The organism is Paenibacillus mendelii (assembly GCF_024498075.1).
GTDB classification, from domain to species: domain Bacteria; phylum Bacillota; class Bacilli; order Paenibacillales; family Paenibacillaceae; genus Paenibacillus_Z; species Paenibacillus_Z mendelii.
The window spans coordinates 230,685-346,027 of record NZ_JANHOF010000006.1 but is presented as its reverse complement, the minus strand read 5'-3'; the positions used below and the strand labels follow the sequence as shown (position 1 = coordinate 346,027).

The 115,343-nt window shown below is 52.1% G+C and carries 102 protein-coding genes and 1 pseudogene; 29 read left to right on the top strand and 74 right to left on the bottom strand.

Annotated features, from left to right (window positions below; all coding sequences use genetic code 11):
• Nucleotides 1-20: 20 nt before the first annotated feature.
• From NNL21_RS21070 to NNL21_RS21005, 14 genes are all read right to left on the bottom strand, one after another.
• Nucleotides 21-890 carry a carbohydrate ABC transporter permease gene (locus NNL21_RS21070; RefSeq protein ID WP_204819941.1) on the bottom strand — a complete coding sequence of 290 codons (870 nt, stop codon included), beginning with the start codon at nucleotides 888-890 and terminating at the stop codon, nucleotides 21-23.
• A 2-nt stretch (nucleotides 891-892) separates the two neighbouring features.
• A complete protein-coding gene (locus NNL21_RS21065) occupies nucleotides 893-3,136 on the bottom strand; it encodes a DUF5696 domain-containing protein (RefSeq protein ID WP_204819940.1) in 2,244 nt (747 codons plus the stop codon).
• Nucleotides 3,137-3,146: 10 nt separating this feature from the next.
• Complete coding sequence (locus tag NNL21_RS21060; protein ID WP_204819939.1) at nucleotides 3,147-3,794, bottom strand: Yip1 family protein; 648 nt, start codon at nucleotides 3,792-3,794, stop codon at nucleotides 3,147-3,149.
• Nucleotides 3,791-5,212 (bottom strand): NHL repeat-containing protein, encoded by a 1,422-nt coding sequence (locus NNL21_RS36575; RefSeq protein ID WP_204819938.1) that lies wholly within the window; start codon nucleotides 5,210-5,212, stop codon nucleotides 3,791-3,793. The genes NNL21_RS21060 and NNL21_RS36575 overlap by 4 nt, the downstream gene beginning before the upstream one ends.
• A 12-nt stretch (nucleotides 5,213-5,224) precedes the next feature.
• Entirely contained in the window at nucleotides 5,225-6,079 is an 855-nt protein-coding gene (locus tag NNL21_RS21050) for a carbohydrate ABC transporter permease (RefSeq protein ID WP_256555375.1), read from the bottom strand.
• 21 nt (nucleotides 6,080-6,100) lie between these two features.
• Entirely contained in the window at nucleotides 6,101-7,051 is a 951-nt protein-coding gene (locus NNL21_RS21045) for a carbohydrate ABC transporter permease (RefSeq protein ID WP_204819936.1), read from the bottom strand.
• Nucleotides 7,052-7,073: 22 nt separating this feature from the next.
• On the bottom strand, nucleotides 7,074-10,043 hold the full coding sequence (locus tag NNL21_RS21040; RefSeq protein ID WP_204819935.1) for an extracellular solute-binding protein: 2,970 nt from the start codon (nucleotides 10,041-10,043) through the stop codon (nucleotides 7,074-7,076).
• 119 nt (nucleotides 10,044-10,162) lie between these two features.
• Entirely contained in the window at nucleotides 10,163-11,596 is a 1,434-nt protein-coding gene (locus NNL21_RS21035; protein ID WP_204819934.1) for an ABC transporter substrate-binding protein, read from the bottom strand.
• Between the two features lie 248 nt (nucleotides 11,597-11,844).
• Nucleotides 11,845-13,221 (bottom strand): ABC transporter substrate-binding protein, encoded by a 1,377-nt coding sequence (locus NNL21_RS21030; RefSeq protein ID WP_204819933.1) that lies wholly within the window; start codon nucleotides 13,219-13,221, stop codon nucleotides 11,845-11,847.
• A gap of 70 nt (nucleotides 13,222-13,291) precedes the next feature.
• The gene (locus tag NNL21_RS21025; RefSeq protein WP_204819932.1) at nucleotides 13,292-15,097 is read right to left on the bottom strand and encodes a cache domain-containing sensor histidine kinase; all 1,806 of its coding nucleotides are present in this window, start codon (nucleotides 15,095-15,097) and stop codon (nucleotides 13,292-13,294) included.
• A 14-nt stretch (nucleotides 15,098-15,111) separates the two neighbouring features.
• Complete coding sequence (locus NNL21_RS21020) at nucleotides 15,112-16,836, bottom strand: response regulator transcription factor (protein ID WP_204819931.1); 1,725 nt, start codon at nucleotides 16,834-16,836, stop codon at nucleotides 15,112-15,114.
• Nucleotides 16,837-17,174: 338 nt separating this feature from the next.
• The gene (locus tag NNL21_RS21015) at nucleotides 17,175-17,417 is read right to left on the bottom strand and encodes a hypothetical protein (protein ID WP_204819930.1); all 243 of its coding nucleotides are present in this window, start codon (nucleotides 17,415-17,417) and stop codon (nucleotides 17,175-17,177) included.
• A complete protein-coding gene (locus NNL21_RS21010; protein ID WP_204819929.1) occupies nucleotides 17,384-17,761 on the bottom strand; it encodes a hypothetical protein in 378 nt (125 codons plus the stop codon). Before NNL21_RS21010 ends, NNL21_RS21015 begins: the two co-directional genes overlap by 34 nt.
• 64 nt (nucleotides 17,762-17,825) lie before the next feature.
• Nucleotides 17,826-18,566, bottom strand: coding sequence for a WecB/TagA/CpsF family glycosyltransferase (locus NNL21_RS21005; RefSeq protein ID WP_204819928.1), 741 nt, complete (start codon nucleotides 18,564-18,566; stop codon nucleotides 17,826-17,828).
• A gap of 190 nt (nucleotides 18,567-18,756) precedes the next feature.
• On the opposite strand from NNL21_RS21005, the gene NNL21_RS21000 reads away from it, so the two are divergent.
• From NNL21_RS21000 to NNL21_RS20990, 3 genes are read left to right on the top strand one after another with little or no spacing between them, the layout of a single operon-like run.
• Nucleotides 18,757-19,173 (top strand): MerR family transcriptional regulator, encoded by a 417-nt coding sequence (locus NNL21_RS21000; RefSeq protein WP_204819927.1) that lies wholly within the window; start codon nucleotides 18,757-18,759, stop codon nucleotides 19,171-19,173.
• Nucleotides 19,170-19,691: a hypothetical protein gene (locus NNL21_RS20995; protein WP_204819926.1), complete on the top strand. Its 522-nt coding sequence runs from the start codon at nucleotides 19,170-19,172 to the stop codon at nucleotides 19,689-19,691. Before NNL21_RS21000 ends, NNL21_RS20995 begins: the two co-directional genes overlap by 4 nt.
• Nucleotides 19,692-19,723: 32 nt before the next feature.
• Nucleotides 19,724-19,909, top strand: coding sequence for a hypothetical protein (locus NNL21_RS20990; RefSeq protein WP_204819925.1), 186 nt, complete (start codon nucleotides 19,724-19,726; stop codon nucleotides 19,907-19,909).
• 39 nt (nucleotides 19,910-19,948) lie between these two features.
• On the opposite strand, the gene NNL21_RS20985 is transcribed toward NNL21_RS20990, so the two are convergent.
• Nucleotides 19,949-20,452, bottom strand: coding sequence for a GNAT family N-acetyltransferase (locus NNL21_RS20985; protein WP_204819924.1), 504 nt, complete (start codon nucleotides 20,450-20,452; stop codon nucleotides 19,949-19,951).
• Between the two features lie 27 nt (nucleotides 20,453-20,479).
• On the bottom strand, nucleotides 20,480-20,965 hold the full coding sequence (locus NNL21_RS20980) for a DinB family protein (RefSeq protein WP_204819923.1): 486 nt from the start codon (nucleotides 20,963-20,965) through the stop codon (nucleotides 20,480-20,482).
• Between the two features lie 224 nt (nucleotides 20,966-21,189).
• On the opposite strand from NNL21_RS20980, the gene NNL21_RS20975 reads away from it, so the two are divergent.
• Nucleotides 21,190-21,396: a hypothetical protein gene (locus NNL21_RS20975; RefSeq protein ID WP_204819922.1), complete on the top strand. Its 207-nt coding sequence runs from the start codon at nucleotides 21,190-21,192 to the stop codon at nucleotides 21,394-21,396.
• Between the two features lie 124 nt (nucleotides 21,397-21,520).
• Here NNL21_RS20975 and NNL21_RS20970 read toward each other — a convergent pair whose 3' ends face one another.
• Nucleotides 21,521-22,072, bottom strand: a complete 552-nt coding sequence (locus NNL21_RS20970; protein ID WP_204819921.1) for a GNAT family N-acetyltransferase — start codon at nucleotides 22,070-22,072, stop codon at nucleotides 21,521-21,523.
• Between the two features lie 423 nt (nucleotides 22,073-22,495).
• Here NNL21_RS20970 and NNL21_RS20965 point away from each other — a divergent pair, with 423 nt between their 5' ends.
• A complete protein-coding gene (locus NNL21_RS20965) occupies nucleotides 22,496-24,031 on the top strand; it encodes an ABC-F family ATP-binding cassette domain-containing protein (RefSeq protein ID WP_204819920.1) in 1,536 nt (511 codons plus the stop codon).
• A 121-nt stretch (nucleotides 24,032-24,152) separates the two neighbouring features.
• Nucleotides 24,153-24,926, top strand: coding sequence for a spermidine synthase (locus tag NNL21_RS20960; RefSeq protein ID WP_204819919.1), 774 nt, complete (start codon nucleotides 24,153-24,155; stop codon nucleotides 24,924-24,926).
• Between the two features lies 1 nt (nucleotide 24,927).
• On the opposite strand, the gene NNL21_RS20955 is transcribed toward NNL21_RS20960, so the two are convergent.
• Complete coding sequence (locus NNL21_RS20955) at nucleotides 24,928-25,728, bottom strand: helix-turn-helix domain-containing protein (RefSeq protein WP_204819918.1); 801 nt, start codon at nucleotides 25,726-25,728, stop codon at nucleotides 24,928-24,930.
• A 417-nt stretch (nucleotides 25,729-26,145) separates the two neighbouring features.
• Here NNL21_RS20955 and NNL21_RS20950 point away from each other — a divergent pair.
• Nucleotides 26,146-28,207: pseudogene (locus NNL21_RS20950) on the top strand (serine hydrolase domain-containing protein).
• Between the two features lie 41 nt (nucleotides 28,208-28,248).
• On the opposite strand, the gene NNL21_RS20945 reads toward NNL21_RS20950, so the two are convergent.
• From NNL21_RS20945 to NNL21_RS20915, 7 genes are all read right to left on the bottom strand, one after another.
• Nucleotides 28,249-28,371, bottom strand: coding sequence for a hypothetical protein (locus NNL21_RS20945; protein ID WP_256555368.1), 123 nt, complete (start codon nucleotides 28,369-28,371; stop codon nucleotides 28,249-28,251).
• 52 nt (nucleotides 28,372-28,423) lie between these two features.
• Entirely contained in the window at nucleotides 28,424-30,337 is a 1,914-nt protein-coding gene (locus NNL21_RS20940) for a beta-N-acetylhexosaminidase (RefSeq protein WP_204819917.1), read from the bottom strand.
• Between the two features lie 41 nt (nucleotides 30,338-30,378).
• Nucleotides 30,379-31,962 (bottom strand): response regulator, encoded by a 1,584-nt coding sequence (locus NNL21_RS20935; RefSeq protein WP_204819916.1) that lies wholly within the window; start codon nucleotides 31,960-31,962, stop codon nucleotides 30,379-30,381.
• Entirely contained in the window at nucleotides 31,937-33,763 is a 1,827-nt protein-coding gene (locus NNL21_RS20930; protein ID WP_204819915.1) for a sensor histidine kinase, read from the bottom strand. Before NNL21_RS20930 ends, NNL21_RS20935 begins: the two co-directional genes overlap by 26 nt.
• A 68-nt stretch (nucleotides 33,764-33,831) precedes the next feature.
• Nucleotides 33,832-35,481 (bottom strand): extracellular solute-binding protein, encoded by a 1,650-nt coding sequence (locus NNL21_RS20925; protein ID WP_204819914.1) that lies wholly within the window; start codon nucleotides 35,479-35,481, stop codon nucleotides 33,832-33,834.
• Nucleotides 35,482-35,536: 55 nt separating this feature from the next.
• Nucleotides 35,537-36,424 carry a carbohydrate ABC transporter permease gene (locus NNL21_RS20920; RefSeq protein WP_204819913.1) on the bottom strand — a complete coding sequence of 296 codons (888 nt, stop codon included), beginning with the start codon at nucleotides 36,422-36,424 and terminating at the stop codon, nucleotides 35,537-35,539.
• A gap of 27 nt (nucleotides 36,425-36,451) precedes the next feature.
• Complete coding sequence (locus NNL21_RS20915) at nucleotides 36,452-37,417, bottom strand: ABC transporter permease (RefSeq protein ID WP_256555367.1); 966 nt, start codon at nucleotides 37,415-37,417, stop codon at nucleotides 36,452-36,454.
• A gap of 450 nt (nucleotides 37,418-37,867) precedes the next feature.
• Here NNL21_RS20915 and NNL21_RS20910 point away from each other — a divergent pair, with 450 nt between their 5' ends.
• The 3 genes from NNL21_RS20910 to NNL21_RS20900 all read left to right on the top strand — a co-directional run bounded on the left by NNL21_RS20910 (nucleotide 37,868) and on the right by NNL21_RS20900 (nucleotide 41,213).
• Nucleotides 37,868-39,100, top strand: a complete 1,233-nt coding sequence (locus tag NNL21_RS20910; protein ID WP_204819912.1) for a peptidase — start codon at nucleotides 37,868-37,870, stop codon at nucleotides 39,098-39,100.
• Nucleotides 39,101-39,268: 168 nt separating this feature from the next.
• Nucleotides 39,269-40,075: a hypothetical protein gene (locus tag NNL21_RS20905; RefSeq protein WP_204819911.1), complete on the top strand. Its 807-nt coding sequence runs from the start codon at nucleotides 39,269-39,271 to the stop codon at nucleotides 40,073-40,075.
• Nucleotides 40,076-40,232: 157 nt separating this feature from the next.
• Nucleotides 40,233-41,213 (top strand): ion channel, encoded by a 981-nt coding sequence (locus NNL21_RS20900; RefSeq protein ID WP_204819910.1) that lies wholly within the window; start codon nucleotides 40,233-40,235, stop codon nucleotides 41,211-41,213.
• Between the two features lie 16 nt (nucleotides 41,214-41,229).
• Here NNL21_RS20900 and NNL21_RS20895 read toward each other — a convergent pair whose 3' ends face one another.
• On the bottom strand, nucleotides 41,230-41,535 hold the full coding sequence (locus tag NNL21_RS20895; protein ID WP_204819909.1) for a hypothetical protein: 306 nt from the start codon (nucleotides 41,533-41,535) through the stop codon (nucleotides 41,230-41,232).
• A gap of 61 nt (nucleotides 41,536-41,596) precedes the next feature.
• Between NNL21_RS20895 and NNL21_RS20890 the strand changes: the two genes are divergently transcribed.
• Nucleotides 41,597-42,709 (top strand): Gfo/Idh/MocA family protein, encoded by a 1,113-nt coding sequence (locus tag NNL21_RS20890; RefSeq protein WP_204819908.1) that lies wholly within the window; start codon nucleotides 41,597-41,599, stop codon nucleotides 42,707-42,709.
• Between the two features lie 56 nt (nucleotides 42,710-42,765).
• Here the strand turns inward: NNL21_RS20890 and NNL21_RS20885 are convergent, their stop codons facing one another.
• Together NNL21_RS20885 and NNL21_RS20880 are read right to left on the bottom strand one after the other, a co-directional pair.
• Nucleotides 42,766-43,620 (bottom strand): effector binding domain-containing protein, encoded by an 855-nt coding sequence (locus NNL21_RS20885; RefSeq protein WP_204819907.1) that lies wholly within the window; start codon nucleotides 43,618-43,620, stop codon nucleotides 42,766-42,768.
• A 92-nt stretch (nucleotides 43,621-43,712) separates the two neighbouring features.
• Nucleotides 43,713-44,447: an alpha/beta fold hydrolase gene (locus NNL21_RS20880; protein ID WP_204819906.1), complete on the bottom strand. Its 735-nt coding sequence runs from the start codon at nucleotides 44,445-44,447 to the stop codon at nucleotides 43,713-43,715.
• Nucleotides 44,448-44,573: 126 nt separating this feature from the next.
• Between NNL21_RS20880 and NNL21_RS20875 the strand changes: the two genes are divergently transcribed.
• A complete protein-coding gene (locus NNL21_RS20875) occupies nucleotides 44,574-45,515 on the top strand; it encodes a helix-turn-helix transcriptional regulator (protein ID WP_204819905.1) in 942 nt (313 codons plus the stop codon).
• 78 nt (nucleotides 45,516-45,593) lie between these two features.
• On the opposite strand, the gene NNL21_RS20870 is transcribed toward NNL21_RS20875, so the two are convergent.
• Complete coding sequence (locus tag NNL21_RS20870) at nucleotides 45,594-46,490, bottom strand: copper amine oxidase N-terminal domain-containing protein (RefSeq protein ID WP_204819904.1); 897 nt, start codon at nucleotides 46,488-46,490, stop codon at nucleotides 45,594-45,596.
• A 185-nt stretch (nucleotides 46,491-46,675) separates the two neighbouring features.
• On the opposite strand from NNL21_RS20870, the gene NNL21_RS20865 reads away from it, so the two are divergent.
• From NNL21_RS20865 to NNL21_RS20850, 4 genes are all read left to right on the top strand, one after another.
• Complete coding sequence (locus NNL21_RS20865) at nucleotides 46,676-47,374, top strand: hypothetical protein (protein WP_204819903.1); 699 nt, start codon at nucleotides 46,676-46,678, stop codon at nucleotides 47,372-47,374.
• A 9-nt stretch (nucleotides 47,375-47,383) separates the two neighbouring features.
• A complete protein-coding gene (locus NNL21_RS20860) occupies nucleotides 47,384-47,926 on the top strand; it encodes an RNA polymerase sigma factor (RefSeq protein WP_204819902.1) in 543 nt (180 codons plus the stop codon).
• Entirely contained in the window at nucleotides 47,919-48,164 is a 246-nt protein-coding gene (locus NNL21_RS20855) for a hypothetical protein (protein WP_204819901.1), read from the top strand. Before NNL21_RS20860 ends, NNL21_RS20855 begins: the two co-directional genes overlap by 8 nt.
• An 82-nt stretch (nucleotides 48,165-48,246) precedes the next feature.
• Nucleotides 48,247-48,609, top strand: a complete 363-nt coding sequence (locus NNL21_RS20850) for a hypothetical protein (RefSeq protein ID WP_204819899.1) — start codon at nucleotides 48,247-48,249, stop codon at nucleotides 48,607-48,609.
• Between the two features lie 106 nt (nucleotides 48,610-48,715).
• Here NNL21_RS20850 and NNL21_RS20845 read toward each other — a convergent pair whose 3' ends face one another.
• The 7 genes from NNL21_RS20845 to NNL21_RS20815 all read right to left on the bottom strand — a co-directional run bounded on the left by NNL21_RS20845 (nucleotide 48,716) and on the right by NNL21_RS20815 (nucleotide 57,306).
• Nucleotides 48,716-49,630 carry a phosphotransferase family protein gene (locus NNL21_RS20845; protein WP_204819897.1) on the bottom strand — a complete coding sequence of 305 codons (915 nt, stop codon included), beginning with the start codon at nucleotides 49,628-49,630 and terminating at the stop codon, nucleotides 48,716-48,718.
• A gap of 195 nt (nucleotides 49,631-49,825) precedes the next feature.
• Nucleotides 49,826-51,316 carry a stalk domain-containing protein gene (locus NNL21_RS20840; protein ID WP_204819895.1) on the bottom strand — a complete coding sequence of 497 codons (1,491 nt, stop codon included), beginning with the start codon at nucleotides 51,314-51,316 and terminating at the stop codon, nucleotides 49,826-49,828.
• A gap of 145 nt (nucleotides 51,317-51,461) precedes the next feature.
• A complete protein-coding gene (coaW, locus tag NNL21_RS20835; protein WP_204819893.1) occupies nucleotides 51,462-52,268 on the bottom strand; it encodes a type II pantothenate kinase in 807 nt (268 codons plus the stop codon).
• A 150-nt stretch (nucleotides 52,269-52,418) separates the two neighbouring features.
• A complete protein-coding gene (locus tag NNL21_RS20830; RefSeq protein WP_256555365.1) occupies nucleotides 52,419-53,798 on the bottom strand; it encodes a SulP family inorganic anion transporter in 1,380 nt (459 codons plus the stop codon).
• Nucleotides 53,799-53,955: 157 nt separating this feature from the next.
• Entirely contained in the window at nucleotides 53,956-55,458 is a 1,503-nt protein-coding gene (locus tag NNL21_RS20825) for a sensor histidine kinase (protein ID WP_204819890.1), read from the bottom strand.
• Complete coding sequence (locus NNL21_RS20820; protein ID WP_204819888.1) at nucleotides 55,455-56,141, bottom strand: response regulator transcription factor; 687 nt, start codon at nucleotides 56,139-56,141, stop codon at nucleotides 55,455-55,457. The genes NNL21_RS20825 and NNL21_RS20820 overlap by 4 nt, the downstream gene beginning before the upstream one ends.
• Nucleotides 56,142-56,367: 226 nt before the next feature.
• Complete coding sequence (locus NNL21_RS20815) at nucleotides 56,368-57,306, bottom strand: aldo/keto reductase family protein (protein ID WP_204819887.1); 939 nt, start codon at nucleotides 57,304-57,306, stop codon at nucleotides 56,368-56,370.
• A gap of 304 nt (nucleotides 57,307-57,610) precedes the next feature.
• Between NNL21_RS20815 and NNL21_RS20810 the strand changes: the two genes are divergently transcribed.
• Nucleotides 57,611-57,943, top strand: coding sequence for a winged helix-turn-helix transcriptional regulator (locus tag NNL21_RS20810; protein ID WP_204819886.1), 333 nt, complete (start codon nucleotides 57,611-57,613; stop codon nucleotides 57,941-57,943).
• Between the two features lie 51 nt (nucleotides 57,944-57,994).
• On the opposite strand, the gene NNL21_RS20805 is transcribed toward NNL21_RS20810, so the two are convergent.
• The 6 genes from NNL21_RS20805 to NNL21_RS20780 all read right to left on the bottom strand — a co-directional run bounded on the left by NNL21_RS20805 (nucleotide 57,995) and on the right by NNL21_RS20780 (nucleotide 63,850).
• Nucleotides 57,995-58,834, bottom strand: coding sequence for a phosphotransferase family protein (locus tag NNL21_RS20805; RefSeq protein ID WP_204819884.1), 840 nt, complete (start codon nucleotides 58,832-58,834; stop codon nucleotides 57,995-57,997).
• Between the two features lie 52 nt (nucleotides 58,835-58,886).
• Nucleotides 58,887-59,513 (bottom strand): RNA polymerase sigma factor, encoded by a 627-nt coding sequence (locus tag NNL21_RS20800; protein ID WP_204819883.1) that lies wholly within the window; start codon nucleotides 59,511-59,513, stop codon nucleotides 58,887-58,889.
• Between the two features lie 238 nt (nucleotides 59,514-59,751).
• Entirely contained in the window at nucleotides 59,752-60,738 is a 987-nt protein-coding gene (locus NNL21_RS20795; protein WP_204819881.1) for a Gfo/Idh/MocA family protein, read from the bottom strand.
• Nucleotides 60,739-60,743: 5 nt separating this feature from the next.
• Nucleotides 60,744-62,120 carry an N-acyl-D-glucosamine 2-epimerase gene (locus tag NNL21_RS20790; RefSeq protein WP_204819880.1) on the bottom strand — a complete coding sequence of 459 codons (1,377 nt, stop codon included), beginning with the start codon at nucleotides 62,118-62,120 and terminating at the stop codon, nucleotides 60,744-60,746.
• 287 nt (nucleotides 62,121-62,407) lie between these two features.
• On the bottom strand, nucleotides 62,408-63,064 hold the full coding sequence (locus NNL21_RS20785; protein ID WP_204819878.1) for a hypothetical protein: 657 nt from the start codon (nucleotides 63,062-63,064) through the stop codon (nucleotides 62,408-62,410).
• Nucleotides 63,065-63,235: 171 nt separating this feature from the next.
• Nucleotides 63,236-63,850, bottom strand: a complete 615-nt coding sequence (locus NNL21_RS20780; protein WP_204819876.1) for a phosphatase PAP2 family protein — start codon at nucleotides 63,848-63,850, stop codon at nucleotides 63,236-63,238.
• Nucleotides 63,851-64,073: 223 nt separating this feature from the next.
• Between NNL21_RS20780 and NNL21_RS20775 the strand changes: the two genes are divergently transcribed.
• Nucleotides 64,074-64,994: a GH25 family lysozyme gene (locus NNL21_RS20775; protein WP_204819874.1), complete on the top strand. Its 921-nt coding sequence runs from the start codon at nucleotides 64,074-64,076 to the stop codon at nucleotides 64,992-64,994.
• Nucleotides 64,995-65,070: 76 nt separating this feature from the next.
• Here the strand turns inward: NNL21_RS20775 and NNL21_RS20770 are convergent, their stop codons facing one another.
• Nucleotides 65,071-65,337, bottom strand: a complete 267-nt coding sequence (locus NNL21_RS20770; RefSeq protein ID WP_204819872.1) for a hypothetical protein — start codon at nucleotides 65,335-65,337, stop codon at nucleotides 65,071-65,073.
• Nucleotides 65,338-65,604: 267 nt separating this feature from the next.
• Between NNL21_RS20770 and NNL21_RS20765 the strand changes: the two genes are divergently transcribed.
• Nucleotides 65,605-66,474, top strand: coding sequence for an SDR family oxidoreductase (locus NNL21_RS20765; protein WP_204819871.1), 870 nt, complete (start codon nucleotides 65,605-65,607; stop codon nucleotides 66,472-66,474).
• Nucleotides 66,475-66,656: 182 nt separating this feature from the next.
• On the opposite strand, the gene NNL21_RS20760 is transcribed toward NNL21_RS20765, so the two are convergent.
• The 5 genes from NNL21_RS20760 to NNL21_RS20740 form a co-directional block, all read right to left on the bottom strand.
• Nucleotides 66,657-66,941 (bottom strand): YqkE family protein, encoded by a 285-nt coding sequence (locus NNL21_RS20760; RefSeq protein ID WP_204819870.1) that lies wholly within the window; start codon nucleotides 66,939-66,941, stop codon nucleotides 66,657-66,659.
• 61 nt (nucleotides 66,942-67,002) lie between these two features.
• Nucleotides 67,003-68,475, bottom strand: coding sequence for a glycerol kinase GlpK (glpK, locus tag NNL21_RS20755; RefSeq protein ID WP_204819869.1), 1,473 nt, complete (start codon nucleotides 68,473-68,475; stop codon nucleotides 67,003-67,005).
• Nucleotides 68,476-68,873: 398 nt separating this feature from the next.
• A complete protein-coding gene (locus NNL21_RS20750) occupies nucleotides 68,874-70,073 on the bottom strand; it encodes a pectin acetylesterase-family hydrolase (protein ID WP_204819868.1) in 1,200 nt (399 codons plus the stop codon).
• A 90-nt stretch (nucleotides 70,074-70,163) separates the two neighbouring features.
• Nucleotides 70,164-70,466, bottom strand: a complete 303-nt coding sequence (locus tag NNL21_RS20745; protein WP_204819867.1) for a hypothetical protein — start codon at nucleotides 70,464-70,466, stop codon at nucleotides 70,164-70,166.
• On the bottom strand, nucleotides 70,463-72,412 hold the full coding sequence (locus NNL21_RS20740; RefSeq protein ID WP_204819866.1) for an FAD-dependent oxidoreductase: 1,950 nt from the start codon (nucleotides 72,410-72,412) through the stop codon (nucleotides 70,463-70,465). The genes NNL21_RS20745 and NNL21_RS20740 overlap by 4 nt, the downstream gene beginning before the upstream one ends.
• A 225-nt stretch (nucleotides 72,413-72,637) precedes the next feature.
• On the opposite strand from NNL21_RS20740, the gene NNL21_RS20735 reads away from it, so the two are divergent.
• On the top strand, nucleotides 72,638-73,069 hold the full coding sequence (locus NNL21_RS20735) for an organic hydroperoxide resistance protein (protein WP_204819865.1): 432 nt from the start codon (nucleotides 72,638-72,640) through the stop codon (nucleotides 73,067-73,069).
• Nucleotides 73,070-73,154: 85 nt separating this feature from the next.
• Here the strand turns inward: NNL21_RS20735 and NNL21_RS20730 are convergent, their stop codons facing one another.
• The 4 genes from NNL21_RS20730 to NNL21_RS20715 are packed head-to-tail and all read right to left on the bottom strand — an operon-like array spanning nucleotide 73,155 to nucleotide 76,486.
• Nucleotides 73,155-73,487 (bottom strand): cupin domain-containing protein, encoded by a 333-nt coding sequence (locus NNL21_RS20730; RefSeq protein ID WP_204819864.1) that lies wholly within the window; start codon nucleotides 73,485-73,487, stop codon nucleotides 73,155-73,157.
• Nucleotides 73,488-74,525 carry a zinc-dependent alcohol dehydrogenase gene (locus NNL21_RS20725; RefSeq protein ID WP_204819863.1) on the bottom strand — a complete coding sequence of 346 codons (1,038 nt, stop codon included), beginning with the start codon at nucleotides 74,523-74,525 and terminating at the stop codon, nucleotides 73,488-73,490.
• 17 nt (nucleotides 74,526-74,542) lie between these two features.
• A complete protein-coding gene (locus NNL21_RS20720) occupies nucleotides 74,543-75,334 on the bottom strand; it encodes an SDR family NAD(P)-dependent oxidoreductase (RefSeq protein ID WP_204819862.1) in 792 nt (263 codons plus the stop codon).
• Between the two features lie 33 nt (nucleotides 75,335-75,367).
• Nucleotides 75,368-76,486: a mandelate racemase/muconate lactonizing enzyme family protein gene (locus NNL21_RS20715; protein ID WP_204819861.1), complete on the bottom strand. Its 1,119-nt coding sequence runs from the start codon at nucleotides 76,484-76,486 to the stop codon at nucleotides 75,368-75,370.
• A gap of 290 nt (nucleotides 76,487-76,776) precedes the next feature.
• Here NNL21_RS20715 and NNL21_RS20710 point away from each other — a divergent pair, with 290 nt between their 5' ends.
• The gene (locus NNL21_RS20710; protein WP_204819860.1) at nucleotides 76,777-77,439 is read left to right on the top strand and encodes a GntR family transcriptional regulator; all 663 of its coding nucleotides are present in this window, start codon (nucleotides 76,777-76,779) and stop codon (nucleotides 77,437-77,439) included.
• 169 nt (nucleotides 77,440-77,608) lie between these two features.
• Here the strand turns inward: NNL21_RS20710 and NNL21_RS20705 are convergent, their stop codons facing one another.
• The 4 genes from NNL21_RS20705 to NNL21_RS20690 all read right to left on the bottom strand — a co-directional run bounded on the left by NNL21_RS20705 (nucleotide 77,609) and on the right by NNL21_RS20690 (nucleotide 84,003).
• Complete coding sequence (locus NNL21_RS20705) at nucleotides 77,609-79,480, bottom strand: glycoside hydrolase family protein (protein ID WP_256555364.1); 1,872 nt, start codon at nucleotides 79,478-79,480, stop codon at nucleotides 77,609-77,611.
• Nucleotides 79,477-80,991, bottom strand: coding sequence for a xylulokinase (gene xylB / locus NNL21_RS20700; protein ID WP_204819859.1), 1,515 nt, complete (start codon nucleotides 80,989-80,991; stop codon nucleotides 79,477-79,479). Before xylB ends, NNL21_RS20705 begins: the two co-directional genes overlap by 4 nt.
• Before the next feature lie 254 nt (nucleotides 80,992-81,245).
• Nucleotides 81,246-82,595 carry a (Fe-S)-binding protein gene (locus NNL21_RS20695; protein WP_204819858.1) on the bottom strand — a complete coding sequence of 450 codons (1,350 nt, stop codon included), beginning with the start codon at nucleotides 82,593-82,595 and terminating at the stop codon, nucleotides 81,246-81,248.
• The gene (locus tag NNL21_RS20690) at nucleotides 82,588-84,003 is read right to left on the bottom strand and encodes an FAD-binding oxidoreductase (protein ID WP_204819857.1); all 1,416 of its coding nucleotides are present in this window, start codon (nucleotides 84,001-84,003) and stop codon (nucleotides 82,588-82,590) included. Before NNL21_RS20690 ends, NNL21_RS20695 begins: the two co-directional genes overlap by 8 nt.
• A 173-nt stretch (nucleotides 84,004-84,176) precedes the next feature.
• Between NNL21_RS20690 and NNL21_RS20685 the strand changes: the two genes are divergently transcribed.
• Nucleotides 84,177-84,890, top strand: coding sequence for a FadR/GntR family transcriptional regulator (locus tag NNL21_RS20685; protein ID WP_204819856.1), 714 nt, complete (start codon nucleotides 84,177-84,179; stop codon nucleotides 84,888-84,890).
• A 111-nt stretch (nucleotides 84,891-85,001) separates the two neighbouring features.
• Here the strand turns inward: NNL21_RS20685 and NNL21_RS20680 are convergent, their stop codons facing one another.
• The 10 genes from NNL21_RS20680 to NNL21_RS20635 form a co-directional block, all read right to left on the bottom strand.
• A complete protein-coding gene (locus NNL21_RS20680; RefSeq protein WP_204819855.1) occupies nucleotides 85,002-86,555 on the bottom strand; it encodes an AraC family transcriptional regulator in 1,554 nt (517 codons plus the stop codon).
• Between the two features lie 374 nt (nucleotides 86,556-86,929).
• A complete protein-coding gene (locus tag NNL21_RS20675) occupies nucleotides 86,930-89,242 on the bottom strand; it encodes a helix-turn-helix domain-containing protein (RefSeq protein ID WP_204819854.1) in 2,313 nt (770 codons plus the stop codon).
• Between the two features lie 105 nt (nucleotides 89,243-89,347).
• Nucleotides 89,348-90,973 carry an extracellular solute-binding protein gene (locus tag NNL21_RS20670; RefSeq protein WP_204819853.1) on the bottom strand — a complete coding sequence of 542 codons (1,626 nt, stop codon included), beginning with the start codon at nucleotides 90,971-90,973 and terminating at the stop codon, nucleotides 89,348-89,350.
• A gap of 36 nt (nucleotides 90,974-91,009) precedes the next feature.
• On the bottom strand, nucleotides 91,010-91,894 hold the full coding sequence (locus NNL21_RS20665; RefSeq protein WP_204819852.1) for a carbohydrate ABC transporter permease: 885 nt from the start codon (nucleotides 91,892-91,894) through the stop codon (nucleotides 91,010-91,012).
• A complete protein-coding gene (locus tag NNL21_RS20660; protein ID WP_256555373.1) occupies nucleotides 91,888-92,772 on the bottom strand; it encodes an ABC transporter permease in 885 nt (294 codons plus the stop codon). Before NNL21_RS20660 ends, NNL21_RS20665 begins: the two co-directional genes overlap by 7 nt.
• Before the next feature lie 427 nt (nucleotides 92,773-93,199).
• Entirely contained in the window at nucleotides 93,200-94,216 is a 1,017-nt protein-coding gene (locus tag NNL21_RS20655; RefSeq protein WP_204819850.1) for a siderophore ABC transporter substrate-binding protein, read from the bottom strand.
• A 76-nt stretch (nucleotides 94,217-94,292) separates the two neighbouring features.
• Nucleotides 94,293-95,051: an iron ABC transporter ATP-binding protein gene (locus tag NNL21_RS20650; protein ID WP_204819849.1), complete on the bottom strand. Its 759-nt coding sequence runs from the start codon at nucleotides 95,049-95,051 to the stop codon at nucleotides 94,293-94,295.
• Nucleotides 95,048-95,995: an iron chelate uptake ABC transporter family permease subunit gene (locus tag NNL21_RS20645; RefSeq protein ID WP_204819848.1), complete on the bottom strand. Its 948-nt coding sequence runs from the start codon at nucleotides 95,993-95,995 to the stop codon at nucleotides 95,048-95,050. Before NNL21_RS20645 ends, NNL21_RS20650 begins: the two co-directional genes overlap by 4 nt.
• The gene (locus tag NNL21_RS20640) at nucleotides 95,985-96,938 is read right to left on the bottom strand and encodes an ABC transporter permease (protein ID WP_204819847.1); all 954 of its coding nucleotides are present in this window, start codon (nucleotides 96,936-96,938) and stop codon (nucleotides 95,985-95,987) included. The genes NNL21_RS20645 and NNL21_RS20640 overlap by 11 nt, the downstream gene beginning before the upstream one ends.
• Before the next feature lie 484 nt (nucleotides 96,939-97,422).
• On the bottom strand, nucleotides 97,423-99,666 hold the full coding sequence (locus NNL21_RS20635) for an FAD-dependent oxidoreductase (protein WP_204819846.1): 2,244 nt from the start codon (nucleotides 99,664-99,666) through the stop codon (nucleotides 97,423-97,425).
• A gap of 134 nt (nucleotides 99,667-99,800) precedes the next feature.
• On the opposite strand from NNL21_RS20635, the gene NNL21_RS20630 reads away from it, so the two are divergent.
• The 6 genes from NNL21_RS20630 (at nucleotide 99,801) to NNL21_RS20605 (ending at nucleotide 105,574) form a co-directional block, all read left to right on the top strand.
• Nucleotides 99,801-100,604 carry a helix-turn-helix domain-containing protein gene (locus tag NNL21_RS20630; protein ID WP_204819845.1) on the top strand — a complete coding sequence of 268 codons (804 nt, stop codon included), beginning with the start codon at nucleotides 99,801-99,803 and terminating at the stop codon, nucleotides 100,602-100,604.
• Between the two features lie 130 nt (nucleotides 100,605-100,734).
• Nucleotides 100,735-100,881: a hypothetical protein gene (locus NNL21_RS20625; protein WP_204819844.1), complete on the top strand. Its 147-nt coding sequence runs from the start codon at nucleotides 100,735-100,737 to the stop codon at nucleotides 100,879-100,881.
• Between the two features lie 60 nt (nucleotides 100,882-100,941).
• A complete protein-coding gene (locus tag NNL21_RS20620; RefSeq protein ID WP_204819843.1) occupies nucleotides 100,942-101,112 on the top strand; it encodes a hypothetical protein in 171 nt (56 codons plus the stop codon).
• A gap of 142 nt (nucleotides 101,113-101,254) precedes the next feature.
• Nucleotides 101,255-101,935, top strand: coding sequence for a response regulator (locus NNL21_RS20615; RefSeq protein WP_204819842.1), 681 nt, complete (start codon nucleotides 101,255-101,257; stop codon nucleotides 101,933-101,935).
• Nucleotides 101,932-103,317: a sensor histidine kinase gene (locus NNL21_RS20610; RefSeq protein ID WP_204819841.1), complete on the top strand. Its 1,386-nt coding sequence runs from the start codon at nucleotides 101,932-101,934 to the stop codon at nucleotides 103,315-103,317. The genes NNL21_RS20615 and NNL21_RS20610 overlap by 4 nt, the downstream gene beginning before the upstream one ends.
• A gap of 73 nt (nucleotides 103,318-103,390) precedes the next feature.
• The gene (locus tag NNL21_RS20605) at nucleotides 103,391-105,574 is read left to right on the top strand and encodes an MMPL family transporter (RefSeq protein ID WP_256555363.1); all 2,184 of its coding nucleotides are present in this window, start codon (nucleotides 103,391-103,393) and stop codon (nucleotides 105,572-105,574) included.
• A gap of 91 nt (nucleotides 105,575-105,665) precedes the next feature.
• Here the strand turns inward: NNL21_RS20605 and NNL21_RS20600 are convergent, their stop codons facing one another.
• The 5 genes from NNL21_RS20600 to NNL21_RS36820 all read right to left on the bottom strand — a co-directional run bounded on the left by NNL21_RS20600 (nucleotide 105,666) and on the right by NNL21_RS36820 (nucleotide 110,277).
• A complete protein-coding gene (locus NNL21_RS20600) occupies nucleotides 105,666-106,892 on the bottom strand; it encodes a Ger(x)C family spore germination protein (protein WP_204819840.1) in 1,227 nt (408 codons plus the stop codon).
• 45 nt (nucleotides 106,893-106,937) lie between these two features.
• A complete protein-coding gene (locus NNL21_RS36825) occupies nucleotides 106,938-107,150 on the bottom strand; it encodes a CLC_0170 family protein (protein WP_373567584.1) in 213 nt (70 codons plus the stop codon).
• 38 nt (nucleotides 107,151-107,188) lie between these two features.
• A complete protein-coding gene (locus NNL21_RS20595) occupies nucleotides 107,189-108,310 on the bottom strand; it encodes a GerAB/ArcD/ProY family transporter (protein WP_204819839.1) in 1,122 nt (373 codons plus the stop codon).
• On the bottom strand, nucleotides 108,258-109,955 hold the full coding sequence (locus NNL21_RS20590) for a spore germination protein (RefSeq protein ID WP_204819838.1): 1,698 nt from the start codon (nucleotides 109,953-109,955) through the stop codon (nucleotides 108,258-108,260). Before NNL21_RS20590 ends, NNL21_RS20595 begins: the two co-directional genes overlap by 53 nt.
• A gap of 166 nt (nucleotides 109,956-110,121) precedes the next feature.
• Nucleotides 110,122-110,277 (bottom strand): DUF6843 domain-containing protein, encoded by a 156-nt coding sequence (locus NNL21_RS36820; protein ID WP_373567586.1) that lies wholly within the window; start codon nucleotides 110,275-110,277, stop codon nucleotides 110,122-110,124.
• 100 nt (nucleotides 110,278-110,377) lie between these two features.
• On the opposite strand from NNL21_RS36820, the gene NNL21_RS20585 reads away from it, so the two are divergent.
• Entirely contained in the window at nucleotides 110,378-111,331 is a 954-nt protein-coding gene (locus tag NNL21_RS20585; RefSeq protein WP_204819837.1) for a metallophosphoesterase family protein, read from the top strand.
• 154 nt (nucleotides 111,332-111,485) lie between these two features.
• On the opposite strand, the gene NNL21_RS20580 is transcribed toward NNL21_RS20585, so the two are convergent.
• The 3 genes from NNL21_RS20580 to NNL21_RS20570 all read right to left on the bottom strand — a co-directional run bounded on the left by NNL21_RS20580 (nucleotide 111,486) and on the right by NNL21_RS20570 (nucleotide 114,974).
• Complete coding sequence (locus tag NNL21_RS20580; RefSeq protein ID WP_204819836.1) at nucleotides 111,486-112,286, bottom strand: sugar phosphate isomerase/epimerase family protein; 801 nt, start codon at nucleotides 112,284-112,286, stop codon at nucleotides 111,486-111,488.
• A gap of 28 nt (nucleotides 112,287-112,314) precedes the next feature.
• Complete coding sequence (locus NNL21_RS20575) at nucleotides 112,315-113,052, bottom strand: phytanoyl-CoA dioxygenase family protein (RefSeq protein ID WP_204819835.1); 738 nt, start codon at nucleotides 113,050-113,052, stop codon at nucleotides 112,315-112,317.
• A gap of 161 nt (nucleotides 113,053-113,213) precedes the next feature.
• The gene (locus NNL21_RS20570) at nucleotides 113,214-114,974 is read right to left on the bottom strand and encodes a glycoside hydrolase family 36 protein (RefSeq protein ID WP_204819834.1); all 1,761 of its coding nucleotides are present in this window, start codon (nucleotides 114,972-114,974) and stop codon (nucleotides 113,214-113,216) included.
• Nucleotides 114,975-115,343 lie beyond the last annotated feature (369 nt).

Genomic DNA, 115,343 nt, shown 5'->3' with positions numbered 1-115,343 from the left:
TACCTCCTTGCTTCTCATTCTCATTTTTCACCTGTGTATACTACCAAGCGTTTGGTCGAAACAAATACGAGAATGAGCAGCAGGAAGATAAACAAGAAGTAGATCCACCCCATACCGGACGCGTAGCCCATCTCGATCTTCGTAAAGGCCGTATCTTTGATATAGATCATCATCCTGTTATTGATATCCGTGAAGGAATCCACACACGTATAAACCAGATTTAGCAGGATGATCGGCGAGATAAGCGGCAGCGTAATTTTCCAGAACATCTCCCATTCCGTTGCTCCGTCACATCTTGCGGATTCATAGAGCGACAGGGAGATGCCCTGTAAGCCGGCTAGAAAGAGCAGGATTTGTACCCCCGTCTTCCAGAAGACCACGGTAAGCCTGCTTAACATATCAAAGACGATCTGTGAGAATGTCGGGCCCATATACAGAAATACTTCTTGCGGAACGCCAATTCCGTTGACCAGCGTGTCTTTGCCGACACCTGCATACAGCAGCTGCTGCATCGCAAGGCCTGAACCGATTAATACGGGCAGGAAGAACGCTGCGCGGAAGAATGCGCGCCCGCGGATCTTGTGATTCAATAAGATCGCGATAAACAAGGAGAAAACCAGGATAAGCGGGGTATTGATGACCGCATCCTGTACTACCGAAATAAACAAAGGAATGAACTGGGTATCCAGTACGAACGCTTTATTGAAATTCCCCCAGCCAACGGGCTCCAGGTCGAAATTACCGACGCCAACAACCTCATGGAAGGCTAACCAAAGGGAGTAGATCAAGGGAAAGAGCATAAACAATACGAAACCGATCGCCCATGGAGCGATGTAAACATAGCCTGCCAGCATTTTTTTTCTTTCCAGACTCAAACTTTTCCCTCTCATGCTCATCCCCCCTTCGGCACCACGATGAAGTTTTTATCCGGAACAAGATGATTATCGATCCTTACCTCACGCGGTGTATAGTTGACAATGACGCGAGTACCATCCTCGTACACAACCTCATAGACATCATCCTGCAGCTTGCGGTGCTCCTTCATCGTCTGCGACCATACCGGCTTCAGCTTGTCGTTCATCTCTTTATAGTATGTGACCGCCTGATCCACCCAGTTGCTGTAAGCCGAGCTGAACAAATCGCTGTAGTAGGTATCCTTCAGATCCTCAGAGTAGTTCATCGTTAATTGGTAGTAAGGCATATAGCCGTATTCCACCATCTTGAGATACTGCAGCTGCGGATCATAGAATAAATTTTGCGGATCGCCCGAGTAAGGAATAACGCCGTGCAACGCCATCTGATAGAAAGGAATCGTCTCGTCGGTAAAGAAAAAACCACTGTCCTCCATCGGTATGCCGAATAGACGGGAGGAATTTTTCAGACTGTATCCGTTGCCTCCAATAGAGGCCGCACCGCCGAATTGTTCGACCGATTTCTCCATCATCTCTGTCCATTGCTTGGCCGTTCCCCCGCGCGTCAGCGGGAAGTCTTCATTATAATCGTAGTAGAGCTGATAGCCGATGCCATCGAAGTTAATGCCGGTAATATCCAGCTTGTTCAGCGGATTTAGCACCTTCTTCTGGAATTGCGCATTTTGCTTGCCTGCATTTAAGTAGAAGAGCTCACTATAACGGTCGGTGACGACAAAATGATTGGCGCCGACAACGACGTCATTACGCGACGAGAACCCGTCGTTGCCCTTCCATGCCTCGACATAGTTGTCCTGCAGGAACAGCTGATAGTTCTTCTCCTTCGCATACTCGCTTAGCTTCGCAAGCCCGCCAGTGCCGCCCAGCTTACGGGAAGGCTTATACCCGGACGGATAGCTCAAGTAACCTTCACCCGTCCAGCCAAGCAGATTAGCCGAGATCGATTGCACCCCGCGCTTGCTGAGGTCCTCCATGATTTCCTGCGCTTGCGGATATGTCGTCGTTTGAATGTAATGATCGATCAAGATCTGATCTTTCTTAATGCCCATGAGCAAATCAAGTCCAAAAGGGACCGCTTCACCCTTCTTAACCTTCGGAACCACCCCTTGCTCACCCACCAAGTACTCCCTGTAGGCGGAAGCCATGTGGCTGTAATCGGCTTCATTGCCGCTGAAGAAGACGTAGCGGATGGTATGGTCTTCCCGGATCAGATCCTTCTCGGGCTTCTTCGTTAAATTGCCGTCTTTCTTGACCGCTTCATACTCGCGCCTGTAGACAAGCTCGGATGATACGCGGTTCAAATTAATCAGATAGCCGCTGGGCGAATAGAGAATATTCGCGTCATATTCACCGTGTGTGATGACCCCCATAAAAGCATTATCGCTCACCTTCAGGCCGAATATCGGCAGCATCGCATTCTGTTCCCGTCCGAAATAGTTGAATGTAATCGTATCCGCACCGTATACGCTGGCACGATAGGGATTCAAATAATTCGGGTGGTTCGTCTTAAAGTAGGACAGCGCGCCCGGGCCGTCGGGATAGACCGCATACCCCTTATCATGATCGGATGCCGCCCCGAAGAATGGAAGCGGAGAGATCGCCATCAGCCAGTTATCCTTCCCTTCCTGGATCGATTGACCGGGTACGGTAACCTCTAAGGCATTCCCCTTCAATTGAAAGCTCATGTCGAAGCTGATTTTCAGCCGGGGCAGCTCATAACGGACCGATATCCCGTTCTCCAGCGAAGTCGTCGTCATCTTCGGCTGCTCGAGAACGAAGTTCGTTTCCTGCGTTTCCAGAGCAGGCAAATTGGGATCTGTGTAGGTCAGATGAAAGATCGACTGACTGCTGGCTGTCCAAAGTTCATTCCCGTTCGTTTCAACATCCTGGAGCGGGACTGCCGATTCCCACCGGTATCCGTTGCTCTTATCGATGACCACGATGGCGGAATCGGAAGATCGGAACAGCAGCTCAAGACGATCGGTCTCGGCAATCTTCTCATAGCTGCTTGGCTCCTGCGGCTGCCCTCCCTCCTCTGCAGCCGGTTCCTCCCCACCCTCCACGACTTGGTTCTTATTCGGCCTCATTTCTTCCTTTGCCCGTTCAATGGCCCTTTGCAAGGAGGGTAAGACCAGAAGCACGAGCGCAACAATGATTACACTGACGGTTAAATAGTAGATCCATCGCTTGGCGAGTCTCGTTTTCATGGTACCCCCCTCAATTATCCAGTAAGTATCTAATTTCTATGGCCACTTCACTTACAAATTGAAGAACATGGTTCGACAGGGCGAAGACAAGCCCGACCGTCCCCCAGAAGATAATAAACGCAAAGATAGACAAGAGAAGGACGCCGACCGCTTTCTTAAAAGAATAATCATTCAGCACCTTCAGTTGAATGAAGATGAGCAAGGCGACCCATAACCATATAATCGTATTGATGCTGTTGTACAGACCCAGCTCGCCTCTCGACATGACCAATGAGACCGCAGCCAGAGGGATTGAAAATACGATGTATGGAATCAGGGCGTAAGACATCGCGGTCAGTACTTGGCTGAAATAAGCCTCGCCGTCCATAATCGCCGTTATTAAGTAGCATGCAATAACACCTGATATCAACGGCACGACAAAGCGGATGATTTCCAAATTCAAATTGGCATCCTTCGGCTGAAGGGACGTAATATGAAAGCTTGTCATATAGATCGTGATGATTCTGACGCTTATGGTCAGAAGGATCAATACGAATGCAGAGAGCAGATATCTGTTTTTTTGCAGCTCCTCAAAACCGTCCACAGGATGGAACAGTATTGCTATTCCAAGCCGCAGAGACCGCAGTCCTGTCTGTTTCATTTCCGCTGCTCTGTTCAATAGCCATACCTCCTTATGACGGTATTGGTGATACGAATCATGAATTTGATGATGAAGTAAATGGCGACTATAATGAGAACGGCTGCAAGGATAAGCCAGCCCAGATATTCACGCATAATATCATGCCGGTACTCGGCAAAAGCGAGCGAATATCCTTCTTGGTCATTGCCCAGCTTGAATTCCCTCATCGCTTCCTTCCACTTCTCTTCCTTCATCAGTGCTTTCGCCACGCCGCGGTGGGCGAGCGGGTAGTTCTCATCGATCTTCAGCACTTCCTTCCAAGGTACCATCGCTTCCTGGTAACGCCCGTTGAAGTGCAGCTGGCTCGCCTGGTGGACCAATTCCGCAAACCGTGTCGGCTGGAAAATTTGAATGTTATTCCGGTCCCGGTCCAGCACGTAGATCTTGCCATCCTTATCGATGACGATACTCGTCGGGTATTCGAAGCGCCCCTTCACATCGCCTTGACCGCCAAATACGGCTAGCAAATTGCCTTCCTGATCGTATTGATAGATCTTCCGCGACATCGCATCGAGCGCATTCACAACCCCAAACTGATCAATGGCCATATCGACGAAATAAGGAACCTCCAATGTTCCGCTGTCGATCGAGGATTCTCCGAAGAATGCCTTCTTGTAGATGTTTTCGCCCATGGCGTTGAACTTCTTGATCTGATCGGCGTCGATCAGAACCGTAGGCGTATAGATAAACCCTTTGCTGTCCAACGTGATATTCGAATTTTGCTGAGGAACCGCATTGTTCAGCTGTTCCCGCTGCTCCGGCGTTGCCAATAATCGGATGATAAGCTTCGTCCAATCGAATGGAACGCGATTGGCGCCGATGTAACCGCGGAACTGATTCATCGCGTCGATCATCATGAAGCCGCTGTAGTCATTCTTGTTGAGCGCATACAGATAGCCGCGCCGATCCATAATGACCTTGTCCGGGGAAAAGTCCAAATCTTCGCTCAGCAAGGAAGATTTCGGCTTGACGAATTCTTCGATGAATGCTCCCTCCGGAGATAGATGGATGATTCTGCCGCTGCCCGTATCCGCTACGAACATATGACCCAGGCTATCGACATAGATCCCGCTCGGTCTACTCAGCTCAACGCCTTGTTCTTTGCCGAAGATGCCTAATACTTTCCCTTCGCCGTCCAATTTCACAATCCGATTATTATCCGTGTCGGCAATGTATAAGAGCCCCTTCTCGTCAATAAACAAGTCGCTCGGTTTATTAAGTCCGGGCTCGCCTACATCCAGGATGACCTTTTCTACCGTATAGGTAAGTGGAATCGGCATCCGATAGCCGTACATCGGATCGAGCGTATAGGACATTTGCGGGAGAGCATGGACAGGCAAGCTGCAGATTAGAAACAGCAGACTGCCGATGATACCCGCTGTTATTCGTTTATACACCTTGTCCGCCCCCTATTTGATCCCGGAATGAACCATCGTATTCATAACCAGCTTCTGGAACATCAGGAAGATTAATATCGGAGGAAGCGTCATTAAGAACGTACCGGCAGCCAGCGCCCCCGTCCGCGCAACAACGCCCGGTCCCCCGGCCAGCGTCTGGATCGCCAGCGGCAGCGTCTTCATCGACTCGCTCGTCGTGAACACGAGCGCCGAGAAATAATCATTCCAGTTCCCGATGAACGAGAAGATGATTAAGGTTGCCCAAGCCGGCTTACTTACTGCCATAACGACCCTCCAGAAGATCTTCCAGTCCGATGCGCCGTCGATATGAGCAGCCTCAATCAAGGCATCGGGAATTTGATCGAAGAATTGCTTCATGAGGAAGATGTTGAAGGCCACGGCGATCTTCGGCAGAATTAACGCCCAATAGGTGTTGACCAAGCCTAAGCTCGATACAATCATATAGGTCGGAATTTGCGTCACCTGCGGCGAGAACATCAGTGCAGACAGGATAACAGCGAAGATGAAGCCGGCACCAGGGGGCTTGAACTTGGATAGTACATAGGCCCCCAAGCAGCATACGACCAAGCTGGAAAACACGACAGCAACAGAGACGAACAAGCTATTGAATATGTACCGCGAGAACGGGACGATGGAGCTGTCCGTCGCGGTTAGCAGATCAAAGAAACTGCGTAAGGTCGGCTTCTGTACGAAGAATCTCGGCGGGTACAGGAAGAGCTCGTCGAGCGGTTTAAAAGCCGTCGAAACCATATATACGATAGGCAGGGCCGTAAATCCGACCAAAGCGATCATAAACGCGTATAACAATCCCCTGTTGAAGCGGGCAACAAATTTCGTAAAGCTCATCGTCACGTCCTTTGGCCCCCTTTATTGATCTTTGGACGATAATAATCGCATAACGATGCGGCCTAAGCCGAGCGTCACTAAAAACAGGAAGACGGCAATGGCCGATGCGTATCCCAGCTCGAACCGGATAAAGGCATAATCGAACAGATGCGCAATAATGGTGTGCCCCGCATAGTTCGGGCTTGGCATGCCGGAGATGGCTACGGCAATGTCGAACACCCCGAAGGCGCCCACGATGGCATTAACCGCGCCGAACAGCAGCTGCGGCTTCATCAGAGGCAGCGTAATATGCCACAGCTCCTGAAACCGGCTGGAGATCCCGTCAATGGCGCCCGCTTCATACAGCTCGGGCGATACATTCTGAAGCCCTGCAAGGAATACCAGGAAACCCGTTCCCATGCTCATCCACAAGGAGACGACGATGATGACCGGCATGATTGTATCCGGATCCGTATTCCAGAGAATCGGCTCGCTGATCATGCCCCAATTCAGCATCACATTATTCAATAACCCGTAGCGGTCTCCGGAGAATATGTAGAGCCAGACGATCGATAAAGCGATTCCGCTCGTAATGGACGGAACGTAGAAGGCCAGCGAGAAGATCATCTTGGCCTTCAAGGTATTGATCACCCACGCGAGCATAAAGGATAAGCAATAGCTTAGCGGCCCGGCGATGACAGCAAAGATAAACGTATTCTTGAGTGATGTGAGAAAGATGTCGTCTTCCAGAAATAAGACGCTGTAATTGGATAAGCCTACCCACCTCGCCGGTTGAAGCATGTTGTAATAGGTAAAGCTGAGATAGACCGACTGCAGGACGGGAATGACCGTGAAGACGATGAAGAGAATGAGGAAAGGGCTAAGAAACAAATAACCGAGTACAGCCCTCTTCCTCGTATTAGTCATTTTGAAACGACTTACCTTCTCTGGTGCCAGCTGAAGCGGCCTATTAACCTCCACGCTGCTTTGCATACTGCTCCTCCTTCCGCCGCCCCTAATTTTTCGGAATGAACCCGAATTCCTTCTGTTTGGCGTCAAGCTCCTTGTTAATATCCTTAATGCCCTTCTCCAGCGATTCTCTAATATTCATGCCGCCCAGAACGACGCGGTTCCAGGCATTATCGATGTTCCGACCCGTGAAGTATCCACCGAGCACATACGGCTGCTCTTTGTAATACTTCCATTGGTCCTTCAATGCCTTGAGGTCGTCCTCCGGCCATGGCAGCTGCGATAATGCGTCCATATTCGCCGTATTCCAGCGGGCTTCAACGCCGAGCAGCGCCTCCAGCTCTTGGCCGAACTGCAGCTGGATCTCCGTACTCGTCCACCATTTCAAGAATTCCCAAGCTTCCTTCTGACGTTTCGATTGCTTGAATATGGCAACGGATTGCACCGCTCCTCCGGTCGTACGGTCAATCGTGTTATCGGGCTTCTTATGACCGGGAGACGGAGAGACGCCCCAACGTCCGATAAGTTCAGGCGCTGCCGTTGAGAGCTGCACATAGGTGACATAATCAACGATCCCGATCGGCATTTCCCCCGTACGAAACCGGTTGAAGAAGTTTGCCATTACCGGAAATTTATAATTGGTATACAGCTCCGTCCATTCCGTGAAGGCTTGGAAGGCTTCCGGCGAATCCAGCGCCGACTTCGTTCCGTTCTCCTTGTAGTACTCGCCGCCATTCTGGTAAAGAAATGGCATAAACCCAAGCTGCGTGATCGGGTAGGACATTTGCATCCCGTTCTGCTGCAGAATCGGCAGCATCGCGTAAACTTCGTCCCACGTCTGCGGGATGCTGACGCCCAGCTCCTTCAAGATATCCTTCCGATAGACCAATAAATTGAAATCCTGCGTTTCCGGCAGCGCATAGTTCCCGCCATTATACTTAAAAGGAATTAGCGAGCCCGCAAGGAAACGTTTGCTCACTTCTTCGTAATCGGGAAACTGCGTTAAATCGACAGATGCATCCCGAATCGCAAACTCAACGGGCAGATGCGCATCGACGCCAGTTGCCACATCCGGCGCTCTGCCGGAGCTTGCCGCCAGCAGAAGCGTATTGACGGAGCCCGAGTTTAATTGGCCGGCCGGAAGTGTATTGATGTTAATGCGTATGCCGGTTTTAGGCGTAAAATCTTCTTCCGCCATTTCCTTCATAATTTCCGCCCACTCTTTGCCCCGGGATACCCAAACCTCGATAACCGGTTCCGTTTCCCGGCCCGTCTCTTTGTCATAGACGCTGCCTACGCCCGTATAATCCTTCGTGAAGGAAGCCATGAAATTTTTGAACGTGCTGACGGATTTTTGGAATACATTCGACTTCACCTTCGGATATTTCGTATCCGGAGAGCTGACCAGGATGTAATCCAGGACAAGCGGCACATTCTGCAAGCCCATCAGCAGTGTGCTCAAGCTCGTTTGACTGTTGCTGAGCTCCGATAATTGTCTTGGTATAATGTCGGGATTGCGGATCATTTTCTCGAATGTATGATTCATCATCCGCAGACTGTTCACGGTGCTCGGTTCAACATCCGAGAGGGCATTGAGCGCATCCATCTGGACGAGCAAACCGTCCGCAATGATCTTCAAGTCGTCAATAAGTGTTGGAACCTTCTTGCCCAGCTCGTATTCGAAGTTGGGGTCCGGAGTCGGTCCCGTGACCATAATAATGCGTCTGTACAAATCGGAGAGCCTCTGGGTATCAGCCGTCAACGCTTCAATAATCGATTGATACGGTCCGACCTGGGCGATCATCGTAATCACATGCTCGCCTTCCGTTAAATATAGAAGCATCGGGTCGGCTTCACCCGTTTGTTCATTGTCTTTATGCAGCGTTTCAATTCGCCAGTTGCGCGAGTAGGAAAAGGGGTACTGTTCCAACTCTTTGAACGGAACCTTCCCATCTATAAGAATTTGACGATAAGACGGAAGTCCATCGCCCCACCATTGTCCAAATTTCAGGCCGATCTTGTACAACCCGTCCTTCGGAACCGAGAACGTCCATGATGCCTTCTGACCGCCTTTCCTCCAGCGCCAGTCGCCAAATGCGTTCAGCCGGATTCGTCCATCGCCTGCCGGCTCCATCAATGGATCGCCGTTCGATTCTCTGCGGATCGTCGGATCGGATTTCATCGGATTATTCTCCGCTTGCACTTTCACATTGACCTGCTGGGAAGGCTTATAGCCCTGCTCGGTATAGGTTTGTTCCATTTCCGCATAGCTTGGCAATTGCTCCGGTGCCGTTAACCGGATCTCGTCGATCGCTATCGGTTCAACCAAGTAATTCATTCGAATGACATGTTTACCCGCCGTCAAATAAAATTGGAAGGGTTCCGGATATAGACCGTTCCCGTCCGCGACCGAAAGGTCCAACCATTGCGGCTTCTCGATTTGCTTGGGTCTTACATCATCTCCCTGATTGTTTTGGGCCGGATCACCTCTATCGACCCAGTTGCGGAAGAAATAGATACGCTGCGCCTCGCGAAACGGACTTTCTCCGTCAATAAGCAGCTCCCGTTGAATCGGCAGCCTTTTTCCCGACAACGGATAATAGCGTAAGGCAAGATTGTAAAGACCGTCCTGTGGAACATCTACCGACCATTCCATCCATGGGGTCGTGCTGTCCCATACAAGTGCGGAAAGACCATCTACCGTTTCCGTGACCGGCTCCGTGCCTCCGAATGCCGAGTGCTGATCGGCCTTCATCACGATTTCCGGTTGATCGGCCGGCTGATAGCCCTCTTTCTTATATCCGGCTAACGTTGTTGCATAAGTCGGTTCCAAAATACTGTTAATCGACAGTTGGTCATTCGCCAGCGTAACGCCTTGATTCTGATTGCGGTCCCGCAAACGTTCGTTGGCATACGAATGAAAGCTTTCACCGAAGGTCATCGATAGAATAAGAAAAGTGATCGATATAAGTATGACTTTCTTCCACTTTATTGCATCATTCCAACGCCATTTCAAGCACCGTCACCTCTTTGTCGTTCAATTCATCAGGATGTCCCTTATGCTGCGCTTATGTGTTCATAGGAAGGGGGCAGGCTGTTCCTGCCCCTCTCCTTATTCAAGCCGTTTCGCCTTGATCATTTGGATTCTAGTTTTTTGAGCTCGTTATCCACATTCTTTTTCACTTCATCCAGCAGCTTCTTCGGCTCGCCCTTTCCATTCAAGGCCAAGTCCTGTACGCGGAAGGTTTCATCCCACAGCTTTTGACCTACAGGGGTAACGGGGCGATAATGCGCCACAGGCATCAAATCGACAAATACCTTGAGCTTCGGATTATCTGAAATCTTCATTTCGTCATTAACCGCCGGCATAGCCGAAATATCGTTGCCTGCATCCGCCCGCTTGGCCCAGAGCAGCGTGCCTTTATAACCGCCGATAAACTTCATGAGCTCCCATGCTTCCTTCGGATGCTTGGCTCCCTTCGGCATGACCCAGGAGTGGCCGCCCGCCCAAGTCGTTTGAGGATATCCGTCCGCGGAAGGCATCGGTGCTACTCCCCACTCGAATGTCGGCTTTACTTTTGCATTGCTGGTCAAATCATTCAAGATCCAGTTGCCGTCCACAACGAATCCAACCTTGCCCGTCCAGAACGGATTGATGCCGGTTTTGCCCATGACGTCGTTGAATTTATTAATTTTAGCCATGTCGTACTTTTTGGCGTAGCCTACCATCCACTCGAGCGCTTTCACGATTTGCGGATCGTTTGGCGTTAATTCCTCGCCCTTCATCCACTCCCCGCCGAAATTCCAGCTTTGCGTGTACAAGTAGGTTTGATTCATCCAAGGAATGAAGCCGACCTGTTCATAGCCGCTGCCATTGGCTGTTTTCTTGAATATCTTCTCCGCCATCGAATCCAATTCTGTAATCGTTAGCGGCGGCTTCTCCGGATCAAGACCCGCTTCCCTCATTAACGTTTTGTTATAGTAAATCGCCCGGTTGTCCGTACTCATCGGCAATGCATAGAGTTGATCCTTGTAATTCGCTTCCGCCCAGGGGCCGGGATAATAATCGTCAGCGCTTACTTCGTCATCGATATCGACGAATTGCTGCAAGCTCTCCAGTGAGCCTTTAGCCGCCCATTGTCCGACCATGAAGCGGTCGAGAATGGCTACATCCGGAGGCGTACCGCCGGCAATCAGCGTCGTCAGCTTGTCTGTGCCCCCTTGGTCGACGGTATATTTCACTTTAATATTCGGGTGCTCTTTCTCAAATTCGCTAATGACGAGCTTCGTGAAATCCGTCTGGAACTTGCCGCTCCAGCCCCAGAGCTCAAGCGTTACTTTCTCCCCGCTGCCCTTGTCCGTATCGCTGTTCTTTGCCCCAGTGTCCGTGTTCTCTTTATTCGTGTTGCCTTCGCTTGTTATGTTATTCGCACCCGGCTTGTTCGTTCCGTTCTCTCCATTCGAGCCCCCGCAGCCTGTTAATACCAAACATAACGATAGTGCGGCTACGAAATACTTGATCATTCCTTTTTTCAAATATAGAGTGCCTGTCCTGCTCCTTTTCTCCACTTTCAAGCCTCCCTTTAACTAGTTTTTAATGGGGATTCGCAACACTTTCTTAGTGTAAACGCTTTTATAGGAGGCGGTAATGTGACTAACTTTGTATTTAGTGTAGTATTTTTGCTTCATAGCGTAGGAGCGGCGGACACCATCCTCGGGCGGCGCGATTGCCTATAGACACAGCAAAAAGAGTGCCTATCATGAGATGACAGACACTTCTACGATTCTATTGAACACCTTGCAAAGGCAGCCTTCGTCTAGCGTTCTCCAGCCATGACCTGGGCCAGCTCGACGTCGATGCTCTTCTTCATGGCATCCAGGAGCTGCTTCGGGTCGCCTTGCATATTGATGGCTAGCTTCTGCACACGATACATCTCGTCCCACATGTACCCGCCCACTGGCGTAACGGGACGAATATGAGCCTGCTCAAGCAAGCCCGTGAAGACCTTCAAATTGTCCTTCTTATCAAAGCCAAGCTGTGCATTCACTTCCGGAATACAGGTCAGGTCATTCTTATTGGCTGAACGGCCTCCCCATAGGAGCGAACCCTCTTTGCCCGCAATAAATTTAATAAACCTCCACGCCTGATCTTTGTTCTTCGCTCCTTTGGGTATAACGAAAGACCAGCCTCCCGACCATGTAACCGACTGGTCGCCGCTTTCTGTAGGCATCGGCGCGACCCCCCACTCGAAATTCACGGATTCCATATTATTCAGCAGCCAATTGCCCTCGTAGACAAACCCGACTTTGCCGGCCTTGAACGCATTTCCCTCGGTTTGCCTCATCGTATCCAAGAAGCTTACCAGCTTCTTCGAGTCATATTTCCTCGCATAGCCCTGCACCCACTCCAAGGCCTTGACGATTTGTGGATCGTTAGGCGTCAGCTCTCCATATCTCTCCCATTCCCCCCCGAAGTTCCAGCCATGCGTATACAAGAAGCCTTGGCCCATCCACGGTATGAACCCCACTTCTTTGTAAGCTCCATTGCTGTCTTTCTTGAACATTTTCTCCGCCATGGCGTCCAGCTCGGCGATGGTTGTCGGGGGCTTGTTCGGATCGAGACCGGCCTCCTTCATCATCGTTTTGTTATAGAACATGGCACGGCTATCCATATTCCATGGGAGGGCATAGGTTCTGCCATTGTACTGCGTCTCCGACCAAGCCCCCTTGTAGTAAATACTAACCATGTCATCATCCATCGCATAACTAGACAAGTCCTCAATCGACCCCATCGCTGCCCATTCCCCTACTAGAAATCGGTCAAACATGGCTACATCCGGAGCTATGCCTCCTGCAATGGCCGTTAACAGCTTATCGGATGCTTGTGAATTATCCGAATTCTCAACGAAGGTCATTTGAACTTTAATATCCGGATTCGCCTCTTCGAACGCCTTCACGACCGTTTCGTAAAATTCTTGCTGAAATCCGCCAACCCATGGGAACCAGAAACTAATCGTTACCGGAGCTCCTTCCTGCTTCGAATGGCTCGCAGCATTTTCTTGTATATTCGTGTTATCTTCCCAATTGGACATGTTTCCTCTGCTAGCACAGGCGTTCAATAACATGATTACGGCTATCATGAGAACAAGTGTGAAAAGAACAGGCTTCTGCATACGAATCAAAAGCTCTTTCATCGTTTCCTAACCCCTCCTTTAACATTCTCGTGTAATCATTTTACACATGCCAACACACGGAGTTATTCATTCAACTGACATGCTGGGCATGATTTCTCTTTAGGAGCGGAATCGTCATCGTAACCTTGGTTCCTTCCCCATAACGGCTTTCAATCTCAATCCCATACTGCATGCCATAAGCAATTTTTATTTGCGAATTAATATTTCGCAGCGCGAAATTACGGTCCTCTTCGGGATGATCCCCACGCAGAATAAGCTTCAGCTCCGACAGCTTATCCGGCTCAATTCCCGCGCCATCGTCCGCCACCACGAACTTCAGGCAGCTGCCATCCTTCATAAACGCGATATCGAGCCGTCCCTTGCTTGACTTTTTCTCCAGCCCATGATAGATCGCATTCTCCACAATCGGCTGAAAAATAAATTTAAGCACCTTATAATCCATCAGTGATTCGTCTGCATTCACGTGGAGGGAAAACTTATCCTGGTACCGGACCTTCTGGATCATAATATAACTGTCGATCAGATGCACAACCTGGCTGATCAGCACCTCATCCTTGCCCTCATTGAGACTTAGGCGCAAATACTTGGACAGCCCGAAGATCATCGTGCTGATGTCATCGACCTTATGGATGCGGGCAATCCAATGTACCGAGTCAAGGGTGTTATACAGAAAATGAGCATTAATCTGCGATCCCAGCATTTTTAGCTGAATATCCTGTTTCAATAGCTTCTGCACGTAGAGTTCATTGATCAATTCCTTAATGCGCGCAACCATCTCGTTGAAATGAATGAACAAATAGCCGAATTCATCCTCACGCTTGTCCATGACGCGAATGTCAAAATCGCCTTTCTTGGCTTTACGCATGGCATGAATCATCTTCTGAAGCGGCCGATGAACGGTAGACGCGATAATAATGGCAAACAAAATACCGATACAGGAGAACACAACGCCAAGCGTCAGCATGTACCAACGGATATTTTTGGCTTCCTTCATTAAGTCGGAGCCCCGCAGCATGCCGACTAACGTCCATTTATTCGTTTCTAACCGATTGTAGACCACCAGCGTCTCTTCCCCCTCCATGGATTGGCTGGAGATTCCCTGGCGCTCCTGATTTAAAGGAACATCAAGCATGCTGGATAAGAGAAAACCATCCTTATCGCCAATAATCCGGCCCGTTTCATCGGCAATGACATTCATGCCCGACCCGTCATAATCGATTTCTGCTAGCATACCCATGATCTCGGCCGGATCGATCTCATATAACAGCACGCCAATGATTTCGCCGCGGCCGCTTAGATTTTTCTGAGTTCGGCCAAAGCTGAATACGGGCTGCGAGTTTGGACCAGCTACTAGGGAAGGAACGATCCCAAAGTAAACGACTTTACCGTCGGCCTGACGGATTTGTTTATACCAGCTTTCTGTGAAGTGGCCAAACGGATATGGATTATAGACCGGGAAGGAATCCTTGGGCGAATAACGATAGGAGAAGCCGTTCTCGCTCAGCAAATAAATATTATTAATATCATTCCTGGAATTAACCAGATTAGATAGGAAGGCTGTATTGGTATTATTGTTCTGAATGCGCTCCGCCTCATTCTTGAAATCTCCTATAAGCTGCTTCTGAATATCCCTATTCCCAACAACGAGAAGGGAACGATCCTCATATCCTTCGAGAAGGATATCGAGCCGCTTACTCATTTGCTGGACATTCTGCAGCACCATGCCTCCGATTTTGTTCTCCATCATCTCCGAAGACTTATCATAAGAGAGGTAACCCATCACCGTAATAATAACTAACATGCTTGCCACATAGAATCCAAACACCTTCATCCCAACAGAATTGAACTTGATCTTTTCGATGAATGACAGTCTCATGATGTCCCTCTCTTCTATGCTCCGTAATTACGATATTGGGCAGGCGTCATCCCTTCCCACTCCTTGAAGGTTTTAACGAAATGACGAAAATCCCGATAGCCTACCCGGTCTGCCACCTCATATACCTTAAGAGGCGTCTGCTCGAGCAGCTCCTTCGCTTTCGAGATCCGAATGCGAATGAGATAACGGCTGAGCGGTTCCCCGACCTCTGCATGAAATACCCTGCTGAAGTAGGAGGGGTTCAAGAATATTGTTTCTGCAACATGATTAAGGCTGATGCCGAGGTGATAATTTTCGTGGATATAACGCAGAGCGGTTTCAATCGTGCGTTTCTGTGCAAAGGAAGAAGATGTTCCTGTATCCTTCATCAGGAAGGTATTCATGATCATTCTTTTCCAATCGCTAATCGAGCACCGGTAGAGCTGCAGCTTGCGTTGATACGTAATCGCATAAGGCTTCGAGAATTCCTTTGTTTGGCACAGCTCCTGCCACTTGAATAGAAGAATACCGATATGCATGTTCATCTCGCAGCGAACGGCAAGCACCGGGGCATGTTTGATCAACTCTTGAAGCAGCCTTGTTTGTTCATCCAGCAAATCGGATAATTTGTCTGCGTCCATCAGCTTCATGGCATGAAGAATGCGATTAGACAACGCAGAGTCAAGAGAGTCCGCTTTTATGGAAGGAAGGGGAACGCCTCCAGCTACAGACCCGGCTTGTCCCATGCTTGATGACAGGTAATTCATATGTGCTGTTGGCAATCGATCCGCCGCGGATCCGCTACCAACAGAGTGGTTATCCTTGCATGCTTCACCGTGCACGCGGCCAGGTCCATCAATTAAATAGCTGACACTTCGTGTAAGCGCTTCCTTAAAGGAGAATGAAAGCTGCGTCCGGTCCCGAATACTGCTGACTCCAATGCTGATTTGAATGCCCAGAACCTGCTGTGCATCTTCAATGACGCGTTTCTCGCAGCGATAGAAGTCCTCACACGAAGAGCCCTCCTGCTCCCAAGGTGTGGCAATAAGCGCTACATCCGCAAAATCATTGTCCTGCAAAGGACAGGCCACGCTCCGTACACCCTCTGCAGACATGATTTCCTCCATGAGGTTGCCCAGTGCGTATCTCATCAGTGAGCATCCATTCTCGTTCATCTCTCTCTCTCCCCACTCATGAACGACGGCTGACAAGACGGTCAGCCGGCTCGGATCCAAATCAATCCGCAAGGCATCCCATTTGGTCTGCAGCTCATACTCTGCAATCGGATGAGACAAACACATTTCCAGATGCTTCTGCTTGGCGAGGGGCAAGCTTTCTCGAACATGACCCGACAGCTCTTCCAGACGTAAGTCCGCTTCTCTCTTCTGTCTGATTTCATGGATGCAGCGCTCGATAATTTCAAGTAATACGTTCTCCTCGATCGGCTTGAGAATATAATCGAACGCCCCCAGCTTGACCGCCTTCTGAGCATAGACGAAATCGCTGAAGCCGCTAATGAAAATAACCTTTGAATCAAGTCCCCGCCTCTTCATCTCTTCAATCAATTCCATACCATCCATGGCGGGCATCTTAATATCAGAAATAATAATGTCCGGAACATTCGATTCGATTAGCTCCAGCGCCTTCCATCCGTCCTCGGCGTCACCGATAAATTGGATTCCGAGAGCTCTCCAATCAATAGTCCGCTTCAGGCCTTCCCGAATCCAAAGCTCGTCATCGACTACCATGAGTTTGATCATTTTCAGTGCCCCCCTGACTCAATTGTCATTCCATCAACTAGGCTTTATTACCAATCTTACAGAAGCGGAGGAAGTTATATAATGTTTTTATTTTTGGATTAAGTGTATTATCTTTACTTCGCCTTCACCTCCTTACAATTTCCTTATATTCAAAAAAAGGACATGGATATTATTATACATGAGATATGTGTTCATGAGATTAACAGGTAAATACAAGTTCAATTCGGCCCCAAAGTGTGCGTAAAATCAAAAAAATCACCTATAATCTGTAAGATATACCCCGTAAAATGGTATTCTTCATGATTATTGAGGTGATTTTAAAATTTGAATCAGTTGTTTCAGAAAATTTTCATAACATCCTTAACAATAGAGACAGCCTCGGCTTCAAGCTTTTTCGCTTGTTGAAGGCACGGGACAAGCCGATCGGCCTGTTCCTGTGTAACCGGTTGTCCAAGATGCTTCGCCCCGTCCCAGTCCTGAGACAGGATGTCCAGCATCATCGTACGATACAGCTTCTCGATTTCATCGAACCGGTCCGCAAGATCAGCTAGGCGCGGTCGTTCCCCCCAGGAATCGGCCAACTGGCGAATATTGGGCTGCCCACATTTTGGCCTCCGCATATACCGAGACGTTGTACCGCAGTCCGAACGGGTTGAAGGAAGCGCTGCTTAAGGCATGAATCCAAATCTTGCTGATCCGCGGTAAGAAGCTGACCTGGTACTGCGAATGAATGATCGGTGTAATAGTACCCTTTACGCTTCGGGCAGTAGTCGAGCGGCGCTCCAAGCGAATCACGCAAGTACTCCACATCCCGCAGTGCCTGGCGCCTCGAAATTTCAAACCGCTCCATCATTTGTTGGATGTTAGGATACTGCCCTTGTCTTACTCTCGCATCAATCCACTGAATCCGATGAAGGGAAGCCAATTGATCCACCTCCGAAATAGTCCGCACATTCTGCCTATATTGCCAATATTCTTAGCTATACAAGCTATGCCTTCCGTTCTCTATACAACAAGGCTCTTACAGCGAAACGGGGCAGGATTAATTGTCTTTTCCATCTGGATGGTTGGTTGATTAGCCGGAACAGCCACTCCATATGGAATTTCTGCCACACCCGCGGCGCCCGCCTCACTTTTCCAGCGATAATATCCAGACTCCCGCCGACACCCATGGCTATTTTCGCATGTAGAATCTCTTTATGCTTATGGATCCATCGCTCCGCATATGGCGCACCGAGGGCAACAATCAGAAAGTCCGGCGTCGCTGCCCGGATCTCTTCGATAATTTTCACTTCTTCTTCCTCATTAAAGAAACCGTGATGCCGGCCTAGAATGGATACGTTGGGGTAATCCCGGCGAATCCTCTCTGCGGCTTGTTGACTCGTAGGCTCGTCCGCACCCAGGAAGTAGAACGACCACTTCTCTTGATTCCCTGCCTCAAGCAGCTTATATAGAAGGTCGCATCCCGTAACCCGCTCCGGCAGATTGCCGCCTCTAAGGCGCGATACCATGACGATTCCGATCCCATCCGCAGTGACAAGCCCGGCTTCATCAACAATGGAACGCAGCTGTTTATCATGCTGGCAGGACATCACGATTTCCGGATTCCCCGTTACCACATGGAACAGCCCGGTTTGCTCCTTCTCAACGACTTTACTAAGCACCTGCACGCTTTGGTCCATCGTCATCTTTGGAAAAGGTATTCCCATTATACGTGCTGCATTCTCCATAATAAGAAATCCCACCTCCAGCTTATGTACCCATATCTTAGCATACGGGATGTGGTTCATCTATCATACGTTGAAGACTCATGGTAAATGAGGAAGTAGTTGACAAAAATTATATCGTTACAGTAAACTGTAACACATACACTAAGATGTAACACGATCTGATATGTGCAACCGAAAGGACTGTCGTCCGATGAACAGTTATACCGCCAAACAACTTGCCAACCTCCTTCAACAAGAAGATCCCAAGATTAATTTGAGAACCATTCGATACTATACCCAAATTGGGATGCTCCCGCCGCTAGAGCTGGTCGGCAACAAGAGAGTCTATACGGATCTTCACATGCATTATTGCCGTGCGATTCTCACCCTGACCCGAACAGGTGAAACCTTGGCATCCATTCAAGAGAAATTCCAACAGCTCTCTGTGGAGGAAATTGAGAAAATCGGCGGCCAGCTTCATCTCTATCAGCCGAGCCGAATTCTGGCGAATGAAACGCTACAAATTAGCGAGGATGTCATGCTCACCCTCAGTCCCAATATTTCGGCTGAAAGGAGACAAAAAGTCATCGATTCCGTCTCCCAGGCATTAAGGGGGGATCATCCGTGAAGGTTGTTGTTAAACTAGCAAAGTCGATCATGGAGAACGAGGAAGGGATGAATCACCTGTGGATTCAATTCACTGAGGCTGTTCATGCCCGGGCAACTTCTGCAGAATTACATGTGCAGCTTCCTGATGGCATCTATCGGTCACGCAATCTCAACGGGTATGTGGAGAACGAATCCCAGCAGAGCATTGCACTCGATCTGTCCAAGGATACGGATATCTTAATTGAAGTCTTCACCCAAGAAGCACTCGATTGTGGCGAAGCCATCATTACGGTCACTCTCCGCATCGGAGAGAATACGTCGATTACTCAGGAAATCCCTCTTCACTTGGCTAATGAAGATGAGATGGATGAGCTTCTACTTGATGAACAAGTTATTACACGGCTCAAGGAGCTGAGTCATGGCCACGGGCATTCAGCTGAATCGAATCCGGATTTTGTTGTATACGAACCAAGAATGATCGATTCAGGGAAGAATGCATTCTCCTACTTGGTTGAGAAGTATCGCGTGGATTATTAACGGATGGTGAATATTGGATAGAGGTGAGATCTATGGATAATGAGCAAGCAGCGTACACGGTTGAATATCAGGACAACTATGGTGTGTTGTTTTATGCAAATGTGAAGGCTTCTCATGCAGGCGATGCGAAAGAGCAGATTCTTCAATTGCATCCGGACGTACTTATACGCGCGGTTACCCGAGTTGCGAATGATGAGGATGCCAGTGCGAATAAATAGTATTGAAGAAAGACCGCGCAAGTTCTGGCGGTCTGCTTCTTACAGCTTTTTAGTTAGGTACAGGGCAATATCATGATCGATGACAACCGTTTGATCCTCTGCCACGTATTGTTGATGACAATAGATCCCTTTCCCATCCGGAATATAACCACGTTTGACATACATCACCTGGGCTGGCCCATAATCCGCGAATAATCCAACCCCAATGCCTACCGTACCGGAACGTTCGCTAGCACGGCCTTCGGCTTCATCCAGGAGTATGGAACCAATGCCGCGTCTCCGATATTTGATCAGGACGTTAAAATCATTAATTTCCGGGATACGGTTCTCCCGAAAAGCTGGATAGGAAGAGCTCCAGATGACGTTCACATAGCCCGCAAATTCGCCATCCGCCTCCGCGATCAGAGTGACGCGTTCACCATTACGCTGTTCTTCCACATACCTGTGATAAAGCGCCTCCGGCTTCTCCCAGCCTTGACGCTGAAACGCCTCCGAAATCATCTCCGGATCGCCAGCTTCGATTAATCGTGTCGTAATATTCAATGCCAAAACCTCACTTAATCCGGTTAATTAATAGAGGATGAAAAAGTTAATATCATACTCTAATTCTTTGAGATAGTTGAACAGCTGCGCCCGGTGATGGTACGTATGGGTAGTTATCTCCATTAACCATTTCATTTGCAGTGCGGCATGATCCGAATAGAACGCCTTGGTCGCCTTGTTCAAGAAGTCATCATCACTTAGTGAGTTCATATACGCCTTGAGCTGCTCATAGTTTTTTTGCATAATCTCACTTAGCTTAGCTGCATCCTTAATGCCCTCAAGCTCTTGCTCGATTTGGTTGACCTCATCACCAGACTTTTCTTGAAGAATCGCCAAATCGGTCGCAGGAATGGATACCAGGTGATAGACAAGCTCTACCACTGTGCGCATATTGCCTTTGGGTTGGAATTCCCAATCACTCTCTTTAATTAATTGTATTAATCTTTGGGTGGTGATCACGCCATGCTCTAATTCCTCCAGCATCACATTGCGAATTTGTGCAACTTCACTCATTGATCTCATCCTCTCCGATTAGGTACGACTAAGAACTCCATTTCATTATTCCAGTATATACAAGTCAACAAACCTGTCCAAGTGCCAGATGGCTTGCTCGGTATAGAAGGCCGTATCCTTTCATGGCTCTGGTTCGTTTACAAGGTAGCAGCGCTGTTTCTTGAATATGCTATTATAGGTTAAACAGCACAACAATTGATGTGACAAAGGAGTGGGATATCATCATGCTCAGCGGCTTACAGGGTCAAGAAGTAACCATTCACTTTCTAGATGGAACAAGCGCACGCAGCGGCACGCTCGAAGAGATCGACGCCAATTTTGTTAAATACCGCGATGAATTTCAAGTGCTTTACATTCCGATTACCTCGATACGATCGGTCTCTGTCGAGACTAAGGAACGCCAACGTCCTCGTGTAGGTTTCTCGCAATAATCCGCAGCACGCAAATCTAGAATACACCTCTTCTTATGACAAATGGAGCCTAACGTGCTGCAAGCGTCACTCAGAAGAGGTGTTTCTGGCGTGGCATACACGCCCCAACCGACCGGCATATCCCTTATAGAGCTAGGTTCTTCTTAATGGGCAAGAACTCTCTGTCCAAAATCGAATAATAGCTCTGATCCGTCCATTGATTCCGCCACAATAGTTCTTCCTTGAACACAGCTTCTCTTGTCATTCCGATTCGTTCCATCAATGCTGCTGAGCGGCTATTCGTGGAATTGCACATGCCAACAACTTTATGTGCTTGCAGCTCTGTGAAAGCATATTTCAGTAATAGCCTAGCCGCTTCCGTTCCATGACCATAACCCGAATATTCAGGAAGGATCGCAAATCCGATTTCCCAGCTCTTTCTATATTCGATATAACTCCATATCTGTGCCAATCCAACCGGCGTTTGGGCTGTTGTTAGCTTCACAATAAAATCATGGTTGCTTGATTCCGCACCTTCCTTAATCCGATTCAAGTACTTCTCTCGAACCGCATGTTTATCGGACGGTGTATCCTCTTCGAAAAACCATAAATCCGCATCGCATTCCAATCCGGCAATGAAATCCAGATCAGCTATCGTAATCCTCGACAGCTCTATCATGCCGCCAGAAGTGACCATTCTGTGCCCCCCACGATATACAATCACATGATATCTTCCATCCTATCACAGGCATGAAGAGCGTTCTGGGCAACTTTGACTATAGCTAATTATGCCGCACAGGCCCAATTGACAACGCGTTTAGGAGTTCTTATAATTTGAGGGGTAACCATAATAACGATGAAGAGGTGGAAAGGTAAATGGAAATTTTATCAACTGTTCTAAGAAGAGCTGTGGCTTAAGACGGGAGAAGTCTGCCCTTTTTTAACAAGCCATCTCGAGAACAGTCGATATGATTTCCGAATCCTTTCTTACTCTGATGCTAGTGGGTAAGGTGTATTCGCCTTACTCACTTTTTTTGTACAAATTGGATAAGTTTCATTCTGCTGTTCTCTCTGATGGCTTCTTTATTACATCAAGAATCCAAAAGGAGAGAACGAAACCATGAGCATACTAGACGTTACGAATCTTACACATATGTACGGCGATCAAATTACGTTTCACAATCTTAACTTCCGCTTGCTGAAAGGAGAGCATGCCGGATTAGTAGGTGTTAACGGCGCCGGAAAATCCACCTTGTTCTCGCTGCTTACTGGAAAGCTGCTGCCGGATGAAGGCCACATTGAATGGGCTTCACACATTCAGGTTGGCTTCCTGGAGCAGCATATCGAGCTGCAGGCCGGCACGACGATCCAGCAGTATTTGCAGCGGGCGTTCCTGGAGCTGTTCGAGATGGAACACCAAATGAATACACTCGCGGAACGAATGGCGGATGCCGGCGATGAGATGGACTCCCTCTTAAGAAAATACGGCGAGCTTCAGACGAATCTCGAGCATACGGGCTTCTACCAGATTCAAGCCAAGATCGAGAACGTGGCGTTCGGTCTCGGCTTGGGGGAGATCGGGCTGTCCAAGGATGTAAGCAAGCTAAGCGGCGGCCAGCGAACGAAGCTCCTTCTAGCCAAGCTGCTGCTGGAAGAGCCGCATGTGCTTTTGTTGGATGAGCCAACGAACTATTTGGATGCGATGCATATTGAATGGCTCACGGATTATCTGAAACAATATGAGCACGCGTTTCTCGTCGTCTCGCATGATGAACGGTTTCTGAATGAGATCACGTCCGTAATCTTTCATCTTGCCCATCAAACCATCAAGCGCTACACAGGCAGCTATGTGCAATTTAAGAAGGAGTACGAGCTGAGCAAAGTCCAGCTGCAATCGGCATATGCCAAGCAGAGTCATGAGATTAAGAAGCTGGAGACCTTCATTGATAAGAACCGCAATCGTAAGGCAAAGCAAGCCAAAAGCCGGCAAAAAACGTTAGATAAAATCGTTCGTGTAGAGATGCCGGTCAATGCTCCCAAGCCGCGCTTTAAGTTTCACGTCCAAGGAAGCAACCCGGGTGCGGTGATATTGGAATCGAAGCGGATGGAGGTCGGGTACAGCCGCCCCATTCTTAAGCCCCTTTCCTTACAGGTGAGCAGGGGCGATAAAATCGCGATCATCGGCGAGAATGGTGCCGGAAAATCCACGCTGATCCGGACATTGCTCGGTAATCTCCGTCCTATACGCGGCGCATTAACGATCTCAGAATCCATGCAAGCAGCTTATTACCAACAGGAGGCTGCCGGATCAAGCGAGACACCGCTCGCCAAGGTGTGGGCCATGCGGCCAGACTTATTGCAAAAGGACATTCGGGCGGCACTGGCCATGTCAGGCCTAACCGCTGAGCTTATTCGCAAGCCGTATGATTCGCTGAGTGGCGGCGAACAAGCCAAAGTTCGGCTTACGGAGCTGATCCTCACCCCAAGTAACCTGCTTGTGCTGGATGAGCCAACGAACCATCTGGATGTGCTTGCGAAACAAGCCTTGAAGCAAGCGCTGCAGGACTACAAAGGGACGATTCTACTCGTGTCTCACGAGCCGTCCTTCTACGAGGACTGGGTGACCCATGTGTGGTCCGTTCACGATTGGCGGTAATCCATGCGCCTGGCAAACGATGCGATGATGGTGCCGCTGCGGCATATACTGCGGCGGCGCATTCATTGCTTCACTCCATCTGCAGCTTCATAATTCAATTGTCCCAAAGGAGATCGATGTTTTGCATTTACTAGCCAAGGAGACAAGCAGCTATAATGAGATTTCGGTATACGAGGCCGGCCAGTTATATGGGGTGCTCGGTAAATTCCGATTCTTGCAATTTTCCGACGATGCGGTACAAGGTGCCATGGACTTAAATCAACCACAGCGTATTGTGCTTGAATACCCGAGGGCTATGATACATCTAATGGAGCAGAATGATTCAAGGTTTGAGAATGTGTTTGTGATCGGGCATGGAATTGGGGCCATCGCGGGCCATTACCCGGATAAGCTCTTTACCGTAGCTGAAATCGATGCGAAAGTAGTGGAGCTAAGCAGAACCTATTTTAATTATCGGCTGGACAATGTTGTCACCGGTGATGGAAGACAGCTCCTGACGAATGAGCAAACGGGCAGGTATGATTATATTATCGTGGACGCCTTCACCGAGAAGGGCACGCCGTTCCATCTCACTACACTGGATTTCTATGAAATGACCAAAGAGAAACTGGATTCCCAAGGGTCGATCCTCATCAATCTCATGGGAAAAATCAAAAATGACAGGTTGATTAACGCCATACATACAACACTTGGAGAAACATATCCGTTCACGAAGGCATTCGCCCTTCCCGCAGAGAGCGGATCAGACATACAGAATATCCTTGTCATGGGCAGCAGCAGGGACATCGGCTTCCAAGCTCAGGGAATGGCTGGATTCATTGAAGTCGAATTAGATGCAGGACATATCATCAGGGAACGCGCAGCCGGTCGCCCTACATCTCAAGATGGCTCATGACTCAGCTTCCTTTCGTAGAGCTCTGATGAACCCGATTAAGGAAATTATTCATTAATAGGGGGAGTGAGATCAAGATGGGAGGATCGTCCAGCCGGGATGGATAGAGCATAACCTGTTGATGCGGAACATAGGAATGAGGCCCGACGATGATCGGCTCCTTCGAGCGGGTACGCAGCGTATGATGCGGAAGCAGGAAATCGGCAGCCTGCATCCCCCAAGAAACCGAAGTCGCCATCAGGTAATAGGTCCCTGGCTTGACGCCCGTAAAACAGAAGTCCCGCGAAGAAGAAATCAGTGTGCCATGCAAGGGAAGCCCCTCGGGTATCGGCTTAGCGAATAAGCCGATCAGAATAACACCATCAAAGGGTACAACCGTGTGAACGGTACCTTCTATTCTGGCATGTTGGCTGATAACCAAATTCGGTGTACGCCAATCGTTAAGCCGCTGTAAGGAAAGCAGCCGGCTGCTCGCATACTGCTTCGAGTTCCGAAACTCCGATGGTGTCATGCCAACCCGTTCCGTAAATCGGGTGGTGAAGGTTCCCAGACTTTGCTGCCCGATCTCCAATCCGATATCGCGAACGCTTAAATTTGTTTGCAGCAGCAAATCCTTCGCCTTCTGCAATCGCAGGGAAGACACATAATAGAGAGGTGAGAGCCCCATTCTATCCTTGAATAAGCGTGAAAAATGATAAGGGCTGTAGGAGACATGATCGGCCAAACGGGAAAGCGGCAGCGGATCGTAAATATGCTGGTGAATGTAGGCGATTACTTCATCAATTTCGGGATAACGGTGAGTCATCAATCCCACACCCCCTTCCGGATAAGAACGCTTGTTCCTGTTTATGTTACCACATTTTACATAAGTTTGGAATAACTAATTTATCCCTTCCACACTTTGCTCTCTCCAATGAATCCATTTTCTAGTCAAATCCAGCCTTGATTCAGTCGCCCTTTCCGAGTACCAACACTGCCCGTCACCCGCTCTACTCTCCAGCCCCGTGCAGAAGATTCTCATGTTAGGCCGCAACTCCTATTTACTTTCTCTCCCTCACCTGGAAGAGAGGTCCTCACTCGTTCTAGCGGTTTACATCTGCAGAAAAGCATTGCTATAGATCCAGTGCCGCAGTCGTGTTTTATCAATAATTTCCTATTAATCTTGAGGTTTTGATCTCTATTCTCTAGTATTTATTATGGACGAAATCCTAAGGAGGTACTAATGAGAATAAGAAAATCTTGGATACTGACTGTGGTACTCGCACTGTCGCTGCTCGTTCCGACGGGAGCGATGGCGGCCGGCCAAAACAATGGGCAGAGCTTTGCAGACACACGGAAGGCAGCGGAGAAGAAAGCGGCGCTGCTCACGGAAACTTATGGTACAACAAGCGTTCAATATGCACTTATCGATCAGGGCAGCATTGTCGTATCCGGTCAATCGGGTCGAAACGACGAGAAAGGAAAAAAACCGCTGACGGCGGAAACGATGTACGGTATCGGTTCTACAAGCAAGATGATTGTGACAGCGGCGGTCATGAAGCTGGTAGACGAGGGGAAAATCGATTTGGACAGGCCTGTCGTCCAGTACATTCCCGATTTTACGATGAAAGACGAACGGTACAAACAAATTACGCCCCGCATGCTGCTGAACCATTCTTCCGGTCTTGGCGGGTCGACGCTGGCCAACGCTTTCTTGTTCGAAGATAACGATACGTACGCTCACGATACATTACTGGAGCAATTAGCCGGCCAAAATTTGAAGGCCGATCCAGGTGCTTATTCGGTTTATTGTAATGACTGCTTTATATTATCTGAAATTATGGTAGAGAGAGTCAGCGGCATGGACTACACTTCCTATATTCATCAATATTTCATAGAACCATTGGGGATGTCCCATACGAAGACGCCGCTGGATCAACCGGATGCCTCCAAGATGGCAGGACTCTACTTCCCGACCTATGAGGGACAGCTGCCAAACGAAACGGTTAACGTCATTGGAACGGGGGGCGTATACTCCACGGCGGAAGACATTTTCACAAATCTTCACCGGTCAAGTCGAAGGCATACTCTCTGACGAATCAGTAGAACGGATGGAGCAAGAGGAGTATAAGAGAGGCTTATGGCCCGAAGATGCGGACACGTCATTCGGTTACGGACTCGGCTGGGACAGCGTCAACTTATTCCCGTTCGGCGATTACGGCATTAAGGCGCTTACCAAAGGCGGAGACACGATTCTGTATCACGCATCGCTCGTCGTACTCCCCGAACACAATATGGCTGCTGCTGTTCTCTCCTCCGGCGGTTCCAGCTCGACCAATCAGCTGCTGGCGAATGAAATACTGCTTCATGCGCTGAAGGAGAAAGGGTCAATTAGCGATTTCAAGCCGGAAAAGTCGTACGGCGAACCCGTAAAGGCGGATATGCCGCAGGAAATACTGAAACAAGCGGGGTTGTACGGAGCGACGAATCAATTGATCAAGGTAGACATCGGCAAAGCCGGCGAGATGTCGGTATCTTCGTTGCAAATGCCGGACTATCCGGCTGAGAAATATACGTACACGGCGGACGGTTCGTTCATGAGTGCGGATGGGAACGTGAAGGTCAGCATTGTAACGGAGGAGAATGGCCGCACCTATTTGTGGACCAGACAGTATATCTCCGTGCCGGAGCTCGGTCAGACAGCTTTGTCGCATTTTACCGCCGAGAAGCTGGAAGCCCATGACATACCGGAAGAAACGGCTACCGCTTGGAAGGAGCGCGACGGCAAAGACTATTACCCGGTCAACGAAAAATATACTTCAGTCGCGTACTTGATGATGCCCGCTGCCCGGATCGATTTGTTCAAGGAAGCGCCTGGTTATGTGTTGGACAGACGAATAACAGGCCCGAACACGGCGGCCAGCAACTTGCAAATTCCGGCCGTAAATGGCAGAGACACGATGGAATATCATTTCTACACGAACGATGGAATCGAGTACCTTGATCTCGCAGGCAGCCTATATGTGCACGAGAATGCGGTAAAACCGATCTATTACAGCAATAAATCATATGCAACCATTCCGGCGAGCGGCTACGCCAGGTGGTTCACGGTGCCCGAGAAGGCCGCAGGCAAGACGATGAAAGTGAAAATGCCCGCAAACAGCTCGTTTGCCGTATACGACGAGAAAGGCACATGTATAAACTTCTCCTTGATCAGCGGCAATCATAAGGTTGTACTGCCTGAGAAAGGTACCATTGTTTTCGCTGGCGAAGCTGGCACGAAGTATGAAATTTCCATCAAATAATGCAGCGTTGTTATAAGGACGAGGGGCTATCAACCAAGTGATTACGATCGCTTGGGAGACAGCCCCCTCGCAAACACATGGCCATGCTCGCCGACGGAGCCGGACAGATCGTTCCGTTCGAATGTATCCTGCGAAAAGCCATCATAGAAGAAGGACATCCGCAAGAGATGTCCTTCTTCTTCGTTATACGACGCAAGCTTGCACCTTGCCGGCCAGCTAACCGAGCGGCGAAGCGCTGACGATCCGGCTGTAGCCCGGCGCATTCAGCTGCAGCGGCCGTTCGGCGAAGCCATCCTCGAATAACAGCCGTTCGCACTCCAACTCCTCCAGCACAGATTCCCGGCCTTCCGTATAGTCCAGAATCCGCTCGCCAGCGCTGGAGATCCGGGCCATCAAGCCGCCGTAACGGATATCGAGCACTTCCCATCCGAACGGCTTATAGGTTGTCATCCATAGCCTCCGATGTGCCTGCCGCAATTCATTCACCCGCTCATGGAGATCAGGGAGCACCTTATGCGCGATTTCTTGCAGCGCTTCCCTATCCTTATCTCTGTACCTGGCTGCAATCTCTACGCCGAGTGTCGATTTCACGGCAAGGGTCTCGCTTAATTTCTCGTAGACGTCGAATATCTCGCTGAACGGAGAAGGCAAATGCTTCCCTGCCTCCCTCCATTGCTGCGCCATGGACGCATAATGCTTCGGAAGATTGCTGCCGCCATCGCCTTCCACATGCTTGTCGAACAGACCGAGAAGCAGGTCCTGCCAGAGCAAATATTTAGAAGGATTCGCCATGAAGTGATTCCCTTCCTCAATGCCAGGCACTTCATCCATGGCCTTCAAACCAACCAATTCGTCGAATAGATCCAAGCCTGTGCAGGTAGCGAATCTTCGGCGAAGCTTATCGTCGTCCACCTCGTCCGAATAGCCATGCTCGGCGAACAACTGCAGACCTGGAAGCATCACCAGGTGATTCGTTTCCTGGCCATTGTCCCCCCACGCCGTCGCAAGCACTTCCTTGACGCCTTGGCTCTTGCAAGCAAGAAGTGCAGGATGGGAGCTCATCCACGTCTTGCCGTAATTGGGACTCATGCTTCCCCATAAATGAATGCCTCCCGCGAACAGCGGAACCGAGCCAAATTCCTTATGCTTGTCCAGAATACGCTCATGAATGGACTGATCCCTGTTTCCGTAATCCCAATAAACGAACTGTACATCCTGCGGAATCTGCTCCAGCCGCTCCTTTGAGAAATCGACGTTCAGGCTGTAATGAAAGGCATGCTTGTCGTTCGATAGAAAATGAAAGTACATATCGCTCCAGATTATGGGCTTAAGATCGTATTTACGGGTAATCTCCAACACTTGGGTCACATGCTCGTTGATAATCTCGAACCGATCGCGATACCCGTTCAGCTCCAAATATCGCCCCAGGCCGAGCCCGAACGCCTCATCCATCCCGATATGAATCCGCTTCGACCGGAACGGAGCAGACGCCGACGCAACCATCTCTTCAATGAACACATAGGTCTGTGGTTCTCCGACGAGCAATAGATCCGGATGGTCCTTGATCGTGGACGCGTACGGCCATTTCAGCGCTTGTGCCAGATGGGCCAGCGTTTGGATGCAAGGGATGATCTCGATGCCGAATAGAAACGCGTAGTCGTCCAGCTCCTTCAGCTCTTCCGCCGTGTAGCGTCCTCTCATGTAGCCAAAATAAGGCCGATTCGGCACCTCGTACGTATCCTCCGCGTACAGCATCAGTCCGTTCAGGCCCATGCAGGCCATATAGCGAATGAACTGCTTCACCGTCGCTGGCTTCAGAACGGCATTGCGGGAAACATCGAGCATCGGACCATTAAACTCGAATCTCGGCCGTTCCTCGATCTCGAAACGTTCCCCGGCTTGCGCATGCTCGATGAATAATCCGATCGCGCGGAAGAAATGATGGGGCTCCGCAAACTCGATTCGCCCTTGTCCGTCCTGCAGGGATACACGGAGGTTCCCGCTTCGTTTCATGACCGTGACCGCTACGCCGCCATCTCCTTCTTCGCTCCATTCGAACAGACCGGTACGGGCAAGCTCCCATATTCCGTCCTTCACCTGGTCGAGATCACCATGTAGATACAATTTCATTACGCCAATACCCCCATTTCATATTCAACCGGTATGCAGCCCTAACTGTGGAGCGAGCGGTATTCGCTCGCATTATGACCGGTGTATTCTTTAAACTTCTTGTAGAACCAATCCAGCTGCCGGTAGCCGACCTCGTATGCGATGGCGTAGATCTTCTGGTCTGTGCGGACCAACAACTCCTTGGCCTTCTCCATTCGAAGACACATCAGATAGTCGTTGAAGGATACACCCTCCGAGGCTTTGAACAGCTGGCCCAAATAGACGGGATTCATATGCACCTGCTCGGCAAGGCTCTTCAAGCTAATGTTACCGGCATAATCGGATGCCACAATCCGCTTGACCTGTTCGACTGCACTAGGAGAACCCGATTGCTTCGATTCCTCGATAATCGCGATCACCTGCATGCATTTGTCCGCTGCGAATTCGAATAGCTTCTGGATCGTTCCCGCTTCCATAATATAGAGATAGTCTTTGGAAGTCGGAGCGGCCACTTGCAGCTGTCCACCGGCCTGCTTGCCGACCATCCGGAGCAGCTCGGCCAGCAGGTCGATCACCATCGACTGCACATGCGGTTTTGGCGTGTCGCCGGTCTTAAACTTATCCCGCAGCCGGTGAAGCAGGTCGATGACCCGCTCCTTGTCGCCTTCCTGAACAGCCTTAGTCAACAATTGTATCTCTTGCGCATCGGTGCTCTCTTCCCGAAGGAAGGCTCCGCCAAACGAATTCCCGGTAATGATGGAAAGACTGCCCAGAAGAAATTTCCGGTCCAGCAGCCGCTTCGCGGAATGAAACGACTTCTTGACCTCCGCGGCCAAGTGAACCGATTCCCCGATCCCAATCGTAATCGGCATCTTCGCATACGTTAGCGCACTTTCCTGAAGCAGCCCGGCGAGTTCCGATATGGCCGTCTCCTCGATCCCGGCCATGTCGTCACCGAAGCACACGATTCCGAAGCGTTCAGGTAATTCTTCAAACATATAGCCCTTTCCTACAAGGAGCTCTTCCAGCACATTACGGACGGCAAATCGCTTCAGATCGATGTCAGCTTCCGTCATATAGGTGTTCATGGTCTCTTGGAAATCCAACTCGACAACAAGGCAGCGATAGCTTCTGCAATCCACCAATGATACTCCCCACAGCAGCAGCTGATTGATCGCCTCATCCGCACCGATGTTGCCGTGCGTCCAACGCTTAAGCATCTGATCCCGGGCTGCGGAAGCGCTTAAATCCAGCTTTCGGCTAATCATCTTCTCATGGCTGATTTCATTCTTAACGGCTGTCAATATGCGCTGTGCATCCTCTTCCATGACGGGCTTCAGCAGATAGTCCTTCACGCCGTGCTGCAGACATTCCTTCACATATTCGAAATCCTCGAACCCGCTGACGACGATGATCGGCAGCTTGGAATGCCGGCGGACCCGGGAGATCAGCTCCAGCCCGCTCACGCCCGGCATCCGGATATCGGTTATGAGCAAATCGTAGTGACCCTGCCTCATCATATCCAAAGCCATATTGCCGCCTGTCGCCTCGCCGGCAATCGTAAAGCCCAGCTGCTCCCAGTCGAGCAAATATTTCATAGCCTTCAGAGCACCAGGCTCATCATCGACCATCAGGACGTTCAGCATGAATCACTCCTCCTTCCGAATCCGTGTTCAAGGGCAGCAATATGGATACCCGTGTTCCCCACTCCGGCCCGCTCTCTAATTGCAGCCCATACGGGGCGCCATACATTTGCCTCAGACGCTGATGAACGTTCCTTAGCCCGATATGCTTCGTAACCGTTAGATCGGAGGCGATATTCATCCCCTCGATTACCCCCCGCAGCTGTTCTGGCAGCATGCCCGGTCCATTGTCTTCCACGGTTAGGAGACATTGATTCCCTTCCATTACACGGGCATGGATCACTACGACGGTAACGCGCTCGACTTTCTCCAGGACATGCACGATCATATTCTCAACGATCGTCTGCAGCGACAGCCTTGGAATCTTACAATCCGCGAGTTCCTCTGGAATGTCCACTTCATAAACAAGCCGCTCGCCAAACCGGAAGGCTTGAATGCGTAAATACGTCTCGACGATATCCATCTCTTCTTTCAAATCGATCAGATGCCCCGCCCGGTTCAATACGTTGCGGAACGAACGGGCGAGCAGCTTGACGATTTCCGCATTCGCCTTGTCCCCATTCTCCAGCAGGCTGCCGCAGATCGCATTCAACGTATTGAACAAGTAATGCGGGTTGATCTGGGTTTGCAGCGCATACAACTCCGACTCCCGGTTGCGCAGCTTCAATTCCTTCCGGTTCAGCTCCGATTCATACACTTCCGTGATCAATTGATTGATTCGGTCCATCATATCGTTGTAATTCCGGCATAGCTGGCCGATTTCGTCGTTGCCGCTTACCTGCAGATGGGTCAGCGTCTGCACGTTGTCCGCGTTGACGGTTCGCATCCGTTTGGCCAATTGGGTGAGCCTTCCTGTCAGACGGATCGAGATCAAGTAGATAAGCAAGATCGAGCTGAGCATTGCAATAATGAACAGTACCACTGCTTGTCGCTTCATCTCGTTCACCTTCACCATCATTTGATCAAGCGGGGTCAACTGTACAATCGTCAGCCCTCTGACGCTTCCGCGTGATTCCAAGGACTTGCTGGTTAACAGAAACGCATTACCCTCTTGGTTATATATAAAGGAGGACAAGGATGAATTCTTCTTCATCTCGTCATAGAACGCATAATCCGCAAGCCGGGAAGCATTCATATTCGATTGCCGCCAAGAATCGATCAATACATGGCCATCCGGCAGCGCGATAATGAATTGCTGTTCTTTTCCCTCGCTCGAGATCAGATTGCGGAGCAGCCGTTCTTCCAAGTCGATTGTCACGTACATCTCGCGGTTGGAAGGGGCATTATACACCTTCTGCGTCAGCCGCAGGACGCCGCTGCGCAGCAGCATGTCATCCTCGGAGATCGTCCATGACTTCACAAGACCTGCCTTGGAATCTTGAACGCTGCGATACCAATTCGACTGCTTGACTTCCTCATCGATCGTACGAACCTGCGCATATTGAAATGTTGGATTATCGGTATAAATAGAGAACCGCAGGATGTCCTTCGAAGTCGTGATCCACTCTTCATAAGGCTGAACGTAGTTCAAGTAAGTGTCCTGTGCTTCTTCGAACGTGTCGTAGTGTTTGAGAAGCTTATCCTGCAGCTCGGTACTCGTATACAAGGAATCGACAATCTGCTCGTAAGACTGGAGCAGATTGTCGATATTTTGCGCGAGCTGGGAGATGGAACGGCCGACGTCCTCTTCGGTATTGTTCAAGATGATATTCCCGCTCTTCTCGCTCATGTAGTAGGTTAACAACCCGAGCAGTAGAACCCCGACTAGCGCATTGGCCGCAAATATTTTTGTGCGTACTGTCATTTCCATTCCACTCCCAGCTACGAACGCATGCCGGACCTCCCTCGCGGGATCTCCGGCATGCCTGTGTATTACTTCATCGCATCGTTGTACCGCTTAACGTATTCCTGCCATGTTTTCGTCCATGTTTCCTCGTACTTCACTTTACCCGCTTTGTCGATCTGCTCGACGAAACGATTCCAGGCACCCTCGAACTCATCAGCCGATTTCGCCAAGATGAGCTTCGGAATTTCTTTGTTCAAGGTATCTTCGAATTTCTTGAAGATCGCCTTCGTCTCTTCAGGCTCGTTCAGCTGCCACAGCAAAGCCGGTACAGGCTCCGGCTTCGGCAAGAAGTCCGACCATGTGGTCTTGCCGTATTTGGACAGCACTTCCTTGGTCATGTCATCGTAACTGGCAATAACCGCTTCCTTCGTATTCGGAGTTGCATAGTCGCCATCCTCCAGCTTTGCGCCGTCGCCAATGCTGAACGAAGTGATCGGTCCTGCCGGGCCATCTTCATACTTCAAATCAGGAGACATCTTTGCTTTGTCCAGATATTCCTGCTTCTGTACCCGCTTGCCGTCCTTCACTTCATAGTGCAAGCCTTCAACGCCCCAGTTTAATGCCAGCTGCCCCTCATCCGAGAACAAGAAATCGATCATTTGAATAATTCGTTCCGGATGCTCGGCCTTATTGCTGATCGCCCAGTTACTGCTGGATCCGCTCGGGGTCACGACAAAGCTGTGATCCTCCGTATTTTCGTCGAAGTAGAGCGGTATTTTGGCATACTGCCGCTCCAGCTTCCCGGAGGCAACGATTGATTTCTCAGCCCCATTGAGCAGCCAGCCCGGCATAAACTCGGCTAGTACCCGGCCCTGCGCAATCTTCGCCAGATTCTCTTCGCCCTTGCCGAAGATATTCTTGTCCAGTAAGCCTTCCGTTTGAAGCGTATTGAGAAATTGATAATACCGCTTGGCGAACGGTTCCGTCAACGCGAACTTGACGTTATTGTCTTTATCAATCATATTGAACCCTTGATCCGGCAAGCCCGCTGCGGCAATCGCCGGGTTAGCGAACGTCAACCCGCCCCAATAGGCGGAGAACGGTATGGTCTCCTTGCCGTCGATTGTCGGATGCTTCGCATAGTAATCCTTCAGAATGCCGACCAGCTGGTCCAGTGTCTTCAACTCCGGATAGCCCGCTTCCTTCAGCACGTCGTATTGAATGAGGAAGGATGCCGCCGCATTGGCCGGCGCCTCTTGCGTGAGATTCACGCCATAGAGGGAATAGATATGACCGTCCGTATCACGCAGCAGCTCGTAATTTTTGCCGAATCGCTTCTTGATGTTCGGTCCGTACTGGTCGATCAAATCTTCCAGCGGAATGATCGCGTCCCCATCCCGGTACTTGCCGGTCATGTTCGGTGACATGAACAGCAGGTCCGGATAATCGCCCGATGCCAGCCACAGATCCATCTTCTGGGCTTCATCGCCAACGATCGGCAGATACTTGATGGAAACCCCGGTTTTCTCGGTGATCAGCTTGTCGACAGGCGTTTCCCATTTTAGCTTGGAATCCGTTATGGACATCGTGTACTCGATCGGCTCCGTCGATTTCGAACCGTTCCCAGCGGTGTCCGCTCCCGCATTGCCCGGATCGTTTTTGGTTGCGCAGCCCGCCATCAAGGAGACCGCAAGTGCGATACTGATGATACCCGATAATTTCTTTTTCAACTCCATGACACCCTCTCTTCTTGGTCATTATATATCAACATAAGAACGCTATGCGGATATCTCACTCCTTGACCGCGCCGATCAGCGCACCTTTGATGAAATATTTCTGCAGGAACGGATAGACCAGCAGGATCGGCATCGTAACGACAATCGTCATGGTAGCGCGTATCGCTTCCGGCGTGACATTGCTTAAGGCTTCACTGTCGACATAGCCCGTTGAGGAGGCATTGTTGACCATCTGGCTGGTTGATTGCAGCAGCACCTTCATGAGCTCGAACTGCAGCAGATTTAAATTATCCCGCGTATTGTATAGGTAGTTATCGAACCAGGAATTCCAATGTCCGACGGAAATGAACAGCAGGATCGTCGCTAGAACGGGTATGCTGCATGGGATAACGACCCGGAACAGCACTTGAAAATCGCTTGCGCCATCCAGCCTTGCCGATTCGATAAGCCCTTCCGGCAGCTGCTCGATCGCGGTTCGTATAATAATGACGTTGAACACGCCAATCAAGCCCGGAATAATATAGACCCAGAATGAATTGGTCAGGCCCAGACCCTTAATCAGCAGGTAAGAGGGAATAATGCCCCCGCTTACATACATGCTGATGATCATGAGTAGATTGATCGATTTTCGCAAAATAAATTCTCTTCGCGAAAGCGTGTAGGCCAGCATCGTCGTGCAGACGAGCGAGAGAAAGGTGCCCAGCAGCGTTCGTACGACCGAACGTACGGCCGCCATATAGAGCGCATTTTCTTGAAAGATGATTTGATAATTATTCCATGTGAATTGATTGGGCCAGAAGTAGACTTCCCCTCTCATCGTGTCGAGAGGATCGTTCAACGAAATGGCCAACAAATTGACGAACGGATATAATGTCGCAAACCCGAGCAAGGCGAGCAGGGCGTAATTGAATAGATCGAAGGTTGCTTCCCGATAACGTGTCATGCTTGCAGGTAATACCTCCTTTTCGCCTTAGAACAACCGGATGCCGCTTAATTTATTCGCGAGACGGTTGACTCCGATCACAAGCGCCAGACTGATAATCGTCTTGAAGATGCCGAGCGCGACGCCGACCGAATATTGTCCGGAACCGAACGACAGGTTCAGGGCATAGAGATCGAGCACTTCGGAATAATCGAGCACGAGCGGGTTGCCGAGCAAGAACTGCGACTCGTACCCGATGTTGATGATCGAGCCGAGCGATAAGATCAAGAGAATGACGGCCGTCGGCATGATGCTTGGAATCGAAATATGCCACATCTTATGGAAGCGTCCCGCACCGTCCACATCCGCCGCTTCGTACAGGTCCGGGTTGATTCCCGCAAGCACGGCCAAATAAATAATGGTGCTCCAGCCCAGCTCCTTCCAGAGCCCGACCGTCGTGTTGATGAGCCAGAACCATTCGCCTTTGCCCATGATGAATACGGTTTCGTCGATCCACCCTAGCTTGAGAAGCATATGGTTAACGAATCCGTCAGGCGACAAGAACGTAATGACGATATTCGCGATGACGACCATGGACACAAAATGGGGAATGTAGGTCACGGTTTGAATCGTCCGCTTGAACAGCGTGCTTCGAACTTCGTTGAGCAGCAGCGCGAGCGTAATCGCACCTACGAATCCAGTGACCAGGCTCATGCTGCTCATGACCAACGTATTGCGCATAACCAGGAAGAAGCGCTCATCATTGAACAGTGTGATGAAGTTATCCCATCCGACGAATGAGCTCTTCCAGATGCCCTTGCCGGGCGAATAATTCTGAAAGGCCATGATCCATCCCCAGAGGGGAACATATTGAAAGACGAACATCAGAATGACGAAAGGGACCGACATCAGCAGCAGCTGATATTGTGCGGCAAGCTTTCGCAGCACATTCTTCTTGCCGGATTTCGGGGCCAGTCGTGTTGTTGGCGTGGTTTGCATCTCTTGTAAATTCACTTCCTCACCCCTTTACGCGTGTTGTCGTCTTTCATTCTAGTCATCGCGGTCCCCCCAAACAACCATCGTATGTTTAGAGATCACAGTTGCAATTAAAGCACTTCTGCCGTACTTTGTTCAGATGGCCGGTAACCGTTGTACACGCCGAATAAGACCGCTAATGTATAAGCGGTCTTACAAGAATGTGCTATCGTTATGGGTGTTAGATTTCATTCCTATACAGCCACTGCCACTGTGCCTTGTTTTACTTAAATATAAATCTCCATCCGCCTTCGAATTATTAAATACAATAAATAATTCAAAACTTTTCCATAATGAATTATTTACTCGCTGCTAAAAACCCTTGTGAATGAAAATTTATGCAACATTCCGAGAATCCCGCCGTCTATGACAGTGTAAGCAAGTGCGGTAAACCAAAAAAATTTTGGTAACAGTTGGAGGAATGACAAAATGAAAAAAATGCACAAAGTACTAGCAACAACGGCTCTTCTAGCAATGACTGCCGTACCACTCGCAGCAAGCGCACAGGATGTTCCGCCGCCAACCATTCACAACGGACAAGGAATCGTCGTCAATCAAGTGAAGGTTGTCCCTGGCACAATGGGTCAAATTACAGATTTCGTGAATGATAAAACGGGTAAATTCATTACCGTTACAGGTCGTGGAATTGCCGCGACGGATCAGAGCGAAATCATTCTATCCATCACCAAGGATACCAAAATAATCGATGCCAAGGGTAAAAGGGTGCCCTTAAAAACGATTATCGACGAGAAGAAGGTTGTTAAAGCGTTCTACGGTCCTAACATTACGAAGAGCCTCCCTGCTCGCGGAACGGCCTTGACGCTGGTTGTTCAGGATTATAGCTTTAACGGAATTAACGGTACGGTCACCGAAGTGAAGGATAACGGGATCGTTGTCAAAGGTACGGATATCTACAACGGGTATGAGGATACGATCGTATTGCATTTTGCTGAGAAAGCACAACTCTTAGGCCAAGACGGCAAAGCCATCGAAGCAAGCGAGATCAAGCCTGGCATGAGCGTTAAAGCCTTCTACGGTCCTGCCGTTACGATGAGCATTCCGCCTCAATCGACTACGAACTATGTCGTAGTGGATACGGAAACCGAAGCTCCCACAGAAGCTCCAGGTACGTCTGGCATTATTACAAATATAGACAAGGACAAGGTCACCGTAATCGGGGACTCGATGGAACAAGGCGGCGTGAATTATGTCATTCTCTCTGTGGATGAGGACACTCAAATCGTCGATCAAGACGGCAATCCGCTGAAGCAAGACGCCTTGAAAGCCGATATTCGGGTTGAAGCTTACTACGGTGAAGTGATGACGATGATCTATCCGGCTCAGACGCATGCAGATAAAATCGTCGTTAGAGCAGAAGCCGCCATTAAAGTGGAAGGCACCATCCTTGAGTCGGATCGTGCAGCAGAAGGCCAAGTGCATGTCGATGTCGCTTCCGATCAATCCATCAACAACGACGTGATTCTGAACATCTCGGAAGCTACCACTGTGATTCCTCAGATGGGCGGAGATGTAGAATTGAAACCAGGCATGACAATTGTCGCTTACCACTCCCCAATCATGACCAAATCATTGCCTGGCATCACGAATGCTGAAGTGGTGATCATCACTTCCGAGGATAAGGCAGCTGAACCACAAAATTAATCGTTTCATCGCCATTCGAATAACCTCGGCCGGTCGTTCCTTCTCCTGGGATCGGCCGGTTTTTAATTTGCACTTCACCACGCGAAGCACTTTCCCCTCTCCGTCCTAGTTGTTGAATAGAAAAAAAATGATAAAATGTTCTGTATAACCTAAAAAGGCGGAGATCATATGGGACATGCGTTCATTATTGAGCCAAACACGTATAACGCCTTCGAGAACGAGGCGGAGCAGCTTGAGAAATGTAAGGAATGGAGCTTACTCTCCGAGAAAGCGTCCAAGACAAAAACATTCTACTATAAAGGCAGCGGAGCAAATCTGACCTGCAGCATCGTCGGCTATGTCGATAGCATGATTGCGGTCATTCAATTCGATAATAACCAGCTGCACTGCATCCACCCCTCCTACCTGAAGGAAATGCAAGCCGCCAATTACGGCCAGAGACCATCCTTATCAGCAGATAAATCGGCAGAGACCGAAGGCGGAGACCTGGATTCCCAGCAAAATGAAGCGGCGGCTGTCGAGGCAGCCAAACTGGACGAGCCTGCGACCGAAGCGGCTGCAGCACCGAAGGGAAGTCAACCCACGGCTGAAACTCCGGATCGTGTTGCTTCTGCTACTGAAGGGCCTAAGGCCGTGGAAGCACCGAAGGGGAAAACGAAGCGGGCGCCGAAGCTTCAGCTCCCCGAGGGGAAAGTGAAAATGATCGCGACCGTGCAGGAATTCACCACTGTGCCGAATCATTTTGCCGACGAAGACGATGAAGTGGTCATCTACGAAGCCGTGTCCATTACCGAGGAACCCGAAACCGAAGTCGGACTAGCCTGGTCCAGCCATAGTGCCACACTCAAGAAACAGGAGCTGGAGATCGGAGATATCATTACGTTCGAAGCGAAGATTGCAGCCAAGAAGCTCACTAAACACCCCGTACCTTACAAAATCAACAATCCCTCCAAAATACAAAAGGCAGAATCTTGATAAAAGACGATGGGAGTGTGCATAGGCACGCTCTCTTCCTTTTGCTTCGACTATGGGTCTATGGTCAAAGCCGAGTGTGTTATAGTAAATTATAGAAAAAAGGAAGGAGAAATCTCTTATACCTATCCTAAGACGATTTTTATTAAATTTGGTCCGGATGAACAATGTGGTACTGTTCTCGTGGACCATTATATTGGTTGTGGTGAGCTCGTTCTTCATGTGGTACTTGGAACCGGACACGTTCACCAGTCCGTTTGTTGGTTTATGGTGGACCATGACAACGCTCACAACAGTCGGATACGGAGATGTGTCACCGTCAACCGTCATGGGGCGGATCTACGCCATGGTCTTGTTTATCATCGGTATCGGACTTATCGGTGTTGTGATCGGAAAAATCATTGATGCATTAACTATCTTTTCCAAAAGAAGGGAGGAGGGAAGAATGAATTATTCGGGACAACATCATATCATCCTGATTGGCTGGAACCGTAAGACAGAATTTGCCCTGAAGGAGATATTCAGTTCGGAGTACCTTGGCGATGTTGTGATCATCGATCAATTGCCAAAGTCTCCGTTCGATGGGGATAAGGTCTACTATATTCAAGGAGACCCCGCGGATGATCAAACTCTCTTGAAAGCCAATTTAACACAAGCTAAATCCGTGATATTGTTTGCGGATCATCATATCGAAGAACCGTCTCTTATCGACGGCAAGACACTTCTGATCGCCACGTCCATTGAACGAATCGCGCCTCATGTTCATACGACCGTCGAAATCATGTTGGAGAACCATATCAAAAATTTTCAGCATGTACAGGTGAACCACTTTCTTGTATCCGGGGAAATGATCTCACGACTAGCCGTGAGGTCGGCTTTTTCGGAAGAACATGGTTCAATTATTGCTCAGCTGGTCAGTCGCCATGGAGACGATTTGTTCGAAATTACCCGGAGACCCCATTGGATCACGTATCGGGATGCATTTCTTGAATTGTTGGATGAAGGAGCAACGCTAGTAGCCGATGGGAACGACTTAGGCATTAATCGTAAGCTGGATGACGCCATACCGCCCCATGCAAAATTGCTCATTATAAGTAACAAGGAAACCTTGTCGACGATTCTTCATCGAGGTAAAGAGTAGGTTGTGACGGCTAATTTCAAGAGAGATACTTGAACTTATTCTCCTTCGCCTTCCAGCCCTGATGGGCAAGAACCCCGCCAATTAGCATTTCGCATACGAACCATATGACACATTGGCGTATGAATGCATCGCGTGTCCAGATAGCTTGCTGGAATTCGGACAGGTTAAGCTCAATTAAGGTTACCGCGAGCCACACGCCAAACAGCAAGAGACCGTATAGGCCGCCCCTGCTTATCGTGTACCGGATTCTTCCTTTCTTTCTAATCTCGGACCATCTGGCCAGGAAGGCTCTCTCTCTATCCCTTACACCAAGCTCCGTCATATGCAGCCTCCAATCTCAATCGTATGTTTCCATTATAAGCATATGCAAAGGGAGAATGACGATGAAAATGATCCGTATAGGCATGATTGGATGCGGCCATGTTAGCGAACGCTACTTCCAGCAGGCCGCTCAGCTGGAGGGAGTCCGAATTGCCGCTGTTTCCGCCAGACGGCTCGAGTCCGCGGCGCAGAAGGCAGCTGCTCATGGCGTGCCCCGGTGGTATGACGATTATCGGCTCATGATCGACAAGGAGGAGCTGGACGCTGTCGTCGTCACAACCCCCCACTCCGTTCATGCCGAGCCCGTGCTTGCCGCACTCGATAAGGGGCTGCATGTGTTGAACGAGAAGCCGATGGCTACTTCCTTCGAAGATTGTACGCGGATGGTCCGGCTCGCGGAGGAGAAGGGATCCATCTTCATGAGCTTGCCGTTCGACCTCTCACCAGCTGTCCTAGCGGCTTCGGAGTTTGTGGACGAACGGTATATCGGCAAAATTACCGGGGCAGAAGCACAGCTCTCCCTCCCCGGACCTTGGCGGGATAACTGGTATTATAATAAAACCATCTCCCACGGCGGAGCCGTGCTCGACTGTCTCGTCTATCCCCTCAGCCGGCTCATCGCCTTGCTCGGGCCGGCCGTAAGCGTCATGGCAGAGGTTAACACATTGATTCCGAATCGGATTGTCGGTGGCGGGAAGAAGGTCCAGAGCGATGTGGATGACAATGTCTCCTTGATCATTACTTTTGCGGGCGGGCAGCATGCCGTCATCCGAACGTTATGGGGGATGGCCTTCAAGCAGAATAACTTGATCATTTATGGCCGCAGCGGGACCATTGCCCTGAACGACAGCGGTATTCCCATGGTTGTCCAATCTCAAGGGCAAGTCTTGCCGGGAGCGGAACAAGTCACCTGGAGGGGGAACCCAGACTGCTATATCCCCCATGAGCAGATCGCATCGCACCCTAATGAGGATGTAATGGCCCATTTCATAAGCTGTCTCCGTGCAGGCAAGCAGCCCATTCAATCCGGCAGACAGCAATTGCATGTTCATGAAATCATGTTCGGCGCCTACCGCTCAGCGGAATCAGGCCAGCGTTATGAATTGACGACAACCTTTACGCCATGGGAACAATTACAGCCCCTAATCTTTGATACTCGCAGCAATTATATTTAAATTAGTACAAATAACAAGCAGAGAGCGCGGTTAGCCCGCTCCTCTCTGCTCCTCGGTTACGATCCCCCTAGCGTGACACGCTGCTCAACATTCGCGCCAAAAGCAATCTTGTTGCCGTCATAATCTTGAACAATAAATTCCTTCCAAGTCTCACTCGTCATATGGGGTTCCTGCGACACGAAGGCGCCCTTCGAGAGAAGCTCCTCATACAGAATATCCAGCTGAAGGTCGTCTCTGGTGTAGGCGTAGCAATGCCATGCCGTCTCAATGGGACTCACCGGTCCTTCATCGAGAAGAAGCTTTAGCTCACCCCGATGAAGCTCTCCGCAGCCGTCTTTCGTAAACCCAAGGACATCGATGTAGTAGTTCTCCGATCTCTCCTTGTCCGTCACCGCCACAAGCTTCGGACCCGCCGTGATGCTTATGTCTGGATGATCGGAAGGATGGCGCTCGGCCTCATCCGTCTTAACCGGAATCCAAATATCAAAGCTGCCGCGGTCCTGCTCAAAATCGAACAGTCCATCGTACTTTTCAAAATGGGTCAGCTCTCCGTCCGGCGGTTCGCCATGCCCGCTGGCACATATGGAATCGAACGTCTGCGGCTGCTCGTTCATGGGCCCGCGGTGTGCATGTATCCGATACTTGACGTCAGGAATCGGGATCGCAATAAACCCTGGAGGCAGCTCTGCCCCCTCCTCTACTTCTACGCCAACGATGAAGCCTTCCCAAGGAACGATATGGTAAATGAAATACTTGGACTCCCCCTGAATACCTGAATCGGCCAGCCGCTGATCCAGCTGGCGAAACGCCTCACCGAGCCATTCGCTCTTCCGGTTCCAACCCGGAAATTCACTTTCCACATGAATACCCGCCAGTACAAACGAGCCGCGCTGCATCGTTTGAAATCCCATCCTGCTTCCCCCTCATTCGTCGATATGAACTTGTACAGGCACCTCCACTCTCAATCATTATAAGCACATATGTTCGTATTATAAATATTTACTTATTCGTCCAATTTAGCTGCGAAGGATTGCAGGATGTTCCGCAGGCCCTTCGGGTCGCTAAGCATCGGCAGGTGTCCGGTCTCCAGACTCTCGACGGTTTGCGGAGAGAGGTTGCCAATCATTTTGTACTGATGGGACTGGCCGAACTCCTTGTCCTTCGTAAGCTTCACATAGAGCTTGGGTACCTCCGGCAGTGCTGCCCCGATGCGATCCGTATATATGTGTATCGACTCGGGTATGAAGCCTCGAACAATCTCCTCGGCTTGACTTGCTGTCAGGTCGTTGCATAGCCCTGCACGGATGGCGGAGTCGGGAGGTTTCGTTCCCATTCTTTGCAGGATTGCAGACATCAGCATCCGTTTGGGCCATGGTAGCGTCGATAGAAACGAACCGCCCTTCTTCGGTATAGCCGCTCCAACTCCTACGAAGCCGGCCAACCGGTCAGGCAGCTCCTCGGCAAGCCTCTGAGCGAGCACGCCCCCTATGGAATGCGCCACAATTACAAACCGCTTCACCGGCCATTGTTCGATTTGTCGTTTCATATCCGTTACGTAATCGTCCATGGTGAGTCCTTGCCTCGACAGGTCCTGGCCGCTTAGAAGAGGATAACCACCCAGCAAATAAGGACGATCAAGCCCCTCCACCACTCCACTCCAGATTCCGTTGGTCAGACCTGCGCCATGCACGAATACGATTCCAATCTTCTCCTGCCCTTGCTCTTGTATAGGTTTCATCCTCATTCTCCTCCGTATATCTACATCCACATCTGCTTGCACAATGATACTACCATTTAAATACGACAAGTTCTGTCTTATTTATGTGATATGATGTAAATAAATTCGGAGAGGGGGAGAGCGGCCATGCCAAAATCGCAGCGACTCATCCAATTGATCATGATGATTAACGCTAAGAAGACCTTCACGGTGCAGGAGCTTGCTGACGAGCTAGGGCTGTCCACCCGCACCCTAACAAGAGATTTGCAGGAGCTGAGCGAGCTGGGAGTCCCCCTCTATTCCATTCAAGGCAGAGGCGGCGGCTACAAGCTGCTGCAGGAGAGGCTTCTACCTCCGATTGCCTTCACGGAAAGTGAGGCCACAGCCATGTTCTTCGCTTGCCAGTCCTTGAATGAGATGGGCTCACTGCCCTTCGATGATAGCGCCGCCTCCGCCCTGCATAAGTTCTATCATTACCTGCCTGCCGATCTCCAGAAACAAATCGACCGCTTGAAGAACAGGGTCATGATCTGGAATCCCCAGCGTTCCATGTCGCCGGAATGCCTTCGAACGCTATTGCAGGCCATTATGAATCATAGCGTCGTCACGATTGAGTACAGCTCCAGCAGCGGAATGACACAGCGGAATATTCAGCCCATCGGCCTGTATACCAGCAATGGCTATTGGTATTGTCCCGCCTATTGCTTCCTTCGCAACGAGGTCAGGCAGTTCCGCGCGGATCGAATCCGGTCTGCAATACGCAATGAATCCATCCCCGCCCGGGAGGATATTGCGCAGCAGACGCTGCTCGACAAGCCTGACAAGGCCTCCTCTGAACGGATATCGTTTGCGATTGAACTCACGCCCCAAGGCGTATGGGCACTCGAATCCAATAACCGATTCGGTCCCTCTATCATGCGCCGCGATGACGGCAGTGGAACCGCAACGATCCAGATTGCGCAAGAAGACATACGCTTTTATTCGGATATCGTGTGGCAGCTGGGAAGAGAAGCCAAGGTTGTGGAGCCTGCCGAGGCTGTTGCATACATCAAGCAGAAGATCGTAGCTATGAATCAGCTTTACAGCTAAATAGACATCCCTGGGGCAACGACCCTGGAGATGTCTATTCAAGACTGTTTAGCCAATTATTTCCTTGCGCTGCACCTATTACGTTGCATCTGTTCTTGTTTCACCTTCGATGGGAACGACAAATTTCCCACTGTTCGGTTCCTCACTCCGGTCCAGCCGCCCGAGCTCCGTCGACTTGCCGTCACTGTCCTTGGTGCCATAGATAGTCAGGTCTGCCATGATCAGATCCGTGAAGAAGACCGCTTCCCCCCTTGCAGCAGGCTTCGCCCCCTTCTCGCGATGCTCAGCGGCAGGTCCAAACTCATCACTCTGCCATTTCACTTCTGCGATTCCTTGCGCATTGATTTCGATATACTCGACTAGATCTTTATATTCCTTATAATAACGAAGGGCTTCCCCCTTAGGGAATATGTAGTTGATCGTAAATCCCTCGCCTCTGGCTTGCAGCGCATCCTCACCGCGCATAATGGGAAGGCGAATAGCAATCAAGCGGGCTTCCGTTAAGTCGCCGCTCATTAGCGCCTTATACCGTTCTTGTCCAGCAGGCGTTCGAACCACGACCTTCTTGCCGGGCCCGTCATACATAACGCTTCCTCCAAGGGTTTCTGACAGGAAGCGCAGCGGCACATACGTACGCCCGTTCTTGAATGTCACGGGCGCGTCGAGCTTCACCTCGGTTCCGTTGACCTCCGCTTCCATCATCCCGCCAGAGAGCCGGATCCCGACTTTCTTGGTCTTGTTCGTAATGGTGACCGTCTTCGTCTTCGCTTCATACGAATAACTGACCCAAGCAGGATCATGAAATGCCGTTAGTTGCACAAGCATTCTCCCCTGGAAATGAAGTACATCCACCTGCCGGTTGCCATCGATAAAGACATCCGTTGTTGCCGCAGCCGCCGCATGAGCGCCTGGTACAGCGATGAGGGCGCCCCATAGCAAGGATGCAGCCGCGATAGATTGGATATATTTTTTCATTGTTGTGCCTCCATTCAGCTCAGTAGTAATATGTACTCAGACGGTCTTGTTATGGGAAAAGTTGCTAGCCCCCCATACATAGCGGTGCACATTATTTGATAAAAACTTTCCAATCGACCCAACACTTTGCGATCCTAAACGTTTCACTCTATGTAACGAGTACAATACGAAGCGGAGGGCTTTATATGGAACATACAGAACAGGGCAACATCATCTCAAATACGGGTATTCTGGATCTCACAGGGAAGAAGCCGGAGGACTTGGAAGGGATCAGCCTTATTGAGAATGTGGGTCTCATCTTTGCTCCTGAGTCATTATCCGGGGCCTTAATGAAGATTCCGCAGAGAAATGTCGGGATGACGGTTTCGCTGCCAACGACGTCAGGGAAAATAAAAGTGCTGACCGGCCAGCTGACTTTAAGCGGCGATGTATTTGCGAACCAAGCTGGTTCGCCTGAGGATATTCTCGTCCTTGCAGGCCAAGCGATCATTACGTCATCCATTGAGAAGATCGGATTTAGCGAAGTCATTGTAGCCGGCCAGTTAATTGCCCCTAAGAGTCAAGAGGGCATGATAGCCAGTGCGATAACGCGTCTAGCCGGCCAGATCGCCTACTACAATTCTGCGGCACCTCGTTTATTCATGGGAGACCATACGTTCTCGAAGGACTTCTTTGATCTCATCGACGGGAAGATGGCTATGGTAATAGTCGGGAGTTATGAAATCGCAGCAGATGTAGATGTGGAGACCATCAAACAGAAAATATCGGAAATCGTCCTAGTAGGCGAACTAACGGTTCCGAAGGCGCTTGTGCCTGTTTGTCAATTTCTTGCTACCACACAGCTGGGTTCCATCCAAGCACGAGACGAACAAGCAGCGGTTTAGTCGCCGCCTATGAATAAAGAGCTGTTCCAAGAGCTGTATGGCGGCCACTCCAGGAAGGTGTTTGCTTATTTGCTAGGACGCACCACGAACAAAGAAGCGGCGGCTGATTTGCTTCAGGATACCTTTCTCCGCGTTTGGAACCGAATCGAAACCGTCAGGGGGATTCCTGAGGATCAGCAGCTCCACTGGATCTTTGCAATCGCTTCGAATCTGGTAAAGGACCACTACCGTAAATCGACATTCCGTAAGAAAACCGATGAAACCATACGTGCAGAACAAATTCAACCTACTGGCGATCTCTCGCAGTGGTTGGTAGGCAGGGAGCAGTTCCGCGAGCTTGAAGCAGCGATTAACGAACTGCCGGAGGAGCTCCGCTGCATTCTGCTCATGAAAGTAATCGGAGGAATGAATAGTTTTCAGATCAGTGACACCTTGAACATACCAGCTGGTACCGTTCGTTACAGAATCGCACAAGCCAGGCGGCTGATAGCCAATCAGCTCCAAATGCTGCCGGCCCAAGATCAGATAGAGAGGAGGAAACCCAATGGATGAAGAGTGGATGGAAGCCATGCTCCCCGTTCACGTTCAGCGCCAATTGGATCAGCTCTTGGAGAGCTGGGCCGAACAAATGCCAACGCCGCCAGCTCAAATCGACCTCGATAACGATCATATTTCCATTATTGCCAATGACCATGGCTACGAGTGGTGGCGCCGTTTGTTCGATCAAGCATATCTCAAACCTATTCCGGCGTTTCCTCCTGGATGGCCATTTCATAAACATGCAGGATGAATATGAATCGAATGAAACCTAATTGGCATCCCCTGCGTTAATTAGACAAGTCGTTAAGATTAACGCAAGGGAAGGTGTAAACATGGTCTTCTTGATTGGCTGCCTCCTATTCATTGCTGTGTCTATCTTCGTATTTCGACAAGCCGGTGCACCCTATGCGTATTCAAGGGGAGTTGCCCTGGCTGGTGGATTGTCCGTTCTGGCTGTTATTTGCCTCGGCCAGAACTACACGCAAAGCTTGATCCCTGAAGCAAATGACGGAATCGGGATATCCAACCAAGTGGCACGATGGATAATAGGCGATGACCGTTGGTCCAAGGACATGTTCAGAGAAGCTTTCGAGCAATCCATCACCTTCACTTTGTGCTTATTCGCAGCATATCCTGTCGTCCTATGGGTAGAATCGAGAAGGTTCAAGAAAGTGAAAGCAACCTCGAGGGCTTAGCCCTCTTTTTTATGCCCTATTGTTCACTGGGGCTTCTCCTCCTTCATAAAAAAATGAGGACGGCCCTTACACAGCCGTCCTAGGTAAGTATCGCTATGCGAGCGAGCTAAGGCTTGTACCAGACAGGGACAGCGCTTTCAAAATTCCGGTGATCGTCCAGCACCACACGGATGCGATCCAGCATCGATTCGAGCTGCTCGGGTACGACCTGCAGGGTCCACGTAATAGACGGGAATACGATGAGCGCCGCGTACAAGGCATACAGCTTCCAGAAACGATCCGGGACCTGCCCTTCAAAGTAACCATATATTTGCCCAATAGAAAAGGGTATGCTCACTTCTCTGCTAAAATAAGCGACTTTCAAAAAATCATGGTACGGATCGCCCCAATCGTATCGGTTGTAATCAATCACGCCCGCATAGCTCCGATTGTGAATAAGCAGATTGCTGGGATGAAAATCGTCATGCTGGAAACGGTCGGGCCGACCGATCATCTGGGGTAAATTCGCTTCAATAAAGGAGACGATCGCATCTTCTTCAGACAGCCTGACACCACAGCCGCGATACGCTGCATATTGCCGCTCATGCTTGGCTAGGCGTCTTATATGCCATGGAGCCATATCCGCAGGAGATTGAAGCTCATGCATGAGCTTCAATTCACGCCCGGCTTCTAATCCTATATGATACTGCTCATCGGATGTTAAGCTCGACAATACGTCGGTCCCATCTTCACCGATCACGAAGCGAAGCACCATATAGCAGACTTGCATGGATTCAATGGTGCCGAACGCTATGGGCTCCGATGTTTTGACTCCGGTCATGTACACGCGGCGGATTAATTCATATTCACTTCGTTTGCGTTCCATCTGCTGCAGGTCGGAAGTACGCAGTACGTATTGAGGTTGATCCCCTCCCTCGAATAGCAAATATTTCTCGTCAAACGAGAACCCTTTGTGAATCTGTTTGATGGCGGTTACCTGATGCAAGATAGGAATGTGCTCGTGAATGGAAATTAATTCCACGTTTATCCCCCCCTCTGATTTTCCTCTTCATAGATTACCACATCCGAATAATAGGTTTTTATATTTTTTTCCAAAAAGTATTGTTAACAATCTATATAATGGATTTTATCACATAAAGAAAGAGCAGTGTGCCGCAGCACACTGCTCTTTCTTCACGGAATGAATGGCATGCTCTTCCTGCTACCGAAGTCTGCCCTAGTTCATCGTAATCGATATTCGATCTTCCTTCTGCACCCAGTCGACCTTGGCGCCGAGCGATTCGCTTATAAATCGCAGCGGCAGGTAGGACGTGCCATTGATGCCGAAGGGTTTGTTGGCCAGCTGAACGACCTCGTTGTTTAATTTCGTTTCACCTGTCGTATAGTTGATCAGGATCGTAGTGCCAGGTTTGTCGGATTCCTTCTGGACGATGGTGACGGTTTTCAACTTATCGTCCCAAGCTACCGATGCACCCAGCTTCTCGAAGATTGAACGAAGCGGAATGAAAGCTTGGCCGTTTCGGGTGATGACGCCGCTTGTTAAGACTGCAGGTTCGGCGTTCAACTCCACTGTAATCGCCTTTTGGACCGGTACAGCTTCACTGTGCATAAATTCATAATCGCCGTAGCCTAGCTCGGCATTCTTGTTGACCCCCCAGCCCCATAGCGTTCCATCCTTCTTCTGCATAATCACGTGGCGTCCTCCGCTCTTAATTTGACTAACTTCGGAAGCGAGCAGCTTGAAGGCTGGATTGGCAGGCATGGCCTCCCGCTCTATGGAAGCTTCGTAGACCTTACCGCTCTTGCTTAGCACGAGCAGCGACCGTTCCGCGACGACAGCATCTGCCACATCAGTGATACTGTTCAATAGAATAGGCACGGCTCCCTTGTGGTAGACCGTTCCATCCGACCATCCGGTAATGGTCGCTCCCCAATACCACAGGCGGGACTGACTATCGATAGCGAGATTGGTGTTTCCATTCGTGATGATATTCTTGATATTCGACAGCTCTTTAATTTGCTGAGCCTTTACTGGACTGGCAGGCGTCTCCGCCCCTGTAAATTCAGTCGCCCACGTCCAGACCGTACCGTCCGCCTTGAGCGCCAGGTTCCGGTCGATATCGGTGATGTGATCAAGTGCTTGAATCGGCGCGAAGACTTGTGGGGAAGCCGTATCCTTTACGACCGTTCCATCCTTCTTCAGGAATACCAGCCGCTGGAAACCGTCCTTCGGGTAGGATTCGTAATAATTGGTAATGTCCGCCACATTATCGATACCGGAGAGCGGGGTGATTTGGGTGATATCCCATTTCCCTTCCTTCCTCGGAAGAACCGACACCTTCCCTTGTCCGTCGACAGTTAGCAGCTTGTCCCAATTCGAGTAGAAGAAGGCTGCGTTATCCAGCTCCTTGACCGGCTTGACCTGTGCGGCTGAGGAGAGGGAGCTTCTCTCCCAATACCAAACCGAACGGTCCTCCTTCATCACTAGCTGGCTGGTCAGCTCTTGAGATACGTCTGTCAGCCCATGGACCTGAGTGGGAACCGACTGATTCTGTCCCCATATCCAGTAGGTGCCGTCCGATTTAATGAAGGAGGTCGGCTCGAAGGATCGGATACTGACATTCGTTTCTGCTGCCGGGGCTGCACCGGCCAGGGAGCTTACAGATAAGCAGGAGGCCAAGCTTAGAATTGCAATCCACTTTTTCATTTACGATGTTACTCCTTCCAGAATGGAAAATATGAAGCATTCTGTTGATTATTTACACCGTAATGACGAATGCTCACGCACAAAGGTTGCACCAACGTGCCGCTGATTCCCTTGCCTCTGCTTATAATTTAACCCGCCGCTGCCGCTAAACTTCGTACAACGAAGCTCCGACAGCGCCGCAGAACTCGCCATTTTGAAGAAACAAGGGACTTCCCCCTCTTAGCTTCGTGTACCGGATGACCACCTCTTTAAGAAGCTTGTTCCGAAGGAACGAAGAACCGATAAAGATCACGGTGGATACACCGCACTGCCCGGCCGCGAGGACGCTTGTAGTCGCAACGGTCTCGCCGACCAAGCCGATCACGGCAGCCAGCAGCTCCTCCTTCGACAGAGAAGCCAACGAAGCGGAAGGCAGCAGATTCCCGAAGTTGCTCGCTGTTAAGTCTCCCGGTATTGGGGGCTCCGCTCCTTCATAGATATGACTGACCAACAGATCGATCCGATTCCGCGAGCCTTTGGCAGCCAGCCTCACAATCTCCTCGTAGTCGGTTAATCCCGTTAACAATTGCGCCAGACCCATCATGGTTCCGCCGCCGACTCCCGTTCCGCCCATTCGCTGCTGCCAGTGCTCCGTCACATGGTGAATGGAGGTTCCCGTGCCTACATTGGTGACCAGATAAGCGTCTTCCTCAAAATCGTTCTTGGTCAGAAAATAGCGCACGCCCTGGCTGGTTGCTTCGAACTCCACGATCTCCGCAGGCTTGTGCTTCATCTTCGATTTCAACAATGACGCCTTGCCGCCGGTCACACATATCTGAGCTTCATCGAAGCCATTGATCCATGAAGCGACATAATCTAATTGGATACTTGGAAACTTATGATATTTAAGCGACCCCCTATCCCGACAAACGACTTTAATGAGTGTCCCACCCGCATCGATTCCGATGTTCACGCTGCCACACTTCCTCTCCTAGGATGACAATGCAATACCCGATTCATCACCAAGAATGCTACCATTACATTACCATAGCTTCCATTCACGATGAAATAATAGCCGGTTCAATCAATAAGGCAGCTCCGCTAATGCGGAACTGCCCTTATTCTAGCCCGTTTTGGCTTGGGCCTCGGACTTCCAGACGAATACGCGCTTACCGGCCTTCTCCAGCCGCTCCACCGTTTTGAGCAGCGCCAGCTCGGCTGTATGATCCCAAACCTTCGTCTGGGTGAGATCGATATGAACCTCCTCGGCCTTGCAGCCGTACTCGATCCGCTCTTGAATTTCGACGGCCGAGCCGAAGAACAGCTGACCGCGCACATGATACGTTCGCTTCGACCCGCTCCATTCGCTGTGCACCTGCACCTTGGAGGCTTTGACCGCAAACCAGACGAAGCTGATCAGAACGCCGACCAGAACCCCAATGGCCAAATCATGCGTCAAGACAACTGCGCCAACCGTCACGATCATAACGACTGTATCGCTGGCAGGCACGCTGCGGAACCGGAACACCGATTTCCAGTCGAAGATTGCAACGCAAACCATCAGCATGATGCCAACCAGCGCGGCCATCGGCACCAGGTCGAGCAAGCTGCCGAACACGACGACGAGAAGCAGGAGAAACACGGCGGCAACAAGCGTAGATAACCGGCTGCGTCCGCCCATCTTCACATTCAATACCGACTCAGCGACAAGCGCGCAGCCCGCCATGCCCCCGAAGAAGCCCGCGACGAAATTGGCAATGCCTTGGCCCCGCATCTCTTTGTTCTTGTCCGTCTTCTCCTCGGTCATCTCATCCAGTAAATTTTGCGTAAGCAGCGTCTCGGTATAGCCAACAATCGCCAGAGACAGCGCGTAAGGCAAAATGATCATGAACGTTTCCCATGTGAACGGCACGTCCGGCAGCAAGAAGGCCGGCAGCGATGCGTCAATCTTAGCGATATCACCAATCCGCGACACGTCCCCCATCCCCATCGCCCATACCGCAAAGGTCAAGAGCACAACGGCAACCAGCGGCGAAGGTATAGCCGTGAAGTAGCGCGGCAGGATATAAATGATCGCGAGCGTAACGGCAGCCAGCGCATACATCGTCCATGAAGCACCTGAGAAATAACGAAGCTGCGACATAAAGATAAGAATAGCCAGTGCGTTGACGAACCCCGTCAATACCCCGTGAGGCACGAAATTCATGAGCTTCCCGAGCTTGAAGACACCCATTAAGTATTGAAAAACGCCTGTGAGAACGGTTGCGGCGAATAAATATTGAATGCCGTGCTCGTTCACCAAAGTAAGCATCAAGACAGCCATCGATCCCGCTGATGCGGAGATCATGCCGGGACGGCCTCCAAGAAACGTAATAACGAGCAGGATGCAGATGGTTGCGTAAATGCCCACCGTAGCAGGTACGCCAGCCATGAATGAAAATGCCAGCGAGTCCGGAATAAGCGCCAATGTGGCGGTCATGCCCGCCAGCACGTTCGCTTTCACCCCGGTTGTCCACTGCTCCCGCCATGAAGTTTGGCCTAGAATATGTGTCACCTCATTTAATATGTTTAAACGGTCTTAAGCAGCCGCTCGTATTTATCACTTTGGTTAGCATACCCCCTTGGCCGCCCAAGGGTCAATGGAAAAATGACAAGCCCGGCTAACGCTGCGCCGGCTTCCGGCAATGAAGCCTGACACTGAAGATCGAGCCTTCCCCTTCATGGCTTTCCACGTCGATTCGTCCGCCGTGGATATCCATGATAGACTTCGTTATGGACAAACCCAGTCCGGCCCCTCCATATTTCCGCGCACGGGAGGTGTCTACCCGATAGAACCGGTCGAGCAATCGCGGAAGATGTTCGGCCTCAATCCCGGGTCCATTATCCCGTACAGTCAGCAGGACTTCCTCTGTCGGGGATACATCCGGAGCAGGAGCAACCGACAGCTCGATAATGCCGCTCTTGGGATCTGTATGATCGACCGCATTCTGGAACAAATTAAGCACGACTTGCTTCATTTTGTCAGGATCGAACCAGCTTGTGATGCCCGCTGCCGTGTCAATTCTGACATCCCGGTCTCCGGCCAGCATACGAAGCTGGGGCTCCATCCCGCGTACCAGATCCGCCAGTTCGCCTTCCTCCAGCTCCAGCTCGGGAGCACGGTCCAGTCGAGCGAGCAGCAGAAGATCATTAACCAGTTTAATAATCCGCTTCGTCTCCCCCTGCATGCTGTTCAATGCCCGGTGCAGCTGTTCCGGCTGGTTCGCCGCCCCCCTCAGCAGTACCTCGACAAACCCGTTAATGGACGTTAGCGGCGTACGCAGCTCATGCGATGCATCCGCCACGAACCTCTGCAGCCGCTCGATTGCTTCCTTCTCAGCCTCGAAGGACGTTTCCAGCCGCTCCAGCATTTCATTGAACGATGCGGATAGCCGGTCGATCTCAATCTGACCCTGCCGGTCGGCCAAACGGACCCCCAAGCTGCCGGCATTCACCCGTTCGACCGTCTGGATCATACGGGATAACGGCACCAGCGTTCTCTTTAGCACGGGGACGAAGGCAGCTAGCCCGAGCAGCATGGCGAGCAGCGACAGCGACATGAATATGACCAGCTGCCGGATCAGCACATCGCGAATCTGCCCGGTGCTTACGTTGACCTGCGCAATTCCAACGGCTGCACCGCGTCCGCCTATAGGCTGAAGTACAACTAACTGCTCCGTCCCATCCTCGCCGGTCACTCTCTCATAGGTCCATCTTCTATCATCGAACAAGCGCCGATAGCTCTCATCTGCCAGCTTCGGTGCCGCTGCCGACATAGTCCCTTGGGAAAGTACCGACAGCTTCCCCTGACGATCGATGAACGCCACCGTTCCATCGGGAATGACCGGCATACGCCCGCGGCTGAGCTTTGGATTCTCCGCCCCATATTTATCCACATCTTCTGCCGACCGGAGCCATAGATCCGCCGGGAACGCCATTATTTGACTCTGCAGGCTCTCGGCCTTATTCCGAATCAGGGACTGCTCCATCAGCACATACTGAAACACGCCAATAAGCACGAGAAGTACGGCCATCACCAGCAGCGTCCGTGACAGCAGCTGCATCCGCAGCGAACCGGGGCGTATCAGCCGGGAAAGCCATGCGCTTAGCCGCAGCCGCTTCATGGCAGATCAACCCGGTAGCCTGCACCGCGAATCGTCCGGATGAGCCGATGCTCCCGATCCTCCAGCTTCTCCCGGAGCGAACGAACATAGACCTCGACAATGTTATCTTCCCCGCCAAAATCATATCCCCATACTTGATCCAGGATCGTTGGCTTACTCAGTACAAGCCCATGATTGATAACGAGATATTTCAGCAGCTCGTATTCCGTGGGTGACAGCTCGAGCGTCCGCTCTCCGAACCGTATTTCCTTACGCCGGTCATCGATGCGGAATGGCTCCGCAACCACTTCTCCGAACAAATGCGGATGGTGATTGCGCAGCCTCGCCTGAATGCGTGCCAGCAGCTCTGCAAAGCTGAACGGTTTGATCATATAGTCGTCAGCTCCGAGCGAGAGACCCTTCACCCTGTCGCCTACCTCTTCCTTAGCCGTCAGCATAATAATGCCGATGTGGCTCTCGCTCTGCTTGAGCAGCCGGCAGAGCGAGAATCCGTCCATTCCCGGCATCATGACATCGAGCACGGCCACATGCGGCCGATGCTCCTTGACCATATCCAGAGCGCTTGCCCCGTCCGGCGCAGTTATCACCTCATACCCTTCATTGAGCAGTCCCAGCTCAATGAATTGCAATATATTCGGCTCGTCGTCAACGAGTAAAATTTTGATTCCATTCCCCGGCTTCATGCCCGTGCCACCTCCAGCTTGTACGCTGCCCATTATATAGAATGGTCAACAGCATACTCCATTATCGCCTTTGAACCTGAATGCCGGCTGAAAGAAAACTGAAGACCCGCTGAATGCAATCGCCCGTGAATCATGCAAAAACGCATCCAAGCCAGCACCAATGGCTGCCTGAATGCGTTATGCTCCGTGATAAGGCCGGCTTCCCGGCCTTTAGGAGGATCTATATCTATTCTAAAATAAGCTCGATCTGGCTTTTCACTTCATCCGTAAGCACGATCCCGGATGCCTTGGCGTTCTCTTCCACCTGTTCCGGACGGCTTGCACCTACAAGAGCGCTTGCTACATTCGGCTGTCGCAGAATCCATGCGAGCGCCAGCTGGCCTACCGTAATATCCAGTTCGGCGGCAAGCTCGGACAACGCATTCACTTTAGCCAGCTTCTCCTCCGTGATGCCTTTGCCAACCCAATCCAGCTTCGCCGCGCGGCTGTCTGCCGGCAAATCTGTAGCCGATTTGTACTTTCCTGTCAGCAAGCCTTGCGCGAGCGGCGAGAAGACCACTTGACCGATGCCGTTGCGCTCGCCGAACGGAATGACTTCCTTCTCGATGTAACGGTCGAGCATGTTGTAGACCGGCTGATTCACGACGATGCGGTCCAGCAGGTAACGGTCTGCAATTCCCAGCGCTTCCGACATTTGAGCCGCTGTCCATTCGCTTACGCCAACATACAGCACCTTGCCCTGCCGCACGAGATCATCGATAGCCCGCAGCGTCTCATAGACAGGCGTCTCCTTATCGTGGCGGTGGCAATAATAAATATCCACGTAGTCCAAGCCTAGCCGCTGCAAGCTTGCATGGCACTGCTCCATGATATGCTTTCTCGACAAGCCGCGGTCATTGGGTCCATCGCCCATCTGTCCGAACACTTTCGTCGCCAGCACGTAAGACTCGCGCGGGAACGCCTTGATCGTCTCGCCCAGCAGCTTCTCGGCAGCCCCTTGCTCATATACATTCGCCGTATCGAAGAAGTTAATGCCCAGACCGTAGGCGGTATGTATCGCCTTAACTGCATTCTCGCGTTCCACGTATCCGCCATATGTCAACCAACTGCCCAGGCTAATCTCACTTACCTTTAATCCGCTGCCACCAAGTTTACGATAGTTCATGTTTTGGGTCCTCCTAAAAGTTTTGTGAGCTATTCGCTTCATTGTAGCGAAGTCGAGCAAAACTTACTTCGTAAGCATACGCCTAGTTTTGTGAGCTATTCGCTTCATTGAAGCGAAGTCGAGCAAAACTTGCTTCGTAAGCATACGCTTACAGGCCGACGACGACTTCCTGACTCCCAGGTACATGAACTATTGTAATCAGTGCAGTATTATTTTTAAAGTAGTGAAATTATTATCTCTATATTATAACAAGTATATGTGCTATATTCTGATATACTTATATACAAAAGAGGAGGCTTGTCTCATGTCCGCTAGTAACTACGTACCGAAAGAACCAACGGTTATCGATTGCAACATCGAGCGAACCCTTCATGTCATCGGCGGCAAATGGGCATTTCTTGTGCTCCGGGAGCTGTTCTGCGGGAAGAGAAGATTCGGCGAGCTTCAGCGGCTCATTCCGGCCGTCAGCCCGAGGGCGCTGACCAGCACGCTTCGGCATTTGGAGGAGCAAGGGGTTCTGGAACGTCATGTTTTCGCGACGGTTCCTGTAACAGTGGAGTATACGCTAACACCCAAGGGCGAGGATTTGCATCAAATTTTAAAAGAAATGAAGCTCTGGTCCGCCAAGTGGACCTAGTCTTTACCTTGCCCTCGCTTCTGAACTCTCGATCGTGTGATCTCCCGCAAATTACTGCTGCTTCTGCACCAGCGCCCATCTTGCCTCGATGAATTGGAGCAGCCACTGACGTTCACCGGGTAGATGTTCACGAAGACGGGCCGCAGCTACCGGCAGCAGCCAAGCATCCAAGTCCTTCGGCTCTACGCCGGTAAGCCTCATATAGGTTTGCAAGTAGGTACGGCTTAGCACCCGCTTCATGATCTTCATTGCTGGAATGAAAAGCACGGGAATTCCCGGCGGAATGAACGGACTGCTGAGCAGAATGCTGGTTCTCGCTGCATCTGCAAGCGGATTCCCCACATAAGTATCCGTCCAGTCAATGATAGCGGGTGATTCCTCCGGACCATGAAGCAAGATGTTATCCGGATGAAAATCGCCATGACAGATCGAGCTGCCGCCCGGCAGCTTTTTCATATACGCGCATATCGCTTCCGCTCTCCCGCCCAATAGGTCCTCGGATTGTCGAATCGCCTCGGCGAGCCGCTTGCTCTGCTCAGGGAGCCCCTTCCCTATACCGTCCGAGCGGTGCATCCTCCCGTGCAGCCGCGCCAGCATTCTGCCGTATGCCGCAATCCTCCATGGCTTGGACGAAATCTGCTTCAGCATCGTGCGGCCGATGATGCGTTCATATACGATGCCATGCCGCCCTTCAGTCTCCACAATCCCGAATGGCGCCGGAGCAGGGATGCCGGCTGAAGATACGATCGTACTGATCTCCACTTCGTATTGGACCCAATCCAGAGGAATCGACGGGTAGAACAGCTTGATGACTCGATTCCGGCCCCATTCATACACCTCAGCTGTCATTCCCCTGCCAATCAGCAGACCTTTTTCTATCGCATGATCCAATCCTATGCCCCCCCTTTCATTGACCCCTGAGAAGATAGGTTCCCCTGCTGCTTCACATGGGCCTCGTTCCTGATCGTGAAGCTGCTGCAGCCTGCCGTTCACCCATGCTTATACAGACCCGAGTCCACCGTTCCACAGTCGCAGCCTGTCGATTCACCATGGCGGAATCTTCTCTCTGCGTACGCGTGGTCCCCGATTCATACGGTATATCCGCCCGATTGCGCAGCCTCTGCTTGGACCGGTGCAGCACCATCTTGACCGCCGGGATCGTACAGCCCTGATGCTGCGCAATTTCTTGATAGGAATACCCGTACCACTCCGCGAGCAGAAGCATGTCCACCTCACGTTCAGACAGATGGTCGGTCAGCCATTCCATGAGCCCGCGAGCGGCGGCATAGTTAGGGTCATGATAAGCGTTCTGCATCCCTTCCTCGAGGGGTACCAGAACTCCGCGGTTTTTCCGATAAGCGTCGATGGACAGATTGCGGGCGATTTTGTATAGCAGCGAACGTGGATGGTGGAAAGCTCCGATTTTGCGATAATGCTGGAATGCGCGCAGAAGGGAATCCTGGAATAAGTCCTCCGCTTCCCATTGCGATGGTGTCAAATACAGGCAATACGTCCACAGCCGGTTGAAATGCGGCTTCACGACGTCCTCGAATTCTTCCCGCGCCCTCATGCTTCTTCCCCTCCGATCATCCTCATGCTCGGTACAAGTGTATCAGACCATTATGAACATATTATTAAAACGACGAAGAGGGCTCCCCCACAAGCAGCCTACTCTGCTTATGAGACAGCCCTCACATCGCTTTCTTATCCGTTCACGGGCAGTCCGCCTTGTGCAAAGCTGCGCAGGCTTGCCATGAATGGGCGATCCAATCGTACAAGCAGAGCCTAATCGAAGCCCGCCCGGATGCTTACGCTTCGACGGTATTCCGGCTCTCGAGCGGCTCATAGCCGCCAGATGAATAAATCGCTTCCGTCAGCCGGATCACCTTCAGCGCGTACTCGCCGGAGACGAGCACCTCATGCTTGCCGCGAATGGCATCGACGAAGCTCTTATCTTGATTCGTTACACGCGGAGGAAGCTCTACTGCAATCGCTTCGCCGCTGTAGGTCTGAACCGTAATATGGCCGTTATTATAGTAGATGACGCCCTTATCTCCGCAGTAACCGTACGTTTCGTTGAAGCCCGGGACATGCCCGATAATGTTGAGAGCGGCGAGCGCGCCTTCCTCGAAGCGGATGCTTGTGAAGGAATCGATCTCGACAGGAGCTCCATTCGTATTGATCGACGCCTTCACCTCAACAGGCGTAAGGCCTGTCGTCCACAGCAGCATATCGATAATATGACTGCCGGAATCCATAAGCATGCCGCCTCCGGACAATGACGCAATTTGGCGCCATGTCCCGGTCTGGCCTTTCTGCCAATCCTGGTACAAGGTCGCATTAACCGATGTCAGCTTGCCGATCAAGCCGCTTGCGATCGCTTCGCGGATATAGATGAACTCCGGTTGAAAATGCCGCTGATACGAGACCTGCAGCAGCTTCCCCTGATCCTCTGCTTTGCCAATCAACTGCTCTGCTTCCTTGGAGGAGCAGGTCATCGGCTTCTCGATCAGCACGTGACAGCCGCTGTCCAATGCATCAGAAGCATGCTCGTAATGAAGCGTATGAGGCGAGCAGATGACAACGGCATCCAGACCTCCCGCATTCAGCATATCTTTGTGCGAATGGTAGATACGCGTCTGGTGCAGGCCGATCGATGATACGATTAGATCGGTGTTCCGCTGGCTCGGATCCGCAATCGCCGCGATCTCGACATCTTCAAGATCCAACAGCTGGCTGACATGTCCGTGTGCAATGCCGCCGCTTCCAATAAAGCCGATTCTCAACTTCGCCATTCCAATCACTCCTTAGCGTTATCATAATGCCCGGCAGGCGCTTCCGCCGCCTTCACCCCGGCGATACGAATCCGGGTATCGGGAGGAACGGCATTGGCCGGCCTTTTTTTAAACAACCATCTATCGGGTGTATCGGTAATCCCTTGGCTGATCGTAAGCTCGAAAGCTTCCTCCGGAAGCCGGTCTGCGCGCAGCGTGATCCGGTTGCCGTCCACCGTAACCGACATCCAATCTGCGGATACCTGCCGTCCGTCGACCAGGACGGTGTAATGAGCCCCGTCCGCGGCGGTATGCACATCGATGCGTTTGTTGAAGGATAGGATAAGCTCATCCGGCCCATTCCGCAGTGCCCGTAAGGGAACGGGAGCCGATTCATACATATCGCCGCCAATGTGATATTCATAGGCCGTCCAAGACGTGAAGCCGATCTCGAAAGCCGCAGCCTCGAACTGATCCAGCCACTTCCTGCCTTTAATCATGGATTCGCCGGATCCGATATCCGCCTGAACCCCCAGCGGAAGCTCCGGAAACTGGGTGCGAATCGCATCCATGAACGGCTGATAGCGCTTGGTATAGTCCGGGGGCAGGTCGCCCTTCAGCCAATCCGGCCAATGCGTCTGCAGCATGTGCAGATCGGGACGGACCAAAGCAACCATAGAAGGAGCATCCATCCCCTGCTCTACGCGAAGACTTTCCGCCGAATCCGGGCCGGCGTCAATCGCGAGCGACCACGTCGCAACAAGGATATCCGGCCTTGCCGCCCTGACTCCATCCGGGGCATTAATCATTTCATCGATAAAGCCATTAACCGCATCGACCCGGAATTCCACCCACTTCATATAGGTTTGCGTATCTGTCGAATAATACCGGGGTGACTTAGGATCGACGAAATCCGGCATCTCCAGTCCATACCGTTTCAGAAACGCGCTCTGCGCAAGCGGGCCTACATCGCCATAGACACCTCGTTGAATGCCGCCCCACTCCGGAAAATAAGGCTCGGCAATTTCGATGCCGTCGAAGGGATAGCTGCTCACCAGCTTAACCATTGCAGCCTTCTTCCACCTCGTATAACCGGGACTGAACGGGGACAAGCGCTGAAAGCCGTCGTTCGTCTCCTTCAACAGCCCCATTTGCCAAGAGGGCCACTCCTCGGGATAATCCGCGGTCGAAAAGGTTCCGTTGCCAATGACCATCGCCCACACGCCAATCCCTCTCTTGTGAAAAGCGTCGAGCAGCGGCTTGTCGACGATGTTCTCGTTGACCACGAAGTAATGGACGCTCCGGTAACCGGCCAGCTCGATCTCCTCCGCGATACTGTCTGCAGACCGATTCTGATAATACGGAAACAAGGGGTCAATCTGAATACTCGGACCTGCAAGCATCCCGTCCCTTGTCTTCTGCTGCAAGCGGCTGTTTATTTCACTCGCCTCCTAATAACGCTTGATGGTACGGACATGTTTCCATGAATCACAGCTGCACGAAGTCCGGGAAACAACCATCGCTCTTTCCAACATATCCCGTTAACATGAAAATAGCACATTTGTAAGGAAATGTTCTATAAAAATTTATTTTTTTATAAGAAAATGGAGGAAAAATTCTTTTTTCGGTATCGAAAAACAGCCTTCCCGGATTCTCTTGTCCGAGAAGACTGTAGATTGTCTACGCTATCTCACCTCTTTTGGCGCAGCGGTTTCGTGTATGCCCCGCTCCTGACACCTGCATGCGTGCCATATAGATAGATCAGCAGGCCGATGAACGGAATGAAGCCGAGCAGCGCCATGGCGGCAGGCTGCTCTTCCCGCTTCCGATCCTCATTGATCGCCCATACCGCCAGCAGCGTCAGTACGGCGAAGTTGACAGTCATCACACTGACGAATTGCGATGCGCGGAATGCCTCGCCATATGTGCGCCAATCCCCTGCGATCAGACCGTAAGCGAATAATACCGCAGCCAGCAGAAGCAGCACCGTGTACGTAACGCGGCTTTCCAGTACACGCCTGATGCGAGCTGGCGTCCGGTTGCCGCGAGGCAGCGGAAATTGCAGGCGCAGCCAGAAGTAAGGCACAAGGGCAAATGCGCCGAATGCAAACGAGCCGATGACGAATGGCCATGCGGGAATGCCTGCCGTATCCCTCCGGAGCAGCAAACACGCGTAGGCCATCGGATAGAGGCCAAGCAGCGCGAACAGCATGAGCAGCGTCGGCTCTCTCGTCTGAAGCGTAAACAGCTCCTTCATGACGATGTCCGCTCCTCCACGCTCCCCGGGCGCAGCCGCCAGCGCATACAGAACGAAAGCCAGCCAGCCGAGCAGCAGTATCATTCTCATTTTATGAAGCCCCCTTTTCAAATCGCCTTTCCTTCTCCTTACCACCAAACGGCTCGGATTACCCTCATCATTTCGTTATGGGACTATATGCATCCACACCGAAGCGGTTCAGATAAGCAAGAAACCCTTCCTCATGAGAGAAAGGGTTTCTTGTAGGGAGGGACGAGGCATTTACCGCCTTACGCCGCCGAAACGAGAGAACAGCTTCACACATACCGCTATCCAGCACGCGCTGAACCAATAACCGCCAATTAAATCCGATGGATAATGCACCCCCAGATAGACGCGGCTCAGGCCGATGCTTAGAATCATGACGGCTGCGAGGAGGATAATTGCGATCCGCCATAACCGTGTCGGCATATGGCGCCACAGCAGATACGTGAGGATCCCGTAGAAGGTGAAGGAAGCCATCGAATGTCCGCTCGGAAAGCTGTACCCCGTCTCTTCGATTATACGGTGAATATCCGGCCGCGCACGCTGATACAAACGCTTCAACAGCTCGTTAAGCAAGGTCGAGCCCGCCATTGCCCCCAGCAGCAGGATGATCTCTTTGCGGTGCCTCAGCACCACGAACAGGATTGCCCCGGTCAGAAGCACGAGCGGAATGACGACAGCAGACGAGCCGAGCGTCGTCAATACTTTCATCACGCTAGTCAGGCCCGGACTCTCCCAGCCCTGTACCGTATGTATGATCGCCAGGTCAAACTCCTTCAGCCTATCCCGGGTCACCAGCATCGACAGCCCTTGAAATCCGGCAAGCGCAAGCAGCAAATAAATGAACCACATTGTAATTCCCCCAATACCAGCCTGTTTACAATTTTCCATTATACGATAACGATGCCATCCTGCAACAGCTGATTTTGATCCAAGCCTCCTATTCGTTATGATCGTACTAGGGCGAAAGCTTGTTTTACGGATAATCAAGCCGGTGATTCCTGCAAGTTCCGGCATCTGACCGTATCGCCATTCACAGCTCGATCATATATAGAATGAGAGGGAGGTGGACAAATTGCAGGCAAAGAGTACAAGCAACGTGAAAGGCATTGATGTAAGCCGGTGGCAAGGCGATATTGATTGGGACAAGGTTAAGGCCGATCAGATCGAATTCGCATGGATCAAAGCTACAGAGGGTACAAGCATTGTGGATCCCCGCTTTGCAGCCAATGCGGTAGAGGCCGCTGGCGCAGGCTTAAAAACCGGATTTTACCATTATGCGCATCCCGAATTGAATACGCCAATTGCGGAGGCGGCTCACTTCATAGAGACCGTGGATCACTATGAAGTGGATCTTCCCTATGTTCTCGACATCGAGGGCAAGGCTGGGAGCATCGGTGCGGCTGAAGTGACTTCATGGGCGGCAGCATGGCTGGAGGAGGTGCGGCTGCGCACCGGCCATACGGTCATGATCTACACCGGCGCATACTTTGCGAAGACGTACCTTGGCAAGCGATTAGCCGAGTACCCGCTGTGGGTGGCCAATTATGGTGTGAATAAGCCAATGGGCAATAGTACGTGGAGCTCTTGGTCCGTATTTCAATACTCGGACAGCGGCAAGGTTAACGGCATTCGCGGCGATGTGGACCTGAATGCAATGGAGCAATCGTTCTATGATAAATATAATGGTGAACAGCATCCGGCACAGCCGGAGGATTCGATTAAGGTTGTCGTGAACAACGAATTTGCCGTTCATGGCCGCAGCATTAATGGACATGTCTATGTTCCGATGCGAAAGCTTGGTGACGCGATAAGCGTCAAGGTAGATTGGGACAATCTTAGTAAAACGCCGCTGTGGAATGGCAAGGCTGTCGATGAATATCTCATTCTTAACCACACCGTGTATATTTCCGTTCGTTCAGCAGCTAAGCTGCTGGGCGGCTCAGCATCCTGGAACGCCGGATTCCGGGAAGTAACGATCCGGTATCCGTATTAGCATTGAGGATTCCGCTGCAACACGAAAGAAGACCGGTTCGCCAATGGCGAACCGGTCTTCTTCATGTGTATGGGGCTTACGCTTGTTCCCCAAGTTTGGACAGAAACTCACTTTCCAGTTGTGGAAGATGTTTGTCCATGCATTTGCAATAGTAGTCTTTGCGGCACATCGGGCAAGGAATGTTCAGCAGCCGATTGGCGCTGTTCAGCGACCAATCCGGATTTTTGCTGAGGAAAAGACGATATTTGGACTTATCCGTCAACGTGACGACATACTGGTACAGCTTCGTCTTTTCGTTCGAATCCGAGGGTTGAATGTCCGTTATTTTCGGGTTAAATGCCATTGTTCAGACCGCCTATTCAAGATTTTGCGCCGCCAATCATGTCGGCACAAGCCGATTCTTCTTATCCAAGAAGAAAGGATATTTTAGAAATAGCATAGCCTTAATGGTATTGTGTTGTCAATGTTGCGGCACGGACGGCAGCCTCGAATTGAAAAAAAACGGCAGCTCCCTGCATATTGATGTTGAATATATGTCAGTAGTTGTCATGTATGTACGTTTACAATGAGGAGGAACGCACAGAATAAATAGATGAAGGAGCGGATTAGGATGAAGCCATTGGAAGGTAAGGTAGCGGTCGTTGCCGGCGCGACGCGTGGAGCCGGACGGGGTATTGCCGTCATGCTCGGGGAGGCGGGGGCAACGGTCTATGTAACAGGCAGGAGCGTCCGGGGCCAATTATCGGATATGGGGAGAACCGAGACGATCGAGGAAACCGCCGAGCTGGTGACAGCAAGCGGCGGACTTGGTATTCCCGTTCGCGTCGACTATTCCGTGGAATCCGATGTACAGGCCCTGCATTCCCTTCTCATCGATGAGAGGGGCGGTCAATTAGACCTTCTCGTCAATGATGTATGGGGAGGCGATTCGCTCGCCGCATGGGGCAAGCCCTTCTGGGAAAACGCCCTGCATGACGGAATTCTTATGCAGAAGCGCGCCATTCATACCCATCTTATGGCCAGTCACTACCTCGCCCCGTTAATGGTTGCCCGCAAGCAGGGGCTCATCATCGAGATTACCGATGGCAGCGATTATGCTTACCGCGGCAACCTCTATTACAGCCTTGCCAAAATCTCGACCATTCACCTCGCCCAGGCGATGGCCGCGGATCTGCGCCCTCACCATGTCGCTGCTGTCGCGCTAAGCCCGGGCTTTCTCCGTTCGGAGGCGATGCTGGACCACTTTGGCGTCACGGAAGCGAACTGGCGCGATGCGGGCCAAAAGGATGTTCACTTCCTCCAATCCGAGACCCCTGCGTACATTGGCCGAGCCGTTGCAGCATTAGCTGCAGACCCGAATGTGCTCGCAAGAAGCGGCAGCATACTGACTACCTGGGGATTGTCGGATGAGTACCCGTTTACCGATGCGGACGGACGCCGCCCGCACTGGGGAAAGTATGCGGCGGAGCAAGGCTTCTAAGCGCGGCTTGTTGTTCGCAAGAGAGAGAAGACCACTGGAATAGCGAGCATGCGCTCATGAACATACCGGCTTAAATTATGAAAAGCGTCCTCTGCCATGTAACAAACCATGGCGTAGGACGCTTCAACAATACTCCCCTGCTTAACGGCGGCTCGATTGGGGTCCGCACGAGAGCCGCAATGCTATTTATGCTTGCGCCAATCGAGCTTGCTGTTTTCCAGCAGATGCCCAAAATCATTCTCAAGCCGCTTCTGCTCTGCCAGGCGTGCGTCCTCCGCCCGCTTGCGCTCGGCTTCCTTGCGCGTTTCTTCGGCCGACTTCAGCTCATCCGAAGCGGCCTTGAGCTTCTCCACCAACTCAGGCCGGAGCAGATCCTTCAAGGTTGCCGGTTTATCCTCGGATCTCTCGGCTGAATTCGCCCGTTCATTCCGGCTGGCGGCCGGACCTCTTTTCTTCGCTTTCGCCATACGATCACCTCAGTTTTTGCTTTTGCTCATTATAGCATGTTTACTCTCCTGGCAGCACATCCTACAGCTGGTAGCCTACCGCCTTCAGCCATCCGCTATAGGCAGACTCCCGCCAGTCTTCGCTTCGTACCGGCATGAACACGGCATCCTTCTCCCACAGCTCACGAAGCTCTTCGGTTCCGCTCCAGAAGCCTACGCCCAGCCCCGCCAAGTAAGCAGCGCCAAGCGCGGTTGTCTCCAGCACGCTAGGCCGAATAACGGATACGCCGAGCAAATCGGACTGAAACTGCATAAGCAGCCGATTCGCTGCGGCCCCGCCGTCCACTCGCAGCTCCCGAAGCTCGATTCCCGACTCCGCGCACATCGCCTTGAGCACATCGGATGTCTGATACCCGATGGCCTCCAAGGCAGCGCGAACGATGTGAGCCGTTGACGTTCCCCTTGTCAGACCGGTGATCATACCTCGTGCATCCGGACGCCAATATGGCGTGCCCAGACCCGTGAACGCCGGTACGAAGTAGACGCCCTGCGCATCTTCTACCGACGCCGCCAACGCTTCGCTCTCCGAAGCGCTTCCCAGCACGCCAAGCCCGTCGCGAAGCCACTGAACCACGGCACCCGCCGTAAACACGCTGCCTTCCAAGGCATAGGTTACCTGATCGCCAAGCTGCCAGGCGATCGTGGTCAACAGCCCTTTATCAGAGGTGACAGGACGGTCTCCTGTGTTCTTCAACAGAAAGCAGCCTGTTCCATACGTATTCTTCGCCATTCCGACATCGTAGCAGCCTTGTCCGAACAAGGCCGCCTGCTGATCACCGGCCGCTCCTGCAATCGGAACCCGGATACTTCCGCCCAGCATCCGGGTGTGGCCGTACAACCCGCTCGAGGCTTTCACCTCCGGCAGCATCATGCGGGGTATCCCCAGCTTCGCAAGGATTTCGTCGTCCCATTCTAATGTATGAATATTGTACAGCATTGTTCGTGACGCGTTCGTCGCATCTGTGGCATGTACTGCGCCATCGGTCAGCTTCCAGATCAGCCAGCTATCGACTGTCCCGAACAGCGCCTCTCCGCGCTCCGCCTTCTCGCGCAAGCCGGGTACTTCATCAAGCAGCCACTTCAGCTTCGTGCCCGAGAAATAAGGGTCAAGCAGCAAGCCCGTCTTCGCCCGTACATCGGCTTCCCAGCCGTCCGCCTTCAGCTCTTCACACAGCCTACTTGTACGGCGGCACTGCCAGACGATCGCGCGATGAAGCGGCAGCCCAGTCGCACGATCCCAAATCACGACGGTTTCCCGCTGATTCGTAATGCCGATCGCCGCAATTTGACCAGCTTCGACTCCGGCTGCCGCTTCGCGCATAACGAGCTGCTGCGTCTGCCAGATCTCCTCCGCGTCATGCTCCACCCAACCGGCTTTTGGAAAATACTGTGTAAACTCCCGCTGGGCTACCGCCACCGTCTTCCCGCTCCGATCAAACAGAATCGCCCGGCACGATGTTGTGCCGGCATCCAATGCCATAATATATGATTCCATCCGAGTATCGCCCCCGTCCTAATTGATGCATACGCCCTCAGTCTGATTCTAATACCACCCGAGTACCTGCCCTGGTGGGTCCCGTTCGCTGCAGAGCTGTATGGCAGTGAACATCATGCAGCCCAACCAAGCCCAACCAGAGATGACGGCTCAGTTCGACGCTCCGTACTCAACTCTACATTCTTCGTGAATCAGCCTCGATTATCCTGCCGGGTCGTCAACGGAACGCGAGACGCAAGCCTTTCCCCTCTAATTGAACAGGTTCAGGAATCTTGAATGGATTACGCAGCCTAGATAGCTTCTCTCTGGAACCACGCCCTCAACGTAGCAGAGCCCGGAAACCACCGTCGCAGTGGATTTCGGGCTCTGCTCTTTCCATTACGCACAGGAATGTCTGTCTATTGCTTCTCCATTCCCTCAAGAAATTGCTGTCCAATAGAACGTCCCTCGTCCTTATTGACGGCATCGTCCAGCCAATCCCTCAGCTTCACCCCGTCCTGCTCGGCTTTGTAGAAGAGGTTCGACGGAGATAGCGTATGCGGTGTCCGGCCTGACTTTTCGTTACGGCCATAATCCGTGATGTAATAGTAATAGCCCGGCAACGTTTCCGCGAGATGTCCTGCCGAGCGCAGCATCCTCTCGGACCACCGCTCGAGATACTCCGCATCGCCCGAGCCATCCCCGTTCAGATCCTTCTCAAAATCGAACAGCAGCTCGTCGTGAATCGTATTGGATTGCAGCAGGATGGCGTCATCCGGAAGACGACTGCGGTTGGCTTCGAATACCGACGATATCAAATCCCCGCTAATCGTATACCCGAAGGTCGCAGTAAAGCCGGTGTTCCACTCATCTTCAATGATGTCCGGCCAACGCTCGGTGTTCAAATAAGAACCGTCCGAGTACTGGTAAATACGCGCATTCGGATAACGCCCCGCAATCTCGGGCGCCCAGAAGGCAGCACCGAAGCCGCCCGCGCTTTCACCGGCGATCAGCACCTTGGACTGGTTACCATAATGGCTCTCGATCCAGTCCAATGCTTCAAGCGTATTCGTCTTCCCGTTATAACGCATGGTGAATGGCTTGCCGTCCTTGTCCGCGTATTCCTTCACCGCATTGCCGATATGCAGGTCTCCCGTGGAATAAGGAATATAGACGATGTTCCAGTCCTTGAACGGATTGTCCGCATGGTTACTGTCCAGAATACCCCCGAGCGTGCCGGGCTTGAAGAACGGTATGCTCTCAAAATAGTATTTGATTTCCCCGCCGCTCTTGACGAGATTCGCCAGGCTGATAGGCCTTGCTGCCGTTTCCGCATCCCAGGCCACGCCCCCGCCGGAGAAATAGATGATCAGCTGGTCTGACTCCCCTTTTTTGGCAAAAAGGAAATAATCCGATCCATCGGCGGAAACGACCTGCGCCTCCGCGTCGAATTTGATTTTATTCCATGCATAACGCTCGGCATCGGCCCAATTGTCCGGCTCTGCCGGCTTCTCGAAGGCGAAGAAATAGATATAACCAACCAGCAGCAGCATGAATGATGCAGCCCCGCCTATGCCGATCCATACGATCTTACGCAGCTTTATCCGAGATTCCCCCATATTCCGCCCTCTTTCCGTACCCTTGCAAGCTTGACATGCTCATCATACCATGCCGCCCCAGCGAGGGGATACTCGGAGCGGCCTGCCGGATTATGCGTATATTTCATTCATCAAGAACACGGATCGCCAATCGTTTCGCTCCAGGCATTCAATAGCTTCCTTGTACCTGGCTAGCCTCTCCATGTCGGCTTGCTCCATCATCACCTCTTCCATCTTGTATTTATGGTTCAGGTCCGCAAGCATCTTGTCACGAAGCGCCCCCTCCGGCGGCGTCCGCAGCGGGATCGATCGGGAAATCTCTCTATGCCGCCTAATATCTCTTATCCCGTGATAGGATAGCCAGCCTATATAGAACACAAAGCACAGCAAGATAAAGGACTGGGCGAGCATCACGACGGCTCCCCCTTCGTAAAACTATTCAGCGCATCTCGAAGCAAGAGATACGTCTCGCCGTCGGTCAGCCGATCGTGATCCTCAATCAGCCGCAGGGTAGCGGTTGACAGCACGCCCCGGCTCTCAAGCTCGCTCACGGCCTTCTCAATATCCGTCTTCCATCCGAATGCGCAGCTGATCGTATAGGCCGCCTGACGCAAGCTGAGCGGTATCTTATCCGGATCGGCAAGACCGTCCATAGCATCGGCTGGATTGCCGGGCAAACGGATGGGATGCAGCTTTCTCGCCGTCTTCATCGCGTTCACCATACGCAGAATATTCGAAGGTTTATCCATGGCAAAAGCTTCGTTCCGGTAGCCGCCGCTGGCAATCCCCATCGCGACGGCAAGCCGCAATCCGGGATACGCTTTATGCTTCATATAAGACTGCGGCGCTAATCGGTAAGGCGCGAGTTCCATCCCCTGCTCGTTCAACCGGCTCTGCAGCTCCCCGATCAACGCCTTCGATTGCGCCATCTCCGTGAACGTCACGCCTTGTTCAGCAGCCAACACCGCAGCTGCTCCAGCCGCCTGTCCGGTCGCCATCCCGACCGGAATGACTCGCGCGCTGCCATGCGCGAGCGTGTCGAAGCTGGCCGAGCGCCCGACGACCAGCAATCCGTCGATCCCCTTGGGAACGATGCTGCGGAAAGGGACGGCATACTTCAGCGGATGAACGGCGACGGTGCCATGATCGTCTGGCGAAGTTCGCTGGATATCCGCCGAATACGACCCGAACGCGATGCGATCCCATTGATCGCGGTTCTCGAGCAGATCGACGATACTAAGACGATACAGTCCCACCAGATGGCGCGTTTCGCGAACATACAGCTCGGGTGCGATGCCATCGAGCTCGATTCGGCCGAATTCCTCGTACTGTTTCAAATATTCGATGACATGCGGGATTTCGCGTCGGGCAATCGCAAGCCCTTCCTGCCGGGAGGCTTCATTCAACCCGTCAATTCCGAATAGCTGAAGCGCATTGATGAGCACGGTCCCATCCCGCTGGCGGCCAATGTTCAACCCCCTCATTCGGGTCCGCTTCTTGTCTACCGGCTCGTAGCCCTTCATTTCTTTGTCATACCCCCATGCCGTCCAATTGTTGATACCGCTGACGGCGGTGTCACCATTGGAATCCAGCCGCCTTGCAATCCGCTTCCACGCATGATCGTCTATATGGCGCAGACGAAATACCGCTGTCACGGCCATGCGGGTATCCGGATCGCCCAGATCCTCACGGCCGATGGTAAAGGATGCGCCCGCCGCGGCAGCCAAATCCGCGTCCTGTGTCGCATCGATAACCGAATGTGCGAGGATGGTCTGCGTCTTGCCACCCTGCAGCGTTACCTTAATGCCCTTGACCGCAATCGTGTGATTGTCGACTGCCTTAACCGGCTCGATCGCTGCCGCGGACATGTACAGATCGATATTGCGCTCGGCACGCACAAGTCCATAGAAAGCGTTAGCCGCAGTTACCACATCGAATGAATGGCCCTCCGTCTGCTTGTACCATTCGGCAAAGATGCCTTTGTTGAAATAAGGCCCCTCCCCTTTCCCATGTCGCTTAACCGTCTTATCCCAATTCATATCAATGCTATTCAGCCAGCCTACCGTCATGAGGCCGCCCAATACTTTGCGCTGCGGCCTCGACTCGATCAGCAGTGTCCGTGCCTTGTTTCGCGAAGCCGATACGGCGGCGGCAACGCCCTCGGGGTCGGTGCCGACCACAATGACATCGTAACGGTCTTGAAGTTCATGGACCGAAGCCACCGCGATTTGTTCCTGCTTCTTCAAGCCGTCGGCCTCGCTCCATTCGATCTCCGACCGTATCCAACCCGCTATTCCTCCTGCGCATATGACTACACCCAATGCCGCTGCACCCAACAAAATTTTGCCTCTCTTCCGCATGCTGTTCTCCTCTCCATCCACTTACTGGGCTTAAGTATAGAGAGGACAACTGAACGAAAGACTCCTTTTCCCCTTAACGAACCCTTAGGCAATTCTTATTAAAAGCTTAAGCTCCTTCCTGCCACCTCGAGCCCGCATGTCTGCGGAATCATTCAAGATGAGGTTCATTCCGCCGGCCGCCGGGTAATATACACACGCAACGTTACCCGAAGGGAGAGGTTAAACATGGGTATCCTGTATACAGCGCATGTGACTTCACATGGCGGACGCGAGGGCGTGATCCGTTCGTCGGATGGACATCTCAACATGAAGCTCGTCCAGCCGAAGGAAGGTCAAACCGAAGGAACGAATCCCGAGCAGCTGTTCGCTGCCGGTTATGCGGCCTGCTTTCACAGCGCGCTGAAGAGCATCGCCAAGAGCAAAGATATTCCTTGCGACAACTCCGAAGTAACGGCCAACGTATCCTTGAGCGAGGGTGAGAAGGCGGTGTACAAGCTCTCGGTTCGTCTGGATGTCGCGATCCCCGGACTGGAGGATGCGCAGGTCCAAGAAGTGATGGAGATGGCCCATCAGACCTGTCCTTACTCCAAGGCGACCCGGGGCAACATCGATGTGGAGTTGAAAGTCATACAAACGAAGACGCCGCAAACTACTTAAATAGGGTCCAATTCAAATAAGGCACGGCGGGTCAACTCACCCGCCGTGCCTTATCATCGTTCTGATCTACATACTCATGCAGCCCTTATTGCGAATCCGTAATCGTCGCGAGTAAATCCTCGCGCAGCGGAGTGAACGTTTCTAGAATAGCCGAGTCCTCCAGCGCTTTGACGGTATGTACGACATCACCTGGGATATGAAGCTGCTCTCCCGCCGCCACAACGTGAACCTGCTCCTCCAGCGTGACCTCCAGCTTGCCGCTGATCACGAACGTCAGCTGTTCATGCGGATGTGAATGAGCAGGACCCACCGCTTCCTTCTCAAGCTCGATCATCATGCTCATCATATTCTGCCCCGGCGGAAAAATTTTGCGGCGAATACCCGTGATCGGGTACTGCCACTCACCGAATTTCGTCATTTATGCGTCCCCTTCCGGCACAAGCAGCACCTTCGATACGCTGCCAGGTTGGCCAAGCAGTGTCTCATACCACTGCGCCCCTTCACGAAGAGGCGCTTCGATGACGCCTTCCGTCAGCCCGATTCTTCCCTCCGCCAGCCAATCAAGCGCCGTGCGAAAATGCAGGGCCGAATATGCGAAGGATCCGGTCAATGTAATTTCATTCCGGATCGCAGTGTTCACCGGCAGCAGCGACTCATCCTCATGCAGCCCCGTATAGACGACGCGTCCCCCCGGTGCGCAAGCGGATACGCATTGACGACGCGTGATGCCGGCTCCTACAGCATCGATAGCGATGTTCACACCCGCACCGGACGTCAGCCGCTTCACTTCTTCTACGGTGTCGGTATCCGCCGGACTAAACGCAACCTTCGCGCCAAGCTTGCGGGCGATCTCGAGCCGATCCGTATTCATGTCGACTGCGATAATGTTCTGCACGCCATATTGCAGCAGCGCCTGCAGGTTCAGTAAACCGATCGGCCCCATCCCCAGGATGAGCGCCGTGTCCGTTGGCTTCGCAGCCGCAAGCTCCGCCGTACGAACCGCGCAGGCAACCGGCTCGGTCTGCGCCGCCAGCTGCAGGCTCATCGAGTCCGGCAGCGCAAGCACGAAGGCCGCCGGAATCTTCACATACGCCGCGTTGCTGCCAGGCAGCGCGGCGGATAACAGCTTGCGAGACACGCAGAGCTGATGCCGGCCGCTCAGGCAGAGCGCGCACTGGCCGCATGTAACCAGCGGGTTCGCCGTCACTCGTTGTCCGATGGTCCATCTCCCGGCTGCTTCGACCCTGCTGCCCAGTGAGGAGATCGTCCCGGCAAATTCATGGCCGAATATTAACGGGGGCTTACGGAGCGAATTTTTGCCCAAATACCCGCTGAGCTCCGAGCCGCATATCCCCGAGAATGCCACCTTGATGACAACCTCGTCCTCGCCTGCCCGGGGTTCTTCCACTTCCCTCATATTCATGATGCGGGGACCTTCATAGATAAGTGCCTGCATGAATTCTGCTCCTCTCGCTAAAAGGTAATCGACAGTCCGCCATCGACCGGGATAATGGCTCCGCATATATAGGAAGCATCCTCGGAAGCCAGGAAGGCGATGACACCCGCAGCTTCCTCTGGCTGGCCCTGCCGCCTCTGCGCAATCTTGCCGCGGCCGACATAGATCGATTTGAACCAATCGGTCTCATGCTCGACCACGCCATCCACCACAGACATAGCCGTCTCAATAAATCCAAGGGAGACTCCGTTGACCCGGATCCCCTCATCCATAAGCTCCAGCGCCGTGCTGCGCGTCAGTTGATCCATCGCGCCCTTGGCTGTATTATAGTGCGACGATTCCTCCAGCGCTCTCTGCCCGTTAATGGACGAAACGTTGATGATATGACCGCGGATCCCCTTCGATACCATCAATTGAGCGGCTGCTTGCGTGCAATAGTAAGTGCCGTCGACGATAATATCGAACACCTTGCGCCACTCCGCCCGATTTGCACCCAGGAAGCGCATCGACTGGAACGAGGCTGCATTGTTGACGAGAATGTCCAACCGCCCGTAGGTCCGGTCGATATGCTCGACGGCACTTCTCACGGACTGTTCATCCGCGACATCGCCCGCGATGAATTCGACTGCCAGACCTTGACCGCATAATTCCCGTGCAGCCTGCTCGCCGACATCCGCACGGCGGCCGGTGATGACCACCTGGGCACCTTCACTTGCAAGGCGCGAGGCAGTCGCATAGCCGACGCCTGTCGCGCCTCCCGTGACGAGAGCAACCTTCCCTTCGAACCTGCGCATCTTTTTCGTCGTCATGGTTGGTATATCCTCCTTAGCCTTGCGGCTCAATCAGCTTATGCGATATTTATCGACAATCGCTTCATCCACCGTGACACCCAGACCCGGCCGATCCGGCACATGGACGTAGCCATCCTTGAAGGTGATCGGCTCTACCACTAATTCACGCGTAAGCGGAGAGGTGGACACGGTATGCTCGATCATGAACCCGTTTGGAATTGCAGCGGCAAAATGCGTGCTGGCCGCAACAAGGATCCCTGTCTTGAACGCATGCGGAACGACTTTCTTGTGGCGCTCGTGAGCCATATGGGCGATTCGTTTGCCCTCGGTCAATCCCCCGCAGCGGCCCAAGTCAGGCTGAATAATATCCAGATGCCCTTCTTCAATCAATCTGCGGAATGCATTCGTGCCGCTCTCTTGCTCGCCGCAAGCGATATTCAGCTTGGAGCGGTCCGACAGCTCCCGGTAGCCCGCGATATCGTCCGGATGCAGCGGCTCCTCCAGCCAGTAAACGCCGTACTCCTCATAGATGTCCGCCATCTTAAGCGCACCCTTCAAATCCCAAGCTAATCCGGCATCGATCATAATATCGATCTCGTCTCCGACCGTTTCGCGGATGGCCCGGATTTGGCGCTCGTCGAACGCCGCGTCGCGTCCGATCGGCCCCCACCCAAACTTCATGGCCTTGTACCCTTCCGAAGCAAATTGCCTTGCAAGCTGCACCGCTTCCTCGATCGTATCCGGCATGAGCGAGCTGGCATAGGCTTTCAGCTTCGTGCGGTAAGCGCCGCCGAGCATGGAGGACACCGACCGGCCCGCATGCTTGCCGGCAATGTCCCAGAGCGCCATATCGATGCCGCTCATCGCATGAATGGCGGGACCGCTGCGGCCGAAGTAGATGCTCCCCCGGTACATTTTTTCCCACAAACGTTCAATTTCGAGGGGATTCTCCCCAATCAGCAAGGAACGAAGACCGGTAGCAATGGAATGGGATGCCGGCGCGTCGATCGCGGCTTTGGCCACGAGAGGCACGGAATCGACTTCACCCAGGCCCGTGATGCCTTCGTCGGTATGAATGCGAATCATGAGTGTGTCCTGCGTGCCATCGCATTTGCTTGCATCCAGATCCGGAATTTTCAGATAGATCGATTCCACTTCGGTAATTTTCATAGATAATTCCTCCATTCATAGTCAGGGGTGTGTGAGCGCCCGCAAGATCTTGACGTTCCCGTATGATAGCCAATCTTGTAGCTATTGCCTACTCATGCCTCGGCGGTCTTCGCATGAAGACAATACGTCATCTGATCTGATTGTAAAGCCTCGATTTAAATATTGTCAACAATATTAAACCCGGAATGTGTTAAATTGTTAACAAAATACATTAGGATGCTTTTTTTTAGACAAAGACGTATACTGTAGAAAATACTCACGATATGATCGATGAATGAAAGGAACTGGCCATGAGCGATTTCACGTTTAAACAACAGGCGAACACCTCCTTGCGCGAGAAGGTAACCTCCGACCTGCGGGAAGCCATATTAAGCGGTAACCTATCTCCCGGGGCGCGAATACGGGAAATGGACGTCGCCGAACAGATGGGGATTAGCCGCGGTCCGGTACGCGAAGCAATACGCCAGCTGGAACGGGAGGGGCTTCTGATCTCGTATCCTTACAAGGAAACCGTCGTCGCTGATTTGGATTCCAATGAAGTGCGGGATATTCTGATCCCGATCCGTCTGCACATTGAGTCCTTCGTCATTAAGCGCTATTTGGACAAAATGGATGAAGCCTTCTTCGCCAATTTGCAGAGCATCGTCGATGAAATGAGACAGGCCTTCCAGAATGATCAGAAATCCCGGCTGGTCGAGCTGGACATTCTGTTTCATCAGCAGATTCTCGAGTTGGCCGCAGAGCGGACGGTTTTGTTAACCTGGCAAAGCATCGTCAACCAAATTCGTCTTCACTTCACCAAGAATCTGCCCTTTTTCAAATTGGATCATCTTGAAACCGATCATCAGCAGCTGCTCGATGCGCTCCGAACGAGAGATCCCGCCGTGGCCGAACAAGCAATCATCAAGCACACGGCAAGCGAAGATAGCTTGCTATGGATCGCGACCAAGTAGGAAGTGAGTCGCTCTGCAGGCAAGCCTATAAACCGAATTCCGCCGTGGGTTTACGGACTCCAACCCTTCGGACGGACTTCGGCTCATCGGTTCCTTCTTCTATTGCTTCGTTCTATCTCTTGTCGAATCTGCGGGCGGCTCGTGCGGGAATGCCTGCCAAGTCAGTCACCTACTCGGACAGCTGCGATATCCTAATGTTATAAAAGCATGCACGGCCGAACTGGGAGAAAAACCTCAAATACGCATGCTCCCCGTTAATTCGGGCGATAATGGTTCGCTTGCCGTTCACGCACAGGTCGATAAATCCTTTCTTCACAATCGCCTCTACGAAGACGCGTCCCTCTAATCCTTCCACATGATAGATCGAAGAAGCTTCATCCTCCCGGAACCCGACGCAATGGGTCTCATGGATGCCGAGCTTGCGGTTCGAAGGCTCGAACCGAATGTCATATCCTTGCTTGAAATCAGCCCCGCTGGCTACAGAGAAGCCATAAAACATGGTAGGCTGCTCGGGAACGGCCTCAAAGGACAGCGCATATTCGCCTTCCACCTTCCCCCATAGCTGCTCAGCGAAGCCAGTCAGATTCTCTACGGACAGGGCTTCTGCTGCTTGTGCCACGATAGGACCGGATCGGTCAACCACTTCCGCTGGAAACGCAAGTCCGAGCGATCCGTCCGGGTTCTGCAGGAGCTCGCGGATGACCAGTTCGCCGCCATATCGGCCCGGTTCGGACAAGAATCCTGCCGCCAATCGTCTGCCTCCCGCGAAGGAGGCCGTCTTCGGCACCCGCATCTGGACGCAGTCGATCGTATCCATTGCCGGCCTCATCCATCCACCCAACGGCTCGCGGGAGTAGCGATAACGAGCAAGCCCGTCATTGCTGAAGATCAGGTAATACCAGCCGTTCCATTCGAAGTAGTCCGAGCATTCCGGCTCGTCATGGTAACCCGGGACGATGAACGGAGGCTCCTCCTGCCAATCCACGAGATTCTTCGAAACGAGATGGGTGAGGCAGCCCTCGTGCCTGTCGCCATCCACAAGGCTAGTCGTAATCAGCATATGATAAAGGCCCTCAGCATCCAGGAATACATGCGGATCCCTGACGGAGGATAGCGTATACCGGTTCGAAATATCGATGTACTTCTCCGACTTGGTGAATTGAATACCGTCCGGGCTGACCGCATAGGTCAGGCGCGCTGGCGATCCGTCAACTGCACGAACGGCATAGAAGGCATAATAGTATCCGTCCTTCGCAATAACGGAGCCGGTGCAAATCGAGCCTTCCCATGCTTCCGTAATGCTCACCGCCATCGGATGCTGCATCCAGCTCTTCAAGTCCTTGGACGAGATATGCGCCCATTGATGCGCTCCGAGCCCCCATTTGCTGGCATGGCCGCGCCGGTCGAACAGATAGTAGATATGGAAGACCTCTCCGTCAAAATACGGCATGCAATCACCGACCCCGGTATTGAAGCCTCGGGGCCTCCAGTATTGTATGGAGCCCGGCTCGCCGCCCAGGTAGGCCGACTCCCGTGCCATCAGACCTTCGCGATCTCTGATGAAGCCATTCAGTTCCTCATCGGTAAGAGCAGCATTCCATATCCTCGTATCCTCTATCCCTTCATAGGTTTGAGCCACGGCGTTCTCTAATTGAACGGAGCCCATCGGCCACTCCTCATCGACCAGTACCCCGTCCACGAACAGCTCCACTATATGTCCGCTAAAGCGCAGCAAGACATCATGCGGCCCCCTGCCGATCGCTTGCCAGGGGACGGATAATGTTAACGGACTGTCTTTGGCGTCCGTGTATAGCTCCACGGTGAGAGACAGCGCTTCCAAACGAGGTGAAGCACCGGAATAGATGCGTACCGCAGCAGCCTCGCGATCGCCTTGGATAGAGAGCAGCTCCCTGTTCTCTTCCCCATCATTCACACGTGTACATATGGTCAACGCTCTCAAGGCACCGAGATCTACGGATTGTCCGGCTTGTCCATTCATAAGCTCCATGTACATACGGCCATCTGCAGGATTCGCTATCATTGCGCCACCCCGTTCCCATGAAGATCCAGCTCGCGAAGCAGCTCCCGATTGGTCGCGTACAGCTTGGTATAGATGGCATACTGCCGTTCATACACAGCGTGATTATCCGGATTGGGACGAACCGGGTCCGCATGCAGCTTGACGACAGCCTTACACGCCTCTTCGACGCTCCCATAGATCTTCGCGCCCACTCCCGCCATCATCGCCGCCCCTGTACAAGCCTGTTCCACGGCTTGGCTCCGATAGACATCCCGGTTCAGAACATCCGCAAGAATCTGGCTCCACAGCCGGCTCTTCGCACCGCCGCCGGATATGATAATTCTCCTCATCCCGACGCCAAGCGAGCGGAAGATCTCCACTCCGTCGCGCAGGGAGTAACACACGCCTTCAAGCACAGCCCTTACGAAATGAGCGTCTTGATGACCCAGTTGAAGTCCGAAGAACATCCCTCGCGAATGCGGGTCCATATGCGGTGTTCTCTCGCCGGTCAAGTAGGGAAGGTATACCAAACCTTCGCTGCCTGCGGGGATTTCCAGCGCCTTCTGGTCGAGCGCCTTATAATCACTATTCTTAAGCACCTGTGAAGCCAGCCATCTTAATGACAGTCCCGCGCTCATCGTAGCACCAAGCAAATACCACCGTTTCGGAGCCGCGTGTACGTAAGTATGCGTCCGAAGCTGCTTGTCATAGATCGGCAGATCCATTGGAGCAAGCAGCTGCCCGCCGGTTCCAATCGTACAGGATACGTCACCGGGTTCGATGATGCCGTTGCCGATGGCCTGCATAGCTTGATCCGCTCCGCCATACACAACCGGCGTCCCTGCCTTGAAGCCCGTTTCCGATGCGGCTTGCAGCGTGACATGACCCGCTATCTCCCAGGGACTCCCTACAACCGGAAACATCGTCCGTTCAAGCCCGAATGCAGCAATCAAGGGTTCCGACCATTGCAAGGCAGCGGAGTCGTAAGCCGATGTGCTGGAGGCATCGGTCGTATCCGTCCCGAGCTCGCCGGTTAAGCGGTACCGGATATAATCCTTCGGCAGCATGACGCGTTCGATCTTGCTGTAGATATCCGGCTCATTCTCCTTGATCCACATTAACGACAATAGCAGAAAACCGGTGGAGACCGGGTTCTGGATCATGCCCCCAAGCTGCTCCTTCGTGAATGTGGATTCCACCACGGACTTCTGGGGAATGGAACGCTGATCACACCATATGATTGCCGGGCGCAGCACCTGGCCTTCTTTATCAAGCGCCACTAGTCCGTGCATTTGACCGGAGAAGCCGATCCCCGCTAGCGTGCCGCCCTCTGTTCCTGCTTGCTCCATCGCTTGGGCGCTTGTTTCCTTAACTAAATCCCACCACTCGGCCGGATTTTGTTCGGCGTACCCGGAGACAGGAATATCGATGTCATACTCCTTTTGCGAGAATCCGAGTACGTTACCTGAAGAATCCATAATCATAGATTTAACGCTTGAGGTTCCAAGATCAATTCCCATGAGCAACGACATAGCCAGGCCTCCTACTGAGTGGAAATACATCCATTCATTTACTCCCTACTATATAATACATTTTCAATGAAAACGATAGCTAAAATGAGGCCGTCTCTCAAGCTCCTTGGAGTGTGAATCTATCGGACAAATAAGAAAGAACCGTCAACCTGAACTGCACCCCAATTGTTAGGTCATATCTAACTTATTGGGGTCAGTTCAACCATCTGACGGTTCCTTCTATTCATTTCTAATGCCGCTAATGGTATACGGACTTAATCTTTTTTCACCATATTCTCATACAAGAAGTCCACCAAATGAACGGCCTTCATCTCGTTTTCCATCCCGTTCTTGCTGATCCCCAGCTTCATCTGCAGCAGGCAGCCGGGATTGCTCGTAATCATATACTGCGCAGAGGTGTTCTTCGCGCAATCCATCTTCTTATCTAATAGCTCGCCGGCCATGTCCGGCTGCGTCAAGTTGTAGATGCCCGCCGAACCGCAGCAGCGATCGGAGTCCACCATCTCGACGAACTGCACGCCTGCGACGCTCTTCATCAGCTTGCGCGGCGCTTCGGATGATTTCATGACATTGCGCATATGACAGGAATCCTGATACGTAATGCGTACGCCGGCCTGTTCGTCGCCAGCGAAATCAGGAACCCGTCCCTGTTCGACAACGAGCTTGGCGACGTCGACCACTCGCGGGGCGAACCAGGCGGAATCCTCCTTCCACTGCGGGTCGTCATGCAGCAGGTGGTCGTACTCCATCAGCAGCGCTCCACAGCCGCCGGCATTGGTGGCGATCCAATCGACGCCGGCTTCCTTGAAGGCGCGGATGTTGCTCTTCGCCAGCTTCTTGGCGCCATCCCCTTCCCCGCTATGCGCATGAAGCGCGCCGCAGCAAGTCTGAGCGTCGGGTATGACGACCTCGAAGCCTGCTTCCGTCAGCAATCGGACCGTGTTCACATTCGTTTTCGTAAACATGATATCCATAATGCATCCCCGGAAAAGGCCGACCGTAGCGATCTTCTCGCCCTTGGCCGGATGGCGGGCGCCGATTTCCTTGATCACGCCGCTGCCTGTTGTTTCCGGCATGATCTTCTCCATGCCCTTCAGCTCATCCGGGAATAGATTCATGATGCCGATCCCCTGCGTCAGCTTCTGCAGACCGGATTTCTGGTACACTTTAAGCGCTCCACCAAGCAGCCGCATGCGGCGCGGATGAGGGAACAGTCCATCGAATGCCAGCTTGCGCGCCGATTTCACCCACCAGCGGTGCCGAACGGTATGCTGCTCGATCGAATCACGGGTCTGCTCGATCAGCTGGCCGTATTTGACCCCTGCCGGACAAGCTGGCTCGCAGGCACGGCAGCCCAGACAATGGTCCATCTGCTCCTCGAATGCGGCATCCGGCTTCATCAAGCCGTCTACAGCGGCCTTCATCAGCGCGATGCGCCCGCGCGGCGACTCGGCCTCCAATCCCGTCTCGCGGAAGGTAGGACAAGCCGGCAGGCAGAAGCCGCAGCGCATACAGTTCGTCAGCTGATCGTAGTCTAGTTTGTTCTTAAGCGTATCGACAAGCGAGACGGTCATGCCGTGCTCCATCGTTCTCGGTTCAGCCATGCTCGATTACCACCCTTTTGCGCGACGATTTCGCGAATACTTTACCCGGATTCAACAGCTGATGGGGATCGAAGGCCTGCTTGATCCCCTGCATAACGGCGATCCCTGCCGCTCCTACCTTCCACTCGAGGAATGGCGCTTTAACCAGACCGACGCCATGCTCGCCCGTTATCGTCCCGCCAAGCCGGATCGCCGCCTCGAATATATCCTCGAACGCCGCTTCTACCCGGTGTATTTCCTCTTCGTCCCGTGCGTCGGTCGTAGCCGTCGGATGCAGATTGCCGTCGCCGGCATGGCCGAACGTACAGATCGTGACGTTATGCTTCAGTGCGATTCGGTTAATTTCAAGCACCATATCGGCGATTTTGGAGCGAGGCACCGTAGCATCCTCTAAGATCGTCGTCGGACGCAGACGAGCCAGCGCCGTGAATGCGCTTCTCCGGGCTGTCAGCAGCTTAAGCGCTTCCGCCTCGCTCTCCGCCACTTGAATCCGCTCCGCCTGCTCGCTCCGGCAGATCTCCTCGATCCGCGCGATATCCCTCTCGACCGATTCCTCGTCTCCATCCTGCTCGATTAATAGGATCGCTTCCATATCGAGCGGCAGACCAAGCTTCGCAAAGTCGTCGACGACCCGAATCGTAGGACGGTCGAGAAACTCCAGCGTCGCTGGGATAATACGGTTCTCGATGATGCTGGACACCGTCCGCGCCGCGCCGTAGATATCTTTGAACATGGCCAGCATCGTCTTCTTATATTTGGGAGGCGGGACCAGCTTCAGCGTAGCCTCTGTAATAACAGCCAGCGTTCCCTCCGAGCCTACCAGCAGCTTCGTCAGATCATAGCCCGCTACATCCTTCATCAGCTTGCCGCCGGTGCGAATGATTTCCCCGTTCGCCAGCACGGCTTCAAGGCCGAGTACATAATCCTTCGTCGTGCCGTATTTAAGCCCCCGCAAACCGCCGGAGCCTTCGGCAATATTGCCGCCGATCGTCGATATCGACATGCTGCTTGGATCTGGCGGATAGAACAGGCCGAGCCCCTCGACATGCGTAATGAACTGCTTCGTGTTCAAGCCTGGCTGCACGATCGCGGTCAAATTTTGCAAATCGACCTCCAGAATGCGGTTCATCCGGTGCATAACCATGACGACGCCGCCTTGGACAGGCACCGTCCCGCCGCACAGGTTCGTGCCCGAGCCCCGGCTGACGACCGGAACCTTATGCTTGCTCAGCACCTTGAGCGTCTCTGATACCTGCGCCGTATTCTCCGGATAGATAACTGCATCCGGCAAGGATTGCAGCATCGGCGTCCCATCGTAGGAATGGGTCACGAGCGACTCCGGATCGTCCTTCACCCATTTCTCTCCCATAATGCCTTGCAATTCTTTCTTGACGGTTTCAGACCACATGCAGGAGGCCTCCTATTCTTATTCCGTTCTAGGATAGATTCGTTGTTATGGTATAGGGTATAATAAATTAATCAGGTCATCTGACGACTTTTGCGAAAAGTATACCACATGGAATGAAAAACGGGTACAATAATTTTTATAGACGATGCTCCGGAAAGGATTAACCGAATCTGATGAATACACGACCGATCAAAAGCAGCGAATGGGTCACCAATAATTTGAAAGCACAAATAGCCGCCGGCGAATGGAAAGCCGGCGACAAGCTTCCCTCCGTGGTGGATCTGGCCGCACATTTCAATGTGGGCCGCTCCACAATCCGCGAGGCGCTCAGTGCGCTGAAGGCCGTCGGCATGCTTGACATCCGGCAGGGCGGCGGCACTTATATCAAATCAGAGGCCCCCGTCCTCTCCGAGGAGATGCCGGCCGATTGGATGGCTCGGGCGGATTCGCTCCGGCACATCCTCGAGGTCCGTAAGGTACTGGAGACGGGAAGCGCCGCCTTAGCGGCAAGGCATCGTTCGGAGGATCAGTTAGGCGAGCTTCGGGCTACGCTTGAGGAGATGGAGTCTTGCCTGTCGGATGAGCAGGCGGGAGAACAAGCCGATATCCGATTCCACCTGCAAATTGCCGAAGCCGCGCAGAACCCGGTGCTGAGCGACTTAGTCCGCTCGCTGTCCCAGCGGCTGCATGACAGCATGAAGGACACCCGGGCATTATGGTTCTATGCCGAGCGGCGATCCGCGGAGCGGCTGCTTACCGAGCACACCTCTATATTCGAAGCCATTGCAGCCCGGGATGAGCAGCAGGCAGGCCAGCGAATGGAACAGCATATAGCCAAAGTCGAGCGCGTTCTCTACGAGAAGACGAATCGTTCGATCGAGGGGTAGCGCGCGGAATTCACCGGGTGCCGCCAGTAATTCCGGCGGCACGATCGATTCATGCATATGCTGAAAGGGGCTTGAGACCTGTCTGTCACAAGCGATGCATGGGAAGCGGACTTAGCTGAGCTCGATCAGCTGTCTGACCGTTTGCTCGACTAGAGCTTCGTGCATGGACGCATTGTACTGCAGATGCTCCTCGTATCGGATGAACAGACAGAGATGGCGTTCCCGGCTTCGATTCAGGGTGCGCCACTTCTTCTCCAGCTGCCGGCAGTAGGTCTCCGACTCCTCCTCATCCACGAAGAACAGCACGTTCTCGCACTCCAGCTCCGCAATCTCATCTAAGCTCTCGGTTTCGAGTATGGTCATGTCTTGCACCTTCGCCGGCGGTGCAATCTGCAAATCATCATAGAAGACATCCTTCATCTTCAGGCACTTCATTCCCCATACCCGATAGCGGTGATTACGCGAGCTGACAAGCAGCAGCGGCTCGTCGCCAAGCCTGCGGCGGACATGGAAGCGGGCGTTCTCAACTTTCATGTCATAGTTGATGAGCCATCGTTCAACCACAGGCGACATACCCAGAAGCCCGCCGATCTCCGTGAACCGTTCCTTCCACGAGTACCTCTTCCAATGCAGAATCACGGTCGGCGCGATCGCCGCCAGCGCATCGTAGATTTCGCCTGAAATCGGTCCTGTCAAGATGATATCCGGCTGCGCCGAGGCTATTTCCTCCAGCCCTTGCTCCAGGAGCTCGGTCCAAGCCGCCCGCAATGACATCGTGGGTGTTATCCCGAGCGCAGCGAGATCCCCGTTGAATACCCGGCACAGCGTGACAATCTTCTTCTGGGCGGCGGCAGCGAATTCAGTCGGGGTCATTCCCATATGCTTCTTGAACAAACGGCTGAAATAGTACTCATCGGCATACCCGATGGAATGCGCCACTTCAATAATCGGCGGCGGCGAGCCGGCCAGCACACTTAGGGAGGCGTCCAGTCTCACCTTCGTCATGAACTTGTGCGGGCTCAGACCGGTATAACTGCGGAACGCCTGATAGAACCGGCTGGCGCTGGCGCCGGATAATGCCGCGATTTCTTCCATATCCATCGGGTTATGGTACTGCTCCTGCATGTAGCGCCTGGTCTGCTCCACGTACTCGAGCAGATCCTCCTCCGGCTCCTTCGGATTCTGGATGGTGCTCACCATCGCCGATACCATTGCGTAGAGGTGCGACTGCAATTGATAATAGAGCGCATGATCGTCGCTGCCGGCATCGCTCACGAAATCCTGCACCCAATTACGGACCTGCGGCATTCGAAATACGATAAGCTTCAGCTCATCATACGGTGCTTTAGGTTCCGATTTACCCGCTTGTTGAACCAGCATCCCTCTGCGGAATCGGATCATCAGCAGCCTGGATTCATGCTTAGCCATGCTTTGCACCACACAGCGGCATCCTGCCGGCACCATAAACAACTCTCCGTGCAATACTTTTGCCGTACGGCGCTGCGCGCCGTCATCTATCGCTACGCGAACACCGTCTTTCATCGCGAAGCAAAAGGCATCCTCGTCCCTTTCGGGAATATCTACGTGGAAGCCGCTTTCTATCCGATATTCTTCTGTATGTGTATAGTTCAGCGTGAATGGACCGAGTACATCCTTCTGCTTCATAACCTTAACCCCACTTCAATGCGATCTAGCTTCATATTATTTGAAAACGATTATCAGCGTCAACTATCGCCAATCTGCCCTTCTTCGTAATCGCATACGTACAGGTTAGCCGCTCCCCCTACTTCATCTTTCCCTCATCCAACAGAAAACCTTTCCGCGTTATTGGGATTAACGTTAAATGAAATTAGAAATAGGGCAGCCTCTCGGCAGCCCTTCCTCTTGCATTCTCGGCGGTAACATATCGTCATGCCGCGCAGGTGACCGCCGCAAGCGATATCGGTCACCCCGGTTTCGGGTAAACATTGAACTAGGGACTCTACTCTTCTGCGTTCCTTCTGCCTGCGGGCTGGCGCTGAGTGAACCTTAAAGCGGCTTTAGCCCCCCGCATTCGTCAGATTCCGGTATTGAATCGGTGTCACACCCTCAATTTTCTTGAACTTCCGGATGAAATTGGTCGAATCCAAGTAGCCGACCTCCATCATGATCTCCTTCAAATTGAGCTTGGTCGTCTTCAGCAGATGCTTCGCTCTGCGCATGCGCAGGGCATCAATATGACGCATCAGCGGATTGCCGGTCTGGTCCTTGAAGAATCGGGTCGCATAAGAAGGCGACAAGCCGAACTGTTCTGCGATGACCTCCAGACTGATCGAATGATCGGTATAATGCGCTTCAATAAACGCCATCATCCGGCCCAGCATCAGCACGTTCTTGCTCTCCTTCTGATCGGCGATGTAGCGGCATACGTTGCTGCAGATCTCCGTGACAGCCTGCTCCAGCTCCTCGATCGTCTCGAAGCGCGGAACGAAGAGCCGCTCCATCGTCTCGCCGAGATCTTCATCGATCTCGATGTCGAGCTCGATCAGCGTCTTGACGATATTGTTCACGATATCGAAGCAGATGCTCTCCGCCGCCTCGATCGGAACGTTCATCTCCACGATGTGCCGGAACGCTTCCCGTACCGTCTCGCCAAGCTCGCAGCTGTTGCCCTGCTTGATCGCCTTCACCAGCTGCTCGACATGCTCCACGGGATACCAGCGTTCTCCGGGTTTGACGGGCTCGATATCGTGGAAGAAGATGATCTGATTCCCCCCTCTGACGAAGCGGTGACGGGCGGCATGGCTCGCTTCAACGTAGGATTGCGATATAGCCGTTATGTCGCTGCAGATGCCGCCGATTCCAGCCGTAACCGTGAAACGGAACTGCAGGAATGCCTGCTTCGCCTTCTCGGCGATCTCCCGCAGAACAGCGGGATCGTCGAACCCTTCATTCAGGTTGAGCAGGAATGCAATGCCGCGGCCGTCAATGAGCTCGATGCCGTACCCGCTCCCGGCCTCGACCGACAGCTCCTCCAGCACCTTGATCAGGCTGTACTTCAGCAGCTCCTGCATCGATTCCGAGTTGTCCCGGCGGAACCCTCCATAATCGTCGATCAGAAACAGCATCACGGCAAAATGCGGTCGGTCCAGACGCAAATTCGAGAAGCTCAGCATATCATCCCACTCCTCCCGCGTCTTCAGCTTCCCCTTGATGAGCGAGAGGAGGGCCTGCTCCCTCAAGGCGCCGGCTTGGCTGCGCAGCCGGTGAAGCAGCCCTTCGTTCTCCCGGGCCATCTGGGTGATGGCCGAGGAGATGAAGGCGAGCTCATCTCTGGGCTTGCCCAAGGCAGCAATTGCTCCCTGATGCTCACTCGAGACGATTCCGGCCAAGCGCTGCAGCGGCTTATAATGACGAATGGAGAAACCCACCGCAAGAATGACACCCAGCACGAAGACACTGATGACCGTGGCATTGAACAGCACCCGGGTTTCGTCCACCTTACGCATGATTTGGCCTTCGGGCATCACCGCGACGTAAGACCGGTCCCGGCTGCCCGAGGGCAGCCTCACCGCCGTAAACTTCCGGTCTTGGACGTCGAAGCTGCCGATTCTCCAATCCGGCTCCTGACCGCGGATCTGCTCCAGCATGCGCTCGCTTGTCTCCTGCGATTCTCCCTTCCTGTATTCGTACAGCAGGCCGAATCGTTCGTCCAACACATACAGCAGACCGTCATAGTCGCCGAGCACATTCATCGCCAGGCTGCGGAACGCATTCTCGGCAATAAGAAAGAGAACGATACCGTAAGGTGTATCGGAGCCGGCCGGGAGCGGGGCTATGTACGTGGCGAACCGTTCGTCCGTGAACCGGTTGAACCGGACGGGCTCCAGCGGACGGATGACCGGCGACTGGAGGGAGGCGCTTGTCTGCAGGAAATCCGCTTTGCTCCAGTTCCGGTAGCCATAAATATCCTCGAAGAACAGATCAATGCCGTAGGTGCCGCTTGCCCCATACATCTGTTCAGGCTCGCGGGCATTGAACCGGATGACAATGTCGTGTATGAAGAGATTGGTGGACAGATACTGCTTGAGCTCCGCAACCGCTTTGTACGGACCGTAGCCGTCCTCCGTCACCATGAATGGCGTGAGCAGCGGATTCGCGGAAATCTGCATGGCCATCCGGTCCAGCTCCTGCATGCGAAGATCGACGGCATCCCGGAACTGATCCAGCGAAGCGATCGTCGACTGCTCCACCTCGTTGCGAAGCGTGTTTAAGAAGCTGGAATAGATCACGCTGCTCATAATCGAGAGCAGCAGGACCGTGATGAGAATATAGGAGAACAGATAATGGTAAAAGCGCTGGCTTCTGATCATGCAACCACTCTCCCTGCAGGTATTGGATCAGAAACATAGGAATGGCCGAGGCCCCGGCGTCCCCATCGAATCGGGAACGCCGGCTGCACCCGGCACGGTCATGCATTACCCTTGCTTGTAACGCTCATAGGCACTCTGATAAATCTCCATATACTGATCAAGCCCCATCTTCGCCAGCGTTTCCACATAGCGATCCCATTCGTCGAAGGACGCTTTGCCGGATACGAATTTGGCCTGCATCTCTGCGACATAGCTGTTGATATCAGCCCCCAGCGTCGCCATTTGGTCATTCTCTTCCACCGTAAGGTTGAAGGCCGGCCAAATCTCCTCTGGAAACTGATTCGCGAACCGCTTCGCAGCCTCAATCGCTTCCGGCTGGCTCTCCGCACCTTTAAAGAACTTCTGCCGCACGATGTTGGGATATCCGCCGCCGGGCCATACGACATACTTCACGAGAGCTTGTTCGAAGGTAAGCCCGTCTGGATTCTCGGTAATCTCTTTCGTATACGCAATCTCGCCGGAAGGATCGATCTCATAGGATTTCCCTTCGAAGCCCATGAAGAACATCTTGCTGCCCTCGTCGCTGTACAGATGATCGATCCAACGAACCGTCGCTTCCGGATGCTTGTTCCGGTCCGTAATGGCGAAGGCGCCGGCCGAAGATAGCGCGGAGCCGACGGCGGACCAGACTTGATCGCCATGAGGGCCCTTCAGCGCGCCTAATCCGATATAATCCTTCTGCTTCATCAATGTGTAAGGGCTCGTTGTAATCGTCGTACCGTATACGCCCTTCGCGCCGGTGGCGTAATACTGGTTCGCCTGAATGGTGAAGATGTCCTTAGCGATCAACTCCTCCTCATAGAGCTTCCGTACGTACTGGAGCATCTCCTTGTACTTCGGATCGACCGGGATGAAGCGCAGCTTGTCCGTACCCGGATCGACATCCACGTTGGCATTCCGGACACCCCGGTTGCTAAGTCCCCACGCGCCGTTGATGTAGCTGATGAAAGCCCCCAGCCCGACACCCTCAAAAGGAATCTCGTCTTGCTCTCCGTTGCCGTTCGGATCCCTCTCCTTGAACGCTTTCAGCACCTCATAGAATTCCTCCGTCGTTTCCGGCTCCTTCAGGTTCAGCTTGTCCAGCCAGTCCTTCTTGATCCACATTTTGCCCCCGGCGAGGACGGAGGTGAACTCCGGATCGAGAATCATCGGGAAGCCGTAGATGTTGCCATCGGGCATCGTCATGCCCTTCTTCACTTCCGGATACTTCTCCATTATCGCTTTCAGATTGGGTGCATACTCGTCGATCAGGTCGTTCAGCTTGACGAAGACTCCCTGCGAGCCGTACTTGAGCAGGTCGGCCGTCGGAATTTGCGCGGTGAAGAACGCATCCGGATAATCGCCCCCGGCCAGCATAATATTACGCTTCTCCGTTAGGCTGTCGAACGGAATCATCTCCCATTCGACATGAATGTTGGACATCTTCTCATACTCCTGCCACAGCATCGTCTGCTTCCAGTCCGGCGCCGTCGTCGGCGCCTTGCCCGCGGTGATTTTCAAGTTGATCTTGTCCGCGACGATCGGCATGCCGCTCCCGTTGACGGCTGCCTTACTGCCGCCTTCTCCGCCCTCATCTCCACTCGTTGGGGACGAATCGTTCGCGCATCCCGCCAGCAGGCTGACCACCATAACGGCGGCGAGGGTAAATGCCATCCAGGCTCTCAACTTCATTAATATACTCCTCCTTAGTCAACGCAATGTTCTTGCCTAGCCTTTAACTGCTCCGATAACCATCCCCTTAACAAAGTAGCGCTGCAGAAACGGATACAGCAGAAGAACCGGCAAATTGGCAATGATGACGACTGCATATTTGATCGATTCGGCATCCATGATACTCTTCGCAAGCGATTCCTCGTTCGTCTGAATCATCTCCTGCATGTTGCTCTGGATCAGAATCTCCCTCAAGATCAGCTGAAGCGGATATTTGCTCCGGTCAGTCAGGTAGATCAGCGCATTGAAGAAGGCGTTCCAGTGGGCGACGCTGTAGAACAGGGTCATAACCGCCATAATCGGAAGCGAGAGCGGCAGCACGATTCGGAGCAGGATCCGGATGTTGCCGCAGCCGTCCATTTGAGCCGACTCCTGCACCTCAATCGGAATGCTCTGCTGGAAGAACGTCCGCATGATGATGATGTTCCAGATGGCAACCGCGTTCGGGATAATCAGCGCCCACATCGTGTTGACCATGCCGAGATTCTTCACGAGCAGATAAGCGGGAATCAGGCCGCCGCTGAAGAACATTGTGAAGACGAACAGAGCCGTAACGGCGTTGCGTCCGTAGAAATCCTTGCGTGACAGCGGATAGGCTGCCATAACGGTCATGACCAAATTAATGCCGGTTCCGAGAAGCGTATACACAATGGTGTTCAAATAGCCTCGCAGAATATCGTGATTGGTGAACACTTTCTGATAGCCCGTAATCGTCAGATCCTTAGGCCACAGCCAGACCTCTCCATTCAGAACGGCGGACGGGTTGCTGATCGAAGCACTGACGACGAATACGAGCGGATACAGCACCAAGGCAAGCAAGAGCAGCAGCAGCACATGGTTGATCGCATCGAACATCCGGTCTCCGAATGACTGTTTTACCATAGGCTGGTTTGCCCCACCTTTCTCGCGATGAAGTTTACAATGACAAGCATACCGAAATTGATGATGGCATTGAACAGGCCGACAGCGGCGGAGAAGCTGTATTGGGCGCCCACGATCCCGCTGCGGTAGACATACGTGGAGATGACGTCCGAGCTCTCCATATTGAGGTTGTTCTGCATCAGAAAGACCTTCTCGAAGCCGACCCCCAGGATGGAGCCGATGTTCAGAATGAGCAGAATGACGATGGTCGGTGTGATGCCCGGTATATTGATGTGCCAGATGCGGTGCAGCCGGGATGCCCCATCCACCTTCGCCGCTTCATGCAGCTGGGGATCGATGCCGGTCAGTGCGGCCAGATAGATGATCGAGCTCCAGCCCATCTGCTGCCAGACGCCTGAGAAGACGTACAGCGTCTTGAACCAGCCCGGCTCGGTCATGAAGGAGACGGGGTCCCCGCCAAACAGCCGAATGATCAGGTTCACGATGCCATGCTGCGGGGAGAGGAACATCATGAGCATTCCGACGAGAACGACGACGGATAAGAAATGGGGAGCATACGTAACGGTCTGCACCGTCTTCTTGAACCGTTCGCTGCGGACCTCGTTGATCATGAGTGCCAGCAGGATCGGAATGGGGAAGCCGACGGCCAGCTCATACAAGCCGATGCCGAGCGTGTTCTTGATCAGCCTCCAGAAGTAGTAGCTGTCGAAGAAGCGCTCGAAGTGCTTCAGGCCGACCCACGGACTTCCGGTAATGCCTTGCGAAGCGATGAAGTCTTTGAACGCGATTTGTACCCCGTACATCGGAATGTAATGGAAGATGATGTAGTAGGCGATTACCGGTACGATGAGCAGGTACAAATCCCAATTTTTGCGCAGCGACTTGACGAGCGGCGAACGTTCAGCCGTGACGGCCCGCGGCCGGGCAGTCGAAGGCGTCGCATGCTTCAAGGTTCGATTCACCTCTTTCGGTTACGTGATGGGGTAACGGCAAGCGGCAGCGAGTTTCGCATAGCAATTCTGACTCGCCCCGCTTGAAACCACTTTAAAAGAAGGCGCTTTCTTTGTACATCGGCAGTTATTTCGCCATCGGCGTTTCTTTACATTCCTATCTCTCTTTCACCGGGAAACGTGTGGATTTATGCGGGGAATACGCAAGTTTGCGCGAATAAGCAGGCGGTGATTACGGTGACCACTTGTTGTAGCGGTGGCGTAACTGATGCGGCTTCCACTATATAAAAAAGAATGGACAGCAGATTCCGAATTAAGCTCGGAGCCTGCCGTCCATTCTTGATGACTGGCGATATTACTTCACGCCAGCTTCTACCTCTTTGATCATTTCTGCCATCGACGCAAGACCGCCGCCGGACAGATACCAGTAATCTGGATTCAAGTAGATGATTTTACCGTTCTTATAGGCATTCGTATTTTTAACCAGATCGTTCTCGAGCGTTTTGTTAGCCGTCTCCCCGCCCTCGGTCTCAACAACCGCGCCGCGGTCAACAACGAACAGGTAATCCGGATTTTTCTCCGCGATGTATTCGCTCGTTACGCTGTCGCCATGCGTGGACACCTTGATGCTCTCATCCACCGGTGCAATGCCAAACACGTCATGAATGATGCCAAACCGCGAGCCTTTGCCATATACGCTAATCTTGCCTGCATTCGTAAGCACGATCAGACCTTTCTTGCCGCCTGCCGATGCTACCGTGTTCAGCGCCGCGATGGATTCATCGATCTTAGCCAGCTCGGCATCCACTTCGGCTTCTTTACCGAAGATTTGTCCTAGAATCTTCGCATTCTCCGTGTAGGACTCTTTATACTTTGCGGTATCGACGCCCATGAAGATTGTCGGCGCGATTTTGTTCAGCTCGTCATAGGCTTCCGACGAACGGCCGGAGATGAAGATAATATCCGGCTTCAAAGCATTCAATTTCTCAAAGTCCGGCTCGAAGAGCGTACCGGCATTCTCATAGCTGTCAGCCTTGTATTTCTCGAGGTACTTCGGCAGACCGTCCTTCGGCACCGCCATGATCGGAACGCCCAGCTTATCGAGCGTATCCAGTACGCCGGAATCGAATACAACGACTTTCTCCGGATTGGTCATCAGCTTTGCTTCGCCCAATTTATGCTTGATCGTCACTTCTACCGGCGCAGCTGCTTCCGGCGTTCCCGCCCCCGTATTGCTGTTGCCCTCTGACTGGTTGGTTGTGCCGCTATTGTTGGCTTTGTCAGCATTGGTGTTTTTATCATTCGCTCCGCAAGCCGATAGTACAACAGCAAGAATTAGTGTTAATAACACGAGCGAGACTTTCTGTTTCATCTTTTCTCCACCTTTTCACTTGATTAATAATTATTTATATATCAGCCTGTACCGTGCAGGGCGTCCCCCTCGAGTATCAAGCAAAATACACACAAATTTTGTTGCCGTTGACAATCTCAATCGGGATGTCCATGTCGTAGACCTCTTTGAGCACATCCGTCTCGATGATCGCATCGGTCGCGCCTTCACGGATGATTCGGCCGTCTTTCAACGCCACGATATAATCCGAGTAACAGGAGGCGAAGTTAATATCATGGATGACGATAATCACGGTTTTGCCCAGCTCGTCGACCAGCCTCCGAAGCACCTTCATAATTTGGACGGAATGCTTCATATCCAAATTGTTCAGCGGCTCATCCAGCAGCACGTATTCGGTATTCTGGGCGATAACCATGGCGATGTACGCCCGCTGATTCTGCCCGCCGCTCAATTGGTCCAAGTATTTGTCCTCCATCTCGGACAGATCCATGTACGCAATAGCCTCATCGACATACTTCCAATCTTCCTTGGTCAGTCTCCCCTGCGAATAAGGGAACCGTCCGAAGCTGACCAGCTCTCTGACCGTCAAGCGGACATTGATATGGTTGGACTGCTTGAGGATCGATATTTTCTTCGCCAGATCGCTGCTCTTGCTCTTGGCGACATCCACATCGTCGATGTGCACCTCGCCGCTGTCCTTCGTAATAAGCCGGCTGATAATGGACAGCAGCGTGCTCTTGCCCGCTCCGTTCGGCCCGATGAACGACGTGATTTTGCCCTGTTCGATGTTGACGGAGACGTTGTCGATGACCTTCTTGTTGCCATATTGTTTTGTAACGTTACGGACTGCAATCACGATTTGTTCTCCTTCAGTAAGAGATAGATGAAATAAGTGCCGCCGACGAAATTAATGATAACGGCTAGCGTTGTGGAGAAGGTGAACACCCGCTCGACAATGAGCTGACCGCCGAGCAAGGCGACGATGCTGATCAGCATCGCACTCGGTATGAGATGGCGGTGCCGGAACGATTTGATATATTGATACGTCACATTGACGACCAGCAGCCCGAGGAACGTAATCGGCCCAACTAGCGCTGTTGCGATCGCAACCAGTATGGATACGACAAGCAGCATTCGCTTGACGACGAAATCGTAGTCGATTCCCAGGTTGACTGCATGGTCCTTGCCAAGTGACAGCACATCCAAGTATTTGGCATAGCGCATGAAATAACCGATTGTAAGGGCGATAGCCGCAATGGATATGAGCAGCAGATCGGTATTCACATTATTGAAGCTGGCGAACATCTTATTCTGCACAGTGAAAAATTCATTCGGGTCGGTCAGCATCTGCATGAAGGACGCGATATTGGAGAAGAAGGTCCCGAATATGATGCCGACCAGCAGCAGGAAGTAAATATTGTTTCCTTCCCGCTTGAACAGGATCTTATACAGCACGCCCGCGAACATCACCATCAGTCCGACCGATAACAGAAAATGCAGATTCTTGTTCATCATGGTGAGTGTCATGGAGCCGAATGAGAATACGATCACCGTTTGAATGAGCAGGTAGAGCGAATCGAGACCGATGATGCTCGGCGTCAGGATCCGGTTGTTCGTTATCGTCTGGAACACGAGGGTGGAGAACGCAATCGTACCGCCGGTCAATAGAATTGCGAGAATTTTCTTGCCCCTACGCTCCAGTACGTAGTCCCAGTTCCCGCTTGCATCAATGGTCATGAAGACGATGATGAGCACGGCTGCGATGGCGGCAAGAATGCCGATTTTCATTTTATAACCCATATGTCTTTCTCCTCATGAGCAGGTACAGGAAGATGCCGCTACCGATCACACCGACGGTAAGCCCGATGGAAATCTCGTAAGGATAGATGACGACCCGCCCCAATATATCGCAAAAGATTAGAAACACAGCGCCCAGTAAGGCGGTATGCGGGAGATTCTTCTTCAGATGATCGCCTTGATAGATCGTGACGATATTCGGAATGATCAGGCCAAGAAACGGAATGGAGCCGACCGTTAGAATAATGATGGCCGAGACCAGCGAGACAATGACAAGCCCGATATTGACGACAGTTCGATAATTGAGTCCCAGGTTGACGGCGAATTCCTCGCCCATGCCCGCGACCGTAAACTTGTTCGCATATAAGTAAGCGATAATGACCAGTGGAACGCTTATGTAGAGCATTTCATAGCGCCCCTTCAGGATCATCGAGAAATCCCCGTGAAGCCAAGCCGATAAGCTCTGAATCAGATCATGCTTATAAGCGAAGAATGTCGTGATAGAACCAACGACGTTGCCGAACATCAAGCCGACAAGCGGAATAAAGATAGAGTCCTTATAGCGTACGCGATCCAATATTTTCATGAAGATGAACGTTCCCGCCAGTGCGAATATAAAGGCGACGGAAATTTTCATCAGTGGCGTTGCGGATGCGAACATGAGAATAGCGACGAGCAGTCCCAAGCTGGCCGAGTCCATCGTTCCTGCCGTTGTCGGCGAGACGAATTTGTTCCGGCTGAGCTGCTGCATAATGAGACCCACGACGCTCATGCTGACGCCGGCAATAATGAGGCTGATTAGACGCGGAAAGCGGCTGACCATCAAGAATTGTATCTGCTCATCGGTTAAGCGAAACAGATCCAGTGGCGAAATATCCTTCACGCCGATAAATACGGAGCACACCGATAATACAATGAGTGCCGCCCACAGATAGCTCGTTTTCATGATTCGACCTTCAGTTCTTGGTTATTGGGAGTTGGTAGTGATAATCATTATCATTGTCACTTACTTTATATTACGGATATTTGGACTCACTTGAATGGATTATCCTATTTTAACCATGGACTTTTCTTTCTTCCGGACAGGATCGTCACATCTGGCGAGGAATGACTGGGATTTCAATGGTTCTAGCTGGAACGCGCGGTTATTTGAAGGAGGCGAATTGCACACATGGCGTGCAATCGATGAACGGCGTAATAGGCTGGAGGAAGCCAACATATCGGGGGGAGGCGGAGGGAGATGAAGGGGAGCATTGCAGGCGTTGGTTAGCCCATCCTCGTCGTGTACCAGATGTCACTGCAGCGGCGCAATCAAACCAGCATGCCGCAAGTAACACCCGGTAACACTAAAGGTCAAGATAGCTGGGATTTATTCATTACTAAATATATCTGTTCTTGTTCTACCTGCATGCTGCATGGTTGTTGCATGCTTACCGAATTGGTCGCTGTGCATATACCCTCATCTCTACAACCTCGGCGTACGCAGCACCGTTCATAGACTTTATCACGATCCGAAGCCGATTCGTGACAATAGGGGCTGCCATTATATGCTCCTGCCTGCGTTTGCGGTTCTCGGGCTGCTCGGCCACCGTCTCCCACACTCCATCCAACTCGGCTTGAACGACATAGTGACGCACCAGCTCCGGAATAACTTCGAACGGTGTCCGGTGATGATGCAGGTTAATTAAGTCCTCATTCACGTCATCATTGAACGTCAGATGAACCGTCCCCACCTGCACAGGCTCCGGCCAACTCAGCTCCAGCCATTCGTCCACTCCATCTTGCATCGCCCTAGACGACCACAGATGCGGTCCCGCATAGGGACGGTTATAGCCATCGATCACTTTAGAGGACGAGAACGCCTCTGTTGGAGATAGCAGCCGGAAGCATATCGCTTTGCGTGCGAACGGACGCATGCTCCATTGCATGGCAAGCTGACCCGGCTGCTGCTCCTCGGTCCATATATTCAAGAATGCCAGCGTACCCGTATGCGGGCGGTCGGACAGATGAACAGCCAGCTTATCGTTAGCCTTGATGATGATAAAAGCATTGCGCGCCGTATCCGGAATCCAGCTTAGATCCAGCTTCACCCACTGCTTCTCGCCTTTATCTACCTGTGCAGCCGCTGAAGAACGCTTAGCATGGGGCACGTAGTTTTGGCCAAGACGGGTATCCCACAGCTCTACCTCCAATAAAGCCGCATCAGCCGCGTCGATCAACAGCTCCAAACCATGGATTCCCGGATCTGCGGGCAGGAGCAGGCCGACGTTCTTCGTCAAAGGGAATGCTTCAACCGGCTGCTCGACGGCCAAGGAGGTAAGCGTGGTGGAAGCTGTCACTTCAGCCCGCAGCGCCAAATCATCCGCATCCTTGTTATGCAGACCGATTACGGACGCGTCGTGAAGCAGAAGCCTCTGCTGAAGCTCCGCCATATGATTCCGGTACAGCTCGCGAGGCGGTATTCCCTTCTCAGCGCTTAGTGCCGCGCCTAAACCGGCCGCTTCGCCGATGACCGCGCAGGTCGCCATCACACGCGTCGTGCCGAATGCGACATGTGAAGCGCTAATATTGCGTCCTGCCATCATCATATTGCTGACATTGACCGAGTAAAGCGAACGAAACGGAATATAATAGATGCCGTCGGCATGCATATGCTTGGAGCCGTGTTCGGTGGAATAAACCCCTTGAGGAGGGTGCAGATCAATCGACCATCCGCCGAATGCAACCCGGTCTTCGAATTCACGCTGCTCCATAATGTCGTTCTGATTCAAGACATAATCGCCAATAAACCGGCGGTATTCCCGCTTCCCCGGTACGGAGCCGACCCATTCAAGCGTCATATTCTCCGCCTCGAATTGACCGGAGTTTTTGATATAATCCCATATTCCGTATATGACGGACCACAGCTCATCGCGAATCCGCTCATTATCGTGAACGGTGTCGATCTCTCCTCCCCATTCAATCCACCAGTACGCGCATCCATTATCCCCGCTGCGAATGACACGATTGATCGGGATGGAGGTTTCGGCGATGTTAATCGCAAACCCGGGAGGAACGTACTTAACCGGACGCCCAACATCCTTCGTATAGAACAACATGGTGCTGCCAAGTGTGATATCGTCCGCAATGACCGGCGCCCATTCCTCCTTATATTCGTCCCTTGCCTCCCGTCCGATCCGATAGCGCGCCCCGGCGAGGAAACCGACAAGCCCGTCGCCCGTGCAATCGAGGTACATCTGGCTCTCGAAGCGAATCCTCCGCTCTGATCCCATCATCCAGCCGGTAACCGACCGGATCCTCCGGCTTGCCTCCTCTCCATCCGCCTCCACCTCATGCACATCGGTGTTCAGAAACAACGTAATGTTCTTCTCGGCGCGTACCGTCTCGAGCACGACCAAATCCCAATAATACGGGTTCCCCTCCGGGTTGCGATACTGATTCTCGACGAACATCTCACCCATGATGCCCGTTTCCCGCGCGAAGCTGTTTACGCCATGCGAAGTGGCGCCGCAGACCCATACACGCACCTCGCTGCTGGAATTCCCGCCAAGCATGGGACGATTCTGCACGAGCGATACGGTTTGTCCTGCCCGGGCAGCGGCCACCGCCGCGCATACTCCAGCAAGTCCGCCTCCGATTACAGTAATAGCTGACTGCACAACCTCCTGCCTCACCTGGACGCACTCTCCTTTATGACCATTATGCATATCCTTGATTTCATCATATAATGGTATAAATTCAAATAACATGCACCGTATTACAAGAAAACATATCCTATATTTCAATATCTATAAGGAGTCGGATAACCATGTTCACAGAAGGTTTCGCCCGGCTGTCCCATCATGTCTACTGGCACCGCAAGACACAATTTGCCCTGGATCGGGACAGCTCTGCGCTATGGACGTTGTTTGCGGTCGTGGAAGGAAGGTTCGCTTACGGAATTGACCGGTTTGAAGGCGATGCCGGCTTCGGCGATTTAGTGCTATGTCCACCGGGAACCTGGTTTTATAGGAAGGTCTTAGAACCGTTAACCTTTCATTTCTTCCAGTTCCGATGGGACTCGAATTCACCTGCGCTCGAAGGGGAAGCCCCTTTATGGATAGGAAAGAGACAGCTGGCGGATACGAAGCGGCTATCCTCCGACTTCGCTTACCTGCAGAGGCTTCCTGCTTCCGGCCGTAACGAGGAGTCGATCCGCGCGTACAAGCAGCATCTGTTGAACGACCTGTGGAGAATGGCAGGCATAGAGAAGGAGGAAATAAGACCGGAGATCGCGGTTCACCACAGTACTGACCCCCGCATACAGCAGGCGAGAGAGTTCTTGCTGGTCAATGCGTATACACGCGTCAATATGAGCGGCCTGGCCGCCACAATCGGGCTGTCGCCCGTACAGCTGACCCGTGGGTTCAGAAGCGCTTACAGTATGACGCCAAGCGAATTTCTCACTGCACGGAGACTTGAGCGGGCTGAGCGCCTGTTGGTGGAGACCTCATTCAGCATCGACCGGATTGCACAGCTATGCGGGTATGAGAACGGCTTCTACTTGAGCCGTTTATTCAGCCGTATTCGGGGAGTCAGCCCTTCCGCTTATCGGCGCTTCCACCGTATTTAATAATCTTCATAGAGGACGCGAAATGGACGGATACCCCTATTTATTTTTGCCCCCCTCGGCATACGCCTACGCGCTTCATCGGGAATGTGCATAGGCTATTATCATCCGAAGGAAATAAGGAGCTTATTCTATGTCCAAAACAACGACAAAATCGGAAACGACCGAACTATCGGCCGATGACCTCGCCTTATGGTCAGCGATTATATTGGTTGTCGGTGATCTATTCGGATTGTTCTCCGTCTTGAAAGCCCGATCCGAGAAAAATAACGATGCCTAGAGGCAGACGCGGCTGTCCATGCTTGGTCATAATTCACGATTGCAGAAAGGAGCTGTCCCGATGTCGGAGAACAAAGGACTTACCTCAGACCAGCTCGCCATCATATCGAACGGCCTATCCATTATCGCGTATGGAATAGGGCTTCTTGCTATAGAAAAGTCCAGCTCGGATAAAAAAAAGGAGGCTGAAGTGTCGGCAGCCTTAAGCCGTATTCTCAAAAGATTCTCTTAACGCCCTGAATGATTCCCCTCATAAAATGTCCCGCTCCCTTGCCTTACGGGCGCTGCTCCTAAGCCGGTTGGAACGCATCCGCCCCGTGTGATAAACTCTCAGTAGCTGCTTATAAGAGGGCAGAACAGGAGTGCATCGAGGCATGAGAATGAACCTATTGATCGCAGATGACGATCCCTCTATTCGAACCTTGCTTCGCCTTGTCTTGACCAAAGAAGGCTACGCCGTGCTCGAAGCGGAGGACGGCAAGCAAGCCGTAGAAATCTTGGAGACCGAGCGGATTCATCTGGCTGTCGTCGATGTCATGATGCCGGCGATGAATGGACTCGAGCTCTGCCGGGAGATCCGCGGGCAATACGACATCCCCGTTATGATGCTGACCGCCAAAGGCGGCATTGAGGATAAAGAGAAAGGCTTTCTGTCCGGAACGGACGATTACATGGTCAAGCCCTTCGAGCCGAAGGAGCTCGTCTTCCGCATTCAAGCGCTGCTGCGCCGATATCGGCTGGTCTCTGCCGATACGATCAGACTCGGCGGTGTCACGATAAACCGCCAGAGCTATGAGGTCAAGCGGGGCGCGGACACTATTGCTCTGCCTCTGCGCGAGTTCGAGCTCCTGACACAGCTGGCCAGCAATCCGGGCCGGATTTATACAAGGGAACAGCTCATCGAGCTCGTATGGGGCGCTGACTTTGCAGGCGACAGCCGGACGGTCGATGTCCATATCAAGCGCTTGCGGGAGAAATTTACCGGGGACGAGAATGATTTTGTCATTACGACGATTCGGGGCTTGGGGTACAAGCTAGAGGTGAGAGACCATTGAAAACCCTGTATGTGCGCATTGTGGTCACGTTTATCGCAATCGCTATTATCAGCTGCATCATTGGACTTCTGCTGACCAATTTCTACTATCAAGAAGTGCTCCACTCCAAGAGCCAACAAAAAATATGGAATGCCGGTCAAACGATACGTACCCTGCTGGAACAAAACCCGAACGGCGACACGTCTGCTTATTTAACGCAAGTCGCCTCGCTGGGCTATCAGATTTATTATGTCGACGAACAGCAGCGCGGAGCTTCCTTCGGCGCCCCCTTCAAGCACGGATCGCTAAGCTCCACGATCATTCAATCCGTGCTGGACGGCGGCATCTATAAGGGTGTGGACGAAGAGAACAACCGCTTTATGCTGCTGGCCTTCTTCGAGAATAGTCTTCGCAATACCGTAGGCCTCCCCCTCCTTGCAGCGGATGGAGAGAAGCGCGCTCTGTTCGTCAGACCGGACCTGGAGCAGCAGATTGGGGAGCTGCGATTGATTGTGGCCGTGCTCTTTATTGGAACGTTCGTTATCAGTTTGCTGCTCATCGTCATTCTGAGCCGTTATATCGTCAAGCCTGTGAAGGCGCTAACGAGCGCCACCAAGCAAATCGTCGAGGGCCGCTTCGACGTCGTATTGGATGTCTCGCGAAAGGACGAGCTTGGCGATCTTGCGCTGCATTTCACCAAGATGACGCAAGCCATCAAGCAGCTGGATGACATGAGACAAGAATTCGTCGCCAACGTTTCGCATGAGATGCAATCCCCGCTGACGTCGATCCGGGGGCTGGCACAAGCATCGCTGGACCACGGCACCACTGCAGGAGAGACGGAATACAATCTGCGGATCATCGAACAAGAGAGCCGGCGCTTGTCTGAGCTGAGCAAGCAATTGCTCACGCTTGCCTCCCTGGATAAGGAAAATCAGGCGCTTCAAATCACAAAATTTCAGCTGGATGAACAGCTTCGGCAAATCATCATCATGCAGGAGTGGCAGTGGTCTGAGAAGCAGCTTCAGCTTCAGCTGGAACTGCCCGAAACCTGGATTTCCGGCGATGCTCAGCTGCTCTATGAGGTGTGGCTCAATTTGATTTCGAATGCGATTAAATTTTCCAGCACAGGCGGTATGCTAAGCGTTCAGATCGAGGATGCTGATGACGATACGGTCCTTGTCCATATTGCGGATACCGGTGCAGGCATACCCGAATCCGATATGCCGCATCTGTTCGAACGGTTCCATAAAGCGGATAAGGCTAGAAATCGCACAACCTCCGGCAGCGGACTCGGTCTTGCGATCGCACATAAAATCGTTACCCTGCATCACGGACGGATCACAGCCCACAGTCAATATACGGTCGGATCCACCTTCACTGTAACGCTTCCCCGCTTGTAATCTTCCGTTCATTGTCCATTCATACTTCTGTCCGATAATTTCAATTAGAAATAACGGACAGGAGGTCTTGGGTATGATCCCACCATTCATGAACAAATTCATTCAATACGTAACCAGCCAAAGAGGAGCCAAGCTTACCATCCTCTTCTGGCTGCTGCTCGTCCTTGTTCTCACCGCAACGGCACCAACAGCCAAGCAGTACGCCGCGAACGCCGGCGAAGGCCACATCAAAGGCAGCAATCCTTCGGCAGAGGCCAAACAGCTCATGGAAGAGCACTTCCCTTCATCGGAAGGTATGGCTGCTCTGCTTGTTTTTCATAGCGACAGCGTGATTACCGCTGAAGAAGAGCAGAAGCTCGAAGCGTTCAGCCTGTGGCTGTCCTCCGATAAGAAGCCATCTTCTATAGCAAGTGCCGTCCCCTTCCATGCCCTGCCTGAGGCGGCTCGAGATCAGATGATTTCCAAGGACCGCTCGACCGTCCTTCTTACGGTCAACTTTCAGGAAGGGATCTCTTCCGAGCATGTAATGGATGCACTGGATGAGGTAGCCGCCTATTGGAGCGAGCACGGCACAGACCAGCTTAGGCTTGAGATGACGGGTCCGGCTGCCATCGCTGCGGATACCTTGAGCTTGTTCCGCAATGCGGACTTTGTTCTGATGATCGCTACTGTCGTATTGATACTCGTGCTCTTGATCGTCATCTACCGTTCTCCTCTGCTGGCTATATTCCCGCTTATCATTGCTGGAATCGTCTATATGGCGGTCGACCGGTTGATCGGACTTTCAGGGAAATTCGGTTTATTCGATATCGATAAGCAGTCGTTATCCATTATGATGATCCTGCTGTTTGCCGTCATCACGGACTATTGTTTGTTCGTCTTCTCGAGATACCGCGAGGCGCTGCTCGACCATGATTCGAAGTATACCGCGATGGGAAAAGCGATGACGCATGTAGCGGAGCCGATTCTGTTCAGCGGCGGCACGGTGCTGATCGCCATGCTTGCCCTGTTCGCCTCGGTATTCAAGCCCTATCACGGCTTCGCGCCCGTATTCTCTATAGCCGTAGCCATCATCCTGCTCGCAGGACTGACCTTGATACCGGCGCTGTTCGCCTTGCTCGGACGCAGAGCCTTCTGGCCCTTCATGCCGAAGGTCGGCACACGAGTTACACGTGCTCGGGTCCCCTTCTGGGAGAAAGTGGGCACATTCGTAACGGGCAAGCCCAAACTTACACTAATGCTGCTCGGTCTTCCGTTATTACTGCTGTCATTCAATGCGCTGGGCACCCATTATTCGTTCAATCTGATGAAGTCTTTCCCTTCCGATACGCCTTCCAGAGTCGGCTTCGAGCTGCTTGAGAAGCAGTACCCGCAAGGAGAGCTTGCCCCGGTTACCGTCATCTTGAAATCGGATCAGGCATTCCAGGCGGATTCCGCTCTTCTGGAGAAATTACAGCTTCTAGGGCAGCAATTGAACGCCCAGGGAGAGCTGGATTCCATGATGCCTGATCCCGCGCGGCTTGATGCTGCAGGATTAGAAAGTCTGATATCGGACAATAGGCATGTCCTGTCGTTCAAGGCCGTCTTGAAGGTCAACCCGTATGAGAAGGAAGCGCTGGACGTCGTTGAACGATGGCAGAATAACAGCGGATCCATTCTCAATGACAGCGGCTTCGATTCGGTTCTCGATTCTCTTCATTTTGGAGGTCAAACAGCGGAGCAGCTGGACGTTCGCGCGATGAACCAGCGCGATACGATCGTTATTTTCACCTTAATCGCCGTTCTTATCACGGCAATGCTCGGGTTTCAAACCGGTTCTATTCGAATGCCGGTATACATGATGCTGACGATCCTGTTATCCTATGCGGCTACGATCGGCTTAACCTGGTTCGTGTTTCATACGCTGCTGGATTACGATTCGTTCAGTTACCGGATCCCCGTATACACGTTCGTCTTCATGGTCGCCTTAGGCGTGGACTATAACATTATGCTGGTGTCCCGGATCAAGGAGGAAGCACGCAAATTCGCCTGGAGGGAAGCGGTTAGACGAGGCGTCGCATCGACAGGCGGAGTCATTTCATCTGCAGGCATTATACTGGCCGCCACATTCGGCGTACTCATCACGCAGCCGATCCAAGAATTGTTCCTGTTCGGATTTGCGATGGCGGCAGGCATCTTAATCGATACCTTCCTCGTACGGGGCATGCTGCTTCCGGCCATTATGACAATCGGCTTCAAGAATAAGCCGTCTAAGTAGTCTCTTCACAGATGAATCACCAAAAAACAGCTGCAGCGGGTTAATTCCTCCCCTGCAGCTGTTCCTTTTGCTGGAATCGTACAACTGTTGTTTATTTCGCTTTCATACCAACGCGCCTGATTCTCGTATTGACCGTTACTTCAACCTCAATAGTCTTGTACGCCTCCTGCCATCGCTGCTTCGTTCCGATTTCCCGGTCCCAATACCGGGGCTTTTTTGCCCGCAAATATTCGCCGAAGCCGAATATGTCTGATCCTTTTTGCTGTGTTTTTTTGATCAAGCTCTCGTATGTTTTTTTAAGCGATTTTTTATTTTGTTCCTCGATACTCTTTATGATCTTCTCACTCACGACAAGAGATTGTCCTTTAATCTTTTCCTCTAGATTGATCTCGGTTTGAACATATATTTTAAAATGCGGTCGGCCATTCACGATTCGCACGTCGAATTTCGATTGGCGATGAGTCGCAACCACCATAACGGAATCGCCGTTCAAGCTAATGACGCCCCGATAACCTGCGGGATTCAAGCCTTTAATCCCCATATATCCCGCAATTTCAAACGGTTTCGTTGCCCCAACCATTTTATCGGCTTTAAAATAAGCCATCCCGAGCAGATCAATGTTCTGTTCTTTCATCATCTCCACGTAGGGAAGAAAGCCTTCCTGCCCTTTCTTAGAAGAATTGCTCCAGAACATGCCCACATAATCATCCGGAAATTTGCCCAGCTTTACGGCATCGTCCAATGTGGACAGCAAGTATAAGCTCGGAACGCGTTCGAGTTTGGGGGAAGCGGTCATGAGCTTTCTCGCATTACCTTTCGATATCATCATCCACATCATTCTTCGCACTTCCGAATTGCGCTTGAGATAATCGTTCACATTCTGCAACCCTCTCTTAGCCATCGCTTCGGAAACGACGATTACGCGCAAATGCCCGAAGAACAGTTTTCCCGAAATTTGCTGCTGCAGGTTCATAAGTGCATCATCGACGGAATGCCCTACGACATCAATGACCCAGACCGTTTGTCCCGGCCCTTCTTTGCCGCCTCCACCTTCTCCGGGTCCGAGCGGAATCCTTCCGGGAAGCGCGACCTGTGCAGCAAGGCGGATCATCGCTTCATCCGGGGTCGGAAAGCTGCCACGAAGATGAGAAACCTCGTCCTCCTCCTGCTCTGCCCCGGGCTCAGCCAAGTCAATCGATATCCCCAATACGACAGCGCGCTCCTCGATTTCTAGACGATCCCAGCACCCGGTCAGGATTGGAACGGCGAAGAGGATGACGCATGACAGCTTGACCATCTTGGTCCAATGGCATAACATGATGACGATACCTCGCTTTAATTGAGATGCTCTCCAGACGGACAATCATACCCACTTTTTAAGAATCCAACTCCCTACGAATAATAAGCATGCAAGCCCAACGTTGAACCAGCCCAGGAAACGGGAAACATTCCTTTCTTTCTTCATTTTTAGCAATTCATAATGTTTGATATCCAATGCTAAGATGAGCAATCCGCTCACGAGCCATAACGGTATGGCGTAAATCAGATAACTGGTGAAGTAGCCGCCTATCCCCATACGTTTGCTAGCCCCCTCAATCTCGAATAACCCCTTGTTTATTGGGCATTTTCTTTCACTTGATTCCGAACGGGCTCCCCTCTTTTCTTACGCAAGATGGCAATGACCAGCAGCAATCCGGGATAAACGATCGTAATGCCAAGCCCAATACGGCCGAAGTTTTGGATAATGGTGTACATTTGTATGATGTTCTGGGGCAGCATGGCCATGATGAATACAAACGCCAGAAGAAAAAAAGAGAACATGCGATGATCCCTTAAGCGAAACAGCTTGCTCATGGAGTGAATCGTCAGAAAATAACTGGAGAACAAGGTCGTAAATACGGCCGTGACCCAGACCGCAAGGAATGCCGCATCCAGACGCTCCAATATATTCGCGGGCAAGGAAGTCGCTTTGGCGAGCTCAAGTGTCGGCCAGAGCAGCTCCTTGATCTCTTCAGAACCAAATACGCTGACCGTTGCTGCGACGATTGTAATATACAGTCCTCCCGCAATAAGCATCCCCAGCATGCTGGCTTTCATCGCCTTGTTGGGTTGGCGCATGGCTGGAATGACTACCGTTAAGATAAACGATCCTTGAAACAACGCGGCGATCGTCAGTATACCCGGCAGCATATTGCCAGTTGCATTGCCCCATATAGGCTGCAGATTGATCACATCTGAATTCTTGAAGGAAAGCGCGACGATTAACAAGACGGGAACCAATAGAATAGGCATATAAAAAACATGGATGTAAGCAAACGTCGTAATGCCGTTGCGCGTCGTGATGGCCGCGAGCAGCAGCATGACAATTACCGTCACTTCCACTGGCGTCGTCTTCAGAACCGATGTCACGACCACCTCACCAAACTCGCGCGCCGTAAGAGATGTCAGAACGGCAAAGAATGCAATGATCAGAATATTACCGAGCAAGGCAAGCCATCTGCCCAGTATATCCTCGCTATATTGAATGATCGTTTTATTCGGAAACCGCATACCAAGCAGGGTAACGATCATAAGTCCCACAAAGCCAAGCAGAATGCCAAGCAGCGTGACGAGCGGAGCTCCCGAATTCGCCGCGCGAACAGCGAAGAGCGGCAGCGCGAGAACCCCCACTCCAATGATGGTGCTAATCAGTATTGCCACGGCTTGGATCATTGTGATCTGACGTGGATTCTCCATTGGCTGACGCTCCTTTCGATTTCTGAACATTCATCGGATCCAGTACGTTTTCAGTCTGCTTATGGAGTGTTTTGAGCATGTCGTAGCCGGTTTCAGCTTCCGGTCCCAACCGGTTCTTCTCAAGAGGCTGCAAGAAAGAAGGCCTCTCACTCATCCACCATAACGGACCCCGTATGAGCAAATCCTTCATCCCTTGAAAGTTCCCGGGAACGTATGGACTCATATAAGGGACACCAAACGATTTCAAGGACAGCAGATGATTCATGATGAGTATCAATCCGATCATAATGCCATATAGTCCGAAGATACCGGCCATAATGATGAGCGGAAACCGCAAGAGTCGTAAAGCCAGCGCAGCATTATAGGCCGGTGTTGCGAAGGAGCCAATGGTCGTTAACGCAATGATGACAACCGTGATCGGGCTGGAGAATCCGGCTGCCACTGCGGCCTGTCCCACAACAAGGACGCCGACGATGGAGAGCGCCCCGCCGACTTGCTGCGGCAAACGAATCGTCGCTTCCCGCAGCACCTCCATGGAGATTTCAATGACCAGCACCTCGATAATGGCCGGGAACGGAACACCAGCCCGTCCGCCGGCCACCGCTACGGCAAACTCGGTAGGGATGAGCTCCGGATTAAAGGAAATGACCGCGACGTACAGAGCTGGGAACACCAATGAAAATACCAAGGCTACGAGCCTGGCCATCCGAATCGCGCTCATCAGAACAAAACGTTCCGTATAGTCTTCGACCGTTTGATAGAACTGGCTGAAAACCGTCGGAACGACCAGTGCCAGAGGGGAACCATCAACAAGAATAGCCACTCTGCCTTCCAACAGATTAGCGACTACTTTATCCGGCCGTTCGGTATATTGAACCTGGGGAAATGGGGATAAATGATTATCCTCGATGTACTGCTCCAGATACCCGGAATCCAATACCGCGTCTATATCAATGTTAGAGAGTCGCTTGTTGACTTCTTTCAACAGATCCGGGTTCGTGATCCCATCCATATAGCAAATCGCCACCTTCGATTTGCTTCTACGGCCGATCTCCATCGTTTCAATGCGAAAGTCCGTGGTTGGCAGCCGGTAGCGGAGCAGGGAGATATTCGTTTCCAGCATCTCAATGAACCCCTCACGCGGACCACGGATAACCTGCTCCGTCGCCGGCTGGTCGATGGCTCGTTTGTCCAGATTCCGCGTGCGAACCAGGAATGCTTCGTCCAATTTATCCACGACTATGACGGTTTCTCCGCGTAGAATGCCCTCAACTAAGCTTGCAATGCTGCTTACCATTTGCCCTTCGCTATGGTACAGCGAATCATTAATCAAAATGCTCTTTAACCGGTCATCCTCAATGGATTGACCCTCCAGACTGGGAGGCGGATACATGAGCGGTTTTAAGATTTCCGTATTAATCATCGTTGAATTCGTCAGGCTGGAATAGTAAAACATGACCGCCGGATATTGTCCGAATACATGAAAACGCCGCTTCAAAAAATCCGCATTCATGCCTAAGAGGCCATCTATGCACGTAACCGTTTCTTCCAGGTTTCCGCTTATTTTCGTATTTTGCAGCTCTTTCAAGGCTTGATCCGAAACGGGGGGTTGCTGTTGTTTCTTCGGTGCCTTCCGTTTGGACATCTCCTGCCGCCCTCCGATCATGATATCTGAAGCTGAAATGTCGAATATTGACAATATGTTACTATCTTTGACGTTTCCCTCCGCATTTAAACGAAAAAAGGGTTGCCCGGAGGCAATCCTTTTGAACGTTCATTCTCCTCCTTACATTTTATACCAAATTAATGGATCAAGACCCATTAAGCCTAAAGTCTTCGCCGCATACTGAATGAGTAACTTTGATATCCGTATGAGGGGGCTCGACTCCATTCGAGCTGCTTGCACCAGTTCCTCTAATGTTCACGCACGTAGTATCAATCGCCGTTCGTTTGCCCTTCCGTTGGATTTATCTTTTTTGTAAAGCCGGCTGTTTGCATTGTATTCCTATTCAATTTTGCTATGATGAAATCCGTAGATTCAAGAAAACGATGAAACGGAGGCCAAGTATGGCAAACCACCTGCAGCTTCGGGAAGACGGTTCTTTCACGATCGTGCAATTCACGGATTTGCATTGGCGTAACGGCGAAGAAGCCGACCTGCAAAGTGAAGAATTGATGAAACGCATATTGAACGATGAGCGCCCCGATCTCGTCATGTTTACCGGTGATATGATTCATGCCGAGAACTGCGCGGATCCCCGCCAGTCCATTCGCTGCGTCGTACGAGCGGCAGAAGCCGCGGAGATTCCTTGGGCGGCCGTCTTCGGCAACCATGACGACGAGTCGGACGTTACCCGGCATGAATTGATGGCGGTCATGCAAGAGCACTCATTCTGTATGTCCGAGCCGGGACCGCAGGAAATTCACGGCGTCGGTAATTTCGTGCTGGACATTATCGATCCGGCTGACGGTTTGCCCGCCGCTTCGTTGTATGGCTTCGATTCCGGGGCCTATGCGCCTGCCCGCGCCGGAGGGTACGACTGGATCCGCCGCAGCCAGATCGACTGGTATGCCGAACAATCTTCCGCCCGGGCGGAGAAAGCGGGATTCGCGCTTCCATCTCTCGCTTTCTTCCATATTCCGATTCCGGAGTATAAAGACTTGTGGGATTTCCATACCTGCTACGGCTCCAAATTCGAATCCGTCGGAAGCCCCAAAATAAACAGCGGGTTATTCACCGCCTTCGTCGAGATGAACGATGTCATCGGCACGTTTTGCGGCCATGATCACATCAACGACTATTGGGGCGATCTTCTTGGCATCCGTCTATACTACGGCAGGGCGTCTGGATATAACACATACGGCCGGGAAGGTTTTCCGCGAGGCGCCAGAATCATCCGGTTCGAGCCCCTTAAGCGCAGCTTCGATAGTTGGATACGGCTTATCGACGGCACCGTCATTGGACGGCAAGAGGAGCATTCACCCCTTTATTCGGACCGGGAACCATACATCGAAGTTTGAGATCCGATAAGAAATCGAAGAAAACGGTGAATGTCACAGCACGCCCATAACTTGATTAAATCACCCAACATACGTAAAGGTGCTGACATACAGCATCCAAACTTAAACACAGCCGCAAGGACAATGTCCCTGCGGCTGTTTGTTTCCTGCTTCATTAAATCCATTCCTGGAAAGTCCGGCGAATCCGGTTTGCCATCCACTCGTTAACTTCCCATAAATCGGAAACCGGCTGCCGCGTGAAGGGCAGCGTCGGCATGTAGCCCGGCGGTCCGAATTCCGGCGTTACGGTCGCGAATTCGGCTCCCGATTCGGCCCGATGCTTGAAGATTTCCGACCACCAGCCTTCGAATGCCTTCAGCTCACCCGCAAACTCAGGCGCACCCGGATGCGGCACCTGCGGTCCTTCTGCATAGCCGATCCGCGCGTGGATATGAATCGCCCGCTCGAATGCAAGCCGCATATGTTCCGCTTGATCCTCCAGCAGCGATTCGCAGACGCAGCACCAATGGCTGAAGTCCGCCGCAATCTTAAGCTCCGGCAGATCCCGCAGCAGCGCCGATGTCGTCCACGGGGTAAACATCGCTCTGTACCTATGTGTCTCGTGTCCAACCGGAATGCCCACCTCGCGCTCTACAGCCAGCGCACTCTCGAAGAATTGCAGCTGCTGATCATACGGCATACTATCCCGGGCGCTGTGTGAGACGATGAGCTGCGGTTGAAATCCAGCAGCCCGACGTACCTGGGCTGCGAAGGATTCCGCATGATCCCCGGAGGTGACGACCTGTGCAATATAGTCAAGGTTATGCAGCATCAGCAGGTCCTTGAATTCATTCTCGCGTTCTGCGGAAGGCAGCGGTGCTTCTACACCGCTGAAGCCCGCCGCAGCCGCACGCGACAGCTGGTCTGCATACGTGCCTTCCATTCCCCAAAGCGCCTTAACGATTTTAATTTTCAACGTCGTTAACCTCCTGATCTATACCTGCTTATACATTCACGAACGGGCTGCCGGCAATGTCTTTGCCCCGCGCCAGCCAAATTTTGAAGCCTGGGTTCTTATCGGCATAGACCTTGGATTCGGTGGAGAAATAACGCATCGTATAGCCGCAACGGCGATATGGGCTCGTATTGGCCTTGGCGCCATGGATAATACGCGAGTCATGCAGTGAGCATTCGCCGCGCTCCAGCTCGAAGTAAACCGCCTTGGATTCGTCCACGTTCTTGATCTGTGTCGCGAACAGATTCAGGCGGGCATCCACGTCCTCATAGTCGGAGAAGCCATTGTTATGCGTACCTGGAATGACGCGCATGCAGCCGTTCTCTTCCGAGCTGCGGTCAATGGCCAGCCATACGGTAACGATTTTGTCGAATGAGCTGAGCCGTCCGTTCCAGTAAGCGGAATCCTCATGCCACGGAGTTGAACGCCCGACATGTGCGTCTTTACAGATAAAATGGCTGGACCACAAGCCGATATTCGGTCCAAGCACAGGCTCAACCAGATCGAGAACCTCCTCGCTAAGCAGAAATTCAAGCAATCTTTCGTCGCGGAAATGCGGTGTATCGAGCTCGTCAGACAGCTTGCTGCCCTTCAGTGCCAGCTGCTCCTCGAAAATATTCGTTAACGTGCTCATTTTCTCCGGACTGAACAGTTGTTTCTTATGGAGCAAATAGCCGTTTTCTTTATAATAGTTAACTTCTTCGTTAGACAGCACCGACGTTGTCATCGCTCAATGACCTCCTGAAATCGTTTTCGTTTTCTAATAAGATTGTACGCTGAACGAGGCTTCCGCTACTTCTCGTTTGCTCCGAAAAAGTATGCATATCTTCCGTTTCTATTTAAAAAGCAAAAAACCACCTCCTGTAATGAAAGGAGATGGCCTTGTGTTTATACCCGAATCAGCTGAATCAAGCCGGAAGGCGGGAGCGCCAGCTTGTGGATTCCCTTATCCAACCTCACCAGCTGATCGGTGATGATTTCGCCCGCACAATTCAACACGAGCATTCGAGCTTCTATAGGGACTAATAACTCTACAATAATCGATTCTCGGGAAGTCCCATTGATGATCATGCAGCATTCCTGAGCCAGGCTTTCCATCCGAACGATCCCTTCGCCATAGACAGCAGCCAGCCATTCACGCTCATTATGGGCGTACACGATCGGATACATATAGTCCGGCGACTCGGGGCGCAAGGCTCCATCCAGAACCAAAGCCTGATGCCGGCGCCAGAATCCGAGCCAGAATACAACAACCCTGAGGTGTTCCTCCGGTATACGATCAATTAGAACCGAGAGCTGCGGCACCGAGAAGAGCGAATGGATAAACTGCAGTGCCACATTCTCAGCCTTATCGCTCCAGTTCCACATCATCATGTCGGAATGAACGGCCGTATTCCCGCTTAAGAGGCGAATATCGATGGAACCGATCCGATTCTGGCTAAAGTTATTCGGACAATCCGCCACACGAAACATGTTGCCGTATTTACGCATTAACGGACCGACATAATTTTGCCGGAATTCGATGATGACATCAGGCTTGATCGCTTTCAGCCGGTTCATGACATCCGAGAGCAGCCGGTCTACCGCTTCCGGTACCGAATCATAATCTCTGCCCTCGCCCAGCGAGAATCTCATATCTTCCGATAGATTGAAGGAATCGACAAAATCCAGCTTGAAGCCGTCGATATCCCAGTCGCGCAGCGCCCGCTCGTAGAGTCCGATCAAATAATTCCGGACTTCCGGAAACCTAGGATCGAATACGGCTGTGTCTTTCCCGTACATGTTCATGAACTTGCCCTCGAAACGGCTCCAAGCCTTCGAATGCAGCCCAACGAACGGAACGGAATACCAGAGGATGAATTTCATCCCCATCTCATGTACATTGTCGACGAACCTTCTCATATCCGGTATCCGGTCAGGAGAAGCCTCCCAGTCACCGCAGTAGGCATAACCGCGTTCACCATTGGCTGTCTGCCACCCATCATCAACGATGACCGCTTCACATCCGAGCTGCTTGGCCAGCAGGCACTGCTTCTCGATCTCCTTCGGATCGAGCTGCTGATGGAAGCTGTACCACGTTGAATACATCGGGAGGCGCGCAGCTTCCGGAACCTGTGCCGGCGTATAGCCCGGCAGCGATGCCCACCAAGCTCCGACATCCCCTAAGCTATCCGCATAATACCGGTCTCTCGTATCGATCCGGATGATCGCTTCGTAATGAGTCATAGGCGGGCAAGCTTCGGTGAAGAGCTCCATCCATAGCTCGAACTGCGCGGATTCTTCGTGAATCCCTGCCCGCATCCGCAGTGGACGCATCGCATCCGAGAAAGCAACCGTGAGCCGATTCTGACCGGCCATATTATAGAGGGAGCATACAGGGGCCAGCGAGGTCGCTTTGGATTGGAAAGGCGCGTTGAAATCGATCCGCAGCCCTTTCTCCCGATTCGCCCCTGGGTCCCAATAGCCGGATATATCGATGGCGGGATGTTTCCATGAAAGGCGGATCGCCTCCGGAATCCGGGGCGTATCCGAATCCATCACGAAACGGATATACTCGATTCCATCCGCCTCATCGAGAAGGTTCAACGAAACACGAAAGTGATCGCCGCCATCGACTGTAAACTCTCTACTTCCAGCTTGAAATAGCATCTGAACCCTCCTAAAAGTTTTGTGGAGCATATGCTTCATCGAGTCTTCATCGCAACAAAACTGCTTCGAAAGCATAGACTTAAGTTTTGTGGAGCATATGCTTCCTGAGTCTTCTTCGCAACAAAACTTACTTCGGAAGCAAACGCTTGGTTTTGTGTAGTCTGCACTTGGTTGTTTAGATGAGCATACGCTTGGTTTTGTCTAATCTACACTTGGTTGTTTGGATGAGCATACGCTTGGTTTTGTCTAATCTACACTTGGTGATTTGGTTGAGCATACGCTTGGTTTTGTCTAATCTACACTTGGTGGTTTGATTGAACATACGCTTAGTATTGTGAAATATAAGCTTGGTTGAACATGTGCTTCATA

Coding starts and splice junctions, on each gene's coding strand:
- NNL21_RS20965 (WP_204819920.1), top strand. CDS start 22,496: ATGAGCATACTAGACGTTACGAATCTTACACATATGTACGGCGATCAA.
- NNL21_RS20785 (WP_204819878.1), bottom strand. CDS start 63,064: ATGAGAATGATACTGCTGCTCGGCTGGCTGGCTTTCGTTCTGTATGCG.
- NNL21_RS20680 (WP_204819855.1), bottom strand. CDS start 86,555: ATGAAGCAGAAGGATGTACTCGGTCCATTCACGCTGAACTATACACAT.
- NNL21_RS20820 (WP_204819888.1), bottom strand. CDS start 56,141: ATGAAGCCGGGGAATGGAATCAAAATTTTACTCGTTGACGACGAGCCG.
- NNL21_RS20850 (WP_204819899.1), top strand. CDS start 48,247: ATGGTCTTCTTGATTGGCTGCCTCCTATTCATTGCTGTGTCTATCTTC.
- NNL21_RS21020 (WP_204819931.1), bottom strand. CDS start 16,836: ATGATCAAACTCATGGTAGTCGATGACGAGCTTTGGATTCGGGAAGGC.
- NNL21_RS20790 (WP_204819880.1), bottom strand. CDS start 62,120: ATGCTTGCAGGTCCGAGTATTCAGATTGACCCCTTGTTTCCGTATTAT.
- NNL21_RS20865 (WP_204819903.1), top strand. CDS start 46,676: ATGGAACATACAGAACAGGGCAACATCATCTCAAATACGGGTATTCTG.
- NNL21_RS21070 (WP_204819941.1), bottom strand. CDS start 890: ATGAGAGGGAAAAGTTTGAGTCTGGAAAGAAAAAAAATGCTGGCAGGC.
- NNL21_RS20705 (WP_256555364.1), bottom strand. CDS start 79,480: ATGATAGCGAATCCTGCAGATGGCCGTATGTACATGGAGCTTATGAAT.
- NNL21_RS20780 (WP_204819876.1), bottom strand. CDS start 63,850: ATGTGGTTCATTTATTTGCTGCTTGCGCTTGCCGGATTTCAAGGGCTG.
- NNL21_RS20895 (WP_204819909.1), bottom strand. CDS start 41,535: ATGACGGAGCTTGGTGTAAGGGATAGAGAGAGAGCCTTCCTGGCCAGA.
- NNL21_RS21050 (WP_256555375.1), bottom strand. CDS start 6,079: ATGAGCTTTACGAAATTTGTTGCCCGCTTCAACAGGGGATTGTTATAC.
- NNL21_RS21030 (WP_204819933.1), bottom strand. CDS start 13,221: ATGAAAGAGCTTTTGATTCGTATGCAGAAGCCTGTTCTTTTCACACTT.
- NNL21_RS20695 (WP_204819858.1), bottom strand. CDS start 82,595: ATGGCTGAACCGAGAACGATGGAGCACGGCATGACCGTCTCGCTTGTC.
- NNL21_RS36825 (WP_373567584.1), bottom strand. CDS start 107,150: ATGGGGATAGGCGGCTACTTCACCAGTTATCTGATTTACGCCATACCG.
- NNL21_RS20725 (WP_204819863.1), bottom strand. CDS start 74,525: ATGCAGGCACTTATCTATGAAGGTCCCCGCATCATGAATATGAGGGAA.
- NNL21_RS20750 (WP_204819868.1), bottom strand. CDS start 70,073: ATGGGGGAATCTCGGATAAAGCTGCGTAAGATCGTATGGATCGGCATA.
- NNL21_RS20885 (WP_204819907.1), bottom strand. CDS start 43,620: ATGGGATTTCAAACGATGCAGCGCGGCTCGTTTGTACTGGCGGGTATT.
- NNL21_RS20645 (WP_204819848.1), bottom strand. CDS start 95,995: ATGGGTTATAAAATGAAAATCGGCATTCTTGCCGCCATCGCAGCCGTG.
- NNL21_RS20815 (WP_204819887.1), bottom strand. CDS start 57,306: ATGAACTATCGTAAACTTGGTGGCAGCGGATTAAAGGTAAGTGAGATT.
- NNL21_RS20575 (WP_204819835.1), bottom strand. CDS start 113,052: ATGACAACGTCGGTGCTGTCTAACGAAGAAGTTAACTATTATAAAGAA.
- NNL21_RS20735 (WP_204819865.1), top strand. CDS start 72,638: ATGGGTATCCTGTATACAGCGCATGTGACTTCACATGGCGGACGCGAG.
- NNL21_RS20625 (WP_204819844.1), top strand. CDS start 100,735: ATGTCCAAAACAACGACAAAATCGGAAACGACCGAACTATCGGCCGAT.
- NNL21_RS20925 (WP_204819914.1), bottom strand. CDS start 35,481: ATGGAGTTGAAAAAGAAATTATCGGGTATCATCAGTATCGCACTTGCG.
- NNL21_RS20855 (WP_204819901.1), top strand. CDS start 47,919: ATGGATGAAGAGTGGATGGAAGCCATGCTCCCCGTTCACGTTCAGCGC.
- NNL21_RS20640 (WP_204819847.1), bottom strand. CDS start 96,938: ATGAAAACGAGCTATCTGTGGGCGGCACTCATTGTATTATCGGTGTGC.
- NNL21_RS20840 (WP_204819895.1), bottom strand. CDS start 51,316: ATGAAAAAGTGGATTGCAATTCTAAGCTTGGCCTCCTGCTTATCTGTA.
- NNL21_RS20765 (WP_204819871.1), top strand. CDS start 65,605: ATGAAGCCATTGGAAGGTAAGGTAGCGGTCGTTGCCGGCGCGACGCGT.
- NNL21_RS20990 (WP_204819925.1), top strand. CDS start 19,724: ATGGATAATGAGCAAGCAGCGTACACGGTTGAATATCAGGACAACTAT.
- NNL21_RS20810 (WP_204819886.1), top strand. CDS start 57,611: ATGTCCGCTAGTAACTACGTACCGAAAGAACCAACGGTTATCGATTGC.
- NNL21_RS20715 (WP_204819861.1), bottom strand. CDS start 76,486: ATGAAAATTACCGAAGTGGAATCGATCTATCTGAAAATTCCGGATCTG.
- NNL21_RS21000 (WP_204819927.1), top strand. CDS start 18,757: ATGAACAGTTATACCGCCAAACAACTTGCCAACCTCCTTCAACAAGAA.
- NNL21_RS20760 (WP_204819870.1), bottom strand. CDS start 66,941: ATGGCGAAAGCGAAGAAAAGAGGTCCGGCCGCCAGCCGGAATGAACGG.
- NNL21_RS20825 (WP_204819890.1), bottom strand. CDS start 55,458: ATGAAGCGGCTGCGGCTAAGCGCATGGCTTTCCCGGCTGATACGCCCC.
- NNL21_RS20890 (WP_204819908.1), top strand. CDS start 41,597: ATGAAAATGATCCGTATAGGCATGATTGGATGCGGCCATGTTAGCGAA.
- NNL21_RS20900 (WP_204819910.1), top strand. CDS start 40,233: ATGAACAATGTGGTACTGTTCTCGTGGACCATTATATTGGTTGTGGTG.
- NNL21_RS20795 (WP_204819881.1), bottom strand. CDS start 60,738: ATGGCGAAGTTGAGAATCGGCTTTATTGGAAGCGGCGGCATTGCACAC.
- NNL21_RS20905 (WP_204819911.1), top strand. CDS start 39,269: ATGGGACATGCGTTCATTATTGAGCCAAACACGTATAACGCCTTCGAG.
- NNL21_RS20930 (WP_204819915.1), bottom strand. CDS start 33,763: ATGACAGTACGCACAAAAATATTTGCGGCCAATGCGCTAGTCGGGGTT.
- NNL21_RS20585 (WP_204819837.1), top strand. CDS start 110,378: ATGGCAAACCACCTGCAGCTTCGGGAAGACGGTTCTTTCACGATCGTG.
- NNL21_RS21005 (WP_204819928.1), bottom strand. CDS start 18,566: ATGGAGAATGCAGCACGTATAATGGGAATACCTTTTCCAAAGATGACG.
- NNL21_RS20620 (WP_204819843.1), top strand. CDS start 100,942: ATGTCGGAGAACAAAGGACTTACCTCAGACCAGCTCGCCATCATATCG.
- NNL21_RS20770 (WP_204819872.1), bottom strand. CDS start 65,337: ATGGCATTTAACCCGAAAATAACGGACATTCAACCCTCGGATTCGAAC.
- NNL21_RS20630 (WP_204819845.1), top strand. CDS start 99,801: ATGTTCACAGAAGGTTTCGCCCGGCTGTCCCATCATGTCTACTGGCAC.
- NNL21_RS20710 (WP_204819860.1), top strand. CDS start 76,777: ATGAGCGATTTCACGTTTAAACAACAGGCGAACACCTCCTTGCGCGAG.
- NNL21_RS20910 (WP_204819912.1), top strand. CDS start 37,868: ATGAAAAAAATGCACAAAGTACTAGCAACAACGGCTCTTCTAGCAATG.
- NNL21_RS20570 (WP_204819834.1), bottom strand. CDS start 114,974: ATGCTATTTCAAGCTGGAAGTAGAGAGTTTACAGTCGATGGCGGCGAT.
- NNL21_RS20980 (WP_204819923.1), bottom strand. CDS start 20,965: ATGAGTGAAGTTGCACAAATTCGCAATGTGATGCTGGAGGAATTAGAG.
- NNL21_RS20970 (WP_204819921.1), bottom strand. CDS start 22,072: ATGGTCACTTCTGGCGGCATGATAGAGCTGTCGAGGATTACGATAGCT.
- NNL21_RS20690 (WP_204819857.1), bottom strand. CDS start 84,003: ATGTGGTCTGAAACCGTCAAGAAAGAATTGCAAGGCATTATGGGAGAG.
- NNL21_RS20665 (WP_204819852.1), bottom strand. CDS start 91,894: ATGGTAAAACAGTCATTCGGAGACCGGATGTTCGATGCGATCAACCAT.
- NNL21_RS20940 (WP_204819917.1), bottom strand. CDS start 30,337: ATGAAATTGTATCTACATGGTGATCTCGACCAGGTGAAGGACGGAATA.
- NNL21_RS20870 (WP_204819904.1), bottom strand. CDS start 46,490: ATGAAAAAATATATCCAATCTATCGCGGCTGCATCCTTGCTATGGGGC.
- glpK (WP_204819869.1), bottom strand. CDS start 68,475: ATGGAATCATATATTATGGCATTGGATGCCGGCACAACATCGTGCCGG.
- NNL21_RS20595 (WP_204819839.1), bottom strand. CDS start 108,310: ATGGAGAATCCACGTCAGATCACAATGATCCAAGCCGTGGCAATACTG.
- NNL21_RS21025 (WP_204819932.1), bottom strand. CDS start 15,097: ATGAGACTGTCATTCATCGAAAAGATCAAGTTCAATTCTGTTGGGATG.
- NNL21_RS20720 (WP_204819862.1), bottom strand. CDS start 75,334: ATGACGACGAAAAAGATGCGCAGGTTCGAAGGGAAGGTTGCTCTCGTC.
- NNL21_RS20875 (WP_204819905.1), top strand. CDS start 44,574: ATGCCAAAATCGCAGCGACTCATCCAATTGATCATGATGATTAACGCT.
- NNL21_RS20975 (WP_204819922.1), top strand. CDS start 21,190: ATGCTCAGCGGCTTACAGGGTCAAGAAGTAACCATTCACTTTCTAGAT.
- NNL21_RS20655 (WP_204819850.1), bottom strand. CDS start 94,216: ATGAAACAGAAAGTCTCGCTCGTGTTATTAACACTAATTCTTGCTGTT.
- NNL21_RS20605 (WP_256555363.1), top strand. CDS start 103,391: ATGATCCCACCATTCATGAACAAATTCATTCAATACGTAACCAGCCAA.
- NNL21_RS20920 (WP_204819913.1), bottom strand. CDS start 36,424: ATGACACGTTATCGGGAAGCAACCTTCGATCTATTCAATTACGCCCTG.
- NNL21_RS21045 (WP_204819936.1), bottom strand. CDS start 7,051: ATGCAAAGCAGCGTGGAGGTTAATAGGCCGCTTCAGCTGGCACCAGAG.
- xylB (WP_204819859.1), bottom strand. CDS start 80,991: ATGTCGTTGCTCATGGGAATTGATCTTGGAACCTCAAGCGTTAAATCT.
- NNL21_RS20740 (WP_204819866.1), bottom strand. CDS start 72,412: ATGCGGAAGAGAGGCAAAATTTTGTTGGGTGCAGCGGCATTGGGTGTA.
- NNL21_RS20685 (WP_204819856.1), top strand. CDS start 84,177: ATGAATACACGACCGATCAAAAGCAGCGAATGGGTCACCAATAATTTG.
- NNL21_RS21065 (WP_204819940.1), bottom strand. CDS start 3,136: ATGAAAACGAGACTCGCCAAGCGATGGATCTACTATTTAACCGTCAGT.
- NNL21_RS20800 (WP_204819883.1), bottom strand. CDS start 59,513: ATGAGGGCGCGGGAAGAATTCGAGGACGTCGTGAAGCCGCATTTCAAC.
- NNL21_RS20670 (WP_204819853.1), bottom strand. CDS start 90,973: ATGAAGTTGAGAGCCTGGATGGCATTTACCCTCGCCGCCGTTATGGTG.
- NNL21_RS20935 (WP_204819916.1), bottom strand. CDS start 31,962: ATGCTGAACGTCCTGATGGTCGATGATGAGCCTGGTGCTCTGAAGGCT.
- NNL21_RS20880 (WP_204819906.1), bottom strand. CDS start 44,447: ATGAAACCTATACAAGAGCAAGGGCAGGAGAAGATTGGAATCGTATTC.
- NNL21_RS20615 (WP_204819842.1), top strand. CDS start 101,255: ATGAGAATGAACCTATTGATCGCAGATGACGATCCCTCTATTCGAACC.
- NNL21_RS20590 (WP_204819838.1), bottom strand. CDS start 109,955: ATGTCCAAACGGAAGGCACCGAAGAAACAACAGCAACCCCCCGTTTCG.
- NNL21_RS20600 (WP_204819840.1), bottom strand. CDS start 106,892: ATGTTATGCCATTGGACCAAGATGGTCAAGCTGTCATGCGTCATCCTC.
- NNL21_RS20730 (WP_204819864.1), bottom strand. CDS start 73,487: ATGACGAAATTCGGTGAGTGGCAGTACCCGATCACGGGTATTCGCCGC.
- NNL21_RS20955 (WP_204819918.1), bottom strand. CDS start 25,728: ATGACTCACCGTTATCCCGAAATTGATGAAGTAATCGCCTACATTCAC.
- NNL21_RS20675 (WP_204819854.1), bottom strand. CDS start 89,242: ATGATCAGAAGCCAGCGCTTTTACCATTATCTGTTCTCCTATATTCTC.
- NNL21_RS20860 (WP_204819902.1), top strand. CDS start 47,384: ATGAATAAAGAGCTGTTCCAAGAGCTGTATGGCGGCCACTCCAGGAAG.